This is a genomic window from Parasphingorhabdus flavimaris (assembly GCF_013371215.1).
Taxonomy (GTDB): domain Bacteria; phylum Pseudomonadota; class Alphaproteobacteria; order Sphingomonadales; family Sphingomonadaceae; genus Parasphingorhabdus; species Parasphingorhabdus flavimaris.
On the sequence record NZ_JABWMH010000003.1, the window covers coordinates 171548 to 284102 of the forward strand.

At 57.0% G+C, this 112555-nt stretch carries 116 protein-coding genes and 3 tRNA genes (1 of these 119 only partly in view); 55 read left to right on the forward strand and 64 right to left on the reverse strand.

The window, feature by feature from the left end; genetic code table 11:
* Positions 1–130 precede the first annotated feature (130 nt).
* The 7 genes from HUO14_RS09700 to HUO14_RS09730 form a co-directional block, all read right to left on the reverse strand.
* On the reverse strand, positions 131–2245 hold the full coding sequence (locus tag HUO14_RS09700) for a tetratricopeptide repeat protein (protein ID WP_176279709.1): 2115 nt from the start codon (positions 2243–2245) through the stop codon (positions 131–133).
* A 150-nt stretch (positions 2246–2395) separates the two neighbouring features.
* The gene (locus tag HUO14_RS09705; protein ID WP_176279710.1) at positions 2396–3178 is read right to left on the reverse strand and encodes a HesA/MoeB/ThiF family protein; all 783 of its coding nucleotides are present in this window, start codon (positions 3176–3178) and stop codon (positions 2396–2398) included.
* The gene (locus HUO14_RS09710; RefSeq protein WP_176279711.1) at positions 3175–3582 is read right to left on the reverse strand and encodes a hypothetical protein; all 408 of its coding nucleotides are present in this window, start codon (positions 3580–3582) and stop codon (positions 3175–3177) included. Before HUO14_RS09710 ends, HUO14_RS09705 begins: the two co-directional genes overlap by 4 nt.
* Before the next feature lie 34 nt (positions 3583–3616).
* Entirely contained in the window at positions 3617–4063 is a 447-nt protein-coding gene (gene dut / locus HUO14_RS09715; RefSeq protein ID WP_176279712.1) for a dUTP diphosphatase, read from the reverse strand.
* The gene (locus HUO14_RS09720) at positions 4063–5340 is read right to left on the reverse strand and encodes a bifunctional phosphopantothenoylcysteine decarboxylase/phosphopantothenate synthase (RefSeq protein WP_176279713.1); all 1278 of its coding nucleotides are present in this window, start codon (positions 5338–5340) and stop codon (positions 4063–4065) included. Before HUO14_RS09720 ends, dut begins: the two co-directional genes overlap by 1 nt.
* A 164-nt stretch (positions 5341–5504) precedes the next feature.
* Positions 5505–7058 carry a 2-polyprenylphenol 6-hydroxylase gene (gene ubiB, locus HUO14_RS09725; protein ID WP_176279714.1) on the reverse strand — a complete coding sequence of 518 codons (1554 nt, stop codon included), beginning with the start codon at positions 7056–7058 and terminating at the stop codon, positions 5505–5507.
* A 13-nt stretch (positions 7059–7071) separates the two neighbouring features.
* The gene (locus HUO14_RS09730) at positions 7072–7812 is read right to left on the reverse strand and encodes a class I SAM-dependent methyltransferase (RefSeq protein ID WP_176279715.1); all 741 of its coding nucleotides are present in this window, start codon (positions 7810–7812) and stop codon (positions 7072–7074) included.
* A 105-nt stretch (positions 7813–7917) separates the two neighbouring features.
* Between HUO14_RS09730 and mutM the strand changes: the two genes are divergently transcribed.
* The 3 genes from mutM (at position 7918) to HUO14_RS09745 (ending at position 10060) form a co-directional block, all read left to right on the forward strand.
* Positions 7918–8730 carry a bifunctional DNA-formamidopyrimidine glycosylase/DNA-(apurinic or apyrimidinic site) lyase gene (gene mutM, locus HUO14_RS09735; RefSeq protein WP_176279716.1) on the forward strand — a complete coding sequence of 271 codons (813 nt, stop codon included), beginning with the start codon at positions 7918–7920 and terminating at the stop codon, positions 8728–8730.
* Positions 8731–8842: 112 nt separating this feature from the next.
* A complete protein-coding gene (gene rpsT / locus HUO14_RS09740) occupies positions 8843–9112 on the forward strand; it encodes a 30S ribosomal protein S20 (RefSeq protein ID WP_176279717.1) in 270 nt (89 codons plus the stop codon).
* A 273-nt stretch (positions 9113–9385) separates the two neighbouring features.
* Positions 9386–10060, forward strand: coding sequence for a DUF4136 domain-containing protein (locus tag HUO14_RS09745; protein WP_176279718.1), 675 nt, complete (start codon positions 9386–9388; stop codon positions 10058–10060).
* Between the two features lie 25 nt (positions 10061–10085).
* On the opposite strand, the gene dnaA is transcribed toward HUO14_RS09745, so the two are convergent.
* Positions 10086–11474 carry a chromosomal replication initiator protein DnaA gene (dnaA, locus tag HUO14_RS09750; RefSeq protein ID WP_343046085.1) on the reverse strand — a complete coding sequence of 463 codons (1389 nt, stop codon included), beginning with the start codon at positions 11472–11474 and terminating at the stop codon, positions 10086–10088.
* Positions 11475–12067: 593 nt separating this feature from the next.
* Here dnaA and HUO14_RS09755 point away from each other — a divergent pair.
* Positions 12068–12143, forward strand: a tRNA-Val gene (locus tag HUO14_RS09755).
* Positions 12144–12169: 26 nt separating this feature from the next.
* Here the strand turns inward: HUO14_RS09755 and HUO14_RS09760 are convergent.
* The 3 genes from HUO14_RS09760 to HUO14_RS09770 all read right to left on the reverse strand — a co-directional run bounded on the left by HUO14_RS09760 (position 12170) and on the right by HUO14_RS09770 (position 14150).
* Entirely contained in the window at positions 12170–12844 is a 675-nt protein-coding gene (locus HUO14_RS09760) for a cytochrome b/b6 domain-containing protein (protein WP_176279719.1), read from the reverse strand.
* Between the two features lie 6 nt (positions 12845–12850).
* The gene (locus HUO14_RS09765; RefSeq protein ID WP_176279720.1) at positions 12851–13366 is read right to left on the reverse strand and encodes a c-type cytochrome; all 516 of its coding nucleotides are present in this window, start codon (positions 13364–13366) and stop codon (positions 12851–12853) included.
* A gap of 127 nt (positions 13367–13493) precedes the next feature.
* On the reverse strand, positions 13494–14150 hold the full coding sequence (locus HUO14_RS09770; RefSeq protein ID WP_246255482.1) for a TlpA family protein disulfide reductase: 657 nt from the start codon (positions 14148–14150) through the stop codon (positions 13494–13496).
* Here HUO14_RS09770 and argH point away from each other — a divergent pair.
* The 5 genes from argH (at position 14110) to HUO14_RS09795 (ending at position 18326) form a co-directional block, all read left to right on the forward strand.
* Positions 14110–15486 (forward strand): argininosuccinate lyase, encoded by a 1377-nt coding sequence (gene argH / locus HUO14_RS09775; RefSeq protein WP_176280165.1) that lies wholly within the window; start codon positions 14110–14112, stop codon positions 15484–15486. The two genes, HUO14_RS09770 and argH, sit on opposite strands and share 41 nt — an antisense overlap.
* A 1-nt stretch (position 15487) precedes the next feature.
* Positions 15488–15739, forward strand: coding sequence for a lipoprotein (locus tag HUO14_RS09780; protein ID WP_246255484.1), 252 nt, complete (start codon positions 15488–15490; stop codon positions 15737–15739).
* A 31-nt stretch (positions 15740–15770) separates the two neighbouring features.
* Complete coding sequence (gene lysA, locus HUO14_RS09785) at positions 15771–17030, forward strand: diaminopimelate decarboxylase (protein WP_176279721.1); 1260 nt, start codon at positions 15771–15773, stop codon at positions 17028–17030.
* Between the two features lie 115 nt (positions 17031–17145).
* Entirely contained in the window at positions 17146–17856 is a 711-nt protein-coding gene (locus HUO14_RS09790; protein WP_246255485.1) for a precorrin-2 dehydrogenase/sirohydrochlorin ferrochelatase family protein, read from the forward strand.
* The gene (locus HUO14_RS09795) at positions 17853–18326 is read left to right on the forward strand and encodes a DUF2721 domain-containing protein (RefSeq protein WP_176279723.1); all 474 of its coding nucleotides are present in this window, start codon (positions 17853–17855) and stop codon (positions 18324–18326) included. The genes HUO14_RS09790 and HUO14_RS09795 overlap by 4 nt, the downstream gene beginning before the upstream one ends.
* Positions 18327–18631: 305 nt before the next feature.
* Here the strand turns inward: HUO14_RS09795 and HUO14_RS09800 are convergent, their stop codons facing one another.
* Positions 18632–19189, reverse strand: a complete 558-nt coding sequence (locus HUO14_RS09800) for a hypothetical protein (RefSeq protein ID WP_176279724.1) — start codon at positions 19187–19189, stop codon at positions 18632–18634.
* Positions 19190–19260: 71 nt separating this feature from the next.
* Here HUO14_RS09800 and HUO14_RS09805 point away from each other — a divergent pair, with 71 nt between their 5' ends.
* From HUO14_RS09805 to HUO14_RS09820, 4 genes are all read left to right on the forward strand, one after another.
* Entirely contained in the window at positions 19261–19995 is a 735-nt protein-coding gene (locus tag HUO14_RS09805) for a TlyA family rRNA (cytidine-2'-O)-methyltransferase (protein ID WP_176280167.1), read from the forward strand.
* Positions 19996–20070: 75 nt separating this feature from the next.
* On the forward strand, positions 20071–21237 hold the full coding sequence (locus tag HUO14_RS09810; protein WP_343046086.1) for a mechanosensitive ion channel family protein: 1167 nt from the start codon (positions 20071–20073) through the stop codon (positions 21235–21237).
* Positions 21238–21346: 109 nt separating this feature from the next.
* Entirely contained in the window at positions 21347–22525 is a 1179-nt protein-coding gene (locus tag HUO14_RS09815; protein WP_176279725.1) for an acetyl-CoA C-acyltransferase, read from the forward strand.
* A 62-nt stretch (positions 22526–22587) separates the two neighbouring features.
* Positions 22588–22881, forward strand: coding sequence for a putative quinol monooxygenase (locus tag HUO14_RS09820; protein WP_176279726.1), 294 nt, complete (start codon positions 22588–22590; stop codon positions 22879–22881).
* Here the strand turns inward: HUO14_RS09820 and HUO14_RS09825 are convergent.
* The 3 genes from HUO14_RS09825 to HUO14_RS09835 are packed head-to-tail and all read right to left on the reverse strand — an operon-like array spanning position 22878 to position 25466.
* Positions 22878–23858: a dipeptide epimerase gene (locus tag HUO14_RS09825; protein ID WP_176279727.1), complete on the reverse strand. Its 981-nt coding sequence runs from the start codon at positions 23856–23858 to the stop codon at positions 22878–22880. The genes HUO14_RS09820 and HUO14_RS09825 overlap by 4 nt on opposite strands.
* A gap of 35 nt (positions 23859–23893) precedes the next feature.
* Positions 23894–25306: a putative O-glycosylation ligase, exosortase A system-associated gene (locus HUO14_RS09830; RefSeq protein ID WP_176279728.1), complete on the reverse strand. Its 1413-nt coding sequence runs from the start codon at positions 25304–25306 to the stop codon at positions 23894–23896.
* On the reverse strand, positions 25299–25466 hold the full coding sequence (locus tag HUO14_RS09835) for a hypothetical protein (protein ID WP_176279729.1): 168 nt from the start codon (positions 25464–25466) through the stop codon (positions 25299–25301). The genes HUO14_RS09830 and HUO14_RS09835 overlap by 8 nt, the downstream gene beginning before the upstream one ends.
* Before the next feature lie 109 nt (positions 25467–25575).
* On the opposite strand from HUO14_RS09835, the gene HUO14_RS09840 reads away from it, so the two are divergent.
* Positions 25576–26808 (forward strand): TIGR04063 family PEP-CTERM/XrtA system glycosyltransferase, encoded by a 1233-nt coding sequence (locus tag HUO14_RS09840; protein WP_176279730.1) that lies wholly within the window; start codon positions 25576–25578, stop codon positions 26806–26808.
* Between the two features lie 37 nt (positions 26809–26845).
* Positions 26846–27874: a hypothetical protein gene (locus HUO14_RS09845; RefSeq protein ID WP_176279731.1), complete on the forward strand. Its 1029-nt coding sequence runs from the start codon at positions 26846–26848 to the stop codon at positions 27872–27874.
* A 3-nt stretch (positions 27875–27877) separates the two neighbouring features.
* On the opposite strand, the gene HUO14_RS09850 is transcribed toward HUO14_RS09845, so the two are convergent.
* Positions 27878–28171, reverse strand: a complete 294-nt coding sequence (locus HUO14_RS09850) for a hypothetical protein (protein ID WP_176279732.1) — start codon at positions 28169–28171, stop codon at positions 27878–27880.
* 40 nt (positions 28172–28211) lie between these two features.
* On the reverse strand, positions 28212–28400 hold the full coding sequence (locus tag HUO14_RS09855) for a hypothetical protein (protein WP_176279733.1): 189 nt from the start codon (positions 28398–28400) through the stop codon (positions 28212–28214).
* An 83-nt stretch (positions 28401–28483) separates the two neighbouring features.
* Between HUO14_RS09855 and HUO14_RS09860 the strand changes: the two genes are divergently transcribed.
* From HUO14_RS09860 to HUO14_RS09870, 3 genes are all read left to right on the forward strand, one after another.
* Positions 28484–29194 (forward strand): S24 family peptidase, encoded by a 711-nt coding sequence (locus HUO14_RS09860; RefSeq protein WP_176279734.1) that lies wholly within the window; start codon positions 28484–28486, stop codon positions 29192–29194.
* Positions 29195–29250: 56 nt separating this feature from the next.
* The gene (locus HUO14_RS09865; protein WP_176279735.1) at positions 29251–29913 is read left to right on the forward strand and encodes an MBL fold metallo-hydrolase; all 663 of its coding nucleotides are present in this window, start codon (positions 29251–29253) and stop codon (positions 29911–29913) included.
* Between the two features lie 94 nt (positions 29914–30007).
* Entirely contained in the window at positions 30008–30688 is a 681-nt protein-coding gene (locus HUO14_RS09870; protein ID WP_176279736.1) for a hypothetical protein, read from the forward strand.
* A 112-nt stretch (positions 30689–30800) separates the two neighbouring features.
* On the opposite strand, the gene HUO14_RS09875 is transcribed toward HUO14_RS09870, so the two are convergent.
* Positions 30801–31196 carry an MAPEG family protein gene (locus HUO14_RS09875; RefSeq protein WP_176279737.1) on the reverse strand — a complete coding sequence of 132 codons (396 nt, stop codon included), beginning with the start codon at positions 31194–31196 and terminating at the stop codon, positions 30801–30803.
* Between the two features lie 197 nt (positions 31197–31393).
* On the opposite strand from HUO14_RS09875, the gene rpmF reads away from it, so the two are divergent.
* The 4 genes from rpmF (at position 31394) to HUO14_RS09895 (ending at position 34790) form a co-directional block, all read left to right on the forward strand.
* The gene (rpmF, locus tag HUO14_RS09880; RefSeq protein WP_176279738.1) at positions 31394–31573 is read left to right on the forward strand and encodes a 50S ribosomal protein L32; all 180 of its coding nucleotides are present in this window, start codon (positions 31394–31396) and stop codon (positions 31571–31573) included.
* Between the two features lie 52 nt (positions 31574–31625).
* Entirely contained in the window at positions 31626–32669 is a 1044-nt protein-coding gene (plsX, locus tag HUO14_RS09885; RefSeq protein WP_176279739.1) for a phosphate acyltransferase PlsX, read from the forward strand.
* Positions 32666–33637: a beta-ketoacyl-ACP synthase III gene (locus HUO14_RS09890; protein WP_176279740.1), complete on the forward strand. Its 972-nt coding sequence runs from the start codon at positions 32666–32668 to the stop codon at positions 33635–33637. Before plsX ends, HUO14_RS09890 begins: the two co-directional genes overlap by 4 nt.
* A 112-nt stretch (positions 33638–33749) precedes the next feature.
* A complete protein-coding gene (locus HUO14_RS09895; RefSeq protein ID WP_176279741.1) occupies positions 33750–34790 on the forward strand; it encodes a helix-turn-helix domain-containing protein in 1041 nt (346 codons plus the stop codon).
* Positions 34791–34809: 19 nt separating this feature from the next.
* Here the strand turns inward: HUO14_RS09895 and HUO14_RS09900 are convergent.
* A tRNA-Val gene (locus tag HUO14_RS09900) sits at positions 34810–34884 on the reverse strand.
* A 43-nt stretch (positions 34885–34927) separates the two neighbouring features.
* Complete coding sequence (gene cpdR, locus HUO14_RS09905; protein ID WP_176279742.1) at positions 34928–35305, reverse strand: cell cycle two-component system response regulator CpdR; 378 nt, start codon at positions 35303–35305, stop codon at positions 34928–34930.
* A gap of 132 nt (positions 35306–35437) precedes the next feature.
* Here cpdR and HUO14_RS09910 point away from each other — a divergent pair, with 132 nt between their 5' ends.
* Positions 35438–36331 carry an N-formylglutamate amidohydrolase gene (locus tag HUO14_RS09910; RefSeq protein WP_176279743.1) on the forward strand — a complete coding sequence of 298 codons (894 nt, stop codon included), beginning with the start codon at positions 35438–35440 and terminating at the stop codon, positions 36329–36331.
* A gap of 228 nt (positions 36332–36559) precedes the next feature.
* Here the strand turns inward: HUO14_RS09910 and HUO14_RS09915 are convergent, their stop codons facing one another.
* The gene (locus HUO14_RS09915; RefSeq protein ID WP_176279744.1) at positions 36560–37345 is read right to left on the reverse strand and encodes a SapC family protein; all 786 of its coding nucleotides are present in this window, start codon (positions 37343–37345) and stop codon (positions 36560–36562) included.
* 51 nt (positions 37346–37396) lie between these two features.
* Positions 37397–38845 (reverse strand): FAD-binding oxidoreductase, encoded by a 1449-nt coding sequence (locus HUO14_RS09920; RefSeq protein ID WP_176279745.1) that lies wholly within the window; start codon positions 38843–38845, stop codon positions 37397–37399.
* Between the two features lie 178 nt (positions 38846–39023).
* Between HUO14_RS09920 and HUO14_RS09925 the strand changes: the two genes are divergently transcribed.
* Both HUO14_RS09925 and HUO14_RS09930 read left to right on the forward strand, forming a co-directional pair.
* Positions 39024–39524, forward strand: coding sequence for a hypothetical protein (locus tag HUO14_RS09925; protein ID WP_176279746.1), 501 nt, complete (start codon positions 39024–39026; stop codon positions 39522–39524).
* A 108-nt stretch (positions 39525–39632) separates the two neighbouring features.
* Entirely contained in the window at positions 39633–41066 is a 1434-nt protein-coding gene (locus HUO14_RS09930; RefSeq protein WP_176279747.1) for a DEAD/DEAH box helicase, read from the forward strand.
* A gap of 45 nt (positions 41067–41111) precedes the next feature.
* On the opposite strand, the gene HUO14_RS09935 is transcribed toward HUO14_RS09930, so the two are convergent.
* A complete protein-coding gene (locus HUO14_RS09935; RefSeq protein WP_176279748.1) occupies positions 41112–41717 on the reverse strand; it encodes a hypothetical protein in 606 nt (201 codons plus the stop codon).
* Positions 41718–41844: 127 nt separating this feature from the next.
* Positions 41845–43272: a sigma-54-dependent transcriptional regulator gene (locus HUO14_RS09940; protein WP_176279749.1), complete on the reverse strand. Its 1428-nt coding sequence runs from the start codon at positions 43270–43272 to the stop codon at positions 41845–41847.
* A 168-nt stretch (positions 43273–43440) separates the two neighbouring features.
* Between HUO14_RS09940 and HUO14_RS09945 the strand changes: the two genes are divergently transcribed.
* The 7 genes from HUO14_RS09945 to HUO14_RS09975 all read left to right on the forward strand — a co-directional run bounded on the left by HUO14_RS09945 (position 43441) and on the right by HUO14_RS09975 (position 49552).
* Positions 43441–43563 (forward strand): aa3-type cytochrome c oxidase subunit IV, encoded by a 123-nt coding sequence (locus HUO14_RS09945; protein WP_176279750.1) that lies wholly within the window; start codon positions 43441–43443, stop codon positions 43561–43563.
* 16 nt (positions 43564–43579) lie between these two features.
* A complete protein-coding gene (locus tag HUO14_RS09950) occupies positions 43580–44710 on the forward strand; it encodes a Re/Si-specific NAD(P)(+) transhydrogenase subunit alpha (protein ID WP_176279751.1) in 1131 nt (376 codons plus the stop codon).
* A 9-nt stretch (positions 44711–44719) separates the two neighbouring features.
* Positions 44720–45016 (forward strand): NAD(P) transhydrogenase subunit alpha part 2, encoded by a 297-nt coding sequence (locus HUO14_RS09955; protein ID WP_176279752.1) that lies wholly within the window; start codon positions 44720–44722, stop codon positions 45014–45016.
* Positions 45017–45066: 50 nt separating this feature from the next.
* Complete coding sequence (locus HUO14_RS09960) at positions 45067–46488, forward strand: NAD(P)(+) transhydrogenase (Re/Si-specific) subunit beta (RefSeq protein ID WP_176280169.1); 1422 nt, start codon at positions 45067–45069, stop codon at positions 46486–46488.
* 36 nt (positions 46489–46524) lie between these two features.
* Positions 46525–47220: an aspartate/glutamate racemase family protein gene (locus HUO14_RS09965; RefSeq protein ID WP_176279753.1), complete on the forward strand. Its 696-nt coding sequence runs from the start codon at positions 46525–46527 to the stop codon at positions 47218–47220.
* A gap of 128 nt (positions 47221–47348) precedes the next feature.
* The gene (locus HUO14_RS09970) at positions 47349–48542 is read left to right on the forward strand and encodes a parallel beta-helix domain-containing protein (protein WP_176279754.1); all 1194 of its coding nucleotides are present in this window, start codon (positions 47349–47351) and stop codon (positions 48540–48542) included.
* Positions 48542–49552, forward strand: coding sequence for an SO2930 family diheme c-type cytochrome (locus HUO14_RS09975; RefSeq protein ID WP_176279755.1), 1011 nt, complete (start codon positions 48542–48544; stop codon positions 49550–49552). The genes HUO14_RS09970 and HUO14_RS09975 overlap by 1 nt, the downstream gene beginning before the upstream one ends.
* Before the next feature lie 30 nt (positions 49553–49582).
* Here HUO14_RS09975 and HUO14_RS09980 read toward each other — a convergent pair whose 3' ends face one another.
* Together HUO14_RS09980 and HUO14_RS09985 are read right to left on the reverse strand one after the other, a co-directional pair.
* Complete coding sequence (locus HUO14_RS09980; protein WP_176279756.1) at positions 49583–50017, reverse strand: DUF2147 domain-containing protein; 435 nt, start codon at positions 50015–50017, stop codon at positions 49583–49585.
* 30 nt (positions 50018–50047) lie between these two features.
* Positions 50048–51301: a multidrug effflux MFS transporter gene (locus tag HUO14_RS09985; RefSeq protein WP_343046087.1), complete on the reverse strand. Its 1254-nt coding sequence runs from the start codon at positions 51299–51301 to the stop codon at positions 50048–50050.
* Between the two features lie 89 nt (positions 51302–51390).
* Here HUO14_RS09985 and HUO14_RS09990 point away from each other — a divergent pair, with 89 nt between their 5' ends.
* Together HUO14_RS09990 and dinB are read left to right on the forward strand one after the other, a co-directional pair.
* On the forward strand, positions 51391–52962 hold the full coding sequence (locus tag HUO14_RS09990) for a pentapeptide repeat-containing protein (protein ID WP_176279757.1): 1572 nt from the start codon (positions 51391–51393) through the stop codon (positions 52960–52962).
* A 39-nt stretch (positions 52963–53001) separates the two neighbouring features.
* Positions 53002–54126 carry a DNA polymerase IV gene (gene dinB / locus HUO14_RS09995; RefSeq protein WP_176279758.1) on the forward strand — a complete coding sequence of 375 codons (1125 nt, stop codon included), beginning with the start codon at positions 53002–53004 and terminating at the stop codon, positions 54124–54126.
* 95 nt (positions 54127–54221) lie between these two features.
* Here dinB and HUO14_RS10000 read toward each other — a convergent pair whose 3' ends face one another.
* The 4 genes from HUO14_RS10000 to HUO14_RS10015 all read right to left on the reverse strand — a co-directional run bounded on the left by HUO14_RS10000 (position 54222) and on the right by HUO14_RS10015 (position 60356).
* Positions 54222–56567, reverse strand: a complete 2346-nt coding sequence (locus tag HUO14_RS10000) for a TonB-dependent receptor (RefSeq protein ID WP_176279759.1) — start codon at positions 56565–56567, stop codon at positions 54222–54224.
* A 189-nt stretch (positions 56568–56756) separates the two neighbouring features.
* On the reverse strand, positions 56757–58130 hold the full coding sequence (locus HUO14_RS10005) for a glutamate--cysteine ligase (protein ID WP_176279760.1): 1374 nt from the start codon (positions 58128–58130) through the stop codon (positions 56757–56759).
* Positions 58131–58205: 75 nt separating this feature from the next.
* On the reverse strand, positions 58206–58787 hold the full coding sequence (locus tag HUO14_RS10010; RefSeq protein ID WP_176279761.1) for a YqaA family protein: 582 nt from the start codon (positions 58785–58787) through the stop codon (positions 58206–58208).
* Between the two features lie 12 nt (positions 58788–58799).
* A complete protein-coding gene (locus HUO14_RS10015) occupies positions 58800–60356 on the reverse strand; it encodes an alanine/glycine:cation symporter family protein (RefSeq protein ID WP_343046088.1) in 1557 nt (518 codons plus the stop codon).
* Between the two features lie 146 nt (positions 60357–60502).
* On the opposite strand from HUO14_RS10015, the gene HUO14_RS10020 reads away from it, so the two are divergent.
* The 6 genes from HUO14_RS10020 to HUO14_RS10045 all read left to right on the forward strand — a co-directional run bounded on the left by HUO14_RS10020 (position 60503) and on the right by HUO14_RS10045 (position 66254).
* Entirely contained in the window at positions 60503–61570 is a 1068-nt protein-coding gene (locus tag HUO14_RS10020; protein ID WP_176279762.1) for a DUF2855 family protein, read from the forward strand.
* Between the two features lie 92 nt (positions 61571–61662).
* The gene (locus HUO14_RS10025; RefSeq protein WP_176279763.1) at positions 61663–63438 is read left to right on the forward strand and encodes a patatin-like phospholipase family protein; all 1776 of its coding nucleotides are present in this window, start codon (positions 61663–61665) and stop codon (positions 63436–63438) included.
* 172 nt (positions 63439–63610) lie between these two features.
* Positions 63611–64099 (forward strand): hypothetical protein, encoded by a 489-nt coding sequence (locus tag HUO14_RS10030; protein ID WP_176279764.1) that lies wholly within the window; start codon positions 63611–63613, stop codon positions 64097–64099.
* Positions 64089–64640, forward strand: a complete 552-nt coding sequence (locus tag HUO14_RS10035; protein ID WP_343046089.1) for a terminase large subunit domain-containing protein — start codon at positions 64089–64091, stop codon at positions 64638–64640. The genes HUO14_RS10030 and HUO14_RS10035 overlap by 11 nt, the downstream gene beginning before the upstream one ends.
* A complete protein-coding gene (locus tag HUO14_RS10040) occupies positions 64606–64953 on the forward strand; it encodes a DUF2793 domain-containing protein (protein ID WP_176279765.1) in 348 nt (115 codons plus the stop codon). Before HUO14_RS10035 ends, HUO14_RS10040 begins: the two co-directional genes overlap by 35 nt.
* Before the next feature lie 191 nt (positions 64954–65144).
* Positions 65145–66254 (forward strand): OmpA family protein, encoded by a 1110-nt coding sequence (locus tag HUO14_RS10045; RefSeq protein WP_176279766.1) that lies wholly within the window; start codon positions 65145–65147, stop codon positions 66252–66254.
* 385 nt (positions 66255–66639) lie between these two features.
* Here HUO14_RS10045 and purQ read toward each other — a convergent pair whose 3' ends face one another.
* The 5 genes from purQ to purC form a co-directional block, all read right to left on the reverse strand.
* A complete protein-coding gene (gene purQ / locus HUO14_RS10050) occupies positions 66640–67296 on the reverse strand; it encodes a phosphoribosylformylglycinamidine synthase subunit PurQ (RefSeq protein ID WP_176280173.1) in 657 nt (218 codons plus the stop codon).
* A complete protein-coding gene (gene purS / locus HUO14_RS10055) occupies positions 67296–67550 on the reverse strand; it encodes a phosphoribosylformylglycinamidine synthase subunit PurS (protein WP_176279767.1) in 255 nt (84 codons plus the stop codon). The genes purQ and purS overlap by 1 nt, the downstream gene beginning before the upstream one ends.
* Positions 67551–67667: 117 nt before the next feature.
* Positions 67668–69062, reverse strand: a complete 1395-nt coding sequence (locus HUO14_RS10060) for a surface lipoprotein assembly modifier (protein WP_176279768.1) — start codon at positions 69060–69062, stop codon at positions 67668–67670.
* Positions 69063–69071: 9 nt separating this feature from the next.
* Positions 69072–70328, reverse strand: a complete 1257-nt coding sequence (locus HUO14_RS10065; protein ID WP_176279769.1) for a transferrin-binding protein-like solute binding protein — start codon at positions 70326–70328, stop codon at positions 69072–69074.
* 152 nt (positions 70329–70480) lie between these two features.
* Positions 70481–71257 carry a phosphoribosylaminoimidazolesuccinocarboxamide synthase gene (gene purC, locus HUO14_RS10070; RefSeq protein ID WP_176279770.1) on the reverse strand — a complete coding sequence of 259 codons (777 nt, stop codon included), beginning with the start codon at positions 71255–71257 and terminating at the stop codon, positions 70481–70483.
* Positions 71258–71431: 174 nt separating this feature from the next.
* Between purC and HUO14_RS10075 the strand changes: the two genes are divergently transcribed.
* The 4 genes from HUO14_RS10075 to HUO14_RS10090 all read left to right on the forward strand — a co-directional run bounded on the left by HUO14_RS10075 (position 71432) and on the right by HUO14_RS10090 (position 75684).
* Positions 71432–71896 carry a hypothetical protein gene (locus HUO14_RS10075; protein ID WP_176279771.1) on the forward strand — a complete coding sequence of 155 codons (465 nt, stop codon included), beginning with the start codon at positions 71432–71434 and terminating at the stop codon, positions 71894–71896.
* Positions 71893–72675, forward strand: a complete 783-nt coding sequence (locus HUO14_RS10080; protein ID WP_176279772.1) for a ceramidase domain-containing protein — start codon at positions 71893–71895, stop codon at positions 72673–72675. Before HUO14_RS10075 ends, HUO14_RS10080 begins: the two co-directional genes overlap by 4 nt.
* An 85-nt stretch (positions 72676–72760) precedes the next feature.
* A complete protein-coding gene (parC, locus tag HUO14_RS10085) occupies positions 72761–75034 on the forward strand; it encodes a DNA topoisomerase IV subunit A (RefSeq protein WP_176279773.1) in 2274 nt (757 codons plus the stop codon).
* A gap of 476 nt (positions 75035–75510) precedes the next feature.
* Complete coding sequence (locus HUO14_RS10090; RefSeq protein WP_176279774.1) at positions 75511–75684, forward strand: hypothetical protein; 174 nt, start codon at positions 75511–75513, stop codon at positions 75682–75684.
* A gap of 19 nt (positions 75685–75703) precedes the next feature.
* On the opposite strand, the gene HUO14_RS10095 is transcribed toward HUO14_RS10090, so the two are convergent.
* On the reverse strand, positions 75704–76171 hold the full coding sequence (locus tag HUO14_RS10095) for a hypothetical protein (protein WP_176279775.1): 468 nt from the start codon (positions 76169–76171) through the stop codon (positions 75704–75706).
* A 141-nt stretch (positions 76172–76312) separates the two neighbouring features.
* Here HUO14_RS10095 and HUO14_RS10100 point away from each other — a divergent pair, with 141 nt between their 5' ends.
* The 4 genes from HUO14_RS10100 (at position 76313) to HUO14_RS10115 (ending at position 79731) form a co-directional block, all read left to right on the forward strand.
* Positions 76313–76918: a TetR/AcrR family transcriptional regulator gene (locus tag HUO14_RS10100; RefSeq protein WP_176279776.1), complete on the forward strand. Its 606-nt coding sequence runs from the start codon at positions 76313–76315 to the stop codon at positions 76916–76918.
* Positions 76919–77039: 121 nt separating this feature from the next.
* Positions 77040–77333, forward strand: a complete 294-nt coding sequence (locus HUO14_RS10105; protein ID WP_176279777.1) for a DUF4212 domain-containing protein — start codon at positions 77040–77042, stop codon at positions 77331–77333.
* Positions 77334–77342: 9 nt separating this feature from the next.
* Positions 77343–79097: a sodium:solute symporter family protein gene (locus HUO14_RS10110; RefSeq protein WP_176279778.1), complete on the forward strand. Its 1755-nt coding sequence runs from the start codon at positions 77343–77345 to the stop codon at positions 79095–79097.
* Between the two features lie 115 nt (positions 79098–79212).
* Positions 79213–79731 carry a zinc ribbon domain-containing protein gene (locus HUO14_RS10115; protein WP_176279779.1) on the forward strand — a complete coding sequence of 173 codons (519 nt, stop codon included), beginning with the start codon at positions 79213–79215 and terminating at the stop codon, positions 79729–79731.
* 25 nt (positions 79732–79756) lie between these two features.
* Here HUO14_RS10115 and HUO14_RS10120 read toward each other — a convergent pair whose 3' ends face one another.
* Entirely contained in the window at positions 79757–79936 is a 180-nt protein-coding gene (locus HUO14_RS10120) for a hypothetical protein (protein WP_176279780.1), read from the reverse strand.
* Between the two features lie 136 nt (positions 79937–80072).
* Between HUO14_RS10120 and HUO14_RS10125 the strand changes: the two genes are divergently transcribed.
* Complete coding sequence (locus HUO14_RS10125) at positions 80073–80750, forward strand: nitroreductase (protein ID WP_176279781.1); 678 nt, start codon at positions 80073–80075, stop codon at positions 80748–80750.
* A gap of 93 nt (positions 80751–80843) precedes the next feature.
* Here HUO14_RS10125 and acs read toward each other — a convergent pair whose 3' ends face one another.
* From acs to HUO14_RS10150, 5 genes are all read right to left on the reverse strand, one after another.
* Positions 80844–82799 carry an acetate--CoA ligase gene (gene acs / locus HUO14_RS10130; protein ID WP_176279782.1) on the reverse strand — a complete coding sequence of 652 codons (1956 nt, stop codon included), beginning with the start codon at positions 82797–82799 and terminating at the stop codon, positions 80844–80846.
* An 89-nt stretch (positions 82800–82888) separates the two neighbouring features.
* Entirely contained in the window at positions 82889–84103 is a 1215-nt protein-coding gene (locus HUO14_RS10135) for a CCA tRNA nucleotidyltransferase (RefSeq protein WP_176279783.1), read from the reverse strand.
* Positions 84100–84699 (reverse strand): CoA pyrophosphatase, encoded by a 600-nt coding sequence (locus HUO14_RS10140; RefSeq protein ID WP_176279784.1) that lies wholly within the window; start codon positions 84697–84699, stop codon positions 84100–84102. Before HUO14_RS10140 ends, HUO14_RS10135 begins: the two co-directional genes overlap by 4 nt.
* Positions 84696–85256: a DUF1285 domain-containing protein gene (locus HUO14_RS10145; RefSeq protein ID WP_176279785.1), complete on the reverse strand. Its 561-nt coding sequence runs from the start codon at positions 85254–85256 to the stop codon at positions 84696–84698. Before HUO14_RS10145 ends, HUO14_RS10140 begins: the two co-directional genes overlap by 4 nt.
* A gap of 47 nt (positions 85257–85303) precedes the next feature.
* Positions 85304–85816 (reverse strand): GNAT family N-acetyltransferase, encoded by a 513-nt coding sequence (locus HUO14_RS10150; protein ID WP_176279786.1) that lies wholly within the window; start codon positions 85814–85816, stop codon positions 85304–85306.
* 130 nt (positions 85817–85946) lie between these two features.
* Between HUO14_RS10150 and HUO14_RS16500 the strand changes: the two genes are divergently transcribed.
* Positions 85947–86813 carry a DUF1499 domain-containing protein gene (locus HUO14_RS16500; RefSeq protein WP_176279787.1) on the forward strand — a complete coding sequence of 289 codons (867 nt, stop codon included), beginning with the start codon at positions 85947–85949 and terminating at the stop codon, positions 86811–86813.
* Positions 86814–86831: 18 nt separating this feature from the next.
* Here the strand turns inward: HUO14_RS16500 and HUO14_RS10160 are convergent, their stop codons facing one another.
* On the reverse strand, positions 86832–87998 hold the full coding sequence (locus HUO14_RS10160) for a PQQ-dependent sugar dehydrogenase (protein WP_176279788.1): 1167 nt from the start codon (positions 87996–87998) through the stop codon (positions 86832–86834).
* A 152-nt stretch (positions 87999–88150) separates the two neighbouring features.
* On the opposite strand from HUO14_RS10160, the gene HUO14_RS10165 reads away from it, so the two are divergent.
* Positions 88151–89476, forward strand: a complete 1326-nt coding sequence (locus HUO14_RS10165; RefSeq protein WP_176279789.1) for a methyltransferase family protein — start codon at positions 88151–88153, stop codon at positions 89474–89476.
* Positions 89477–89513: 37 nt separating this feature from the next.
* Positions 89514–90089: a DNA-3-methyladenine glycosylase I gene (locus tag HUO14_RS10170; RefSeq protein WP_176279790.1), complete on the forward strand. Its 576-nt coding sequence runs from the start codon at positions 89514–89516 to the stop codon at positions 90087–90089.
* A 23-nt stretch (positions 90090–90112) separates the two neighbouring features.
* Here the strand turns inward: HUO14_RS10170 and HUO14_RS10175 are convergent, their stop codons facing one another.
* From HUO14_RS10175 to HUO14_RS10205, 7 genes are all read right to left on the reverse strand, one after another.
* Positions 90113–90607, reverse strand: coding sequence for a c-type cytochrome (locus HUO14_RS10175; protein ID WP_176279791.1), 495 nt, complete (start codon positions 90605–90607; stop codon positions 90113–90115).
* 393 nt (positions 90608–91000) lie between these two features.
* Complete coding sequence (locus HUO14_RS10180; protein ID WP_176279792.1) at positions 91001–91699, reverse strand: GNAT family N-acetyltransferase; 699 nt, start codon at positions 91697–91699, stop codon at positions 91001–91003.
* Positions 91700–91702: 3 nt separating this feature from the next.
* Positions 91703–92587, reverse strand: coding sequence for a mechanosensitive ion channel family protein (locus HUO14_RS10185; RefSeq protein WP_176279793.1), 885 nt, complete (start codon positions 92585–92587; stop codon positions 91703–91705).
* 154 nt (positions 92588–92741) lie between these two features.
* Positions 92742–93257 (reverse strand): peptidoglycan-associated lipoprotein Pal, encoded by a 516-nt coding sequence (gene pal, locus HUO14_RS10190; RefSeq protein ID WP_176279794.1) that lies wholly within the window; start codon positions 93255–93257, stop codon positions 92742–92744.
* A 234-nt stretch (positions 93258–93491) separates the two neighbouring features.
* Positions 93492–94181, reverse strand: a complete 690-nt coding sequence (locus tag HUO14_RS10195; RefSeq protein WP_176279795.1) for a response regulator transcription factor — start codon at positions 94179–94181, stop codon at positions 93492–93494.
* Positions 94178–95701, reverse strand: coding sequence for an ATP-binding protein (locus HUO14_RS10200; protein WP_176279796.1), 1524 nt, complete (start codon positions 95699–95701; stop codon positions 94178–94180). The genes HUO14_RS10195 and HUO14_RS10200 overlap by 4 nt, the downstream gene beginning before the upstream one ends.
* A 96-nt stretch (positions 95702–95797) precedes the next feature.
* Entirely contained in the window at positions 95798–96226 is a 429-nt protein-coding gene (locus tag HUO14_RS10205) for an RrF2 family transcriptional regulator (RefSeq protein ID WP_176279797.1), read from the reverse strand.
* A gap of 59 nt (positions 96227–96285) precedes the next feature.
* On the opposite strand from HUO14_RS10205, the gene HUO14_RS16505 reads away from it, so the two are divergent.
* Positions 96286–97041, forward strand: coding sequence for a TehB-like domain-containing protein (locus tag HUO14_RS16505; protein WP_335646755.1), 756 nt, complete (start codon positions 96286–96288; stop codon positions 97039–97041).
* Between the two features lie 536 nt (positions 97042–97577).
* Here HUO14_RS16505 and HUO14_RS10215 read toward each other — a convergent pair.
* The 8 genes from HUO14_RS10215 to HUO14_RS10250 form a co-directional block, all read right to left on the reverse strand.
* Entirely contained in the window at positions 97578–98975 is a 1398-nt protein-coding gene (locus HUO14_RS10215; RefSeq protein WP_176279798.1) for a hypothetical protein, read from the reverse strand.
* Positions 98976–99018: 43 nt separating this feature from the next.
* Positions 99019–99609: a peptidoglycan-binding domain-containing protein gene (locus HUO14_RS10220; protein WP_176279799.1), complete on the reverse strand. Its 591-nt coding sequence runs from the start codon at positions 99607–99609 to the stop codon at positions 99019–99021.
* A 53-nt stretch (positions 99610–99662) separates the two neighbouring features.
* On the reverse strand, positions 99663–100493 hold the full coding sequence (locus HUO14_RS10225; protein WP_176279800.1) for a hypothetical protein: 831 nt from the start codon (positions 100491–100493) through the stop codon (positions 99663–99665).
* A 12-nt stretch (positions 100494–100505) separates the two neighbouring features.
* Complete coding sequence (locus HUO14_RS10230; protein WP_176279801.1) at positions 100506–101162, reverse strand: C39 family peptidase; 657 nt, start codon at positions 101160–101162, stop codon at positions 100506–100508.
* A 235-nt stretch (positions 101163–101397) separates the two neighbouring features.
* Positions 101398–102429 carry a hypothetical protein gene (locus HUO14_RS10235; RefSeq protein ID WP_176279802.1) on the reverse strand — a complete coding sequence of 344 codons (1032 nt, stop codon included), beginning with the start codon at positions 102427–102429 and terminating at the stop codon, positions 101398–101400.
* 27 nt (positions 102430–102456) lie between these two features.
* A complete protein-coding gene (locus HUO14_RS10240; protein ID WP_176279803.1) occupies positions 102457–103071 on the reverse strand; it encodes a hypothetical protein in 615 nt (204 codons plus the stop codon).
* The gene (locus tag HUO14_RS10245; protein ID WP_176279804.1) at positions 103068–103340 is read right to left on the reverse strand and encodes a hypothetical protein; all 273 of its coding nucleotides are present in this window, start codon (positions 103338–103340) and stop codon (positions 103068–103070) included. The genes HUO14_RS10240 and HUO14_RS10245 overlap by 4 nt, the downstream gene beginning before the upstream one ends.
* Before the next feature lie 601 nt (positions 103341–103941).
* Positions 103942–104673 carry a Crp/Fnr family transcriptional regulator gene (locus tag HUO14_RS10250; RefSeq protein WP_176279805.1) on the reverse strand — a complete coding sequence of 244 codons (732 nt, stop codon included), beginning with the start codon at positions 104671–104673 and terminating at the stop codon, positions 103942–103944.
* An 823-nt stretch (positions 104674–105496) separates the two neighbouring features.
* Here HUO14_RS10250 and HUO14_RS10255 point away from each other — a divergent pair.
* Complete coding sequence (locus HUO14_RS10255; protein WP_176279806.1) at positions 105497–106183, forward strand: Crp/Fnr family transcriptional regulator; 687 nt, start codon at positions 105497–105499, stop codon at positions 106181–106183.
* A 249-nt stretch (positions 106184–106432) separates the two neighbouring features.
* Here the strand turns inward: HUO14_RS10255 and HUO14_RS10260 are convergent, their stop codons facing one another.
* From HUO14_RS10260 to recJ, 4 genes are all read right to left on the reverse strand, one after another.
* Positions 106433–106609, reverse strand: coding sequence for a DUF6771 family protein (locus HUO14_RS10260; protein ID WP_246255486.1), 177 nt, complete (start codon positions 106607–106609; stop codon positions 106433–106435).
* A gap of 420 nt (positions 106610–107029) precedes the next feature.
* Positions 107030–107854, reverse strand: coding sequence for a formate/nitrite transporter family protein (locus tag HUO14_RS10265; RefSeq protein WP_176279808.1), 825 nt, complete (start codon positions 107852–107854; stop codon positions 107030–107032).
* A gap of 335 nt (positions 107855–108189) precedes the next feature.
* Positions 108190–108264: transfer RNA gene (locus HUO14_RS10270), tRNA-Glu, on the reverse strand.
* A 202-nt stretch (positions 108265–108466) separates the two neighbouring features.
* On the reverse strand, positions 108467–110233 hold the full coding sequence (recJ, locus tag HUO14_RS10275; protein WP_176279809.1) for a single-stranded-DNA-specific exonuclease RecJ: 1767 nt from the start codon (positions 110231–110233) through the stop codon (positions 108467–108469).
* A 65-nt stretch (positions 110234–110298) separates the two neighbouring features.
* Here recJ and HUO14_RS10280 point away from each other — a divergent pair, with 65 nt between their 5' ends.
* Positions 110299–110790 (forward strand): flavodoxin family protein, encoded by a 492-nt coding sequence (locus HUO14_RS10280; protein WP_176279810.1) that lies wholly within the window; start codon positions 110299–110301, stop codon positions 110788–110790.
* On the opposite strand, the gene HUO14_RS10285 is transcribed toward HUO14_RS10280, so the two are convergent.
* On the reverse strand, positions 110787–111374 hold the full coding sequence (locus HUO14_RS10285) for a uracil-DNA glycosylase family protein (RefSeq protein WP_176279811.1): 588 nt from the start codon (positions 111372–111374) through the stop codon (positions 110787–110789). The genes HUO14_RS10280 and HUO14_RS10285 overlap by 4 nt on opposite strands.
* A gap of 24 nt (positions 111375–111398) precedes the next feature.
* On the reverse strand, positions 111399–112555 hold the 3' portion of the coding sequence (locus tag HUO14_RS10290; protein WP_176279812.1) for an alpha/beta hydrolase. It continues 88 nt past the right edge of the window; only the last 1157 of its 1245 coding nucleotides appear in the window; its start codon lies beyond the right edge, outside the window; its stop codon occupies positions 111399–111401.

Genomic DNA, 112555 nt, shown 5'->3' on the forward strand with positions numbered 1-112555 from the left:
CACAGCTCTCCCGTTGGCGGAAACCGGGACTTCCGGGCCGCCTGACTGGCTATTCATGTCTGCAAATTCGATGGGACGACAGTGCGCCCAAAGCTAACATCGCGTCAACGGCGCTACCGTCAATAATACGTCAATTCGGTGGTGAGGGGGCGGGCAACAGGTCCGGCCAGCCATATTTTTCCCATGCCGCGACCAATCCGATGCGCCTGGCAAAGTCCATGAACTCGGGGTGCATGCGCGTCTGTCTTATCGGTTCGCCGTCGGCCCAGAGCGACATCAGGCCAACCATATTGGGCGGCGTGATCTGTTGGCCGAGGGTTTTGAACACCATCGGCGCATAGCCCATCCAGACCGCGGGCCAGACTATGGTCGGATCACAGGGGTCGGGCAACGTCGCGTGCAGCATTTCCAGCACCTGGCAATATTGCTGTCGCGCCTCTTCATCGCCGCTATGGATGCCTCTGGCCGCGAGCAGCCAATAGGCGTCCATCGCTTCGGGAGCCATGGGCGTCATGCCCGCCGGCGCAAAAATCACGCTGTTCATGAGCGAACGCGATTTCTGATATTGTTCCATCGCGAGATCGCGGTCGCCCGATGTCGCCGTCGCCGCCGCCAGATGCAGCGAAGGCTGACCGAGATCCGCCATCCGCTGCCCCGCATCTATGGCCGCATCGATATTGCCGAGGTTGAGATGGGCCGCGCATAACATCGCATAATTCCGGCCATCGACGGGATCCTGATCAATGGCTGCTTCGACATAAGGCAATGCCTCTGCCGTCCGTCCGCAATAGAGCAGAAAAGATCCCAGACGCATGACCACAGCGGGATTTTCAGGCTCCAGCTCATAGGCCTTGAACGCCAGATCCAGGGCACCCACAGCGTTATTCCTGGTCCATTGATACAGGCCAAGCATGGCATAGGCATGCCCCTGTTTCGGCGAGAGTTCGATGGCCTTTCTCGCGCATTCGGCCATGCGTTCTGCTTCGCCCAATTTGTCGAGACAAGGGGTGAAGACGGCTGTGTAGACATGCGCCTCGGCCAGAGCGGTCCAGCATTCGGCGAATTCCGGCTCCATCTCCAGCGCCTGCTCCAGCAGCTTGATGGCCGTTTCGAGTACACCGTCGCCGATCGCCCGGCGGGTCAGGGCCCGGCCCTGCAGATAGAGACCATACGCCGCCTTGTTATCCGTCATCCGGCGGACGTCATGGTCCGCTATGTCCAGCTCGAGCGCCGCGCACAGTTCTTTGGTGACCGTGCGCGCAACCTGCTCGCGTGACACAAAGATATCATCCTCCGTGCCATCATAGACATAGCCCCAGCTCTCGAAACCGGTCTGGCCGTCAATCAGGCGCACATTGATGCGGACATCACCATCCTGCCGCTGAACCGAACCCTCGACCAGGTGGGACACTCGAAGGACATCGGCAATTTCCGGCAGCGAAAGATTGGTGTCCTTGAACTGAAAGGACGATGTTCGCCCTGCAACCAGCAGCTGCGGCACCTGTCCCAGCGTGGTGATCAGTTCGTCGACAATACCGTCGGCAAAATATCCCTGATCATCTTGGCTGTCCAGGGAAGCGAACGGCAATATCGCCAACCGCGTTCTGCCGCTCTGCCGACCAGCCATGATGACGCGTGATGCCGCCGGGTGCCGCACCATCCACGCATCCAGAAGCTTTTCATGGTCTGCAAGATTTCCGGATGCTTTCAATTTGGCCAGGGCATCACTGACGCTGATTTGCAGCCGCTGATCTATGGATTGCCTGCGCTCGGCAAGCCAGGTTTCGAAATCCTCTCCAAAATGCAGCTGATCCAGAATTTGCTTGCCGCCGATGGCCAGCAGCAAAGTGGTCGCTTGCGCCCAATTTCCATCGGCGAGCGCATTTTCCAGATCGGTCAGGTCGGATCGGACCGAACCACCGTTCAGGCTCACCCGGCTCCGCGACACTTCCAGCAGTTCGCAATCGGCTGCCGCCAGCAATTTCCGCAAATCGAGCAGACATTGTCGCAGACTTGCCCGCGCCTGTGCCTCAAATCGGCCTGGCCACAAAAGTCTGCTCAGATGGTCGCGGTCAATCGGCTCGTCGGGTGCAAGACAGAGCATCGCCGCCACGGCCCGGGCCCGCCGGTTGGATATGATGATTTCGCTGCCGTCGGGTGCCAGTAGCTGAAAGCTTCCAAAGAGCGAAAAGCGCGCCGCTGCAACGGGTCTCGACAGCATGTCTTGCTTGTTCGCGAAATCCAAATCCTGATGCCCCCAATATCATGGCAGCATAACGCGATATGGTTCATGTGCAATTAATCAATTGGATCGTGTTCGGCTCCGGTGGAGCGGACATTGGGACGAAGTCGGGCTTTCGACCCGTGAAGTTTGCGCCAGTCAGGGATGTGATTGTCAAGTTTGCGGCGGGGTGCCGCAGCTTTTGCAATGCGGGTCCTTGGGCAGGTTGATGCTGCGCATCGCGGGGGCAAGGCCGTCGAAAAGCTGGAGCTTTCCGGCGGGGTCCTGGCCGAAGCCGGTGACCACGCGGATTGCTTCCATCGCCGCGAAACTGCCCATCAGGCCGACCATTGCGCCGAGAACGCCAACTTCGCTGCAATTGTCGCAATCATCGGGGTCGAGCGCGTCGCCGACGAAACAGCGGTAGCAGGGCTTGTCCTCCTGCCAGCCGCGGAACGTGCCGAGCTGCCCCTGAAACTGCCCGATCGCCGCAGAAACCAGCGGGATGCGGTGAGTGACCGAGAGATCGGAGACCAGCAGGCGGGTCTGGTAATTGTCCGACCCGTCGATAATCGCATCGAATGAGGCAAAAAATGCTGCACCGTCCTCGCCCAGATGTTGCGCGGTAAGTCTTTGATTAATAGTGGTTATCTCGACATCCGGGTTGATCCGCTGCGCGGCAACTTTGGCAACTTCAACTTTCGCCTTTCCGATATCATTTTCGGTAAACAATACCTGCCGCTGCAAATTCGAAAGCGATATAATATCATCATCAAATATCGTCAGCGCCCCGATTCCGGCCGCCGCCAGATACTGGATCGCCGGGCAACCAATACCCCCCGCCCCAACGATCAGAATATGGGCATCAATTATCCGCTTCTGCCCGATTCCGCCAATATCCTTGAGAACGATATGCCGGGCATAGCGGTCGAGCTGTTCGTCGCTGAGTGGGCTCATTCCGGCCAGCGGAAGGTGATCGCCTGACGATACCATTTCTGGTCACCGGAGCGTTTGACCGCTCCATCATGGCCGGCAAATTTGGTAAGATGCTGTATAACATATGTCTCCAGCTGCCGACAGCCTGTGTCGACGGGAACAACCTTTGTTACCCGGCCCTGGGGAGAGACCTCCAGCGCTACATCGACCCGTGCATGGACCCAACCGATATCGGAAGTTAGCTTACAATCTGCTTTTTTCGCAATACGCTCGGCCTGTCGTTCATGCCGTTCCAGAACAGGTAACTTTTTTGTGAACTGGGCCAGTTCGAGATTGTAGAAATCCGAAGACAGTTCCTTGATTTCAATGTCATCTGCGGAAGCGAAAGCACCAGAAAGCAAAATGGTAGCCAGAATATTGATCATCACATCACTCCTTCAAAAATAAATCGTGAATTATTCATACGCCGGTTGATCCGAAACCGCCAGACCCCCGCTGTGTTTCATCCAGATCTGCCACCTCGAAAAGTAGGCCCTGCTGGACCGGTGCGACCACGATCTGCGCGATGCGGTCGCCGCGCTCGATGATGAAATCATCCTCACCGTGGTTGATCAGGATTACTTTCAGCTCGCCGCGATAGTCGCTGTCGATCGTGCCCGGTGTATTGGGTATGCTGATCCCGTTTTTTAGCGCCAGGCCGGATCGCGGGCGAACCTGGATTTCATAGCCTTCGGGGATGGCGAAGGCAAAACCGGTGCCAGCCAGTCCGCGATTGCCCGGCGCGATATTCAGCGCTTCTGCCGCCCGGACGTCCATGCCCGCCGAGCCGCTGGTTTCATAGCAAGGCAGGGGAAGGTCGCCGGCATGATCGAGCCGTTTGACGGCAATATCAATGGGTTCGAACATCAGGCAATTTCCTCGATGATTTTTGCTACGAGCCGCCGCGCGACTTCGGGCTTTGGCAATTGCTCCCAGTTTTCGCTGCCGGTCGCGGTAATGATCTGCACGCTATTGTTTGCGCCGCCCATCACGTCCCCCGAAACATCGTTGGCGACAATCCAGTCACAGCCTTTTTTCGCCAGCTTGGCCTGAGCATGTTGGACGATTTTCTGCGTTTCAGCGGCAAAGCCGATGAGCAGTCCCGGGCGTTGCTCATGCCGTGCAAGACCAGCAAGTATGTCCGGATTTTCGGTCAATTTCAAAGGTTCGGGGGCAGCGCCCTTTTTCTTTATCTTCTGGCCGGATTGGCTGTCAGCCCGCCAGTCGGCGACCGCGGCAACCATGATCGCGATATCTGCGGGCAGAGCGTCATGGACCGCTTTTTCCATTTCGAGCGCGGTTTCCACATCGACGCGGATGACCCCGGCCGGTGTCGAGAGGTGGACGGGGCCAGCGACCAAGGTCACCTGTGCGCCGGCTTCAGCTGCTGCAGCGGCGAGGGCAAAACCCTGGCGGCCGGACGATCGGTTGGCGATATAGCGCACCGGATCGATTGGTTCGTGGGTCGGTCCTGCAGTGATTAGGACATGTTTGCCGCGCAACGGTCGATGCCGGTCGGGCGCAAAGGCAGGCTGGCCGTCGAGAATATTGGCGCGGTTTCCCGGCTCGGATTTCGTCGCGCCGTCCGTTGTTGTAAATGAAGCTTCCAGCTGAACGCTGATTTCCGCCATGATCGCTTCCGGATCCGGAAGTCTTCCGGGACCGAATTCACCGCAGGCCATATCGCCTTCATCCGGATGCATGACGAAGATGCCATCGGCCCTGAGCTGCTTTATATTGCGCTGGGTGGCGGCATGCAGCCACATCCTCACATTCATTGCGGGGACCGCCATGACCGGCGTGTCGGTTGCCAGCAACAATGTCGTCGCGAGATCATCGGCAACTCCACCCGCCATTTTGGCGAGCAGATTGGCGGTCGCCGGACAGATGACCAGTAAATCGGCCTCGCGGCTGAGCTGAATATGGCCCATTTCGGCTTCGTCTTTCAGGCTCCACAAGGTCGTGTGGACCTCGTTTTCGGAGAGCGCTGCCAGCGTCATCGGCGTGACGAACTGCGCGCCCGATTCAGTTAGAACACAGCGAACCGTCATACCGGATTTCTTGATCAGGCGGATCAGCTCGCTGGTTTTATAGGCAGCGATTCCGCCGCCAATCACCAGCAGGATATGTTTGGGCTTGGTCATATCATTCGATTTAGAGCCTAGTGGCTCCAAAGCCAAGCAGCATGTGCCTCGGGCATCATCCGGTGCAAAGCAGCCGCCTAATGCAAGAATGAAACCGGTGTTTAGGGCAGGAAACGACAGAGTTTGTGGCACCCGTCAGGGGCGTCAACGCTAACCTCGCTTGCCTATCCCCACAGGAACATCGCAGCGGCACCCGCCCCGCCAGCGACGATCGCTGTCAGCACATAGCGCCAGAAATCGCTCGCCGGGCCCTTGTTCCGTTTCTCCCAGATCAATTCCACGTCTGCAACCGGCAGAGCAGGAGGGGCACCGCCTTTGCGGGGGAGCTGAGCATCAAGACGCCGGACGATATCGGGCAGCATCATGATGGTGCCGAGATCATCATTGATCCGGTCGGCAATCGCTGCTTCCGGACCCAGTTCACCGCGAATCCATTCTTTGACATATGGTCCGCTGGTGTCCCACATGTTGATCATCGGATTGAGGTCGGTGGCGATACCCTCGACCATAACCATCGTCTTTTGCAGCAGCAGCAAATGCGGCTGGGTCTCCATGTCGAAATCGCGGGTAATCGCAAACAGTCCGTCGAGCATGTCGCCGACCGACAATTCGCTCACGGGTTTGCCGCGCATCGGTTCGCCGACTGCGCGTAAGGCCGTGGCGAAATCTTCCATGCTGTGATGGTCCGGGACATATTGCGCTTCGAAATGGATTTCCGCGACGCGTCTGTAATTGCCGGTGGTCAGGCCGTAGAGAATTTCCGCAAGCCAGACGCGGGCTTTCTTGTTGATCCGTCCCATGATGCCGAAATCGATTGCAACAATTGTGCCGTCCGCTTTCACGAACAGATTGCCCTGATGCATGTCGGCGTGGAAATAGCCGGCTTCTATCGCCTGTTTGAGGAATGTGTGAACAAGCCTGTTGGCAATTGCGTCCAGATCATGACCGGCCGCGATCAAGCCTTCGCGGTTTGATATTTTTACTCCTTCGACCCAGTCTAGCGTCAACACCCGGCCGGAAGTTCGCTCCCAGTCGATCGCAGGAATTTCATATTGGTCGACCTGGGTCATATGCTCGGCCAGTTCCGAAGCGCTGGCGGCTTCTCGGCGGAGGTCGAGTTCGCGCATTGTCCAGCGGCGGAAATTCGCAATCACCGATTCCGGACGGAGGCGCTTGGCTTCGCCGCCGAGCGCCTCGAGATGGGCGGCTGCCCATTCGTAGGTTTCAATATCCCGGGTAAATTTCTTGATGATGCCGGGACGCAGAACCTTCACGGCGACATCCTTGCCTTCCAACGTGGTTGCACGATGGACCTGCGCGATGGAGGCGGCGCCGACCGGATCGGGATCGATATGGCTGTAGAGTTCGTCCAGCGACTTTCCGAGGCTGAGCTCGATCTCGTCGCGAATCTGGGCAAACGGGACCGGCGGCAAGCTGTCCTGCAATTGCAGCAGGTCGCGTGCGGCTGCTTCGCCAATTACGTCGGGGCGGGTCGCCAGCGTCTGGCCGAGCTTGATGGCCGCGGGGCCAATGGCCTGCAGCGCAGCCGAGTAATTGGGCTCTTTCGGCTGGAATGTACCGATCCGCGCAATGCGGAACAGGCGGCGGACCTGTGGCGGCGTTGCCTTGTGCTTCTCAAGATCGCGCAATGCGCCATGTTTGGCGAGCGTGCGGCCCCATTTTAGCAGGCGGAATATGTGGGTGCGGGAACTGGTCATCGAATATGTGTGCTCAGACCTTCCAGCCGCTATGGATCGCGACCAGTCCGCCCATCAGCGGCTCGACTTTGGTCTGGCTGAATCCGGCGTCGGCAATCATTGCACGAAATTTCTCCATCGGCGGGAATTTCGCGATCGATTCGGCCAGATAGCGATAGCTGGCTTCGTCATTTGCCACTGCCTTGCCGACCTTGGGCAGGATCTTGTGAGAATAGGTTTCGTAAACCTTGTCGAAGCCTGGCCATTTGGTTTGCGAAAATTCCATGCAATAAAATCGCCCGCCATATTTCAGGACACGATGCGCCTCGGCCAGGGCTTTGTCGATGTGGGTGACATTCCGGATGCCAAAGACAATCGTATAGGCATCGAAATGTGCATCGGGAAAGTTCAGCTCTTCCGCATTCTGCTGGCTCCAGACCAGGCGCGTCTCGTCTTTGTCGAGCGCCCGCTTCACGCCCTCGGCCAACATCTCGGCATTGATGTCGGCTACCGTGATGTCGGCGCCGCTATCAACCATGCGAAAAGCAATGTCGCCGGTGCCACCGGCCATATCGAGGATGGATTCACCAGCGCGCGGCTTGACGCGGCGTACGAAGCGGTCTTTCCACAAGCGATGGGTTCCCGCGCTCATCGCGTCGTTCATCACATCATATTTGGATGCAACGCTGGAGAAAACCGCGCCAACCTTGCCGACCTTTTCGCTCTCTTCGACTTCTTCATAGCCGAAGGAAACGGTTTTGCTTTCGATAGCCATTTTGTGCCTGTGCTGATTTTTCTTTGAAATCCCAAGTAGACGACCCTTGGCAGCACTGCAATCACTCTATAGCTGACCGTTGGACCGTAACCGATAAGGACAGCCATGCCCGAGTTACCCGAAGTGGAAACAACCGTCGCCGGTTTGCGACCGGTGCTCGAAGGACAGCGGCTGTCGCTGGTCGAGCCGCGCCGCGCCGATTTGCGTCGGCCGTTCCCGGTCGATTTGCGCCAGCGAATGACCGGCGCGGCCGTGACGTCGCTTGGCAGGCGGGCAAAATACGGATTGATCCAAACCGATCGCGGCGATGTGATGATTTTTCATCTAGGCATGTCGGGACGCTGGCGTATTGATCCGGAAGAAATCGAGAAACACGACCATCTGCTGATCGAGACAGAATCGGGTCACCGCCTGGTGCTCAACGACCCTCGCCGATTCGGCTCGCTCGATTTAGTCCGCACCGACCACCTGGACGATTATAAGCCGTTCATTTCAATGGGTCCCGAACCTCTGGGCGATGCATTTACCGCCGCATATTTGAAAGCCGCGACCAAGGCACGGAAGGCGCCGATCAAGCAATTGCTGCTCGACCAAAACACGGTCGCCGGACTCGGGAATATCTATGTCTGTGAAGCGCTGCACATGGCAGGTATATCGCCGGGCGCGAAAGGCGGAACAATTTCCAACCTACGCTATGAACGGCTGGTTCTTGCGATTAAGCAGGTCCTGACCTCTGCGATCGCGGCTGGCGGGTCGTCGCTTCGCGACTTCGTACGACCTGATGGAGAACTGGGATATTTCGCCAAGGACTGGCTGGTATATGGCCGTGAAGGAGAGCCATGTCATTGCGGCGCGCCGGTGCTGCGCCGAGTCGATAGTGGCCGGTCGACCTTTTACTGTTCGCAATGCCAGAAATAAGCGGTTCACTAAGCTATTGACGGGAATCGGCTCCCACGCTATTGGCCGCCGTCTTGAGCCGGAAGCCATACGCAGCGCCCCGGCATTTAATTTCAGATTTTGAGGGTTTTTCATGGCTAATACGCCGCAAGCAAAAAAACGTATCCGTCGCAACACGCGCCGCACCGTGATTAATAAAAATCGGCTCAGCCAGATCCGTACCAAGATCAAGGCCGTGGATGCAGCTGTTGAAGCTGGCGACAAGACCGTGGCAGCCGCAGCCCTCAAGGCCGTACAGCCTGAATTGGCGCGCGGTGTGAGCAAAGGTCTGTATCACAAGAATACGGCTTCGCGGAAGTTCAGCCGTCTGACAAAACGGGTTGCCGCGCTTCAAACCGCATAAGCTTCCTGACATGATTATAGAAAGACCCGTCCGATTGTGGCGGGTTTTCTTTTGGGTGACTGCTTTCTGATGCGCTATTCGTGCAACTGATTCGGCTATCCGTAGGTTGAATCGCTTTTCCGCGAATCGTTGGAGTCCCGTTTTTCCTTGTGCGGTTGATGTGAAACGGCTCAAGTTGCCAATAAGCTGTCAGTCTGTCGCCGTTCAAACCCGGTTCAGCCTGATTTCTTCATCATGCACGACAATGATGGTGGGCAATCTGAAGGAAGAAATATGAATATCTCAGCCAAAAAAGGCTTCAATCGAAACAGACTTTCGTTGCTCGCGCCGCTTGCCTTGCTCACCCTTGGCGCCTGCGCCACGCCATTTCGCGCCGACGTACAGCGCTTCGTCGCGCTTCCTGACACAACGGGTCAGAGCTTTGCTGTAGTGGCGGCTGATCCGGATCTGTCTGGTGGTCTCGAATTTGGACAATATGCCATGATGGTTGAGCAGCGGATGCGTGATCTGGGCTATCGTCTCAGCGACGATCCGGCCGCGGCAGAACTGATCGTCAGCATGGATTATGATATCGACAAGGGGCGAGAGAAAGTCGTCGCCGACTATGATCCCTTTATCGGGTCCGCCCGATTCGGTGGATATTATGGCCGCGGATATTATGGTCGCCATCGCTATCGCTATGGCTTTCACGATCCGTTTCTTTTCGGTGGTTACGGCTTCTCCGGATATGACGGCGTCCGCAGCTTTACTGTCTATACCTCGGAGCTTGATCTGAAAATCGACCGTGCGGTCGATGGCGAGCGTCTGTTTGAAGGCAAGGCCGAAGCCTTATCGCGATCGAAGAATCTGACCTATCTTGTTCCCAATCTTGTCGAAGCCATGTTTACCGACTTTCCGGGCAACAGTGGTGAACGGGTCAGAATATCTGTCGCCCCAGAGAAAAACTAGTTCCCTGAGCCCGATTCGCCTCCGCTCAGCTTTCGAGCTGGCGGAGGAGCATCCGGACGTCATTGTCCATTTCGCTGTCTTCGCCGCGCAGATGCTCGACCAGTTTGACCGCGTGGATCACTGTACTGTGGTCGCGCCCGCCAAATTTCCGACCGATTTCCGGATAGCTGCGGGGGGTCATTACCTTTGCCAGATACATCGCAACCTGCCGTGGCCTGGCAACGGCCCGCGCGCGGCGTTTCGATGACATTTCATTGCGATCAAGCCGATAATATTCGCAAACCGTGCGCTGGATTTCGTCAATCGTGATCCGGCGGCGGCAGGCACTCAATATGTCCGACAATTGCTCTTCAGCCAGTTCACGGCTGATTTCGCGTCCGGTGAGCTGGGAATAGGCGAGCAGCTTATTCAGGCCGCCCTCGAGTTCCCGCAAGTTACGGCTTATCGTGCGGGCAAGAAATTCGACCACTTCTTCCGAGACATGCTGATGCGGCATGGAGGCGAGGCGATGTTTGAGAATGTCGCGGCGCAGTTCGAGGCCTGCGGACTGGATATCGGCGACCAGCCCCATCGACAGCCGCGACAGCAGCCGCTGGTCAACACCATCGAGTGCCTGTGGCGGCCGGTCGGCTGCCACGACAACGCGCTTGCCCTGGCTGATCAGCGAATCGACCGTGTGCAGAAATTCTTCCTGGGTGGAGTTTTTGCCGACAATGAACTGGATGTCATCGATCATCAGCAGGTCGGCTTCGCGCAGGGATGCCTTGAACTCCATTCCCTCGTTGCGGCGCATGGCTGATACGAATTCGATCATGAAACGCTCGGCTGACATATAGATGATTTTTGACGTCGGGAATTCTTCCCGAAATGCATGGCCGATGGCGTGCATCAGATGGGTCTTGCCCTGACCGGTCGACGACTGGAGATAGAGCGGACAGAAAAGCGGTTTCTCGGCCGCGGCAGTGCGCTGGGCAGCATTGAGAGCGAGAATATTGGAATTTCCGGCGATAAACAGGTCAAACGTCATCCGCGGATCCAGGTCCAGACGAAACTTGCTTTCGGGAAACACATTTTGACGGCTGTTTACAGCAGAATCATTGGCAGCACTGGATTTGGATATCTGTGCGATTTTCGCGGAGCCGGACTGGGCCTGAAAAACAAGTTCGCTGACCGCCGGATGATAGGCTTTCCAGGCCATCAACAAACGCTCTGAATAGCGATCCCGAACCCAGTTGGCGGAAAATTCCGACGGGAGAATGAGCAACATCGTGCCGTTATTCGAATCGAAAACAGACAATTTGATCGGCTTGATCCACTGACCGAAAATCTGCGCTCCCAGATCACGGCGAAGCCCCGCACAGATCTTTTGCCAGATTGTTTCGAGATCAGCCGAGATAATATCCTCGTTTGCCACAGCCTCAGTTTCAGACAGGTTACTAACCCGCCCAGATACGATTTCGTTCACGAATATCCCCCGACATTAACCCTCTACCCCGCACGATAGCGGGGCCAATATTTTAACCGCATGCCTTGTGCGCTTGATCTTTAACTACCCCCAGCCATGGGAATCGATCAGGCGCAGAAAACCCATGTCGAAAACATGTTTTCAACCATCAGTTTTATTTTCATATTGAGGCTTGGAAATTGCATCCTTAGCCACCAGCCGAGTTTCTTTAGTAAGCCCCTCTTCCCGAGTCGATCAATAGCGGCGCTGTAAAAAAAGTGAAATAATTCTATTGACAGCGGCAAGCCGTGGAATTTTCTGATTATCTTTTTAAGTTGTTGAAATAGAACATATATATCCTGTGGATAACAAGGCATAAGAGGCGAATCGCGGAGTCAGCTTGGGTTCTGCTAACGGGCCGATTAATGATGCAAAATAAGCATCGTAAATCGCCGGCAGGAATTCTTGTCGACCAATCAACGCAAATAGACTTGCCAAAGCCGTTATGTTTTGGCAGTGGCGCTCGCCTGACCCCGATGATGCGTGTATGCATCTTGTCATGGGGGCGATTAGCTCAGTTGGTAGAGCGCTTCGTTTACACCGAAGATGTCGGCGGTTCGAGCCCGTCATCGCCCACCATCATTCCCAACCGGAATGGATGCGGGTCAGCCAAAATCCAAAATGAACATCACGCAGGCAAGCGACAGAACCGCGGCGGCGATCATTGGAATCGGGCGCAGACGGTTTTCGGGAAGTTTTTCGGCGGAAAAATCAGCGCGGGATCGATGGCCGGTGACCATTGGTTTGAACAGCCTCTCCTTCAGAACGAAATGATAGACGGCGATCGCGGTTATATGCAGTCCGATCAGTGCAGCCAGAAGATTGAAATTCAATTCGTGGAGCTCGGCGAACTGCCGGCCGGTCTCGAACGACACCAATATTGCCAATGGGCCTGATTCGAGGCCGTCTATATCGACGGAAAATAATCCGGTGGCGACTTGGGTAGCGAGTGCGCCCAGCAAGGCAAGGACACCGAATACGGCTAGCGGGCTGTGGCCAAAGGTCGGGCGATTCTCCCGGACCCGCAGGCTGCGGATGTAGGACTTTAGGGAGACAATCCGCCGTAACATCGGGACAAAACGTGCTGTCCATGATCCGATGAAGCCCCAGATAAGCCGGAAGAGGACCAGGCCGACCATCGTCAAGCCGAGCCTGCGATGCCAGTCCATATAGCCCTCCTCTGCCGTCCACCAGAGAAGTGGCACGAGGATTACCATCAGCCAGTGCACGAGCCTCACGGCCCAGTCCCAGACCATAATGCGTGCCGGATCAGCCGTCATGGCGAACTAGTCGTCCAGGCGATATTTGTCGTGACACGCCTTGCAGGTGCCTCCGGTGGTCTTGAATGCGGCGCCAATGGCAGCGATATCGCCGGTCTGGGCGGCACTATCAAGCAGCGCGGCTGCATCCTGCAGAGCCGTGACCTTGAGATTGAAATCTGCTTTATTCTCCCAAATGACCGGCAGAGCCTCGGTTTCGACACCGGATTCGGGGCCGGTTCCTTCGGGGAACCAGTCGATCATGGTGGCCGATTCTTTCGGCACCGCTGCTGCGGCTGTTTGAATCTGTGAGAGGTCGGGACTGTCCGCTTTCAACTGGTCGCTGATCGTCTTGAATGCCTTGCCCATTTTCTTGAGCTGGCCCTGTCGTGCCTCGATCTGTTCTTTCACGGTCAGGCCATTGGGAAGCTCGACACTGGCTGCCTCGGAAGCCGGCGCTGTTTCAGGGGCCTGTTCGCAAGCAGCGAGCAGCGTCAGGCCTGCAAGTGCCGGCAGGATGAGTTCTATTTTGCAGCGTTTCATCAAATTCTCCATTTAGCCAATGGAGCACAGGATAGCGAAGCTCAATCGAAACGCAACGCGGACTGCTGTCGAAACTGATTATGTGGCTATTTGAAGTGCCCGCTTCCGCTTCCGCGAGAATGGCTCATCAACCCTCCGCCAGCGTTTCTTCCAGTAAGGCAGCGGCCTTGGCTCCATCCCAGTCCATGGCGCCGATCACCCTCCAGACCTCTTTGCCCCGCGAATCATAAAGTACCGTGGTGGGCATCAGGCCTGAACCAAAGCCGAAGCTTAGACCATTTTCGGGATCGATGTAGGGCTCCAGCGCCTGGAAATCATTGCGGGCAAAAAACGGATCGACCTTGTCCGCGCCCTGGATGTCCTGTGACACGACCAGAATCTTGAGCCGGTCTTTCTCGCGCATTGCCAGTTCATCGAGCATGGGCATTTCAACTATACAGGGTGCGCACCATGTGGCCCAGATGTTGACCAGTACAGGCTTGCCGGTGAAGTCGCTCAATTGCACAGGGCTCCCGTCGGGGGCCTGAAACGACGCGTCTATCATGGCATTGCCGCGCTGCGAGATGTCGAGCTTTCCGACCAGGCCCTGGCCGCTCTCGATAATCTCGCCTTCTTCCTGAGTATCGTCACCAGCAAATTCTTGCTCCGCTTCGCTGGACGCTCTATCGCAAGCGGCCAGGCCCACAAGCATGACCAAGAACAGGACGGTACGCATCACAACAGGCACGAAAAATTCCAATAAAATGTGGGGCGGCAGGTTTGCCGATGGCCCTTCGTCAATCATGCGCGAGATAAACGCGTCGATCCCGTTCGACAAGAAGTTATGGCGTCAAGACATTCGCGCGAGCCTGGCTCATGTCGCCATGTTGGCGGATCAGAAGATTGTCGAGGCGGAGGACGCGACCAAGATTGTCGATGGGCTGAATCAAATCGCCGAGGAATATGAAACTGGCGGAGTCCCTGAAGATCTCGATCTCGAAGACATTCACATGCACGTCGAAGCGCGCCTTTCCGAGATCATCGGCCCGGTAGCCGGCCGACTGCACACCGCCCGCTCGCGTAACGACCAGGTGGCGACCGATTTCCGTCTCTGGGTGCGCGAAGCGATGGAGATGGTGGATGACGCACTGGATGCCCTGCAAAAGGCTCTGGTGAGTCGCGCCGAAGAACATGCCGACACGATCATGCCCGGCTTCACGCATCTGCAATCCGCCCAGCCTGTGAGCCTCGGCCACCATCTGATGGCTTATTATGAAATGGTCCGGCGGGATCGCTCGCGTTTCGCCGATGCCCGCAAGCGGATGAACGAATCGCCGCTTGGTGCCGCCGCGCTGGCAGGCACAGGTTTTGCGATTGATCGCGACAAAACGGCATCGATGCTCGGTTTTGATAATCCGACAGCCAACAGCCTCGATTCGGTTTCGGACCGTGACTTTGCTCTGGATTATCTGATGGCGGCAACCCAGTGCAGTCTGCATCTATCGCGGTTGGCCGAGGAGTTTGTGATCTGGGCGAGTCAGCCATTCGGCTTCATCAAGCTGCCCGACAGTTTCTCTACCGGTTCCTCGATCATGCCCCAGAAACGCAATCCGGATGCTGCAGAACTGGTGCGCGGCCATTCCGGGCGGATTGCCGGTGCGATGAACGCGCTGGTGATGACGATGAAAGGCCTGCCGCTGGCCTATTCGAAGGATATGCAGGACGACAAGCCGCCGGTGTTTGAAGCCCATGATCTGCTCGGACTGTCAATTGCCGCGATGACCGGCATGATTGCCGAAGTGGAATTTAGCGGCAATCGCATGAGAGCGCTCGCGGAATCGGGTTTCTCGACCGCAACCGATTTTGCCGACTGGCTGGTGCGGGAAGCCAAGCTGCCGTTCCGTGAGGCGCATCACGTCACCGGAGCGGTGGTATCTCTTGCCGAGGAGCAAGGCTGTGGTCTGGCTGATCTTACGCTGGAGCAATATCAGGCGATCGACAGCCGGATTGATGAGCGGGTTTTCGACGTGCTGAGCGTTGATGCTTCTGTTGCCAGCCGCTCCAGCTATGGCGGGACAGCGCCGGATCAGGTAAGGGTCCAGATTGCAAAGGCCAGGCAGACGCTGGGGCTGGAGAATTAGCATGAACAAAGTCCATTCGATGCTGCTGCTGACCGGGGTTACGGTCATATTGGCCGCCTGCGGAAACCGAGGCGCATTGCAACCGGCCAAAGGCGAAGCTTTGCCTGCCCCGATCTACGGCGAGGCCATAGCGCCCAGCGGCGAAGACCTGCTGATCCCGTCGTCACAGGCCATGCCGGAACGCAGTGACGAACTGCTCCGCCGGTCTGAAAAGCGGCAGGATGACGAATTTGACCTGCCACCTCCCGGCTAATCCCGTTCCATCTGTTTGAAAGTATAAGATATTGGACCATTTCCAGCTCAAAAATGGTGTATTGCACGCTGAAGACATTCCGCTGTCGCAGATTGCGGAAGAAGTCGGGACCCCTGTCTATGTCTATTCGCGGGCGACGCTCGAGCGCCATGCACGGGTTTTTCGCGAAGGCCTGAAAGACGCGGGCAAGGTCCATCTCGCCTTTGCGGTAAAGGCAAATCCCAATCTCGCGGTTCTCCGGATATTGGCCAATCAAGGCTATGGTGCGGATGTGGTGTCCGGCGGTGAATTGCAACGGGCGTTGGCAGCAGGAATGAAGGCGGAAGACATTGTCTTCTCCGGAGTTGGCAAGAGCCGCGAAGAACTGACCCTCGGTCTCGACCAGGGCATCGGCCAGTTCAACCTGGAATCGGAAGAAGAGGGCGTAATGCTCGCCGAGATCGCGGCTTCCCGTGGGGAGAAAGCGTCCGCAACTCTGCGCGTCAATCCGGATGTTGATGCGGGCACCCATGCGAAGATTTCTACCGGCAAGAAGGAAAATAAATTCGGCGTCGCGATTGACGTCGCGCCTGCTATTTTTGCGCGGCTTTCCCAGCTCGACGGGCTCGACCTTCGGGGAGTAGCCGTCCATATTGGCAGCCAGCTGCAAAGTCTCGATCCGCTCGAGACATGTTATGCCCGAATGGGCGAGCTGGTCGCGCAGCTGCGCGGGGCGGGGCATACCGTCACCCATGTCGATCTCGGCGGCGGCCTCGGCGTGCCCTATAAGCCCGAAGACAATCCGCCAAGTCCGGCAGAATATGGCGCAATGGTCGCGCGTGTGACCCGCGATTGGGATGTCACACTGATGTTCGAGCCGGGCCGGGTCATTGCCGGTAACAGCGGCGTCATGATCACCAGGGTTATCCGGATCAAACCCGGTCTGGGCAGCGATTTTGTAATTGTTGACGCAGCTATGAACGATCTGATGCGGCCGGCCATTTATGACGCGTGGCATGATTTTGAAGCGGTTGAGCCGAGCGGGGAGACGATGACAGCCTCGATCGTCGGACCGATCTGCGAGAGTAGTGACATTTTCGCCAAGGAACGGGTCGTCGACCGTCTCGAGACCGACGACCTCGGAATTTTCCGTACAGCCGGTGCCTATGGGGCTACGATGGCCAACACCTATAACAGCCGGCCTCTGGTACCGGAAGTGCTGGTCGACGGTGATCGCTATGCTGTGGTTGCCGAACGCATTGAACCGGCGACGATCATGGCTGCCGAACATGTGCCTGACTGGCTGAAATAATATGTCACGCCGGTTGCCGCCGGGATGATCAACTCTATTGGTGGATGCGATGAACCAATTGCCCATTTTACTGAATTTGAAGGATCGCAGGATTCTTCTGTTGGGAAATGGCGAAATGGCGGATGCCAAAAGGCGGCTCTACGAACGGGCCGGCGCGGTGATTACCGATGATGAGCATGCCAGCGGAATTGCGCTCGCGGTGGTCGCACTGGAAAATGACGATGAGGCAATGGCGGCGGTGGAGCGATTGAAGGCGAGGGGGCTGCTGGTCAATGCTGTCGACCGGTCTGCGCTCTGCGACTATACCACACCGGCGATCATCGACCGCGATCCTGTGCTGATTGCTATCGGCACCGGCGGGGCTTCGGCAGGGCTTGCCAAGGCGCTGCGGCAAAGGCTGGAGCAATTGCTGCCTGCCGGCCTGGGTGTCCTATCGGTTGCCTTGTATCAGTCGCGGGAGCGGATTCAACAGATCTGGCCGGAAGGCGCCGCGCGGCGCAAGGCGATTGATGCGGCGCTTGATCCCAACGGTCCGCTGGATGTTCTGGCGGATCACAAAATGGAAGACTTGGAAGCATGGTTGGAACAGCCGCACGGCCAGGCGCGTTCGCAAGTCATTGATCTGGAACTGGCCAGCGCGGACCCCGATGACCTGACTCTACGGCAAGCGCGTTGGCTGGGGCAGGCCGACCAGATTTTCGCCAGCGATGACGTCCCGGAAGCGGTGCTGGTGCGTGCCCGCGCCGATGCCGAGCGGTTCACTCTCTCGTTCTGGGACGAGCAGCCGACGACGGGACTGACACTCCGGATCAGGATGAAGATATGAACGGTTTTTCCCAAATTGCCGGCGCCGATATTGTCACGGTTTTGCAAACTGCACTCGCTCCGGCCTTTCTGCTGGTCGGCATCGGGGCGATGCTCAACCTGTTCGCCGGACGGCTGGCGCGGATCATCGACCGGTCGCGTGATCTGCAGGAGCTGTTCAAGTCGACCACGGGCGTCGACCATGATCTTGTTGTATCGGAACTCGGTGATCTGCAGCTGCGTATCAAGATCGTCAACAGCGCCATATTTCTCAGCGTAATCAGCGCTATCATTGCTTGCGGGCTGATCGGTCTCTTGTTCATCATGGAGATGACGGGCGCAAACCTGTCTCTTGCCATCGCGGGGGCGTTCGTCGTGGCAATCAGCTTGTTGTCCCTTGCGCTCGTCCAGTTTCTGCGGGAAGTGCGCATCGGTATTCGCGATTTCATGATCCGCGAGGAATATCTGGAAAGAACCGACAAGGTGAAATGAAAAGAGGCTGCCGGTCCATTTGGACCGACAACCTCTGAACATGGGTCAGCGGTAGGAAGTGCCGCTGCCGGATGGCCTGATATCTAAATCAGATTTGCCCTCCGAACGGATTTTTCCGACCCCTGTGCTGAACCATGAGACATCGGACCACCTCCTTTCGCTTGTGAATATAATACGAACTGTTGCATTGAATCATTCTCCGCTGTTCGACGATCCAAATGTGAATCATATCGGAAGTTTGAACAAGTCTTGAAATTTTTTATTTTGCTGTCACAATTGCGCGTTCCGGCCTGTGCGCAAGCGGCTCAGTTGCGGCAATCTTCTACCACACGACTGAATTCGGGCCAGGCCGGGATCGCGAGCGACAGGAGACCGGTGGTTTCGACAGCGAAGCGGCCGCGGCTATAGGCAATTCGGTCCATCATGATATCGCGCGGCGCCACGGAAATGGCAGCATAGTTCGGCGTGCCGCCGCTATTGGCGGCAGAATATGTTTGCAGACCGGCGCTTGCACGCAGGACCATCTTGGCCTGATCGCCAACCGAACCGGAACGCGACAGGAATAATTGCCGGTCAGACTGATCACAGCGAATGATGAAGACAGCGTCTCTACCGGCTTCACCGAACAGAGCCAGCGAACCGCGGCTATCCTTGCGATAGACCCATTCTCCGGGTGTGATCGGCCAGTCGATCCAGTCTCCCTTCGGTTGCACGGGTTCTGTGGCCGGCGGCGCTATTGCAACAGGCTTGGTCGGCTGTGGAGCAGGCGCCGGTTCCGGGGGCGCGGGCGAGCAGGCTGCGATCGCAAGCAAGAGCAAGGGAATGGCCGGCGAAAGGCGGCGTGACTTGGAAATGTTTCTCATAGCAAAGGATTATGGCCAAAAGCATGGTGCTAGGCTAGTCCTCATTTCCGATGACCAAGACCGAACCCAAAATCGTGAAACAGCGCCTAGACCAGATATTGGCAGACCGTGGTCTCGCCGATAGCCGCGCAAAGGCGCAGGCTTATATCATGGCGGGTCTTGTTTCGGTTGCGGGCAAGAAAATGGACAAGCCGGGACACAAGATTGCCAGCGATGCCGAAATCGAACTCAAGGGCAAAGATCATCCGTGGGTCTCTCGCGGTGGTATCAAGCTCGATCACGGGCTGCGATATTTCGATATCGACGTCAGCGGCCTGATTGCGATGGACGTCGGTAGCAGCACTGGCGGTTTCACCGACGTGCTGCTGACCGGGGGCGCAAAAAAAGTTTATGCGGTGGATAGCGGCACCAATCAGCTTGCCTGGAAGCTGCGGCAGGATGACAGGGTTGTGGTCCATGAGCAGACCAGCGCAAGAATCCTCACCGACCAGCATATTCCCGAACAGGTCGACATCATTGTCTGTGATGCCAGTTTCATCTCGTTGATCAAGGTACTGGAACGACCACTCGAATTTGCCAAGGAAACGGCGATACTGGTGGCGCTGGTGAAGCCGCAATTCGAGGCCGAACGCCATGACGTCGGCAAGGGGGGTGTTGTGCGGGACGAAGCGGTTCGCCAGGCGGCGTGCGAGAAAGTGAGGGACTGGTTGATCGGTTCCGGCTGGGATATTCTGGGAATTGCGGAAAGCCCGATCACGGGGCCGAAGGGGAATGTAGAGTTTCTCATCGGAGCTCGAAAAGCCTGAGATCGACAGCGGGAACGGTACTGATTTCCATAGCACGGGTTGTTATTCTGGCGACTTCTCCCTAGCTGAAAGCTTATGACAAAAACAGCTGAACCCGCCCTTGTACCTACCGCGCCGGATATCGGGGCATCGATCCAGCGGATGACCGTGGACGGCGCCGACTGGTTGACCACCCATTATGTGGAATTGATCATCGCGGTTGTCATTGGTACCGCAATTTTCTTTGCGCTCGGCGCAGTCAAGCGTCTCGCTGCCCGCTATGTCCGGAACAATCAGGGCCTGACCGGCTATCGCACGATTATCGGTACGGCGATTTCCCGTACCAGCAAGTTTTTCATGATGATGGTGTCGGCCGAGCTCGTCGTCAGTTTTGCAAATGCGCCATCCAGCTTTGATCGCGTTGTCCATGTCCTGTTTACGATATCGGTGGTGGTTCAGGTGGCGATCTGGCTTCGTGAAATCATTCTCGGGCTGATCGTCCGCAAGACCTCGCAGGATCCGGACCAGCACGAAACGCTGGAAAACGCGATGACCTTGATCCGTCTGCTGGTCACGTTCGTGCTCTTTGCAATCGCGGCAATCATGATTCTTGATAATCTGGGTGTCAATGTCACCGGCCTGATTGCGGGTCTCGGCGTGGGCGGCATCGCCATCGGCCTCGCCGCTCAGGGCATTTTTTCAGACCTGTTTGCGGCGCTTTCTATTATTTTCGACAAGCCGTTCCGTCGGGGAGAGACAATCACCTATGACAATACCATCGGAACAATCGAGAAAATTGGCCTGAAAAGCACTAGGCTGAGAGCAACTACCGGTGAAGAAATCATCATTTCCAACACCAATCTGCTCGACAAGGAAATCGTCAATATGACCCGTCTGGCGAGACGGCGGACGCGCTTTGGCATTGGTGTGATTTACCAGACCAATCCTGACGAGGCCCGCCGAATTCCGGCACTTCTCAAAAAAATCGTGGAAGAAAATGAAGCGGTCTTTGTTCGATCCGGCTTTGTCGGTTTCGGCGATAGCTCGATCAATTTCGAACTCGATTTCGATATCATGAGCAGCGACTATGACGTGGTCTACGAAGGACGCCATACGATCGGGCTGGCGATCTTGCAGAAATTCAACGAAGAAGGTCTGGAATTTGCCTATCCGACGCAAACGACCTTCACCTCCGCCCCGAATGGGGAAATGATCATGCCCTATCCGGAAGGTGGATTTGTGCTGCCGCCAACCAAGGACTAGCGTTCCGTAACGGCAGCGCGGCGTTGAAAAAACCCCTTGTTAATTGGCCAATTAATAGGGACAATGGGCGTCAAAATCGAATCTGACACAAAACATAAGGATTATCATCATGCGTGACGCAGTCATCGTTTCTACGGCCCGTACACCTATAGGCCGTGCCTATAAGGGCGCCTTCAACACGACAACCGGTGCAACACTGGGGCATTATTCTGCCAAAGCCGCGATCGAAAGAGCGGGCATTGACCCGGCCACTATTGACGATGTGGTCTGGGGCAGTGCGTTGCAGCAGGGATCACAGGGCGGCAATCTTGCCCGGCAGGTAGCCCTGCGCGCAGGCTTTCCGATCGAAGTGCCAGGCATGACGATCGACCGTCAATGTTCCTCTGGTCTGATGGCCATCGCTACGGCATCCAAGCAGGTGACCCTGGACATGATGGACGTGGTTGTCGGCGGCGGACAGGATTCGATCTCGACCGTGCAGACACCGGAAATGCGGGTGCAGCCGGATCGTGAACTGATGAAAATGCACGACGATATCTACATGCCGATGCTTCAGACCGCCGAAGTTGTCGCCGAGCGTTACGGTATTGGCCGCGAAGAATGTGACGAATATGCTCTGCAATCGCAAATGCGCACCGCAGCCGCACAAGACGCTGGCTATTTTGACGCGGAAATCGTTGAAGTGACGACCAGCATGGGCGTGCAGGACAAGGAAACTAAAGAAATTTCCCATGTCGAAGTCACCATCAGCAAGGACGAAGGCAACCGCCCGTCGACGACGCTTGAAGGCCTGCAGTCGCTGAAGCCCGTATTGGGCCCGGACAAGATCGTGACCGCGGGTAACGCATCGCAGCTTTCCGACGGTTCCTCCGCCAGCGTCATAATGGAAGCAAAGGCGGCAGAGAAAGCAGGATTGAACCCGCTCGGTCGCTATGTCGGCATGGCTGTTGCTGGTACCAAACCTGATGAAATGGGCATTGGTCCGGTTTTCGCGATCCCCAAGTTGCTCGAGCGCTATGGCTTGAAGATGGACGATATCGGTCTGTGGGAACTGAATGAGGCATTTGCTGTGCAGGTTCTCTATTGCCAGCAGAAGCTGGGCATTCCTGGCGAGCTTCTCAACGTCAACGGCGGCTCGATCTCTATCGGTCACCCTTATGGTATGACCGGAGCCCGTTGCACCGGCCATGCGCTGATCGAAGGCAAGCGTCGCGGCGCAAAATATGCCGTGGTCACCATGTGCATCGGTGGCGGACAGGGTGCAGCCGGACTTTTCGAGATTTTCTAGGAACCGAAATACAGGGGGCTGGCGGGAAACCGCCGGCCCTTTTTCATCAAGGAGAATATATCATGGCAGCAATAGGTGTAGTCGCGACGCTAACCGTCGCAGAAGGCAAGAATGCCGATTTTGAAGCGGCTTTCTCGGAGTTGATGGCGGCTGTTAGCGCGAATGAACCGGGCAATGAATTTTACGCGGCGTTTCAGTGCAAGGACAATCCGCAGCAATATAAAGTGCTCGAGCGCTATGTCGATCAGGCCGCGCTGGAAGCGCACGGTAAATCGGATCACTTCAAGGCCAGCGGGCCGAAGCTGGCGCCATGCATGGCGGCCGCGCCCGTGATCGAATATCTGGACGGATTTTAATCCAGCCTATCGCCGGGCAATATCCTGCCAAATTCAAACTGGAAGGCGTCGGCGCGGTCTTTTGCGAGTAGCTGGGGCCCGTCGAGGTCAACCCAGTGCGCCAGTTGCGCCAATGCAAAGGCTGGCCGGATTCCCAGCGAGGTCGACAACATGCATCCGACCATGATCTTCAATCCCATAGCCTGTGCGGCATGGGCCATGGCTATCGCCTCGGTCAGGCCGCCAGCTTTGTCGAGCTTGATATTTATCACGTCATAATAAGGGGCAAGCCGCTCGACATCGGCGCTGGTGTGGCAGCTTTCGTCGGCGCAGAGAGGAACCGGTGATCGTACTCCGCTGAGCAGATGCTCCTTTCCGGCGCTGACCGGCTGCTCGATCAATTCGACAGAATATTGTGCCAGCAAAGCTGCCTCGGCTGCAATATCGAGATCGTTCCAGCTTTCATTGGCATCGACAATCAGGCGGGCATCGGGGGCTCCGCGGTGAACGGCGGCGACCCGTTCATGGTCGTCCTCGCCCGACAGTTTCAGTTTTAGCAGTCTCTGTCCGGTGAACGCTGCCTGGCGGGCCTGCGCTTCCATGATCTCGGGTTTACCCAGAGATATGGTGAAGGCGGATATCAGGGGCATCGGTTCCGGAAGGCTCGCCAGTCGCCAGAGGGATATATTCTTTTGTCGGCTCTCCAGGTCCCAGAGGGCGCAATCCAGCGCGTTGCGGGCGGCGCCCCGGGGCATGTGCTGGAGCAGGGTCGCGCGATCAAGTTCGGAATTCTCGGCGGCGAATTCGATGATTTCCTGCGCACATTGTTCTGCGCTCTCGCCCTCGTAATATATCGGTGTAGCCTCAGCCGTCCCGATATGTACACCGTCCGATATTTCGCACCGCACGACATCGACATGACCCTTGGCACCCCGGCTGATGATGAAATAGCCAGCGACAGGCCATCTTTCGACGGTGGCGGAAACGGTGAGCGTCATGCTCCGCTTCTACGGCACGCTGGCGAAAGCGCCACTCAATTTGTGAACGGTCTGCGCGGCTGCGGTAAGGCACCCGGTTTTGCCGCTCCGGTCAATCGGTTGGCGATCGGCTTCCACTGCGCTTCCGCCGACCTCCGCGTCATATAGGTGTCGAGCCCAATCTGCAGCGCAACCAGCATATAGACAAACGGCTGATAAGCGATGCCCAAGAACAGCGCCCCGACGAGAAAGATGATATGACCATGCTGCAGTGCAATGGCGAGAGGCGCAACCCATTGTTCGCCTTGCTTTTCTGACTTCGAATATTTCCGTCTCAGTACTTCCATTCGCCACAGGCCACCGAAGTGGATCAACATCCACAGGACCAGGCCGGGATAGCCCTGCTCGCCGAGCATCTCGAAATAGCTGCTGTGGAATGCTCGCGCTTCATCCTCTACCAATCGCGCGTCGACATCGTCTGGATCGATCCCCCATTCTTCATATTGGCTGACGTCGACTTCCGACAATTCATAGGTCAGCTTGTTGATCCGGTAGACTTCAAAACCGCCTCCGAACGGGTTGTTTTTGGCGTAATCGATTGTCCATTGCCACACCGCGATACGGGTCGACGCAGACTGGTCGGCTTCGTAATTTTCGATCGTCGCCATCCGTTCGGTGAAGCTTTGCGGAAGAAACGGGATCGACATGAGTCCCACCGCCATCGCAAGCCCTGCATAAAGCATCCGGTAGCGGACGAAACGCAATTGCAGTACCGCCAGTACCAAGATGCAGACCAGACCGGTTCGGGCCTGGGTGCCGATCGGGATGAGCAGCGCAGCAAAGATCAGCGCATAGGCAAAAGCCTTTACCCGCCAGTCGGGCGGGAAAATCGTGCCGTGATTGGCGAGCCAGAGGATCAGCGGGATTATGCAGATCGCGACCGTCGAAATGATCGAGCCCTCGTACAGACCGGCATTATTGTCGACCAGCAGAACCAGCACACCATATCCACCGCCAGAGGCCAGTGTCTTGATGCCACCGGTGATGATCAAAGTCCCTGCGCACAGCACCATGAACAGGGCGAGCGCTTCAAGCCGCAATTTGGTCTTGAGGGTCAGCGGCAGGAATATCGCGAAAACCAGCGCCTTCCAGACCCAGTCCCATTTTTCCAGCGCCCCGTCCGGAACCTCCGCTTGCAGCGTCGTATATCCGCAATAGATGAGCAGCAGAACCATCATGGCCTGCCGGAAGGAAAAGCGACTGTCCTGCTTGTTGTCGGCGAACATGAAGCCGAGGAAGGCCAGAGCGAATACGATCAACGACAGCGGTACCGAGTTGAGCATGAAATAGCTCAGCCGTTGAGGAGCTACAATGTCTACATAAGCGTAGATCAGAGTGAACAGAAAGGGTCGCTTGAAGGCGAGGAACAGCATCGCCACGATATATCCGACAAAGATGAGATCACGCATCGGAGTGCGACCCGCTGCCAGACGGTGGCTTTAAAAAGCCGTCAGGTTCCTTGTTGCGTTCGGGCGGTTCTTCGACGTCGAGATCGTCGCGATGGATCAGGCGCCACATCGCAAGCAGCAGCAAGCCATGCGTCACAGCGATAGAAAAATTGTCTATCATCGAACCAATCCATCCAGGCACGAGCGGCAAAAACACGCTCTTCTATTATCGCGCGATACAGACATTGGGTTGACGGGACGTTAATCCTTTTTTGGCAAGGCTTTATGCCATGACGCGTATTCTCCATATTCTCGATCACAGCCTGCCCCTGCACAGTGGCTATTGTTTCCGTACCCGTGCGATCATGAAGGCACAAATGGCCAGTGGCCTGACGGTCGCGGCTGTTACCGGTGTTCGCCAGAACCAGCATGGCTATGTCGCGGAGCAGCCTCTCGAAGAGGCCGATGGCCTTCAGTTCTTCCGCACCCTTGATCAGGTTCAGGGGCCATCACCGATACGGGAATGGCGTGAAGTTGCGGTGCTGGCAGAGCGGATCGATCAGGTTATTCGTGAATGGCAGCCCGACATATTGCATGCTCACTCGCCCGCTCTCAACGGACTCGCTGCCTTGCGCGCCGCGGAAAAATCGGGCCTGCCGCTGGTTTACGAAATTCGGGCCTTCTGGGAAGATGCCGCTGTGGGCAACGGTACGGGCAAGGTGAACAGTCCGCGCTACTGGCTGACGCGGCAGCTGGAAAATCATGTGATCAACGGCGCGGACGCGGTCGCGGTGATCTGTGAAGGCCTGCGGTCCGATCTGATGGCGCGGGGCGTGAAGTCGGACAAAATTACCATTTCGCCAAATGGTGTCGATCTCGAGCTGTTCGGAGAACCGCCTGCGCGCGATGACGAACTGCTGGCCCAACTGGGATTGAAAGAAAAGCCTGTGCTGGGATTTATCGGCAGCTTTTATGACTATGAGGGTCTCGACGATCTGATCGCGGCGCTGCCGATGATTCAGCGCTCTCAGCCGGACATCCATCTGCTGCTGGTCGGCGGCGGTCCGATGGAGGATGCGTTGAAGGCACAGGTGAAACGATTGGGAGTCGGCACGGCAGTGACCTTCACCGGGCGGGTGCCCCATGCGGAAGTGGAGCGATATTACGGCTTGATGGACATCATGGTCTATCCGCGCAAATCGATGCGGCTCACCGACCTGGTAACCCCGCTCAAGCCGCTGGAAGCGATGGCGCAGGGCCGGCTGGTAGCGGCATCTGATGTCGGCGGTCACCGGGAGCTGATTACAGACGGTGTTACCGGCACGCTTTTTCCGGCGGGGGACGCTGAAAAAATTGCCGCAAAGCTGGCCGATTTGCTCGATCACAGTGCAGGCTGGCCTCAAACTATTGAAAAAGCGAGAAAATTTGTTGAAGCGGATCGTAACTGGTCATCAAACATTTTGCGTTACACTCCTGTTTACCAAAGGTTGATTGCGCGCAAATCCTATGATCGCGCAGCCTGAACTGGTGGAGAATGATGTGGACCCGATGGAGCAGCACATGGCTCGGTTTAAACAGCCCGCGATGGCTATCGCCGGCGGTATTGCGGCGGCGCTTGTGGTCGCCACTCTGCCACATGTCTATCTTGAAAGCATCATCGGGGCGACCGGGCTCTCCGAAATCGTCCCCGCCGCAGCGCCGCCTCTGGGCAATACAGCTCGCGGCCTCGTTGCCGTTTTGGCGGGCCTGGTGTGCACTTCGGCCCTCTATCTGTTCCTGAATTACAAAACGAAATCTATTGAAGGAGGCTCCGATATGAGCTTGGCAATTCGCAGAAACCTGACCTCGGAAACAATGGACAAGGAGCGGGATGGCAAATCGGGTTTTTCCGTGCCGAAGCTGAATTTCTCGGCCAAATCTCTTACCAAATTTCTTAAAAAGCCAAAGAAGTCGGCTGGTCAGGTGACCGAGCTGAAGGATCTGCCAAATGTCAGGCCTGCGGATAGCCATCCCGACGCTCCTGTGCGCCAGCCGATATTCGCCTCCTCTGATCTGGGCGCTCCGCTGGCCGAGAAAATCAAGCCGTTCGAGCAGCCTGAGATGGCGCAGGATCACGTTGAATTCGAGGAGCCATCTGCTCCGCATCCGGTGACGCCCGCTCCGTTTGTTGCCGAGAAGACTCTGCATTCGTCACCCGAGCCGGAACCGGTGCCAGCGCCGGCACCAGCACCGGCCCAGCATGAAGATGTTTCACAAGCCGAAGAAACGGTTGCTCCTCGCGAGGATTTGACAGTTCTGTCTCTTGCGCAGCTTGCCGACCGTCTGGAAGCAGGCCTTCGTCGACTTGAAGCGCTCGAATCCCGTGTCCGGGGTGCTCCGCCGCCGGAAAGCCCGGTTGCTCCATCTCACGCTGTCGAAGAAGATATGCCACCAGTTCAGGCACCCGAAGAACCTGTCCCGGTTACCATCGCTCCGCTACGGTCGGTCGCATCTTCCGAAGACGATTTTCAGGACCATCGGCAGGCCGATATGGATGAGGCCCTGAAAGCTGCGCTCGGTACCCTGGAGCGCATGACGGCGCAGCGATAATTGCTATCTATCATTGCTCTCGACGGGATCGATGATCGAGAGGGCCTCCACCAGCAAATGAGTTTCCGTTTGTTCGGTTACCAATAGATCGGCGATGAAATGGCCGGGGATTGCGAATTCGTGGTCCGGCAATGTTGTGGCCAGATTTTGTAAAGCAGCAAGGTCGGCAGGGTCCGTCCAACGGATGGCAAAGCTGTGGCGCGTACCGGAAAAAGTTATGCTTGCCCAGGGACGCTCCCGTTCCAGAGTGACGCTGGCCCGATTGCCCGCCAGCGCCTCGATTTGACGGACAAGCAAGGAGCCGGGATCTTTTCGGCAGCTTTGCAAACGCGCCGGATCAACGCGCATGGTCGGCGCGCCACAAGTTCATGAAATATTCTACCCGGTCCGATACGGTCTTGCCGGGCTGGCGCCCGTTCCGCAGGTCTTCGACAAAGCGTGGATCGCGGACCGACAGCCGGCCGAATTTGGTCCAGGGCATGTTGGTCTCTTTCAGAAATATCTCGATTTTTCGCAACAATGGCATTGGCAATCTCCTTCTCGCTGCTCGTCGCGCGAAATGGCGACTCGATGAATAGGGAAATTCCTATTTGAAATCTGATTTCCTACATGGCTAGGAAAAATCCTATTGCCTATTCCGGCCAGAGCAACTATGTTGGCTCTATTGTGACCTCAGACCCGCGCGCCAATCTGGAAGACCTGATCCGCAAAAACGGCCATGATTTTGCCGCCGTTTCGAAAATGCTTGGCAAAAATCCAGCCTATATCCAGCAATATATCCGGCGTGGTTCCCCGAGAAAGCTCGACGAGAATGATCGGCGCAGGCTCGCGGAATTTTACGGGGTCGAGGAAGATGTGCTGGGTGCGCCCAAGCAGCGCGCCGCCGGGCAGGGCGGTCGTGGCGCATCGTCTGCCTTGCTCCGGATCAGGCAATTGCAGGTCGGTGCTTCGGCCGGTCCGGGATCACTGGCGGATGATGAATATGCCGAATCGATGGGCTTCGGGCCGAAATGGCTCAGGCGACTGGGCCTCGACCCTGCAGACTTGTCGTTGATTGCCGTGGATGGCGATTCGATGCAGCCGACCCTGGGCGATGGCGATGATATCATGGTCGATCACAGCGCTTCGTCCCGACCGTTGCGCGACGGCATCTATGTGCTGCGTATGGATGATGTGCTTCTGGTCAAGCGTGTCGCCATGGGGCCTTCGGGAAAATTGTCGATTCGGAGCGACAATCCCCAATATCCGGACTGGGATGATGTCAGTCCGGAAAGCGTGAACATCATTGGCCGGGTCGTCTGGACCGGACGGCGGCTTTAATCGGCTGGTGAACAGACGGGTTGCAACTTGTGGGCGTTGTCGCCAAATAGTCTGACATGACAGAAGCACCCTTAAAGGCCGTGATTATTCCGGTCACCCCGCTCCAGCAAAATTGCACGCTCCTCTGGTGCACCAAAACCAACAAGGCCGCATTGAGCGACCCCGGCGGCGATCTGAACCGGCTGAAGGCAGCGGTTGAAGAGCATGGCGTGGATCTGGAGAAGATCATCATCACCCACGGCCATCTCGATCATTGCGGGCAGGCAGGGATGCTGGCCGAAGAACTGGGTATCCCGATTGAAGGGCCTCACAAGGACGATCTGTTCTGGATCGACCAGCTCGACGGCGATGGCGCGCGCTATGGCATGGAAGCGAAGAGCTTTGTGCCGGATCGCTGGCTGGAAGACGGTGACCAGGTGACCGTTGGCGATCTGGTGCTCGACGTGATCCATTGCCCCGGCCACACGCCGGGCCATGTGATATTCTATCATCAACCGTCACGGCTGGCGGTGGTCGGCGATGTCATCTTCCAGGGATCGATCGGTCGCACCGACTTTCCCCGTGGCAACCATCAGGACCTGATCGACGCGATCACCCAGAAGCTCTGGCCGCTGGGTGATGACGTGACCTTCATTCCGGGCCATGGGCCGACAAGCCAATTTGGCTATGAGCGGAAAACCAATGCGTTTGTCGCCGACGATGTTCTGGCGGCGCGATAGCAGGTAGGAGGGCAATTGGGCCGATAGTGGACATTGATTGCAGCATAAGCCACAAGGGATATAGATAGTTCTCAAAATAGCTGAAGGATTATTGATGATACCTGTTGATCCGGTTGATTTATCCAATCCAGCCCCGTTCGATGCCTTGAGCTACTATGGGCATATTGCAATCGGGATAATCGGCCTGCTAGCCGCCATCATTGCCTTGGCGACCCGAAAGGGGAGCAACGTTCATATTCTAGCTGGCAGAAGCTTTGCTAGCTGTATTCTGCTCGTCGCCATCACTTCATTGATTTTGCTATCAGTGCGCATGGCTCCGCCGCTTTTTGTCGCTGCCCTTACCGCTGTATATGCCGTCGGCACCGCCATTCTGGCCCTGAAGCCCACTACCAAGAAGATTGAAATGATGGAATACGGACTTTTCGTATTCGAGATTTTCGTTGTCGGCATATTTCTCACCATGGCTATTCCGCAAATCATAGCCGGAAACATCCCGGCCATTGGCCCGTTGGTTATATTGGTCATTCCCATAATATTGCTCGCCGGAGATGTGCATTTCTTTCGCAACGCCCATCGACGCCCTGTACTAAGGCTACGCCGTCATTTGGCCCGCATGATCTGGGCCTTTATCATTGCCGTTCGCGCGCCATTGGCCGAAATATATGCCGAGCTTGATATGCCTGTCGCGGTGTTATTATTTGGGCCGCTCGTGGTTGCCCCGGTAATGATAATGATTTTTCTCAACAAATACGCGAGAAAACCTGGACCAATATAGGGCGCGCGAGAGTTCGCTCGCGCGCCCTTTTCGGACTGTAGGTCGAACCAATGGGAACGACCGCTATTGAGTTCGTAATGCTGCCTTTTCCGTCCGAAGCAAATTTTCGTGCTTATCCCCCCAAATAAGGGATTGCGATTGAATAGACCCCCAGCCCGAGAAGCGTCAGCATGGTGATAATCGTACCGACCATCCGGCCTTTGCCGAATTTTCCGTTATCCATACCAACCCCGTGCGCGACGCGGCCGAGCAGATAGAGGCCGCTGACGATCCAGAGCCATGTGGGGGATGTTGTGCTGGCCAATTCAATAGCTGCAACCAGCAGAACCACGAAGGGCGCGCTTTCGATATAATTGCTGTGCGCGCGCATGCGGCGGATGACTTTCTCGTTGCCGCCGTCGCCTATGCTGACCTTCTCGCTGCCCCTGACCTGTCCCACGCGGATCATCAGCCAGATATTTATCAGCGCAGCAGCGCCCGCTATCGTCAATGTTATCGGTAAAATCATCCTGTCCCCCAGTTGTATGAAAATTATAGCCCGTCTATAGAAGCACAATGCTTGCAACGCACAGGAAATTCATTATACGCGCCACTTCGCGTGCAATCCGTCGAACTTGAACCAGGTGATTCTCCAACGAAGCGGAGACTGGAATGTTTGGCTTGGATGCAGGCATTTGACATTAAATTTATAGAACAGGCTTAGCAATGGCTGTACCAAAAAGAAAAACTACACCGTCGAAACGCGGTATGCGCCGGTCTCATGATGCTTTGAAGGTCGAAGCATATCAGGAATGTCCGAATTGCGGTGAATTGAAGCGTCCGCACCACATGTGCGGAGCTTGCGGCCATTATAATGGCCGTGAAGTCTTGGCCGCTGATCTTTAATCAGCTAGTCTCCGGACTTCTGACGCGCAATCAAGGGGAATAACTGGTGGGAATGAGGCCGCGAATCGCGATTGATGCGATGGGCGGAGATGAAGGCGCGCGCGTGATGGTCGCAGGCGCAGCTCTCGCGCGTCACCGTCATGCCGGCTTTCAGTTTCTTTTCGTCGGTGATGAAGCGCAGATCAGAGAAGCGCTCAAGGATCATCCCAATCTCAGCGCGGCATCCGACATATTGCATGCGCCGGACGTGGTGTCCGGTGATGACAAGCCCGGGCAAGCGCTGCGCGGTTCCAAAACCACATCGATGGGCATGGCTGTCAATGCCGTGAAGACCGGCGAAGTCAGCGCAGCTGTGAGCGCCGGTAATACCGGTGCGCTCATGGCCATTGCCAAATTGGCGCTGCGCACGATGCCGGGTATCGACCGCCCCGCACTGTCAGCACTGCTCCCGACGATGAAAGAAACCGATGTCGTAATGCTCGACCTCGGTGCAAACACCGAATGCAACAGCCGGAATCTGGTGCAGTTCGCGGTCATGGGTGCGGCCTACAGCCGGATCATGCACGGTTTTGACCGGCCCAGAGTGAAGCTGCTGAATATCGGGACCGAAGAAGCCAAAGGTACCGGCACGATCCAGGAAGCCGCCGCAACGCTGAAAGGCGCTGGCGGTCTGCATATGGATTTTCTCGGGTTTACCGAAGCCGACAAAATATCGACCGGCGAGGTCGATGTGATCGTGACCGACGGTTTCTCGGGCAATGTAGCGCTGAAGGCGCTTGAAGGAACTGCGCGCTTTGTCACCGACCTGCTGAAGCGGAGTTTTCTGAGTAGCCTGCGTTCGAAGATCGGATTTCTGATATCGCGACCAGCCACCGAAATGCTGCGCGACCAGCTCGATCCCAATAATCATAATGGCGCGGTGTTTCTGGGGCTGAATGGTGTGGTCGTAAAAAGTCACGGTAGCGCTGATGCAAAAGGCGTCGCCAATGCTGTCGAAGTCGCCGCTCGGCTGGTGGAGGACAGTATCCTGGAACGTATCAGCGAAGATCTGAAAAAAATCAGCGAAACGTCTCCGGTTGCCGAGGTGGCGAAATGAGCGTTACTGCTGCCAAGCGTGCGGTGATCAAGGGGACCGGTTCTGCTTTGCCGCGCACCCGGGTCTCCAACGCCGATCTCGCGCAGCGGGTGGATACAACAGATGAATGGATTGTCGAGCGAACCGGCATCCGGTTCCGGCATATTGCCGAAGATGACGAGACCACATCGACTCTTGCGATCGAAGCCGCCAAAAAAGCCATGCAGGCAGCGGGTTTCAACAGTGCTGACATCGATCTGATCATCGTCGCGACTGCGACACCAGACCAGACATTCCCGGCGACGGCTACCATCGTTCAGGATGCGCTCGGCTGCAATGGCTGCGTTGCATTTGACGTTGCTGCAGTTTGTTCGGGCTTTCTTTACGCGCTTTCGGTTGCGGAAAGCATGATCCGGGCGGGTAGCGCGACAAATGCGCTGGTGATTGGCGCGGAAACTTTCAGCCGTATCCTCGACTGGGAAGATCGCGGCACCTGTGTGCTGTTTGGCGATGGTGCCGGCGCGATCGTGCTTTCGGCGGAACATGGCGAAAGCGGCGTTCTGGCGACGCGTTTGCATGCTGACGGCGCCCATAACCAGCTGCTCTATGTCGACGGCGGAGCCGGAACCACCGGAACGGTTGGAAAACTGCGCATGAAAGGCCGCGAGGTGTTTCGTCATGCTGTCGTCAACCTGTCTGCGGTCTTGAATGAAGTACTCGAAGAATCGGGCCAGTCGATCGGAGATGTCGACTGGGTGGTGCCGCATCAGGCCAACGCCCGCATATTGGACGCTACTGCCAAAAAGCTGAACCTGGCACCGGAGAAGGTGATCAAGACCGTCGATATTCACGCCAATACATCGGCAGCATCGGTGCCATTGGCTCTGGATACTGCGGTGCGCGATGGTCGTATCAAGGTCGGCGATTTGCTCGTTCTGGAGGCTATGGGCGGCGGATTTACGTGGGGCGCCTCGGTCATCCGATATTGAAGATATTTTCTTCATGCGCAGATTGGTGCAGGGGCGGCGTGTTCGTCGACAATTTTACATCTTTATCGAAAGCCTGTTGAGATAGACGAGGATTGGCCTTTAGCTTGGCCGCATGGCATATCCGATATCCACAAGTTTGACGATTTCCGCCCAGTTTCTCTATCGCGCCTACCTGAGCTGCCACGCGCTTCAGGCCCGCAAGCCCCAGCTGTTGGATGCGCTGCAATGTTCCGAGCCGGAATTACGCGACCCCGGCTTCCAGTTGGGCGATGACGCTATTGCCAGCCTGTGTGCGGCGACAAGAGACGAACTCAATCGTACGGATATTCATTCTGCCATCGGCAAGAACATGGTGCCGCGCTGCTTTTCCGACCTTGGCTTTGCCGCTCATTTCCAACCCAGTTTCGGCGAAGCGCTGCTCCAGCTCGTCGAAGAGCAGGGGCTGGGTGGCGAGAAGCCGACGGTAAAGCTCTTGTCCTTGTCCTCGGACGACCGGCTGGTGTGGAATCATGACCGGCCCGTTTCGCCGGATCTCATCCACATTGTCTTTTCGCTTATCTATCACAGCGGCGAAGTGCTGTCCGACGGGCGCTTCCGTACGGTGAAGGCGGTGCATTTCGCCCACCCGAGGCCCGATGGTTTCAGGTGCCTACCGGAAAGAAACTTACGGGACGATCCGGTTCCCTGCTATTTCAACAGGCCTTCCAACTATCTCGAATATCATCCGATGGCGATGGCAAGGCCGATGCCGCAACATAATCCGGAGATAATTTCAGCCACGGGACGCCAGAGGGCGATTTTTGCGCGAGGCCGATTCGAGCGCGAAAATATCGCGAAGCTGACCTATGAATATCTACTGCATCTGCTGGACAAATCCGGTCTCAGTCTCGACGCGGCAGCGATGACATTCGGAATGGCAGAGCGTACCCTGCGGCGTAAACTGGTTGCGGAGGGTCTGTCCTATCGCCAGCTGCTCGAGCAGGTCCGGCGGGATACGTGCAACCTCTATTTTCTCGAGGGAACCCGCAACCTCTCTGAAATAGCCGCAAAGCTGGGTTACAGCGAGCTAAGCGCTTTCACGCGCGCCTATACAAGCTGGTATGGCCACCCGCCCAGCCAGGACGCCTGCGCGTCAACGGCGCTGGCTGCCTGAAAATATGAATATCGGGAAATGGTGGGCGTAGAGAGAGTTGAACTCCCGACCCCTTCGATGTCAACGAAGTGCTCTACCACTGAGCTATACGCCCACGCTGGAGGCCGTCTAGCCAGCCGCTTCGACTGGCGCAAGGCCTAATTCAAGTCGCTGATACTGTCCGGTTCAAACAAGCGGTCAACCTCCAGAACCAGATCCCGCAAATGGAAGGGTTTCGACAAAATCTTGGCCTTTGGAACCGACTGTCCGGCGCGCAATGTTACGCCGGAAAATCCGGTAATGAACATGACCTGGGTGTCCGGGCAGACCGAAGCGCAATGTTGTGCAAGCTCGATCCCGTCCATTTCCGGCATGACGATGTCGGTCAGAAGCAGATCAAACCGTTCCGATTCGAGCAATGGCACCGCAGCAGTTCCGCGATCCACCGCCACGACTTCGTAGTTGGCTTTCTCGAGTGCCCGTGTAAGATGTTCACGCATTGCTTGTTCATCTTCCGCGAGGAGAATTCTGATCATATTGTCGCGCCTTCCAGAATATGTCTGATTTCAGACCGGCCATTATGCCGAGACCGCTGTATAAGTGCAAATCGGTTAATTTTTTCTGGGAATGGATGATATTTTCAAAGGAATATGCAGGTTTTTTGGAGCATGAACATGCCTAACGCCGGTTCCAGCGGACATTCGAGCGAAGTTTCCACTTATTCTCTTGCCAATGTCGACATGTTGAAATTCCCGGTGCTGGTCAGCGTGCCCCATGCCGGGCGGGATTATCCGTCCCGGCTCATCGACAACCTGAATGTTCCGGCGTCCCATTTGCTCCGGTTGGAAGATCGCTACGTCGATCGTCTGGCGGCGTCAGCCGCGGCAGCCGGCTTTCCGCTGATCGTTGCGCGAAAGCCAAGGGCATGGCTGGATCTCAATCGCAGTCCCGCCGAAATTGACCCGGAAATGGTCGCCGGGATGGATCCCTCGCAGACATCCCATATCAGCCGAAAGGTAAGGGGAGGTCTGGGTATATTGCCGCGTCGTCTGCACGGTGCGGGAAATCTTTGGCGGGAGAAATGGCCGCATCGGCATGTCATGGATCGCATCGAACAGGACCATGAACCCTATCATGTCAAGATCGCGCATATTCTCGCCCAGATACAGTCCGTCTTTGGAGGCGCGCTGCTCCTGGACCTGCACAGCATGCCGTCGGTATTTGATCAGGATCGTCGCCAGATCGGCTTTGTCATCGGCGATCGCTTCGGGCGCAGCTGTGATTCTCGCTATGCGGAACTGGCAGCGGTGCATTTCCGCCGGGGCGGTTATCACGTCCAGACCAATCACCCCTATTCCGGGGGCTATATTCTGGAACGTCACGGCAAGCCTGCGCGAAACGTTCACGCCTTGCAGCTCGAAGTCGACCGAGCATTATATCTTGACGAAAGCCTGCGCGAGCCGACGGACGCAGCCGGTCCTATTTCGGAATTGATCCGGAATTGCTGTGTGATGTTAGCTGACCAGCTATCGGGTCGTTTCCAGCTTGAGGCAGCGGAGTGAGGGTTTCCCAATAAAAAACCACCTCGCCGGATCGGCGAGGTGGCCAAGGTTCAGGGAGGTGGCATTTCAAGGAAATGCCTGTATGGATCCGATCGGGGGATGCGGACCCGTACAACCATAATGTGGGTGCAACAGCAACCAGTTGCAAGACCCTTTTGCCGGAAAATTATTCTTTTCCATCCGGTCCGATTCAACCGGACCGGATAGATTGATAGGTCCGTGAACCGGTCAGACTTGAACCGAAGGCGCTTCGGTCACTTGTGGCATTTTGCCAGCGCCGACCTGGCGCGCGAAAACTTCGCGCATCAGCTGGAGCGAAAAGAGATGGGCGTAGATCAACGGCAACATGCCATTCTGGTTGATCTTGCGGAGTTCATCACCGCGCAGCTCGCGCAATTTCTCTTCATCGACCATTTTGAAACCGCGATATACGAACGGCTTTTCGACTCCGGTCTGCTGGATCGAGACTTCACCATCCATCAGCAAACCCAGCTTTTCCAGTTCCTGGACAAACTGTCCGGTCCGTTGGCCCGCCTGTTCGAACTGCTCGCAAAAATTCAAGATATTCTTTGTGGTCTCGCTTGGCTGATCCTTGTCAAAAAGTGCGTCGCCTTCTTTGTAATCACCGATGGCATCCGTTGTCGGGTCGAAGCAGAGCGACAATTCGTCAGCATCCGGCCGCAATTTGGCGAGCATGAATGGATAGCGGCGAACATAGGCGGGGACATAGGCTGGCTCGCTGAAACGGCCTTCGTCGTCCATGAAAGTGTTCACACCTTCGTTCAGGCCCATGAGGATCAGCGGGACACTATTTTCTCCAACCGAGAATACGATCGGATAATTGCGCGCTGCATTGATAAATTCGTCACAGGTGATCGGAATGGCATGCTGCGACTGCATGAAGGATGCGTTGTCGAGCCCTTTGACTTTCCATTTCGCATGCTCATTGGAATTGAGCGGAACGAGATCCTTGTAGAACATTGGTAGGGCTTGTGCTTGCGGCGTGCTCGCCATGTTTGTTTCTCCGAAAAAATGACTGTTGAGACCGAATTAGTTGACTTGGCTTTAAGAGCCTGAATGGCCAGACGCAAGGGGAACGAGTTTGCCCGGGTTCATAATGTTCTTGGGATCGATTGCCGTTTTTATTGCGCGCATCATGGCGAGTCGTCCCGGCGACGACAATCGCTCCAGTTCCGCGCGTTTATTTTGTCCGATCCCGTGTTCCGCCGATATCGAACCACCGGCTGCGATCACGAGATCATGAACCAGCGGCGTAATCCGATTTCCATAATCTCGCATCCATTCCAATGGTTGCACGCCGGGTGGTGCCTTCACGTGAAGGTGGACGTTGCCATCGCCCATATGTCCGAATGCGGCGACTTTGGTACCGGGAAATTTCGCTTCGATAACCGGAGATGCCTCGTTGATGAACCGTGCCATTTTCGGAACCGGAACGCTGATATCATGTTGCAGGGCGGGGCCGCCGGCGCGTTCTGCTTCTGAAATGGAATCCCGGATTTTCCAGAAATCCTCCGCCTGCTGTTCGCTGGCCGCAAGCGTTGCGTCTTCGATCAGGCCAAGCTCCAGCGCTTCGGCAAGAAGGGCTTCTGCCACCGTTCGCGGATCTTGCGCATCTGCCTGGTCGCGCACGAGTTCGACAAGAATATTCCAGCGATGCGCGCCAGTCAGCGGCGGACGGGTTCCGGGAATGTGGCGCAGTACCGAATCCAGGCAGGTCTCGGGGATGATTTCAAAGCCTTCCAGCGATTGCGGTGTCCGGCGGTTGAGAAACTGAAAGAGGCGATAGGCCGCATCGGTGCTGTCAACTGCGATCCAGGCAACGCAGCGGTCGATCAGCGCGGGCACTGTCCTCAGCGTCGCGGCGGTGACAACACCCAAAGTGCCCTCGCCGCCAATGAGCAATTGTTTCAGGTCATAGCCGCGATTGTCCTTTTTCAGAGCAGCAAGGCCTTCGAGAATCGTGCCGTCGGGCAGCACCGCTTCGATGCCGGCGACCAGCGCCCGCATCGTTCCGTGGCGGAGCACCTGGGTGCCGCCCGCATTGGTGGAAATCAGTCCGCCGACCGTGGCAGAGCCTTTGCCTCCGAGCGTGAGCGGAAATCGCTGTCCTTCATCTGCCAGGGCTTCGTGCAAATTTTGAAGGATCACGCCGGCCTCGCACAGGACCAGCTGGTCTCCCGATTCTATCGCCCGAATCCGGTTCATGCGGCGAAGAGACAGGAGAATCGATTGCCCGCTGTCGTCAGGAGTTGCGCCACCGACCATGCCGCTATTGCCGCCCTGCGGAACGATCGCGACGCTATTTTCATTCGCGATTTTGAGTATCTCTGCTGTTTCTTGCGTGCTGCCCGGCGAAATCATCGCTGCAGCGGCGCCGGTGTAACGGCCGCGCCAGTCGGTGAGCCAGGGAGACATGTCGTCTGCAGCGCTGGTAAAACCCTTGGCGCCCACAACCGACTGCATCTGTTCCTGCCAATTCACCGTTTTCGGCATGCCGTTGCTCCTCGCGTGTCAGGGCCAATCTCTTCTCGTCCTGCATCCGATCCTGATTTTACCGGGAAGCCGGGACGGTCAGGTTGCCGCAGGAAGAGGATGATTGGCAATTTGTCAGTTCATGCAATATTCAATCGTCACTGGTATAGCAAAGCCAACGGTTAATTAAGGGATTTTGGTGAGCTTCTCACTTATAGCGATATTGCTGCTCTCCGTGCCGGAAACGCGCGGTATTCAGCCGGTGGATGACTCATCTGCCGAAGCGGGCAGGACCTTTGTTCCGGCGCGTCCGCCTGCATATGCCCAGGTCCGAATCGAAAAGCGGGTGATCATCCGGGTGCCGCGTCGTCGTCCGAATCAGGTGTCTCCGAGAGCCGATTTTTCGCGTGAAATTCCGCGACAGAGCTATCGGGAAAAGAAAATCGGCAAATGCCTGCCGATGAACAATATTCTGGGCGTGCAGATGTTTTCGGACCAATTTCTCGATCTGGTGACCCAAGACCGCAGACGTGTCCGTGCGCAGCTCGAAGAAAATTGCCAGGCGCGCAGTTTCTATTCCGGCTTCTATATGGAGAAATCGGCGGACGGCAAAATGTGCGCGGGGCGCGATATATTGCACTCGCGGACCGGAGCCAAATGTGAGATTGAACGATTTAGAGAACTTGTCCCGGAACGCTAGATCAAGCGAGAAAACTTGACAAATTCGGGATATGCGGTCATTGCCGCGCTTAGTCCAAGAGGCTAAGACAGGATGCAAGGTTGCATCCTATATTTTTCCGGAAACACTATGAAATTTGCCGATCTCGGCCTGTCTGAAGAACTGCTCAAATCCGTGGCCGAAGCCGGCTATGACGAGCCGACGCCGATTCAGGCCCAAGCCATACCACCTGTATTGATGATGAAAGATATCATCGGCATTGCCCAGACCGGCACCGGCAAGACGGCAAGCTTTGTGCTGCCGATGATCGACATTTTGGCGCATGGCCGCTCGCGTGCGCGGATGCCGCGGTCGCTGATCCTTGAGCCAACCCGCGAACTGGCTGCGCAAGTTGCAGAAAATTTCGAGAAATATGGCAAGAACCACAATCTCAGCATGGCCCTGCTTATCGGCGGTGTTTCGATGGGCGACCAGATCAAGGCGCTGGAAAAAGGCGTCGACGTATTGATCGCGACTCCGGGCCGGTTGATGGATCTGTTCGATCGCGGACGGATATTGATGTCGGGCTGTGAATTGCTGGTCATCGATGAAGCGGACCGGATGCTCGACATGGGCTTTATTCCCGATATCGAATCAATCTGCTCGAAACTGCCGGCGACCCGCCAGACGATGCTGTTCTCGGCGACCATGCCGCCACCCATCAAGCGGCTGTCGGACCAGTTTCTGAGCAATCCGAAATATATCGAGGTCTCCCGGCCGGCCACGGCCAATACCTCGATCGATCAATCGCTGATGGAGGTTTCTCCAAAGGCCAAGCGCAAGCTGATCGTCGACATATTGGACCATGAGGGCGTAGATACCGCGATCATTTTCTGCAATCGGAAGACCGAGGTTCGTGACCTCTGCCAGAGCCTGCGCAAGGACGGTTTTGATGCCGGGCAGATCCACGGCGACATGGACCAAAGCTCGCGTCTCGCGGAGCTGGACCGGTTCAAGTCCGGTGAAATCAATATTTTGTGCGCGTCCGATGTCGCCGCCCGCGGGCTCGATATCAAGGGCGTCAGCCATGTCATAAACTATGATATTCCATGGCATCCGGATGACTATATTCACCGGATCGGCCGCACCGGCCGTGCTGGTGCCACCGGCGTTGCGATCACCTTTGTGACCCGCAGCGATGCAGAACACGTCGACAGCATCCAGAAGCTGACCGGCATGACAATTCCGGTCCGTACCGAACGCAAGGGCAGCAAAGGCGGCAACATGCCGGCCGACAAGGCTCCGGCGAAATCCGCTTCGGACAAGCCTGTCCCTGCGAAATCAAGAGCGCCACGGCGTGATGATGCAGCGAAGAAACCACGGCAGGATGACCGGCCGAAAAAGGCGGAGCAGGACGATACTCCAAAGCCGTCGCGGCAAGATGACGCGCCCAAGAAGCCGGCGCGCGCTGCCAGGGTCCGGGACGAAAAACCGAAAGTGGTTCAGAGCGGCAATGACGACGGGGCGGATGATGGCTGGAACGGCCCGATGCCCAGTTTTCTGGACGCCAAGCTCAACCGCTAGACAGGTTTCCCGATTCTACGCCAGATCAGTCCGCGATAGCCGCTGCTATTGCAGGGTCAGGCTGTCCAATATCGTTTTCGCCAACGGGTCGGTCGATTGGGCCTGATCGGTGGCATAGCTGATTTCCGCCCGGACCATTGTCCCGTCGGGCTTGCGCAGCATTCGCTGGCTTGATTTCTGACCGTTGGTCGAAATGCCTGAAGCGCGATATTCATTCTTGCCGACCGGCGCGCCTTCCATGGTCTCGCTGCCGTCCTCGACGGTCTGGACAGCTTTGCTCCAGGCCGCATCTTCGCGATTTTCAACCCAGCTAACGGCCAGTTTTGCACCGCTTTCGGGGTCAGTATAGACCCGGCCATTGTCGTCGCTGGACGCTTGGTCGACGGTCCAGGCGCCGGGCACCATGATCGTGTAACCGCGCAGGGCGTTGGCATAGCTGTCGAGAGTGGCGAGATCGACCGCGCTTGTCGCGCCATCGCCTTCGGCCGCATCCGCTTCGTCGCGGATCGCCTGGCTGGCAGCATCGGCCTGTTGCGCCAATTCTTCGCTGGATGGAACATCGCCCACCGCTTCCTGTTTTCCGCAGGCCGAGAGAAGAAGCGCGAGCGTCAGGGTCGCGCCGAATGGAAGAGTTGGAAGCATGTTTTTCATGCAAGCAGACTTAAGACCGGCGGTGCCAAACATCAATGGCGATGTTGGATTTCGCGAAAACCGATTTTGGCCGAAAATGTCAAATCCAACAGGATCCAACCGGATATCCAACAAAAAAACCGTTTAATTACGCGGCATTATCAATGCCAAGGTCGGCCAGCTTGCGATAGAGAGTGGAGCGTCCAATCCCCAGCCGCCGCGCGACTTCGGTCATCCGGCCCCGATAATGGCCGATCGCAAGGCGGATGACGTCGGCCTCGATTTCTTCCAGCGGCCGCAAATTGCCATCCTCGCAATAAAGCGTGATCCCGATCCCTTCCGGACTGCGGACGAGATGCGGCTGACTATCGCCGGATTCGGCAACAAAGGAGGCGATTTGCGGGAATTCCTCGCAGGTCAGGGCATTTCGGTCGCACATGACCGCAGCGCGAAACAATACGCTCTGCAGCTGGCGGACATTGCCCGGCCAGCGATAGCTGCGCAGCAGATTGAGCGCTTCGTCGGTAATGCCCAAGCTGCGCAGGCCCGGCTGCAACGCGAGGCGAGCGAGGAAATGCCGGGCGAGGGCCGGAATGTCGCCGGTCCGGTCGCGCAATGGCGGGATGGTCAACTGCACGACATTCATCTGGTAATAGAGATCTTCGCGGAAATTGTCTTTTTCGACTTCCAGCAGCAGCTTGCGATTGGTCGCGGCAATGATCCGGACATCGAGCTGGAAGCTGTTCGGGCTGCCGAGCGGCTGGATATCGGAATGTTTCAGGAAGCGCAGCAGGCGGACCTGTGTTTCCGGCGGAATCCGGTCGACCTCGTCGAGGAATATCGTGCCGCCTTCGGCTTGCTGAAGCAGGCCGATCTTGCGGTCGAACGCCCCGGTGAATGCACCTTTTTCGTGGCCGAAGAGGATGGAATCGAGCAGGTTGCCGGTGATTGCACCGCAATTGAGCTTGAGCATCGGCTGTTTGGCACGGGGGCTGGCGGCGTGGATGGCGTCGGCGATGACTTCCTTGCCGACTCCGCCTTCGCCTTCGATCAGCACCGGAACCCGGGCGCGGGCCGCCTTGGCAGCGATGGCGAGGGCTGCGCGGAAGGCCGGGGCAGCGCCGACAATTTCCTCAAATTCGAGCGGTGCCGAGATTTTCTCGCTGAGCGGACGCAGTTCGCCGTCGTCCCGAGCGGATTCCACCGCGGCGTTGAGCGCATTGAGCATGAGTTCCGGGGCAACAGGTTTGATCAGATAATCGGTGGCACCGGCGCGCACGGCATCGACCGCTTCGGCGATCGAGCCGACCGCTGTCAGCATCAGAACCGGCAAGGCGGGCCGGCGGGATTTCAGTTCGGTGATCAGTTCGGTGGCTTCGGAACCCGGCACCCAATGGTCGAGGATGATGGCGTCGAGCATCATGCCATCCTGCGTGCCGAGCGTCGCAATCGCGGTCTCTGCGTCACGGGCGTAGATTGTGCGGAATCCCGCCCGGGAAGCGAGCGCGGAAATCAGCCGGCATTGCGCAGGCTCATCATCGATCAGCAGCAGTAATTTAGTGCCGTTTTGTACCATTTTTATCCCGATTGTCCCAATATGAGGCACATCATTAGCGGCAACCGGTAAAGAGCCGATTAAGGGGTGAATAAATTTTCTATTTAATATGACACTGGCTAGGGCTTGAGCAGCGACTAATATACGGTTACACCTCGCGCCTGTTTTGAACGATAATATGGGGATATCATGACATCGGATAATAATTTTGACGCAGCGGAAGAATCCTACGCCCGTTTTCTATCGCTGCTGAAGGTCGGTACGGTTGCTACCATCATTGTGACAATATTGGTGGTTGTTCTTATTTCCTAACTGATTGGAATATTTTGTGAAAATCGCGGTTTTGAAAGAACTCGCCGATGGCGAGAAGCGCGTCAGCGCGTCGCCGGAAACGGTCAAGAAATTCATTGCACTGGGTGCGTCTCTGGCCGTCGAAAAGGGAGCGGGTGTTTCGGCGTCGGTTGCCGACAAGGACTATCAGGACATGGGCGCGACAATCGGCATCAGGCAAGCGGTATTGAAAGATGCCGACATTGTCCTGGCGGTGCAGGGACCAGAGCCTGAGTCACTGAAGGGCATCAAGAAGGGTGCATGGCTGGTTGCCAGCCTCAATCCGTTCGGCGAACGCAAACGCGTCGACGCCTATGCCAAGCTGGGCATTGATGCGCTGGCGATGGAATTCATGCCGCGGATCACCCGCGCGCAGTCGATGGATATCCTTTCCTCGCAATCCAATCTGTCGGGCTATAAATCTGTTCTCGAAGCCGCCGCCCATTATGGCCGGGTCTTTCCGATGATGATGACCGCAGCCGGCACGGTTTCCGCCGCGCGTTGCTTCATCATGGGGGTCGGCGTTGCCGGCCTGCAGGCGATCGCCACCGCCCGGCGCCTTGGCGCTCAGGTCAGTGCGACCGACGTCCGGGCCGCGACCAAGGAGCAGATCAAGTCGCTCGGCGCGAAACCGATTTTTGTTGAATCGGTCGAAGGCATCGAAGGCGAAGGCACCGGCGGCTATGCCACCGAAATGAGCGAGAAATATCAGAAAGCGCAAGCCGAACTGGTCTCCGCCCATATCGCCAAACAGGATATCGTCATCACTACCGCGCTGATCCCCGGTCGTCCCGCGCCGCGTCTGATCTCCGACGCGCAGATCGCGACAATGCGGACCGGCAGCGTGATTGTCGATCTCGCGGCAGAGCAAGGCGGCAATGTCGAAGGTGCGGTTGCCGGCAAAGTGGTCGAGAAGCACGGCGTCAAGATTATCGGCGCAAACAACATGCCGTCGAGCATGGCGGCGGACAGTTCCGCTCTGTTCTCGCGCAATCTCTATAATTTCCTCAGCGCTTACTGGGACGAAGAGGCCAAGCGGCCGGTTCTGCCCGATGATGATGAAGTGACGATTGGCATACGCCTGACCAAGGATGGCAAGGTTGTGAACGAGCGCCTTCTGGCGAAATAGGGGTTAGACATGGACTTTATATCAATACTCTCAATCTTCGTGATGGCCTGTTTTGTCGGCTATTATGTCGTCTGGTCGGTGACCCCGGCCCTGCACACGCCGCTGATGGCGGTGACCAATGCGATTTCTTCGGTGATCATCGTCGGCGCGCTGATCGCGGCGGCTGCAGGAGCGCAGGCTGACGGCAGCCAGGTGGCGAAATGGCTCGGCCTGGTCGGCGTCGTTCTCGCCAGCGTGAATATTTTTGGCGGCTTTGCCGTGACCGAGCGGATGCTCGCGATGTACAAGAAAAAGGAGCGCAAATAATGCGCGCATTATTGGGGGGCGCAGCAGCGCTATTCTTCGCCACGCCAGCGATGGCCGCTTCCGGTGAAGCCGTAAATCCCTGGGTCGCCACCGCCTATCTGGTCGCTGGCGTTCTCTTCATTTTTGCTCTGCGCGGCCTGTCTTCGCCGGAAACCAGTCGGGCGGGCAACCGTTTCGGCATGGTCGGGATGTTGATTGCCGTGGTCACCACCCTGTGGACCCACAGCATCGCCAGCCTGCCGGAAATCGCCGGTGCCATCGCCATTGGTGGCGCGATCGGTTTCTTTACCGCGCGCCGGATCGCGATGACCGATATGCCGCAGCTGGTTGCGGCTTTTCACAGCCTTGTCGGTCTGGCCGCGGTGCTGGTCGGTATAGCCGCCTATCTCAATCCCGGTGCCTTTGGCATATTGGACGCGACGGGTGAAATATTGACCGTCAGCCGGGTCGAACTGGGACTTGGCGTCGCTATTGGTGCGATTACCTTCTCCGGTTCGGTGATCGCCTTTCTGAAACTCAACGGCAATATGTCGGGCGCGCCGATCATGCTGCCGATGCGTCATGTCCTCAATCTCGGCGTATTGGCCGGGATCATTGGCCTGACCGCCTATTTCGCCATTGCGCCCACCGTCGGTACGGGAGCGATTTTCTGGACCATCGTGGGCCTCAGCTTCCTGATCGGCTTCCTGCTGATCATTCCGATCGGCGGCGCGGACATGCCCGTGGTTGTGTCGATGCTGAACAGCTATTCCGGCTGGGCCGCAGCGGCGATGGGCTTTACGCTCGGGAACACGGCGATGATCATCACCGGTGCGCTGGTCGGTTCTTCCGGTGCGATCCTATCCTATATCATGTGCAAGGCGATGAATCGCAGCTTCATCAGCGTGATCGCCGGCGGCTTTGGTGCCGACAGCGGACCGAGCGACGGCGCGGCGAAGATCGACCGCCCGTGGAAACGCGGTTCGGCCGAGGATGCTGCCTATATGATGAAACAGGCCGAGAATGTGATCATCATTCCGGGCTATGGCATGGCGGTGGCGCAGGCACAGCACGCGCTGCGCGAAATGGGCGATCTGCTGAAAGAAGAAGGCGTCAACGTCAAATATGCGATCCACCCGGTGGCTGGCCGCATGCCGGGCCATATGAACGTCCTGCTCGCCGAAGCCAATGTATCCTATGACGAGGTTTTCGAACTGGAAGATATCAACAGCGAATTTGCCCAGGCCGATGTCGCTTTCATCATCGGGGCCAATGACGTGGTCAATCCGGCGGCGAAAACCGACAAGGGATCGCCGATTTACGGCATGCCGGTGTTCGATGTCGAGAAAGCGAAGACGATATTCTTCATCAAACGTTCGATGGGCGGTGTCGGCTATGCCGGCGTCGACAACGAGGTCTTTTATATGGACCAGACGATGATGCTGCTTTCCGATGCGAAGAAAATGTGCGAGGAAATAGTCAAGGCGCTCTAGACGCCAGGCTCGTATGTTTCAGGGATATAAAATTCGATGCGGAAAATTGGTCTGATTGGCGGAATGAGCTGGGTCTCTACGGCCAGCTATTATACGCGGATCAACCGCATCGTGCAGAACCGGCTCGGCGGCTTTTCCAGCCCGCATATGTTGATCGAAAGCGTCAACTTCAGCGACTATGCGCGTCTGCAATCGGACGATGACTGGGACGCTGCGGCCGGGTTGATGACGCGGTCGGCCAAGCGGCTGGAAAATAGCGGCGCGACGGCGGTGCTGATCTGTTCCAATGCGATGCACAAGATCTATGACCGGGTACAACCGGAAATCGGTGTGCCGATCCTGCATATCGCGGATTGTGTCGGCGACAAGATGGTGGCCGACGGGATAAAGTCGGCGACTCTGGTCGGCACGCGCAACGTGATGACCGAGGGCTTCTATCGCAAGCGGCTGGTCGGCAAGGGTATCACGCTTTCGCCGCCCGACGAGGAGCGGGTCGAGGAGATTGACCGGATCATCTACGAGGAACTGATGTTCGGTCAGGCCAAGCGCGAGTCCGAACGGACGATGAAAACCTATATCACCAATATCGCCAAGCAGGAGATCGAGGCGATCGTGCTCGGATGCACCGAGCTTGATTTGATTGTCGATACCAAGGCGAATATCCTGCCGATTTACGACAGCACCGAGATTCACGCTGATGCTGCGATCGAATGGATATTGGGCGAAGCCTGAGCTTCCTTTTCCCCGAACCAAAGCCGTAGCCGGACTGCCAAGGCGGGTAATCTACTGACATGAATGTCAATGCTCTTGGCATCGGCCGGTTTTTGCGTCATTATCCTCTGTTCTTGGAGGAGAGAGATATGATCCGCAGTTTACTGGTTGCCACCGCGCTATGTCTGAGCGCCCCGACACTTGCCAAAACCGTTAGCGTTGCACCCGGCGAAGATGCGCAGGAACGGCTGCAGGAAGCGCTGATTCTCGCCGAACCCGGCGATGTCATCGAACTCGGGGCCGGTCGCTTTGATCTGGTCGACGGCCTGTCGCTCGACGTCGACAATGTCACCGTGCGCGGTGCCGGCATGGACCAGACGGTGCTCAATTTTGCCGGACAACTCGGCGCGGGTGAAGGTCTGCTGGTAACGTCCGACCATGTCGTGCTGCGCGATTTCGCGATCGAGGACAGCAAGGGCGACGGGATCAAGTCGAAGGGCGCGGATAATATTGTCTATTACCGGTTGCGGGTCGAGTGGACCCGCGGGCCGCATCCGGAAAATGGTGCCTATGCGATCTATCCGGTCGAGAGCAGCAACGTGCTGGTCGACAGCGTGACGACGATCGGCTCGTCGGACGCCGGGATTTATGTCGGCCAGTCGGAGAATATCATCGTCCGCAACAGCGTCGCCAAATTCAACGTCGCCGGGATCGAGATCGAGAACAGCATCGGCGCGGATGTTTACAACAATGTCGCGGTCAACAATACCGGCGGCATCCTGGTCTTCGATCTGCCCAATATTCCGAAACAGGGCGGCCGCAATGTCCGCGTGTTCGACAATATCGTGGTCGACAACAACACGCCGAATTTCGCGCCCGAAGGCAATATTGTCGCCGAGGTTCCCGCCGGCATGGGGGTGATGGTGATGTCGCATTACGAAGTGGAAGTGTTCGAAAACCGCTTCGCCGAAAATGGCACCGGCAATATCCTGATCGTATCCTATACCAAGGGGCAGGATGACCCCAATTATAACCCGAAGCCGATTGGCGTGCGGGTGTTTGAAAATGACCATGGCCGGGCCGGCTATAATCCGGCCTTTCCGGGCGGCGCGCAGTTGAAGGCTGCCTTTGGCGGCGCGATCCCGCCGATTATCGAGGATGGTACCGGAGAAAATCTCCAGATCGGCGATGATGTCGCGATCCTGTCCATGGGGCTGACCACGCCCGGCCAGTCGCTGGCCGAGGCAAAGCCGTCGCTGGTCGCGGGCGCCAGCGAACCGTTTGACGGTCGCCAGCTGACACCGATCACCCTGCCGCAGGCGATGGAAGACGCGATCAGATAATGCGCTGGCTGGCTTCTGCGTGCGCGATCGCGGCGCTGGCCTTTTCGGCCGGCGCGCGCGAGCCGGCGAGCGTGGCGGACGGGGTTATCCTGTCCGACGGCCTGCCGCGGATGCTGTCGGACTATCGCTTCTTCAAGGACGCCTCGGGCTGGCAGCCGAACGAGCGGGTCGTGCCCTATCAGCTGAACATGCCTTTGTTCTCCGATTATGCGGAGAAATATCGGTTCATCTATGTGCCCGAGGGCGCGCAGGCGAAAGCCAATGGTGACGGCCTGCTCGATTTTCCGGTAGGGTCCGCGCTGATCAAGAGCTTTGGCTATGAGCGCGATGGCAAGCCGATGCTGCTTGAGACCCGGGTGCTGCTGCACCGCGCCGACGGCTGGCTGGCTTTGCCCTATGTCTGGAACGAGGCGCAGACCGAGGCGAAGCTGAAGGTTGCGGGCGCGCGTATCCCGGTTACTTTCACCGATCCGTCCGGGCAGCAGCGTTCGATCAGCTATGCCGTGCCGAACAAGAACCAGTGCAAGGAATGCCATGCCCTGTCGGACGCGGTGACGCCGATCGGGCTCAAGGCGCGCAATCTGACCCATGGCGGCCAGCTCGAGCAATTTGCGCGGCTTGGCCTGATCGACCGGAAGCCGGAGGTCGCATATCGCGTGCCGGTCTGGGGCGACAGCAGCGCCCCGCTGAAGGATCGTGCGCGCGGCTATCTCGACGTCAATTGCGCCCATTGTCACAATGTCCGTGGCTCGGCGAGCAACTCCGGCCTGTTCCTGACCTATGAGGAAGAGATGCCGGTGCGCATCGGCATCCACAAACGCCCGGTCGCGGCGGGGCGGGGCAGCGGCACCCATGATTTCGACATCGCGCCGGGTGATCCGGACGGCAGCATCATGATCTATCGTCTGAACAGCCTCGATCCGGGTATCAGCATGCCGGAAGTCGGCCGCTCGATCGTCCATGACGAGGGCGTGGCGCTGCTCAGCCAGTGGATTGCGGAGATGGAGTAGGGAGGTGCGCCGGCGAAAGCCGGATATCCGTTATTTCGCGCGGGTCCAGTTCTGGCCCTGGCAGAGAAAGGCGACGCAGCCCTTCATCTTGAGACTGTTGGCCGAATTCAGGCTGACTTCCGAGCGATAGGTCTTGCCGGTTTTGGGATCGTAAACCTTGCCGCGCCAGATGTCGCCGTCGGGGGTGAAGCCGGTGAGGATCGCGGTGCCGAGCAAGGTACGGTTGCGCAGTTTCTTGTCGGGATTGTTGATATCCTTTTGCCCGACGCCATTGGGCGGGGTCACCAGATATTTGTGAATGCGGCCGCAGACGGTTGCGCCGCATTTGGATATTTTGACGACGGCATCGCGGTCCTGGGTGATCCAGTTTCCGTGAATCGAATCCGCTGCCAGCGCAGGGGTGGCAAAGAGCATGGCAGCGGGGATCAGGGCCGCGGCTATTTTGCTGGGGGTAAGAATCGACATGGCCATGCTCCCGTACTGGTGATTTGTAATTCAGGAATGAGGCACTAAATCACTTGCGGTTACGCCAGTCTGAACACGCCGGAACAATTTTCCTTTTTCAGCCCAGAATATAAACGCCAATGACGCGATGCCACAGACCATGAAACCGGTGGCGAGCGGCAGGACCGTGCCGTCAAATTGCAGGCCGATGGCGGCGCCGATGACGGAAGACAGGCCGGACCTGGCGAAATTCTGGAACGAGGAAGCAACACCCGCGGTCCTGCCGAAAGGCTGCATCGCGATCGAACTGAAATTGGCTCCGGTGAAGCCAACCATCGCCATCGAGGGCACCAGCACGGCGGTAAAGGACCAGAGATTGAGCCCCCCGGCCTCGGCAAGAGCGAAGTGGATGATCGACACCAGAATGAAAAAGATCAAGGCGGACTGGGAGACCCGCCGTGCGCCGAAGCGCATGACGATCCGCGAGTTGGTGAAGCTGGCGATAGACATCGCGCCCGCGCTCAGGGCAAAAATATAGACGAAGATGTCACCGGCGCCGAATATATCGAAAAATATCTGCTGGGCCGACGCGATATAAGCGAAGAGCGGCGCCATCATCAGGCCGCTGGCAATGACATGGCCAAAACTGTTGCGGTTAAAAATCACTCCATGCCAAGCCGAGGCGACGGATCGGGCCCTGATCGGGGTCTTGTCGTCCGGATGCAGAGTCTCCGGAAGCCGTGTCATGACCCACAGAAATGTCGCCAGACCGGCTGTGGACAGCACCAGAAATATCGCTTTCCACGGGGCAATATGGAGGACCAGCTGGCCGAGCAAGGGGGCTGTGATCGGAACGATCATGAACACCATCATGATGGTGGACATGGACCGGGCCATCGCATCGCCGTCGTAGCGATCGCGGATGATGCTGTTCGCCAGCACACCCATTGCCGACGCGGCGAGGCCCTGAATGAAACGACCGATCAGCAGCAGTTCGTAATCCCAGGCCAGGGCGCATAATATGCCGAAGAGCGTATAGATGCCGATGGTCACCAGCAGCACCGGCTTGCGGCCAAAACGATCCGCAAGCGAACCGTATAGGATCGAGCCCATCGCCATGCCGTAAATATAGGAGGTGATGGTCCATTGCCGGTCGTTGACGCTGGGCAGGGCAAAATCATCGGAGATCAATCCGAGTGCAGGCAACATGATATCGATCGCCAGCGCGTTCAGCGACATCAGGCTGGCCATCATGATAATGAGTTCGGTGCGACCGATCGGAAAGGGGAGGGCTTTGTTTTGCACCTGCGGCCTATGGCAAGGTCGGGCGGGTGTGGCTATAGTAGAAGTGATAAGCTTGAGCCGGAAGGGCTTTGCAATCGAGGGGAAGTGGGATGACGAAGTTATGGTTTCCACAGCTTGCACTGGCTGTATTGGCGCTGGCAGGAACAGGCCCTGTGCGGGCGGAAACATCGCCGGTAGCGGCCAGCTGCGCATCCATATCGGGTGATATATGGGGAGAGGGCGAGCCGGTTGCTACGCGGCGTGAAATCGATGGCGGGCAGATAAAGTCGGTAGCCGATTTCTTGCGCTTGTCCGACCGCCGGATAGCGGGCGTGCTGATTGTCAAAGGCGGCGATTTTTCCGGCTGGGATTTCAGCGGGACGTCCTTTCCCGGCGTCTGCTTCGACGAAAGCAATCTGTCGGGGGCAAATTTTGCGGGTGCATTGGCGCCTGGCGTAGGGTTCATCAAAGCAGACCTGAGCGGCGCCAGCATGAACGGGGTACATATGTCCGGTGTCCTGTTTCGCAACGCCGGTTTGCGGGATGTGACGGCAAAGGGTGCGGATTTCTCCAGAGGACATTTCGATGGCGGGTGGTTCGAGGGCAGTGTCGAGGGCTGGGATCTCGACGGCGCCAATATGACCGGCTTTACTTTCGCATGCGGCATCACGGTTCCGGATGGTTGTCCGGTCTACCAGGGCGGGGCAAAAATGAGCGCGAAGGGAGCGGATTTCTCGGACGCCACGCTGCACAGCTTTGGTCTGCATGCTGTCGATCTAGCCGGTGCCAGAATTGACCAGTCGATTGTCGGACCCCTTCAATTGCCCGATCTGGCGAGGAGCGATTTCCGCGGTGCCGTCATCCTGCGCGGCGGTCTCAGCGATGTAAGTTTGACCGCCGAAGAAGCGCGGCAACTGGTGACGGCAAATACCGTACAGATGGCGGCGGAAGCGCAGCCGTCTTTTGATTGTGCCAAGGCAGACAGCAAGGTCGAACAGGAAATTTGCGGTGAATATGCCAGCGACCTGCGTGCGGCCGACCGCGATATTGCCATCTTGTACAAACGCGCCAAGGGGAAGGATTCCGCTGTCATCGCAAACCAGCGGGCCTGGCTGAAAGAACGCAATCTGTGCGGCGCGGCCGAATATCCCTCGGACTGCATCCGTGAAAGCTATAGCGATCGAAAGGGGCAGTTGCTTGGCCTGCTGGGCGAGAGCCAATGGCTGGCGCGGGGAGAGGCGGCATTGTTCATCGATGACCTGCTGCCGCTACCTGCCGAGACGGTTTCCTCGGCGCTATTTGCCAGAATCGCGCCGGTTCTGGTTGGTGCTTCGATGACCGAGATATTGATCGAACGCCGCGATGACGGGCTTTATGCGATCAAGGGAATCGCAATCGGAGCCAATGCCCATTTGTGCAGCGTCGACGCCTCGTATCTCTATTTCGACAAGGCATCGGGCTGGTATGTTCCGCTATCGGAAGGGGCGGCTGTTCCGGTCTTCCGGATATTCGAAGACCGGCTGGAGATATTTGCCGATGGTCGTCCGGATTATCAAACCCATCCCGAGGCGGCGGATATCATGAGTTGCGGAATGCGCGCCAGTCTCGGGGAGACGGTCCGCATTCGAGTCAGCAATGAGTATATCGAAGACTACCGGAAATCGTTGAACGAAGAAATGTAGCCGCTCCCCAAGCCGGGAAACAGGCGCTAGACTGTCGCCATGTCCGATTCCACCCCCGATCTGCTGCAGCGCAAGATCATCCATATCGATATGGATGCCTTTTTCGCCAGCGTCGAGCAGCGGGACTTTCCCGAATTGCGCGGCAAGCCGGTGGCGGTGGGTGGCTCGTCGAAGCGCGGCGTTGTCGCGGCGGCTTCCTATGAAGCGCGCAAATTTGGCGTGAGATCAGCCATGGCTTCGGTGACCGCCAAGCGCCGCTGCCCCGACCTGATATTCGTCAAGCACCGGTTCGAGGTCTATCGCGAAGTGTCGCAGCAGATCCGCGCGATATTCCGCATGCACAGCGATCTCGTGGAGCCCTTGTCGCTCGACGAGGCCTATATCGATGTCACCGAGGACAAGATGGGGATCGGCAATGCGACAAGGATCGCCGAGATGATCCGGGCCGATATCAAGAAGCAGACCGGTCTCACCGCCAGCGCCGGGGTCAGCTATAACAAGTTCATCGCCAAAATCGCCTCGGACCAGAACAAGCCGGACGGTATTTGCGTGATCAAGCCGCATCAGGGGGCGGATTTTGTCGCCGGGCTACCGGTGCGGCGCTTCTATGGCGTCGGACCGAAAACGGCCGAGCGGATGGCGAAGCTCGATATCCACACCGGGGCCGATCTGCGCGCCCAGTCGCAGGATTTCCTGAGCCAGCATTTCGGCAAGTCGGCAGGCTATCTGTTCCGCGCCTCTCGCGGCGTCGATCATCGCGAGGTGCGCGCCCACCGGATTCGCAAGTCGGTCGGCGGCGAGCGGACCTATGGCGATGATCTGGTCAGCGACAATGACATGCACGACGCGTTCGAGCATATTATCGATATCGTCTGGAACAGTATCGAGAAATGCGAGGCGCGCGGGCGGACAGTAACGCTGAAGGCGAAATATGCCGATTTCCGGCAAGTGACGCGGTCAAAATCCACCGACCATTATGTCGCGGACAAGAATGAATTTGCCGCCATCGGGCGGGACCTGCTGGGGCAGATCATGCCGGTGGAAAACGGGGTACGGCTGCTCGGGCTGACGCTATCCTCGCTGGAAGGCGCTGAATCAGCCGAACAGGAAGAAGGCGATGCCAAGAATGATCAGATCCAGCCGGCGTTTGATTTCCAGGCCTGAACGAGAGAAGCGAGCCACGCACCCTGTGCGCGGCTCGCTCCTGATCATATCCTTTTTCCTCGAGAGCTCCGCATCGCGTGCGGTGCAAAGGAAGCCTAGAATTTGAAGCCGGCTTCGACGCCCCAGATCCGTGGTTCGTTGACGAAGCCGGTCAGGTTGTTGAAGTCGATCGCCCCGACCGCCGATTCATCATTGGTGATGTTGCGGACAAATCCGGCAATGTCGAAACTGTCGGTCTGGTAGCCGACTCGCAGGCCGCCTTCGAGCTGGCGCTTGTCCTGGAATTCGATGGATTCGTAGAGGAAGAAATTGATCTTCGAACGATAGGACCAGTCGGTGAAGGCATAGATTTCACCGTCGCCGACCGGGATGCCATAGCGAGCCGTGGCATTGGCAATCCAGCGGGGGCTCTGTGGCAGGCTGTTGCCGTCGATATTGACAATCGCCGCAGCAAAAGGCGCCGCCGGCGTCACGATCGGGTCGAGCGGTGTGCAAAGCGACACGTTCGGGAATGTATCAACCCTTGTGGCACCGCAGGCGGCTGTGGTGAGACCGGCGTCGCGGATTTCGGTCTTGTTGTAGCTGAGGCTGGCGGTGAGCAGCAATTCCGGTACCGGCTTGAGCTCCGCGTCCATCTCCATGCCGTAACCGCGCACGCTGTCGGCGTTGATCAGCCGGTTGGCGTTGATGCCGCCGCCGACCGCGGTCAGCTGGGCATTGTCCAGATCATAGAAAAAGCCGTTGAGGTTGAACCGTCCACGGCCATCGAGGAAGGTGGTTTTGACGCCCGCTTCGTAGGAGAGGATGGTTTCCGACTGGCCGACGGTGACCCCGTCTTCCAGCGGCGTGGCGGTTGCAGGCGGGAACAGGATACGGCCCTGTATGCTCGGCGCGCGATAGCCTTTTGCAACCCGGGCGTAGAGATTGACGTCCTCGGTGGCCTTGTAGGTGATACTGGCATCCCAGGTGATATTGTCATCGGAAACCGAACGGCTGACATTGCCCAGCGGATTTTGCAGGAAGGCCGGAAATTGCGTATCCTGCGTGCGGGCGACGAAATAGTCGCGCTCGTCCTTGTTGTAGCGGATACCGCCGGTCACGCTGAGTTGATCGGTGAGGGCATAGGTCAGCGAGCCGAACAGACCGAAAGCTTCGCTGTCCTGACGCTGGCTGACGAGAATATTGATCCCGCCGGGGGCGTTGAGCGGATCGCCGAGCGTGGAATAATTTTCGCTGACGATGCGCAACCGCTCGTCAAAATAGAAGATGCCCGCCTGATAGTTGAGCGGCCCGTTGCCGTTGCTTTCGAGCCGGATTTCCTGCGTAAACTGGCTCAGCGCAGGAACACTGTCGCGGGTTTCCGCCGTGAACGGGATTTCGCCGGGGCCATAGAGTGCGGGCGGGAGGAAGTTGGCGCCAAAGCCGCCATCGACGTCGCCAACCGAAGTCGCATCGCCGGTCCAGAAGCTGGTCACCGAGACCAGCGAAACCGGGCCAAAGTCATGGCTGAAACGGCCTGAGAGATTGTAGGTCTTGACCTTCTGTTCGTTGCGGCCGTCGACCGCAACCTGGTCGCGACGGAAGTCTGGATTGAGACCCTCCTGGCCGCGGGTGAAGATATTGGCGCGGAAGACGCGCGCGGTGCCGTCGAGATTGCGATACTGGCCGGTCAGCAGCAGCTCGGTATCCTCGGTGAAGTTCATCAGCAATTGCAGGCGCGCGGCGAATTCGTCATAGCCTTCGAACGCATTGGTCTGCGGGTTGCCCGGATTGACATTGTCGACCCAGCCGTCCTGCCGCTGGTACATGCCAGAGGCGCGGGCAGAAATGCCTTCGCCGAGCGGCACGTTCAGTGCGGCCTCGGCATTGACCGCATTGAACCGGCCATAGCTGACCCTGCCGAAACCGCTCAGGTCATCCTTCGGTTTCACCGAGTCGAATTTTACGATACCGGCCGGCGTGTTACGGCCAAATAATGTGCCTTGCGGTCCGCGTAATACTTCGACGCGCTCGAGATCGAAAATCGGGAAGCCCTTGAGAATGGGGTTTTCCAGAACCACGTCATCATAGACCAGGCTGACCGGCTGCGAGGCGTTGAAGTCGAAATCGGTGTTGCCGAGGCCGCGAATGTAGAAGCGCGGGAAGGTCCGTCCGAAGGAGGATTCGACCACAAGGCTAGGCACACGGGCAGATAGCGCCCGTACATCCTGTCCGCCCGCGCCGAGGGCAGCCAGCTTGTCGTCGCTGATCGTCGAGACCGAGAGCGGTACATCCTGCAGATTTTCTTCGCGGCGCTGGGCGGTGACGACGATCACGTCGAGCCCCTGACCGTCATCGGCTGCGGTTTCGTCCTGGGCAAAAGCCGGTTGGACGATGCCGCCGGCAAGCAAGGCCGCGGCTAGGGTGGAACGAGAAATAATCTGCTTGGAACAGAGGCGCATGACGTGAATCTCCAGCTATTCAGATGTGTCGGGAGACGGAAGTGCCCCCTCTTCCTTGCTGCATATTCAGACCGACGGTTTTGCGCGCGGTCAAGCCAACACTGCTGGCGGGCACCATGCTGTGGTCGAATCACCACCAACTGTTGCTTTTTTGTTACGAAAAAAGGCCATGAGCGCCTTTTGGCCCGGTCAGAAGCTCATTTCGTCATAGATCCGGCTGACGTCGCCATTCCATTCGCCATGATAGCGTTCGAGCAGCTGCGCCGCCGGTGATTTGCCCTTGGCGACCACTTCGCGGAGCGGGTCGAGGAAACCGCTTTCATTGTCGCCGCTGCTGTTGAGGCGATTGCGGGCGGTGAGGCCGGCGGAGGATATGTCGAGGATTTCCTTGGCCAGGTCTTTGAGCGTCTGACCATTGGGGATCGGCGTGTCCAGGCCCTGCCTGGGTACGTTGTTGCGCAATGCTTCACGCTCTTCCATGGTCCAGCCCTTGACCCGGTCCCAGGCGGCATCGAGCGCATTCTGGTCATAGAGCAGGCCGACCCAGAAAGCGGGCAGGGCGCAGATGCGGTTCCACGGTCCGCCGTCGGCGCCGCGCATTTCGAGGAAGCTTTTCAGCCGCACTTCCGGGAAGGCGGTGGAGAGATGGTCGGTCCAGTCGGACATGGTCGGCTTCTCGCCGGGCAGCACCGACAGTTCGCCCTTGAGGAAATCGCGGAAGCTGAGGCCGGCGGCGTCGATATATTTGCCGTCGCGGAAAACGAAATACATCGGCACGTCGAGCATATATTCGGCATAGCGTTCGTAGCCGAAGCCGTCCTCGAACACGAAGGGCAGCATGCCGGTGCGGTGCGGATCTGTGTCCGACCAGATATGGCTGCGGAAGCTCTGGTAGCCGTTGGGCTTGCCTTCGGTGAAGGGCGAATTGGCGAACAGCGCGGTGGCCAGCGGCTGCAGCGCCAGCCCGACGCGGAATTTCTGTGCCATGTCGGCTTCGCTGGCATAGTCGAGATTGACCTGGATCGTGCAGGTGCGCAGCATCATGTCGAGGCCGAGATTGCCGACGCGGGGCATGTGCCTGAGCATGATATCGTAGCGGCCCTTGGGCATGATCGGCAGTTCGGCGCGGGTCTTGTCCGGCCACATGCCCATGCCGAGGAAGCCGGTGCCGGTCTTCTCGCCAATCGCCTTTACCTGTTGCAGGTGGCGACCGGTTTCGTTGCAGGTCTCGTGGAGATTTTCCAGCGGCGCGCCGGACAGTTCGAGCTGGCCGGCGGGTTCGAGGCTGATCGCGCCGTCGCTGCCCGACATGGCGATGACCTTGCCGCCTTCTTCGACCGGCTTCCAGCCGAATTCCCGCATGGCGAGCAGCAGGTCTTTTATGCCGCCGGGTTCGTCATAGCTGGGGGCGTGATGATCCTTGGTAGAATAGACGAATTTCTCGTGTTCTGTACCGATCCGCCAGCGATCCCTGGGTTTTTCGCCCGAGGCCATGGGCTCGACCAATTGGGCGATATTCTCGATCACAGGATCGTTGCTGTCGGAAACCTGTCTAGTGCTCATCGTCCAGCCTTAGGAAATCATCGGTGGCTAGGCCACTCAAAAAAATAGTGGAGCGCTAAAAGCTATTGTTTCTTGTCAAAGCAACCAGCTGACCGCGGCAAAGCCACCGACGAACAATATGCCGACGAGAGTCGTTGCAAGCGCGAAATTCTTGTCGATCCAGAGTTTCATTGGCGGCCCGAAAAAGCGCAGCAGCGCCGCGACCAGAAAGAAGCGCGCGGAGCGGGCGATGATCGCCGCCCCGACCAGAATGTGCAGCGGCATGGCGGTGCTGCCCGCGGCGATGGTGATCACCTTGAATGGCAGCGGCGTGAAACCGGCGAGCAGGACCACGATCCATCCCTGTTCGTTGAAATTCTGCGCAAAAACATCGAATTTTTCGGTGACGCCGTAAAATTCGAGGATCGGCAGGCCGACCGTTTCAAAGACGAAATAGCCGATTGCATAGCCGAGCAAGGCGCCGAGCACCGACGCGACGGTGCAGACAAAGGCGTACCAGTAGGCCCGCTCCGGCCGCGCGAGGCTCATCGGCGCCAGCATGACGTCCGGCGGAATCGGGAAGAAGCTGGATTCGGCAAAGCTGATTCCGGCGAGCCATTTGGGAGCCTGTGGATGGCCCGCCTTTTCGAGCATCCATTCATAAAGCCGCTTGAGCATTTTTCTTTTACCTTAGTGTCCCGGCGTGCCGGAAATATCCTCGAGCAACTCCTTCGGTGTCTCGCGGCCATGGTCGGTGCCGGCGGTGCGGTCGCCCTTGGCGAGCGCGAAGACGACGCCGGAGAGGGCGAGCAGGCCGATGATGTTCGGCAGGGTCATCGCGGCGTTGGAAATGTCGCCGAGACGCCAGACCAACTGCAGCGGCGCGAAAGAACCGATGAGAATGACCATGCACCACAATATCCGCCAGATGATATGCAGGGTTTTTTCGCCCTTGAGGCTGGAACCCGGCAACTGGTCATAGAGGAAGGTGATCGCCCGTTCGCCATAATAGCTCCAGGTGAGCAAGGTGGTGAAGACGAACAGGATCAGCGCGACCGATACGATCAATGTGCCGATCGGAATGCCGAAGACGAGGAACGGGAAGGCCGCGGCATAGGCGCCGGAGGTCATGGCAAAGCCGTTGAGATCCGACTGCCAGGCGTGTTCGACGGCCTGCTTGACGCCGTCGGCATCGGTATAGGTGAAGTCCCCGGCCACTGTCAGCATGACCAGCGCGGTCATCGTGCAGATGACCACCGTGTCGATGAACGTGCCCATCATCGCAAAGCGGCCCTGTGCTGCGGGATCGTTGGTCTGGGCAACCGCGTGGGCAATCGGGGTCGAACCCTGTCCGGCCTCGTTCGAGAACAGGCCGCGCGCGACACCGGCGCGGATCGCCATGATGATCGCTGCGCCGAGGAAGCCGCCGGTTGCTGACTGCGCATTGAACGCGCCGTCGAAGATGCGGCCGAAGGTTTCCGGCAGATAGGGCAGGTTGATGCCGAGAGCGATCAGCGCCATGATCAGATAGGCGCCGGCCATCCACGGCACGATGGTTTCGGCAACCTTGCCGATCGACTTGATGCCGCCGATGATCACGGCAAAGACCGCCACCGCAGCCACCGCGCCGCCGATCCATTCCGGCACGCCGAACAGTTCGTTGGCGCTGTCGCCGAGGCTGTTGGCCTGGATGCCATTGCCGGTGACCAGCGCGGAAAACAGGGTGCCGAGGCAGAAGAGAATCGCGAGCCATTTCCATTTCGGGCCGAGGCCGATGGCGATATAGGTCATCGGGCCACCGCGATAGGTGCCGTCAGCGGCCTGCGACCGGAAGCGCACGGCGAGCGACCCTTCGGCGAAGGCGAGGGCCATGCCGAACAGGGCGGTTACCCACATCCAGAAGATCGCGCCCGGACCACCGAGCGTGATCGCGGTGGCGACGCCGGCGAGATTGCCGGTGCCAACCTGGCCGGACAGCGCGGTCGACAGAGCCGCGAAGGGAGATATCTCGCCCGCGCCCTTCTTGTCGGATTTTTTGAACAGACCGGCCAGCGACGGGAAAAGACGGAATATCGGGTAACCGCGGAGGCCGATCATGAAATAGATGCCGGCGCCCAGCAGGATCACGACCATCGGTGGAATCGGGAGAATTTCCTCCCCGGCCCAGCTGCCGCCCCAGATGAAATCCGATAGGTTGGTAATCGGCTCGATCGCCGCTTCAAGCCCTGAAACAGGTGCTGTACTCACAAAACTTCTCCCCGATGGCGCCTGTGGCGCATATTCTGTCCCGTGCAGCAGGATTAGCAGGCCGATGGTTTTTGGCAAATGCTTTTGCCATCCTGACGACAGAGCCTATGCTGCGACGAAATCGAAAAATAGATGGAGACGACATCATGCACAGCCTGTGGGTAAAGAAAAACGAACTGGCAAAAGCGCAATGGCATGACAGCGATCTGCCGGCTCTGGCCGAGGGTCAGGTCCTGCTGGCAGTCGAAAAATATGCCCTGACGGCGAATAATATCACTTATGCCGTGGTCGGTGACGGCTTTGGCTACTGGAATTTCTTCCCGACCGGTGATGATGACTGGGGCATTGTTCCGGTCTGGGGTTTCGCCAATGTCGTGGCTTCGGAAAATCCCGATATTGCAGTCGGGGAAAGGGTTTACGGCTATCTGCCGATGGCCAGCCATTTGCTGGTCACGCCAACCAACGTCCAGGACGGCGGTTTCATCGATGGGGCTGCGCACCGGCAGGGCCTGGCGATGATCTACAACCAGTATAACCGGCTCGGGCAGAGTGAGGGACCGCTGGAAGCAGAGCGGGCTATCTTCCAGCCGCTGTTTACCACCAGCTTTCTGATCGAGGATTTCATGCGCTCGAACGACTGGTTCGGAGCGGAGGCCCTGGTGATGACCAGCGCGTCGTCCAAAACATCGCTGGGTCTCGCGATGGTCGCGAAAAGTCTCAGCCCCTCGATCAAGCGCATCGGCCTGACCTCGGCGGGGAACACGGCATTTGTCGAGCAATCCGGTCTTTACGACGAAGTGCTGACCTATGACAATCTGTCGGCGGCCGACGCTGCGCAGCCAACGGTCTCGGTCGACTTTGCCGGCAATGGCCAGCTGCTTGGCGCGATCCACGCCCATTGGGGCGAAAATCTCAAATTCAGTTCGCTGGTTGGTGCAACGCATGTTTCCGAACGTGGCGGCGCCGACGATCTGCAGGGTCCGAAACCACAGCTGTTCTTTGCCCCGACCGCTGCGGAAAGCCTGATCAAGGAGATCGGGGCGCCGGCATTCCGGGCGCGGGTCGATGAACAATTTGCCGCCTTCGTCGCGGGTGCCAGTGCCTATCTGAAGGTAGAGGATTTGAACGGACGCGAGGCTTTGCAATCGGCATATCTGGCAATGCTGGCGAATGAGGTGGCCCCCAGTCGCGGACTGATGTGCCATATGACGTGATATCAAAGACTTGATATTGGCACCATATGGCGGGATAACCGGTCAAGGCGGGTCGCACCGACGGGGGAAACAGTTTGGATGGACCATCAGATATGCCGGATCTGGCTCGTCACTCGCTTTTTGAGGGCGTCTCACCCGAGGCCTTGAAAGCGCTGCAATCGGCTTCCGCGATGCGCCACGTCGCGGGGGGTGAGGCGCTGGTTCGCCAGGGCGACGATGCTGACGCGCTATATTTTGTCGAATCCGGCCGTTTTCGGGTGGTGGTCAACAAGATGCGGATTGTCGCCCATATCGAAGCCGGTGAAGCGGTCGGAGAACTCGCCTTTTTCGCCGGGGGCAAGCGCACCGCCGATGTCATTGCGACGCGCGATTCGACCGTGCGCGAAATCTCGCGAGAGGCATTTGACAAAATCGCGGCGCTTTATCCCGAGCTGAACGTTGCCATGCTGAAGCTGGTTTCCGAGCGGCTGGCGGTCGCCACTGCGCGGACGTCGTCAATTTCGTCCAATATTCCGCGTGTGATCGCGATATTGCCCTCCGGAACCAGCAAATTGCCCGACGGATTTCTGGCAAGGCTGGCCAATGCGTTTGAAGCGGTGGTCGCGCCGGATACGCCGGTTATCCCGATCGACCGCGCGACCAGCGAAGCCGCGGATGCGCAGGAATATCAGTCGTGGCTCGCCGAACAGGAAGCGAAGGGGGCCTATGTCCTGATCGACGGTAGCGGGCCGGATGATTGGGGGCAGATGGTCTGCCGCAACGCGGATGCGCTGGTGATGGTCGCCCGGCCCGGTCAGACCGACCCCGAACCCAATGCGATGGAAGTTGCGGCAATGCGCTGGATCGCGGAGCCGCAGCGGACCCTGTTGTTGTTGCGGACAAGCGTCGACAAGCTGATCAGCAAGAGCGGCGAGTGGATCGATCCGCGAAGCCCCAAATTGCACCATCATGTCGCGCTCGACAATGATGCGGATTTCACCAAGATTGCCCGGTTCATGACCGGTCGCGCTGTCGGCGTGGTGCTGGCGGGGGGCGGGGCGCTCGGCTGCGCGCATCTCGGTGTGATCAAGGCATTGCGACGGGCAAGCATCCCGATCGACTTTATCGGCGGGGCCAGCGCGGGCGCGGCGATGGGCGGCGCGATTGCGCGCGGGATGACGGTGGACGAGACGCTCGACCAGATGGAGGCGATGTTCATTCATGCCAAGGCGATGAAACGGCTGACGCTGCCAATCTATTCGCTGCTCGATCCGACGGTGTTCGATAGCGAATTGAGAACCCGCTACGGGACGAGAGACATTGCCGACCAGCCGATCAATTTCTTTGGTGTTTCGACCAATCTTTCGACCAACGGCCTGCATATCCACCGGCGGGGGCCGCTGTGGGAATGCGTCCGGGCCTCGGGCTCGCTGCCAACCATATTGCCGCCGTTCATCGACAAGGACGGCAATATCCTGGTCGACGGCGGGGTGCTCGACAATGTCCCGGTCAAGGTGATGCACGGGCTCAAGTCCGGGCCGAACATCGTCGTGTCGCTGGGAGATCCGCATGAAATATGGCGCACCGACGTTGCCTATGATGATATCCGCGGGCGGTGGAGCCTGCTGAGAGACGTGATCATGCGGCGCAAGCGGGAGATCGAATTTCCCTCGATCGTCGAGATCATGTCGCGTTCGATGGTGGTCGCGAGCCGGATGGCGTCGAAGGAAATGCTCGGCGATCAGGACATATTGGTGAACCCGCCGATTATCGCCAACATGCAGATACTGGACTGGCATCTCGGCCGGGAACTGGCGGAAATGGCGGCGGACTATATCAGCGAGCATGTGTTGCCAACGCTGGACTTTCAGACTGATTTTACCAAATAGGTAAAATTATCTTGACATCGTCACGCTGTTTGGGTACATATCAGGAACATCGCGAAATTGTGATTCGGGCCAACCGGCTCTGAATGACCCCGCCAGACAGGCGGGGCCGTTCCGACCGGAAGGCCCTTTTTTATGCCCGGACGGTTCGCGGCGGTCCGGCACGGAGTAGGCCATGGCAAAATCGGAAATCAGGGGACTATATGACGACAGGCGCAAGCTGAAATTCCTGAAAGAACTCGCAATCAGTTCGCACATCAAAAATTCTGCCACAGCCGCCAATGTTTCGGTGTCGACCGTCTATCTTTGGCGCGAGCGCGATCCGGAATTTTTTCGCGCATGGATGCGCTCGCTGGCGGCAGGCTATGAGCTGCTCGAAGTCGATATGCTCGAGCGCGCGCGCAACGGCGTCGAGAAGCCGGTTTTCCACGAAGGAAAAGAAGTGGCGAGGGTCCGGCACTATAATGACGGCATTGGCGTCAAACTATTGCTGGCGCACCGGCATATGGTGGCGATGACCCGCGCAGCAGAGGAGGATATCAACCCCGAACAGGTGCGCGCGAGCCTTGACCGGAAGCTGGCGGATATGCGCGAAAAGCTGCTCAAGCGGGAGGCGCTGGCCGAGGGGCGCACAGGGTCGACGGCTTTTGACAATGATGAATGATGCCAATGCGACGGAGATATTGGCCCGACTGAAGCCGCGCGATCGCAAACTGTTTGTCTCGCGGCTGAGCACGGTAGAGCAGCAGGAATTTCTGTATCGCTGGCCCTTTTGGGCGCGGCCCGAACAATTGCCGCCTGATGGCGACTGGTCGATCTGGCTGATCATGGCGGGCCGCGGCTTCGGCAAGACCCGGGCCGGGGCGGAATGGGTGCGCCATATTGCCGAAGGCGATGGTAGCGCGCGCTTTGCCCTAGTTGGCGCGAACTATGCCGAAACGCGCACGGTGATGGTCGAAGGGGAAAGCGGCCTGCTTTTGATTGCGCCGCCGAAGCAGCGTCCGGTCTGGGAACCGTCGCTGAAGCGGCTGACCTGGAATAACGGCGCGCAGGCGCATCTCTATTCGGCTGCCGAACCGGAGGGCCTGCGCGGTCCCCAGCACAGCCATGGCTGCGGGCCAGGCGCACAAGGAGTTGTTCCACAACGAAGCCCTGACCCGTATCGACTTTTTGATTCATCCGATCGTGCAGGCGATCGAAACTGATCCGGCATCCATTGCCCCCGTTCCCGGCCAGTCCTGGCTTGTGGGTCCGGGCGCTATCGGTGACTGGCTGGATCATGATGATCAAATCGCTGGCTGGTCAGGCAATGGCTGGCAGTTTTTCTTGCCGCATCCGTTGATGCGCATCTATATCGAATCGAACGACAATTTTGCAGTTTATAAGGAAACCTGGCAGCCGACAGTAGAAGTCGAGGCCCCGGTGTCGGGTTCTGTCATCGATGTTGAGGCCCGGAGTGCCATCGATTCGATTCTGACCGCTCTTGAAGCGCAGGGGATTCTCAATTCCACCACATGATGATGTTGGCAGTGGCGTGTAGAAAAGCGGAATCGCCCCGCTGGGCCAATTCTCAACACCATTTTTTGGCCTAAACACCGAAAATGGCGACATTTTCGCAACAGTTATGCGATTTGGCTGCTTGCACTGACAGTGGCGAGAGGTTAGAAAGCGGCGTGAAATTTAGAACCTAAATGAGAAGGGGAATATAAATGCGGAAGCTTGCCTTAGGAATGGCGCTTGCCTCCACAGCGCTCGCAACACCTGCACTGGCTCGTGATAGCCAGTGGTATGTTGGTGTCGAGGGCGGTGCAATGATCGCCGAAGATTTGTCTATGAACGTTGCCGGCAACAATGGCGCGTTTGAAGTTGATCATGACGCCGGTTACGACTTTGACGGCATCGTCGGATATGATTTTGGAGGTTTCCGGTTGGAAGCCGAAGTTGGTTATAAATCAGCTGCTGCCGATCGTGTGCAAGCCGGTGCGCCCGGTCTGCCTCAGACCGCGAATGGTTCCGGTCCAACGGCCACTGGAGTCTATTCAATCAATGGCGAAGTAAATGCGCTCAGCTTCATGCTGAACGGTTTGCTTGATTTTGGCGACGATGACGGCATCCAGGGCTTTGCTGGCGGCGGCGTCGGCGTTGCACGGACCGAAGTTACCAATATCCTTGCAGGACCTTATCTTGATGACTCGGATACTGGTTTTGCATGGCAGTTGCTTGCTGGCGTTCGCGCTCCATTGAGCGATAACTGGGATGTGGGTCTGAAATACCGCTTCTTCAATGCTGACAAGATCAATCTTGTAGACCAACTTGGTCGTACCGCTGACACGCGTCTGCGGACCCACTCTGTTCTGGGTAGCCTGATCTACAACTTCGGCGGCGAACCAGCGGCACCACCACCGCCACCGCCTCCACCACCACCACCACCGCCACCACCGCCACCACCGCCACCACCACCGGCAGTATGTGCACCTGGCCCTTATATTGTGTTCTTTGACTGGGATCAGTCGGACATCACACCAGAAGCGGCTTCGGTTCTCGACAATGCGGTTACCGCATATGGTGATTGTGGTTCGGCTCAGGTCATGCTGGCTGGTCACGCTGACAAATCTGGTTCTGCCAGCTACAACGTCGGTCTGTCCCAGCGTCGCAACGCGGCCGTTCGTGCTTATCTTGAATCACGCGGCATCGGTGCTGGCGTTATTGCAAGCGAAGCCTTCGGTGAATCGCGTCCTCGCGTTGACACTGCAGACGGTGTTCGCGAACCGCAGAACCGTCGTGTTGAAGTTATGTACGGACCTGGTTCGGGTAACTAATACCAACATAAATGCTTATTGTAGAAAGGGCTGGTCTTCGGACCGGCCCTTTTTCGTTTCAGGTCCGCAAACGAAGCTATTCAGCGATCTTGCTTTTCGTCTCGACGAAACTGTGGCCTCAGAGCAGGGTCATACACCGGCGCGTGTGAACCTTTCGGGAGCCGGGGCATAGAAGCGGATTGCCGAACCGGGACGAGGGCTTTTTCGTCCTACAGCCGCTAGAATAGAGTTGCGGATTTTCTGATGGTCAGGATCAAGGCTTATCCTTGGTATATTGACCGATAAAATGTGCGAACCTTGTCCGCAGCTCTCGCCTGTCGGAACAAGACCTGTGCGATCGCGGCTTCCCGCTTAACCGTCAAAATTCTGCGCGAAGTTCTTGGGTCTAGCCAAGCAGGCTTTCGAACAGCGGCAGTCCATCAGTCCCGCCGTGCTTGCCGTCGATGGCGCGCTCCGGGTGCGGCATCATGCCTAGGACATTGCCTGCTTCGTTGATGATACCGGCAATATTCCGCGAGGAGCCGTTGATATCGTTTCTATAGCGAAACACGACCTGGTTGCGACTCTCCAACTCATCCAACGTGTTGGCATCGGCGAAGAAATTGCCGTCATGATGGGCAACCGGAACCGATATGGGTGTGTTTTGCGTGTAGCGCGACGTGAATATAGTATTGCAGTTGCTAACGTCGAGTTCAGCATCCCTGCAAATAAAATTGATGTTGCTGTTTCTCATCAGCGCTCCGGGCAACAGTCCGATCTCGGTGAGGATCTGGAACCCGTTGCACACGCCCAGGATCTTGACCCCGCGCTGCGCTGCTTCAACGACAGAATTGATGATGTTTGATCGGGATGCCATCGCCCCGGATCGCAGATAATCGCCATAAGAAAAGCCACCTGGAATTGTGATCAGATCCAGCCCAGAAGGAAGTTCGCTGTCACCGTGCCAGACCATATGAGGCTTGTTGCCCGAAACCGTTTCCAGGGCGACGGCCATGTCGCGGTCACAATTCGAGCCGGGAAAGACGATCACCGCAGATTGCATCAGCCCATCGTCCCCTGCGCCGCATCCGCAATCTCGATCTCGTAATTTTCGATTACGGTATTGGCGAGCAGCTTGTCGCACATCTTCTCGATGTCTGCGCGGCTGACCGACGCATCAACGTCAAGTTCGATCAACTTGCCGGCGCGAACATCATTGACGCCCGAGAAATCGAGACTTTCGAGCGCATGATGGATGGCTTTTCCCTGAGGATCCAATACGCCATCTTTCAGCGTTACAAATATTCTGACTTTCATCCGTCGTCCTCGCGTTGTTCCGCCGCCAATATCGCCTTGCTATAGCGGCAAGATTAGCAGGGGCAAGAGCAAGAAAGCAAAATGGAAAGGTCGCGCGATGAATTGCGGCGATTGACCTCAGAAATAGCGGGCCAATTTGAAATTCACCCGGTGGCGGTTCATTTCGTAGAGGTCGTAATTGCTGTCCACCCGTGAATAATTATAGTCTATCGAGGGAGAGAAACCGAGGAATTTGATTTTGCGGCTGCCGATATAGGCGCGTCCGAAGCTTCTCCAGTCGTCCCGGTTTTCTGTCGAATAGAGGAGTAATGGTGCATCAAATTCGGAACGACTGATGCTGGCTGAGACACCTGCATTCAGGCCGAGAGGCAATTCACCACCGATGCCCAGATTCATGCCATAGTTGAAACTCGAGAACCCGGCTTCGTTGAGCAGATCGCGCCTCGCGAAGATACTGGCAGACGCAATCAGGGATTTTCCGATTAGCTGCTCATATGTGACATTCGCGCCGAGTTGCCAGCCGCTATAGGCGTTGCTGAGCTGCGATTCTGTCCGGCGAGCATCCAATTCAAATCCCAGTCGCTGTCCTTCATTCAGTGCCTGTTGGTAGCCGATCCGACCGCCATATTCCCGAGTGGCCAATCTACCGCCATACCAGCGCTGAAGACCGACTGCCTGCAGCGAAAGGCTGGCATAGCGAGCGACGCGAAGCTCAGGGCCAGCAGCGACCTGAACAACAATATCGTCGGCTTCCTTGCCGTTATAATTGATGATTTTGCTGTCGGCATCGAACAACAGGGCTACACGATCACTGGCTTTCACGCGAACGCCGCCGGAAAACCCAGCTGTCTGGCCGACGCCGGAACGTTCGCGTGCGTTTTCGTCCAGCTGCAGAGGGAGTTTGATCGGGCCGAAGTTGATATCGATGGTTTCGGCGCTGGTGGCGCCGTTGATATTGGTATCCGGGGCAAAGCCGAAGTCGAAACTGAAGCGCCAGACCCGCTGGTCGCGCAAGATACTGCGGGTATTGCGAATAGTCCGCGCGATTTCATCCGGCAGGTTTTCGTCATTCTGGGCGAGCCGGAAATGATAGTCCGCGCTGGCCTCCTTGCCAGTCATCAGATAGGCTCTCGCGAGTTCCAGACGAACACGGGTCTGTCCCGGGTTTTCGTCCAGAATCGAGCGGAACTTTGTGATCGCTCCGTCGGTATCGCCGGTCTCGATAGCGATGTAGCCAGCCAGAAATCGCTGTTGTATCTGCATTTCGGGAACTTGTCCCAAAGCCTCGACCATCGGCAGAGCTGCCTGATATTGCTTGGCATGGATCAGGGCTTCGGCTTTGGCCAGAAGCTGCTGGGGCGTTACCCGAACATGGCATTGGCCAGCATCGTCGCAGGAAGGCTGAACAACAGCGGCGATGTCTGTTGTCGAGCCGGCTGTTGCCGCACTCGATGCCGTCGCGAGAACGAAAGACGCAACTGTGGCTTTGACCAATTTGGCGGAACGGGACATGGCTAGCCTTTAAGGTTTCTTGCCGACAAACGTTCCCAGAATATCGATTCTCTCGTCAGGTGTGCCACCAACAATCCGGTAGCCGCCACCCAGTTCTGCTGCATTGGGGCCATAAAAGGCACCGTCAATGCTTGAGCCAGCAATCACCATGTCGAGACGGGCACCGCCCGGATTGACGAACCATGCTTCGTTAAACTGCCCGAAGAAGCCTCCGGCGGATACCAGATTGATATCGCCTGCGCCGTTGGCGCGGAACTGGGCGTTCTGGAGAATAGTGTGCTGACGGCTCGTGCCGTCAAACAAAGGCGCTCCGACCGTGCCGTCTAGCGATAGCGAGAATGTATTGGCGCCGAAATCTACATTGGTGGTTGCGCGGCCTGCGATCCACTGGAAATAGGTATCGAAATTGCCAATGGTATCGGGCTGGTCGTTGAACACCATCGACGCAAGCATCGTGCCCTCGAACGTTCCTGTCCCTGTCGTTGGCACATTGTCGCTCGCGGTAAGCTGACCAAAAGCGAAGGCTCCCCGTTCGAACTGACTATTCTGTTCGATATATTCCGTCGTCGATCCGTCGGCATTATCAATTGTGATATTGTTGACGGTCGCCCTGTTCCGCAAATATCCGGCAAAAGACACGTAGTCGGTCTCTGTTCCGGGCGTCTGGTAGAAAAATGTCGTCCCCTCGTAGGTTCCGGGCTGACCAGGGTCTACAAGACCGAAAACAAATTCGCCCGGCACAGGGGTTGTCACATTATTGGCGGACCCGGATTCCAGATAGTTGATACCCTGAACCCCGAATTGGGCCGATCCCAGGTTGGGTGTGCCGATTTGAGGTTCGACGATCCCTCCGAAATCAGTGCGGTGCAAGGGGTCCTGAAAGCGGCTCACGGCGGACGTTCCTGCCAACGGATTGGTGAAGGTCACGTCGAAAATCGCGTCGCGCGGATTATAGGCAATGGTCAAGGCGCTGTTGCGAACCGTCGTGGCATCGCCCTGATATAATTGACCAGTCTGACCTGCGCCGGGATCACTGGGCGAGTCCACCCTGTAGTTATAGCTGTGAGAAGCGCCAACGGCCGTATAGGTTTTAGGTTCGGTCGGGTCGACAAATGTGTGGGCCGTTCCGCCTCCGGTCCCGCCCCCTGTTCCGCCGCCGCCTGTGCCGCCCCCGGTTGGAGGCGCAGTGCTGCCGACCGATTGAGGTCCGGCTCCACCGCAAGCGGCGAGCATCGTTGTCGTGGCGAGCAAAATTAGTAAGCGCATCGGAAATATTCCTCACATGAGTTCCACATGAGGGCGGTGCTATCATTTCAATGGTTAAATTCGCGTAAACCATAAGCGATATTCACGGGATATGCCCGCCCCCTGACGGGGTTAATCGCATGATCACCTAACCACGGCCCCAAAAACTATGGTTACTTTCCGCGCTTCTTTCGTTCACTATTGAGGTCGAGCACTTCGCTTTCGCCTTCCGGGAACAGGCCCAGTCGACGGGCAACTTCCTGATAGGCTTCGGCTTCGCCGCCAAGATCGCGACGGAACCGGTCCTTGTCGAGCTTTTCATTGGTCTTGATATCCCACAGTCTGCAACCGTCGGGGCTGATTTCGTCGGCCAGAATGATCCGCGAGAAATCACCTTCGAAAACCCGTCCGAATTCGAGCTTGAAATCGACCAGCTTGATCCCGATCCCGGCAAACATGCCGGCCATGAAGTCGTTGATCCGGATGGCCATGGCAGAAATATCCTGCATCTCTTCCTGGCTCGCCCAGCCGAAGCAGGCGATATGTTCTTCCGCGACCAGCGGATCGCCCAGCGCGTCATCCTTGTAGCAATATTCCAGCAATGTGTGCGGGAGCGGTGTGCCTTCTTCGATGCCGAGACGCTTGGAAAGAGATCCGGCAGCAACGTTGCGGACGATCACTTCGATCGGAACGATCTCGACCTGTTTGACGAGCTGTTCGCGCATGTTGAGGCGGCGGATGAAGTGGCTGGGGATGCCGATATGGCCGAGCAGGGTGAAAATATGCTCGCTGATCCGGTTGTTGATCACGCCCTTGCCGTTGATCGTGCCTTTTTTCTCGGCGTTGAAAGCGGTCGCATCGTCCTTGAAATACTGAATTATGGTGCCGGGCTCCGGGCCTTCATAAAGAATTTTGGCCTTGCCTTCGTAAATTTGGCGACGACGGGACATTGCTGGTTTCCACTTCGCGAAGAGAGCGACAAAAAATCATGCCCCGATTGTTCGAATCATGGCTGATTGAACGGATCGGGGCAACCGAGCCTTCCTATATGCGAAACCCGCTTGCGGCGCAATCAATCCCGTTTCATGATGGTTAACCCGGTGAACGGAAGGATTGCCAACGCTATGGCCAAATATGATACTATCAATGAAGTTCTGGACACGCTTTATGACTGCATATCCGGACCACCGGGCGGGCAGGACTGGGAGCGGGACCGGGAAATCTATCATCCGCGCTGCGTGCTTGTCCGTACCAGGATCGAGAATGGCAAGCCGGTCGCCTATCCGTTCAGCTTTGATGAATTTGTCGAGGCGACGATCCCGTTGCTGGAAGGCAAATCCTTTTACGAGATCGAAATCGGACGCAAGGTCGATGTTTTCGGGCAGGTTGCCCATGTCTATTCCAGCTATGAAGCCCGCGAGACGCCTGATCATCCCGCAATCCAGTTCCGCGGCGTGAACATGATCCATCTCTGGAATGATGATATGGGAGAGGATGGGAAGCCGAGTGGTCGCTGGTGGATCATGGGCATCATCTGGGACAATGAGCGGGAAGGCCTGGATTTGCCGGGAGAGTGGCTGCAGCGTTGACCGGCATATCCGCAAAGCTGTTTATCGCGCTGGTGCTTACAGCGGTGCCGGCGGCGGGAACAATTGCATTGCTCATGCTTCTGGGTCCCGACTGGTCGCGTTTTGCCGCAGCAACCTGCACCGAAACCAGATGCTTTTGCGAGATGCCCAGAACCGGTGCAACGCTATTGCAGCCTTCCAATAGCCTTTCTTCGTTCGGCTTTGTCTTCGTCGGTTTCCTGATGATGTTGCTAGCCTGGTCTCGGGGCTGGATGTCGGCCTTGTCTCCGCTTGCGGCCAGCGCATTGGGTGTCGCTGCAATCATTACCGGCATCGGATCGGTCCTGCTTCACGCAACGCTCACCTTGTGGGGGCAGTTTTTCGATGTGCTGGGCATGTATCTGGTCAGCGGATTCTTTCTGATCTATGCGCTCGCGAAATGGCAGGGCATCGATGATCGGCGGGCAATGCTATACTATGTCCTGATTTGCGTCGTTCTTGTGGCTATCCTCTATGCAGTGCCCGAAGTTCGCCGCTGGCTCTTCGCGGTTATTTTGCTGGCCGCAATCATCCTGGAGCTCGGATTTGCCAGACCGCTGCGACCGAATGTCCGGACCGGCTATTATCTTGCCGGACTTGTCGCGAATATTGTTGCCTTCACGATCTGGAATCTGGACCAGCGCGGCCAGCTTTGCAGCCCCGAGAGCCTGTTGCAGGGCCATGGGGTCTGGCACCTTCTCGGTGCGGTCGCCTTGTGGTTCGCGTTTCTCTATTATCGCAGCGAGCGGCGCGTGACGTAGAATCGTTGCCGAGGGATCCTGTTCCTTCGTCATTCCACAAATTTCCCCCTACCAACCCTGAATCCACCCTGCTATCGCTCGTCGCATGAGTGATGTAACCGATGCGCCCGAAGCGGCTCCCGAAGATGAATTTGACGCGATAGTCGAGGCCCCCTTTGATGCGGCGCTGTCCGAACGCTACCTGATTTACGCGATGTCGACGATCACCGCGCGGTCGCTGCCGGATCTGCGCGACGGGCTGAAGCCCGTGCATCGGCGGCTCTTGTGGGCAATGCGTTTGCTCAAGCTTGACCCGTCACAGGGTTACAAGAAATGCGCCCGTGTGGTCGGTGATGTCATCGGTAAATATCACCCGCATGGCGACCAGTCGGTCTATGACGCGATGGTCCGCCTCGCCCAGACCTTCTCGCTGCGCTATCCGCTGGTGGATGGTCAGGGGAATTTCGGCAATATCGATGGCGATAATGCCGCGGCCTACCGTTACACGGAAGCCCGGCTGACCCGCACCGCGATCGAGCTGATGCACGGGCTTGACGAAGGCACGGTTGATTTCAAGCCCACCTATAACGGCGAAGACGAAGAGCCCGAGGTCATGCCGGGGCTCTTCCCCAATCTGCTGGCCAATGGCGCGAGCGGTATTGCGGTCGGTATGGCGACCAGCATTCCATCGCACAATGTCCACGAGATCATCGATGCGGCTACGCTGCTGATCGATTCTCCCAAGGCCGAACATGCCGAGATCATGGAGATCATCAAGGGACCGGACCTTGCAACCGGCGGGACGCTGGTCGATCCCAAATCGGTGATCGATGCCGCCTATGAGAGCGGGCGCGGCGCTATGCGGGTGCGCTGCAAATGGGAGAAGGAAGACGCCGAGGGGCGGGGTGCGTGGCAGATTGTCGTTACCGAGATTCCCTATCAGGTGCAAAAGGGCAAGCTGATCGAGCAGATTGCCCAGATCATCGCTGACAAGAAATTGCCGATTCTTGCCGATATCCGTGACGAATCCGACGAGCATGTGCGGATCATATTGGAACCGAAAAGCCGGGCGGTCGATCCCGATGATCTGATGAACGCGCTGTTCCGGATGTCCGATCTGGAAAACCGCTTCTCGCTCAACATGAATGTGCTCGACAAGGACCGGGTTCCGAAGGTGATGGGCATCAGCGAAGTGCTGAAGCACTGGATCGTCCATCAGATCGAAGTGCTGGTCCGCCGTTCGCAGCACCGGCTCGACAAGATCGATGCCCGGCTGGAGCTGCTCGAGGGCTATATCGTCGCCTATCTCAATCTCGACCGGGTGATCGAGATTATTCGTAATTTTGACGAGCCCAAGCCGATGTTGATGGAAGAGTTCAAGCTCACCGACCGTCAGGCGGAGGCGATCCTCAACATGCGGCTGCGGTCGTTGCGCAAGCTTGAAGAGATGGAATTGCGCAGCGAGCTGGATAAGCTGCTCGAAGAACGCGAAGGCCTTGAGAAGCTGATCGAAAGTCCTGCGCGACAAAAGACAAAGCTCAAGAAGGACCTCGCTGATCTCCGGAAGCTCTATGCCGAGGACACGGCATTGGGCGCCCGGCGTACAATGCTGATCGAAGCGGCGCCGGCACGCGAAATATCGCTCGAAGCCTTTATCGAAAAGGAACCGGTCACCGTGATCATGTCGCAGCGCGGCTGGATCAAGGCAATGAAGGGTCATGCCGATCTCTCCGCACCGGACGGTTTCAAGTTCAAGGAGGGCGACGGTCCGAAATATGCCTTCCACGCGCAGACCACCGACAAGTTGCTGATGTGCTGCGATAACGGACGCTTCTATACTCTTGGCGCGGACAAGCTGCCGGGTGCGCGCGGCTTTGGTGAGCCGGTCGGCTCAATGGTCGATCTCGACGCCAATGCCGAGCCGATGACGTTGATGGTTGCGGACATGAAGGGGAAGCTCCTGATCGCTTCCAGCTGGGGACGCGGATTCGTCTGCAATATTTCCGATGTGGTTGCAGAAACCAAGAAGGGACGTCAGGTCGTGAACCTTAAAGGGGATGCGCGACTGTTGGTTGTGCGCAAAATCCCGGAAGGCGCAAACCGCGTCGCGGCGATAGGCGAAAACCGCAAGCTGGTTGTCTTCTCGCTCAGCGAAATGCCGGAAATGGCCAAGGGGCAAGGCGTCATGTTGCAGCGCTACAAGGATGGCGGCCTCTCGGATGCGACTGTGTTCAATGACGAGGACGGCCTGAGCTGGGCGATGGGCGGCGAAACCGGCCGCACCAGGACCGAGAACGACCTGACCATGTGGCGGGTTGCGCGCGGGGCGGCCGGACGATTGCCGCCTACCGGTTTCCCCAAGAATGGCAAGTTTGACTGACGCCAGACAAGATGTCATTTTCCCAGACCCAATCAGGAAGATGTCAACGTGCAGATATTCCGAGATTTGGTGCGAATGGCTTGAAAAAGCTTTGAAGTCTGCGATGAATAGGCCGATTGGTTCGCAAAATTTCGAGTGAATTGCTTTTTTACAATCTGCATAACTGTTCTGATACTGCTAACATTGTCATGCTCACTTGATACGGATTTCTTCGAGGTTGGCGCTTCTCTGTCAAAAGACCCGTTTTCTGGCCGAAAGTGAGTATTTTACTAATCTTGTAGATGATGATTTGGGAAAAAATATGTTGATAGCCCTGACATTCACTGATTCTTTATTGGAGCCGACGCAAAAATGCCGAACCTCGTCTTGATTGTGACGCGCTATTTGGAAATAGTTGACTTGATGAAAAAAATTCGTCATCTAGATCGCGTCTGATTTCGGCGCTCCACGTATGACAGGAAGAATTTTCTAAACCGATGAGCAGAGATAAAGAGACCTTGTGCGAATGGATCGATCGGCTCGAGCAGATTTTGGCGCAGCTCGATTCTATCGATGCCAATATCGCGGCAATCCATGTCGATATTGCGATATTGGAACTTTGTCAGATGGCGGAAGTTGAACGGGCCGGCGGGTCGATAAAAGCGGCCTAGCATTCACAATCCAGCGAGTTCAGAACTCGGCGAGCTCGCGCCCGATGTTTCTAAGAGCATTGCTGGTCTGGGCATCGCCATATGCAGTCAGCTTCAGCACCACCTGTCCTTCGTCTTGCGGTTCTTGTGATTTAGCCACGAGTCCCAGATTGGCCAGATAATCGACATATCGGGCCATAGTGCTGAGCGCCATGTTGTGCGTGATTGCAAGGCCATGCGCGGTGACGGGTGTTCCCGAGCTTTTGGCGGCGGCCAGGCCGACTAGAATGTGCCAGGAAATATCGTCAATATCGGACATAATGGCCCGGAATTGTTCTGATCTTATTACCCGGCTTTTCAACAATAGTTCCGCGGTTCTGGAGATGTCTACGTCGCGTCTCGGGTCTTTTGCAAATGTCGGGGTCCGGAATTGAATCCGCTGGAGGGGGCTGTCGATTGGCTGGCCAGTATTGGTGTCGCTGGCGACCAAATTCTTGTGCTGACGCATATATACTCCCGTCGCATAATCACTTCAAAAAGCTCTACCAACCGAACGCTCGGTAGTCAACTTCGTTGAACGCCAATATACGCGAATGCCTGAGAAAAAATGCCATTGTAGAGAAGGGGATAGAGGTGCTATGTGCGAACTATGGCAGATGTGACAACGATAACAACAAAGACGGCAATTATGAACGCGGCGGAAGATGCTGTGCGTAAAAGAGGGTATAACGGATTCAGTCTCGATGAAGTCGCGGGTGAAGTTGGGATACAGAAATCCAGCATCTACTATCATTTTTCTTCGAAGTCGGATCTGATCACGGCGTTAGTCAGACGGTTCTCCGATCAGATATTTTCTTTTCTCGACGATGCCGCGGCCACTGAAAATCGGGCTGGCGATCGTTTGATGAAATATCTTCTGGAAACGAGAAGTCTGATCGAGGAAGGAGAATCAATCTGTCTGTCGGTCGCGCTCAATATTGACCAGCAGAGCCTGCAGGCAAAAATCGTCGATGATCTGCTATTATTTCATCAAGTCAATATCGACTGGCTTTCCCAGACATTCGAGCTTGGCCGGCAGGACGGCAGCATAAGAAATATCGGCGATCCCGTAGAAGAGGCAAACGCCTGTCTTGCTCTGGTTGACGGCGCCCAATTGATGGCTCGGGCCCATCAGAATGCGGAATTATACGATCAAGCGACAGGCCTGCTGCGTTCCAGAATTGTTGCCTCAGCCGGGAAAGATGTCACAAATTAGATCTGAACAGGGCGATCAAATGGTCCGGTCCGTCCGGACCGCCCTGGCCATTCCTGCAAAAGCTGATTGCTTTATCCTCCCCGAGCCTTAGTCTGCGGTAGCTGCAGCAAGGGAGGCCAGCATGTCCGAAACCAGTCTGGATACACCAGACAAGGACGCGGAAACCAGCGTCACGGAAAAGGCTTATTGGTCTCAGAATATCCGGCTGCTCTGTACGCTGATGAGTATCTGGTTCCTCGTTTCCTTTGGCGCCGGTATCCTCTTTCGCGATTTTCTCGATCAATTTGCCATTGGCGGTTATCCGCTCGGTTTCTGGTTCGCCCAGCAGGGTGCGATCTATTTCTTCATCCTGTTGATCATCATCTACAATGTCCGGATGAAACGGATCGAGCGTCAATATGATCTTGATGATTGAGCGCGGCAGATGACAACCCAGACCCTAATTTATCTGTTCGTCGGCCTGTCATTCGCGCTTTATATCGGGATTGCGATTGCGTCGCGCGCCGGTTCGACCAAGGAATTCTACGTCGCCGGTGGCGGGGTCAATCCGGTGGTCAACGGCATGGCAACCGCAGCCGACTGGATGTCGGCGGCGAGTTTCATCTCGATGGCCGGGATCATCGCCTTTTCGGGCTATGACGGCTCGGTCTATCTGATGGGCTGGACCGGCGGCTATGTGATGCTGGCCCTGCTGCTCGCACCCTATCTCAAGAAATTCGGCCAATATACGGTCCCCGACTTTATCGGTACGCGCTATTATTCCAAGGCGGCCCGGGTGGTCGCAGTCATCTGCCTGATCTTCATCAGCTTCACCTACATCGCCGGTCAGATGCGCGGGGTCGGGATCGTCTTTTCCCGCTTCCTCGACGTGCCGATCAATCTGGGCGTGATCATCGGCATGGGTATCGTGTTCATCTATGCGGTGCTCGGGGGGATGAAGGGCATCACCTATACGCAGGTCGCGCAATATTGCGTGCTGATCTTCGCCTATATGGTACCCGCCTTCTTCATCAGCTTCCTGATCACCGGCAATCCGGTACCGCAACTGGGGTTGGGCTCGACGGTCAATGACGGTTCCGGGCTCTATGTGCTCCAGAAACTCGATCTGGTGCTGCAGGACATGGGCTTCGGTGCTTATACCGACGGCAGCAAGTCGATGATAGACGTCTTCTGCATCACCGCTGCGCTGATGGTCGGCACGGCAGGCCTGCCGCATGTGATCGTGCGCTTTTTCACCGTGCCCAAGGCATCGGACGCGCGCAAGTCGGCGGGGTGGGCGCTGGTATTCATCGCGCTGCTCTACACGACCGCACCGGCTGTCGGAGCCTTTGCCCGGCTCAATTTCATCGATAGCGTCAACAATGTGGAATATGCGCACGCTCCCGAATGGTTCAAGAATTGGGAGAGCAACGACCTGATCGCCTGGCGCGACAAGAATGGCGACGGCAAGATGCAGCTGGGCAAGGGCGATCCGTTCGAGGGCGCGCCGGAATTTGCCGCGGACACCGGCGCCAGCGGCGAGCGGGTCGTCGCCAATGCTGCGGCAGATGACAATGCTAACGAAGTCTATGTCGACCGCGATATCATGGTGCTGGCCAATCCGGAGATTGCCAATCTGCCCGGCTGGGTGATCGCGCTGGTTGCAGCCGGAGGATTGGCGGCGGCGCTGTCAACGGCGGCGGGGCTGTTGCTGGTGATCAGCTCGTCGATCAGCCATGATTTGCTGAAGAGCACCTTCCGGCCGCAGATTACCGAGAAGGGCGAATTGCTGGCGGCCCGGATTGCGGCCACCGCGGCGATTGTCGTTGCCGGTTATCTCGGCATCTATCCGCCCGGCTGGGTCGCGCAGGTGGTGGCCTTTGCCTTTGGCCTGGCCGCCGCGTCTTTGTTCCCGGCGATCTTTATGGGGATTTTCTCCAAGCGGATGAACCGCGAGGGCGCGATTGCCGGGATGGTGACGGGGCTGAGCTTCACCTTCCTCTATATCGGCTGGTTCAAGCTCTGGTCGCCGGAAAGCAATGTCGCGGCCAACTGGCTGTTCGGCATCTCCCCCGAGGGCATTGGCGTGATCGGGATGCTGCTGAATTTCGCGGTGGCGATTGCGGTGGCACGGTTTACCAGCGCGCCGCCAAAGGAGATTGGCTGGCTGGTCGACAAGATCCGGGTACCGCGCGGCTAAGCGTGTTGCCGCTACGGGTGCAAATGCCGTTCTCACGGAAGCCCGGCGAACGTGCTTGTGGAATGGGTCCAACTTTGTGATAAGCGAGCGCGAAGGGCGCTAAAGGGGGTAATCGATGATCTGCGCATCATGCGGCACTGAAGTTCGAGCGGGAGATACCTATTGCGCCAATTGCGGTGCAGCGTTGCAAACCGACGCGGAACCCGGACCGCCACCGGAAAGCGACAATGTCCGCGAACCAGGGCTTGCATCAGGTGGCCTGATCCTCATCCGCTCGATATTCACGATGCCAATAAAGACCGCCAATCTGGCAGCGCATGAACTACGCAAGATCGCGAAAACTGGCGCGATCGATTCTGATCGGGACTTCCCGCACCTGTTCTGGTGCAAGGCAATGCTGCCGGTCGTCGCGACATTCCTGTCGGCGCTTGTGTTGCTCGGCACGCTCGGACTGGCCATCGCCCAGGCAGGAATTGCAGGTTTTTTCATCGGCATTTTTGCTGCAATCCTTGCCGCAATCACAGCCGACTGGTTCATCATGATTGTCGGAGAATATCTGATGATAAAAGTCGTCAGCGCTCGCTATTACTTGCAGCATATCGAGGAATATGAGGGCGAAAGCGAGCGGCACTGACGACCCAGCCGGTTGCGCTGCAGCGCTACCGCTTCTTGGCGATCGTCAGCTTGTCCTGCTTCGCCCTTGTCTTGATCGATTCCTCGCTGCGGGTCAGCGCTTTCGAGATTGCCTTCAGCGTCATTCCCTTTTTCGCAAAGGCGTGAAGCTTCTGGATTTCTTCGCTGGTCCATGCCTGCTTGTGGCGTTCAAAATGTTCTTTCATGGGTTTGGGCCTAACAGATTATTCCCGCTATGCACCCCCAATATCGCCAAAGCTGGCGCTCCGCTCGTTCAAGCGGGGTTTGCATATATCCATTTGTCCGCTAGCCAGCGACAAACATTATCAATTGGAGCTATTCATGAAGTTTGACGAAGTTGTTCTCGGGCGCCGCAGCATTCGCGGTTACAAAGCCGAACCGGTCGCAAAAGAGCTGATCGAGGAAATTCTCGGACTGGCGATGCGCGCCCCTTCGTCGATGAATACGCAGCCCTATAATTTTTACGTGATCACCGGCGAACCGCTGGAGAAAATTCGCGCGGGCAATACCGAACGGATGCTGGCCGGTGTCCCGCAGTCGCGCGAGTTCCGCCAGGGAGAGGCTTTCGCGGGTGAACACCGCGAACGGCAGATTGGGGTTGCAAAGCAGCTTTTCTCGGCCATGGGGATCGAGCGCGATGACAAGGAAGCGCGGCAGGACTGGGTCATGCGCGGCTTTCGCCAGTTCGACGCGCCGGTTTGCGTGATCATCACTTATGATCGCGCGGTTGACGGCAGCGATGACACACCGTTTGACTGCGGCGCGGTGGCAACGGCGCTGGTCAACGCTGCCTGGTCGCGCGGGCTGGGCACGGTGATCAACAGCCAGGGCATCATGCAGTCGCCGGTGGTCCGCGAACATGCCGGGATTGCCGATGATCAGGTGATCATGAAGAGCATCGCGCTGGGCTGGCCGGACGAGAGCTTTCCCGCCAATGCGGTTGTGTCGACGCGCAAGTCCGTGGACGAGGCGGCTGTGTTTGTCGGCTTTGGGGGGTAGGTTTGTACTCCGCACCTGATGCGGATCCCTGTGCCACCAGCAGCAATCTTTGCCGCCAGAGCTCCGCATCGGGTGCGGAGCTCTGTTATGCGGCTATCTGTTCAAACGCCCTTCGACCAGAGCATCGACCACCGACGGATCGGCGAGTGTCGAGGTGTCACCCAGCGCGCCATGGTCATTCTCGGCGATCTTGCGCAGGATCCGGCGCATGATCTTGCCGCTGCGGGTCTTGGGCAGCGCGGGTGTCAGATGCAGATGGTCGGGGGTGGCGATCGGGCCGATTTCCTTGCGGACATGGACGCGCAGTTCGGCGACCAGTTCGTCTGAATGCTCCTCGCCGGCGTTGAGCGTGACATAGCAATAGATGCCCTGTCCCTTGATATCGTGGGGATAGCCGACCACCGCCGCCTCGGCGACCTTAGGGTGCGAGACCAGAGCGCTTTCGACCTCTGCCGTGCCCATGCGGTGGCCCGAAACGTTGATCACATCATCGACCCGGCCGGTGATCCAGTAATAGTCATCGGCATCGCGCTTGCAGCCGTCACCGGTGAAATATTTGCCCTTATAAGTGCTGAAATAGGTCTGGACGAACCGTTCATGGTCGCCATAGACGCTGCGCGCCTGTCCCGGCCAGCTGGCTGTAATGCACAGATTGCCGTCGGTCGCGCCTTCCAGAATTTTGCCGTCGCCGTCGACCAGCTGCGGCTGAACGCCGAAAAAAGGCTTGCCGGCGCTGCCCGGTTTCATGCCATGGGCGCCGGGCAGGGTGGTGATCATGATGCCGCCCGTTTCGGTCTGCCACCAGGTATCGATGATCGGTGACTTGCCGTCGCCAACCACATCATAATACCAGCGCCAGGCTTCCGGATTGATCGGTTCGCCGACGGTGCCGAGCAGGCGGATCGACGAGCGGTCGTGAGCCTTCACAGGGCCGTCGCCTTCGCGCATCAGCGCGCGGATGGCGGTAGGAGCTGTGTAAAAGATATTGACCTTGTGCTTTTCGACCACTTCCCAGAAACGGCTGAAATCCGGATAGTTGGGAATGCCCTCGAACATGATCTCGGTCGCGCCGTTGATCAGCGGCCCATAGACGATATAGCTGTGGCCGGTGACCCAGCCGATATCGGCCGAGCACCAGAAAACCTCGCCGGGCTGATAATCGAAGACATAGTGGAAGGTGGTCGCCACCCAGACCGCGTAGCCGCCGGTGGTGTGCAATACGCCCTTGGGCTTGCCGGTCGATCCCGACGTGTAGAGAATGAAAAGGGGGTCCTCGGCGTTCATCGGCTCGCAAGGGCAATCGGCGGATACATCGGCCGAAATTTCATGATACCAGTGGTCGCGACCGGCGGTCATTTCCACGTCGGTATCGGTATGATTGATCACCAGCACCGCATCGACCGCCACCTTTTCCAGTGCCGCATCGACATTGGCCTTAAGCGGCACCGGTTTGCCGCCGCGCAATCCGCCGTCCGCACAGATCACGAACTTGCTGTCGCAATCCTCGATTCTGCCGGCCAGTGCGTCGGGGGAGAAGCCTCCGAACACCACGCTGTGGATCGCACCGATGCGGGCGCAGGCGAGCATGGCGATTGCGCCTTCGGGAATCATCGGCATGTAGATGGTCACCCGGTCGCCTTTGCCGACGCCCAGTTTCTTGAGGCAATTTGCCATTTTGATCACTTCGGCCTGCAACTCGGCATAGCTGATCGTGCGGCCGGGCGATTGCGGGTCATCGGGTTCGAAAATCAGCGCCGTGACATCGCCCTTGCCGGCGGCGACATGGCGGTCGACCGCGTTGTGACAGATGTTCATTACGCCGTCTTCATACCATTTGATCGAGACCGGATCGAAGGAGGCATTGGAAATTTTCGTCGGCATGGTCTGCCAGTCGAGACGCTCGGCCTGACGGGCCCAGAAGCTGTCCGGATCGCTGATGCTTTCCTGATAGAGACGGTCATAGTCAGCCGCAGTGCAATGAGTGGCCTCACCGTTGCGCGGCGACGCGATCAACGCGACCAGATCCTTTTTTACTGGCTCATCCGTCATTTTCTATTCTCTCCTGTTTTTGCGCTGTTCCGGAATAGTTTTTCCGTCGCAAATATCAATATCATCACGACCGGTGTTCCGGTTCGTATTCACCCGGCAAGTTTCAGATCGGCTACAAATTCCCGGACCCATTGTTCGTCCGGAAACCCCTGGGCGATCCACGCTGCCTCGATTTTGGCCAGGGTTTTGGCAACCACAGGGCCGGGCCTCAATCCCTGGTCGATCAGATGGCCGCCCGTCAGCGGGAAGACCGGCGGTTGCCAGTCGGCGAGCCGCGCCAGCATGTCCGGCAGGGCATCGTCAGGGGCGTATAGCAGCGCCACATCCCGGGCTGCGTCTATATTGGTGCGATAGGCAAAGGCGCGGATGTCGGTCAGCTCCGCGTCCGGCGCGGGCATATTGTCGGCAGGACCGGGCACGAGCCGCTCGCCGATGGCTCTTTGCTGTTTTCTGGATAGATTCAGGCTCCTGGCAATGGCGATGGCCGTGTCCGAATCCTTCGGCAGCAGCGCCACCAGTCGCCGGATTGCAGTCGGTGCCAGATGCAGCCGCTGTTCGCGCTGCACGATGCGGTTCAGCACCGTCGCCGAATCCTCGTCGATCCGGTCGACAATATGCGACATGATTCCCGCGTCTATCATCTGGCGCAGCGCTGATCGCGGATCCTCGGTTTGCAGCAGTTTCAGCAGCTCGTCGGCAATCCGTTCGCGGGAAAGCATTTCAAGCTTCGCTGCAGCGGCGGTGCAGGCCGCATAAGCCTTTTCATCCACCTGCTGTTTTCCAAAGCGCGCCTGAAAGCGGAAATAGCGCATGATCCGCAGATGATCTTCGGCGATCCGTTCCGCAGGAGAGCCGATGAAACGGATTTGCAGTCTCTTCAGGTCGTCCAGGCCACCGAAATAGTCGAACAGCTCCAGCGTCTGCGGATCGGCGGAAAGGGCGTTGATCGTGAAATCACGGCGCGCGGCGTCTTCCTTCCAGTCATCGCTGAACGCCACGGTTGCCCGTCGCCCGTCGGTCGAAACATCACGGCGAAGAGTCGTGATCTCGACCGGCCCGTCGGGCAGTACGGCGGTTATGGTGCCGTGAGCGATGCCGGTCGGCACGACCTTGATCGATGCTGCGGTCAGCCGCTCCATCACATCCTCGGGCAGCAAGGGCGTGGCGATGTCCACATCCTTGACCTCGAGTCCAAGCAACGTGTCCCGGACGGCTCCCCCGACAAAGCGCGCCTTGCCATCGAGCGCCGCGACCAGCGCCGCGAGGCCTCTTCTTTCCATCCAGTCTGCCGGTGGTAATGTCATGCTTCCCAGCCTAGCCTTTTCCCGAGATTGTTCAAAATCCCCGCGGTAATTCCCCAGATGCGATATTCCTGCCAGTAGATTTCGTAATAATGCCGCTTGCGGCCATTCCATGTTCCTTCATGGATTTTGCGGTTTTTCGGGTCGAGCAGGAAATCAAGCGGCGCTTCAAACCAGCTTTCAACCTCGCCCGGATCGGCAACAAAGGGCAGGTCGGGCGGAATGACACTCAGCACCGGTTGAATGTTGAAGCCGCTGCCGGACTGGAAACTGTCGGTCAAGCCAATGATATCGACCTGGCTTCGGTCGAGAGCAACTTCCTCGTGCGCCTCGCGTAACGCCGCATCAATCGAATCGCGGTCGCCCGGATCAATCTTGCCGCCGGGAAAGGCGACTTGCCCGGGGTGGCTGCGCATATGCTGGGGGCGCTGAACAAAAATCACGCCGGGATCGGGTCGGTCGGTGACTGCAATCAGGACCGCGGCATCGCGCAAAACCTTTGGATCATCGATATGATCGCGTTCGTTATACAGAAGATGGTCGAGATCACTTGCATGGCCTTTGACGAGGGCCTTTTCCAGCCGGTCACGCAGGGTCATGATTGTCCCTCGATCGGGAAGAAGGTTCCGGCGGACCAGATGCCCATCGGATCGGCGGCGTCGTCCAGCGCCAGTTCGGCAAGCTGGTAATAGACCGGCCGGGCCAGTACCGCCTCGAGCCCGTTCCGTACTTGCAAATAGGGTTGCGGCTTGTCCGCGCCAAAGCGCAGAGGATGATCGGCATTGGCCACTATCAGATGATCGGTGTTGAGCCGAAATGCCAGCGTCCGGTCCGGACCGCTGCCGTGGCTTTCCAGTTCCACCGCGACAAATGGTGCATCATCGACGATGATGCTCAGCTTTTGATAAGGCGTGACCAATGCGAAGCTGCCATCTGCTTCCCGTCGCAAAATGCTGGAAAAGGCGCGCACCATGGCGGGGCGTTTGATCGGGTCGCCCTGATGATACCAGGTGCCGTCGGCGGTAATCCGCATCTCGCTGTCGCCGGTCTCCTGGGGGTCCCATTGATCGACCGGGGGCAGCTTTTGCGCTTCTGCCATTTCCGCAATTTCTGCGATGGATAGCGAAGTTAGTTCGGGGGGCGGCGTATAGGGCATGGAAAATGCCTATTGCCCGGCGCCATTTCTGTAAAGCTTTAGACGCGCTATCTTGTCCAGGGCCCGAGCTTGCCGGTTTCCGGCAAGGCATTTTTGGCGTTGCTGCGGACCAACAGCCGCGATGGCTCCCAAGGCCCGGGCAGCGTCCATCCGCCGGTGCCTTCCGCCGTAAAATCGAAGAAGCGGCCATAATATTCCGGATCGCCAATCATCACCAGCGGCAGCGGGTCATCGGCATGAATTTCCTTGAGCAGCGCCGCCATCATCATGCGGCCAATGCCCTCGCGTTGAAAATCGGGATAGACCGCTACCGGTCCGACCATGATCATCGGGTGTTTCCGGCCTTCTTCATCGGTCAGGGCAATCGGCCAGCACTGGATCGATCCGAGCAATTCGTGCTTTTCCTGATCGACAGCCGCCAGCGACAGACCTTCGAGCATGTCCATGCCGTCGCGCAGCTTATAGGCGGTCCGGTCATGCCGGTCGGTGCCAAAGGCGGAGTCTAACAGGGCCTCGACAAGTTGCGGGTCGATTTCCGCGAGAGGAATGATGCTGGCCAATTCGTGGGTCTCGTCTTTCAGGAAAAGCGCGCGCTACCCCGCTTTGAGGTAAATGTCGAGCCGCATAGGTTGCAATTGCATGATTGCGTAGCGCCAGCTAAAAGATGGATCTGATAAGGGGAGTTTGTGCGTGTCGGACCAGAATGAGCCAGTAAAACCATCGAAGGGCGAAACGCCAGCTGCCACCGGTGCGGCAACACCGGGCAAGCTTGGCTCATTGCGCCGGGATCCCAAGGGCTGGCTGATCCTCGTGCTCGGCTTGGGCGCGCCTCTCTCGTTTCTGATTGCTGCCGCTGGCAGCGGCTTTGGATTCTGGGGCTGGCAGGCCGGTCTGGGCGCGATACCGTGGATCATGCTGGTCGCCGTTCTCACGCTGCTTCTGGCGATCATCTTCATCGTGCTGAACCGGCGCAAGGGGCACAAGACGCGCTGGCCTCTGCTGGGGCTGGGAATGGTTGCAACGCTCGGCTTTCTGGCCTTCTGGATACCCTATGTTGTGGCGATCGCCACGTTGCCCGCCATTCATGACATCACAACCGATCTTGCCGACCCTCCGGAATTTACCGCGCTCACCCTGCGCGCCGACAATTGGGACAATATCCCGGGCGCGGATGACAGCGACATGCGCGGGATGAACCCGCGCCAGCGCTGGGCGACGGTGCATCAGGACGCCTATCCCGACATCCGCTCGGTCCGCATTGACCAGCCTGTATCTGTGGTGATCGAGAAAGCCCGGCGGCTGGCGGAAGATCGCGGCTGGGAAATTGTCAGCATTGATCCCGCAGCGGGCCATCTCGAAGCAACCGATACGATCTCGCTGTTCCGATTCAAGGATGATGTCGTTATTCGGGCTCGTGCAGCAGAAAATGGTGCCGCCAGCATCATCGACATGCGTTCGGTCAGCCGTGTCGGGGTGCACGACATCGGTGCCAATGCCAAACGGGTCCGCCAGTTTCTCAGCGACTTGTCGGGAACGACATCGACTGCTTCGGAATAGGTCTCCTGCGGGAAATCTCTATTTGGTCGGGGTCAGCTTGAGCATCCGTCCGTTTTCGCCGTCTTCGAGAATATAGATTGCGCCGTCGGGTCCCTGTTCAACCTCGCGGATGCGGTTGTCCATGATGAAACGATCGGCTTCCTTGGCAGTGTCGCCATCGAAACTGACGCGGATCAGGGACTGGCTGGCGAGGCCGCCGAGAAACGCGCTGCCTTGCCACGCAGGGAATAGCTTGCCGGAATAAAAGATCAGTCCGCCGGGTGCGATCGTCGGTACCCAAGCCACTTTTGGTGCTTCGAATTCCGGCCGCGTGCTGTGGTTGGGGATTTTTTTTCCGTCATAATGATTGCCTTCCGATACGATCGGATAGCCATAATTGGCGCCGCGGCGAACCAGATTCAGCTCGTCGCCATCGCGTGGCCCCATTTCCTGGTTCCACAGCTGGCCTTCGCTGTCGAAGGCCAGGCCGAGTATATTGCGATGACCAAGCGACCAGATTTCGGGAAGCGCGCCTTCCTTGTCGATAAAGGGGTTGTCCTTCGGGACAGTGCCGTCGGGATGAAGCCTTACGATCTTGCCGAGGTTGGACGCCATATCCTGCGCCGGGTCGAATTTTTGCCGATCACCCGATCCGATGAACAGATATTCGCCATCGGGGGAAAAGGCGATACGGTGGGAATAATGCCCGCCGCCGGTCACCTTCGGTTTCTGGGTCCAGATGGTCGTCAGATTCTTCAGCGCCGGTTTCTGACCGGACAGATCCAGCTTTGCACGACCGACGACGGCTCCGCGCTTATCCTTTTCTCCCGCTTCGACCCAACTCAGATAGACCATCTGGCTGGTCGCATAATCGGGGGCGAGTACGACATCGCCGAAGCCGCCCTGGCCTCCATAGGCGACTTCGGGAACGCCGCTGATTTCGGTTTTCTGTCCCTTGCCATCAACGAGCTGCAATTTGCCCGCCTTTTCGCTGACCAGCATCCGGCCATCGGGCAGGAACGTCATCGCCCAAGGCTCGTCAAAACTGGCGATTTCCAAGGTCTCGAACGGTTTGCGGTCGATCGGGGATATATCACTGAGGCTCTGAGCTTCTTCTGAAGCACCGGCTGTCGCCTGTGCATTCTCACCGTTTGTGCAAGCGACCATCAGGATTGCGATGGAGAGCGAAAGGCCAGTATCTTTCATGAGTTTCCCGTGTTTTATCATCAAATCATTCCCATCGACCACTATCAGCGAATATAGGGCATGCCGCAGGATATTCCTAGGCAAAACCTAGATAAATGCCTTAGTTTCCGGTCGTTCACGGCTTGCTTACCATTTTTGGTTAAAGCAGCCGCATGTTCGGACGAAAATCCAGAAGCGCTGACCCGCGCCCCCAGTCGGCGGTATCCCATGGCGTCGGTGTGGCCGGGCTGATCGGGCTGGCATCCTGGATATTGATAGCCCGGCAATATGGTCTGGACGGCCCCTATTCCGCGCTCACTGCCTGTGTCGCTTGCGGATTGCCGATGGTGATCTGGTCGCTGCTCAAGGACAAGGTCCATCTGCGGCCCTCCACCGGGATCGACTGGCAGAATCCGAAATCGTTCAAAGAGATATTTGACATCAGTCTGGTGAAACTGACCGGCCTCTGGGCAACATGGGGCATTATCGCGACCGTTTATGCGGTCGGCCGCTGGTATTGGACCGGGCAATATCAGTTCTCGATGCAGATGCTGGAGTTCGCGGCGCCCTGGCTATTCATCCTGTCGATCCCCTACGTTTTGCTCATGGACCGCTATTTCATCGAGCCGCGGGATGGAGCCTGGCATTTTGGCCAGTTTCTGACCGGACGGCAGAATGAATTTGATCGCGAGCAGATTTTCCATCATCTGCGCGGCTGGGCAGTGAAGGGCTTCTTCCTTGCCTTCATGATCTCGATCGTACCTGGCGGATTTGGTGATCTTGTCCGGCTAGATATCAATGAACTCGCGGGCGATCCGGTGGCGATTGCACGCTGGCTGATCATTGCGATGTTCGTCGTCGACGTCCAGTTTGCCACGGTGGGCTATTTGCTGACGATGAAATCGCTCGATGCCCATATCCGCACTGCCAACCCCTATCTCGCAGGCTGGGTAGCCGCACTGATGTGCTATCCGCCGTTCATATTGATGGGCGATAACGGACCGCTCAACTATCATGTCAACACCGCCGACTGGGCCTATTGGCTGGACGGCCAGTCGACGATCCTCTGGATCTGGGGCGGCCTGTTGACCCTGCTCACCGCCCTCTATGCCTGGGCGACAGTCGCTTTCGGTCTGCGCTTTTCCAATCTCACCCATCGCGGGATATTGACCCACGGACCCTATAGCTGGACCAAGCATCCCGCCTATGTCGCGAAAAATGCCTATTGGTGGCTGGCGACCATGCCGTTTCTGGTGACCTCCGGCAGTTTCACCGACTTTGTCCGAAACACGGTGCTGATGGCGGTGGTCAGCGCGGTCTATTACTGGCGCGCCAAGACCGAAGAAAAGCATTTGCTCTCTGATCCCGCCTATAAGGATTATGCGGAATGGATGGACCGCAACGCGCCGATCCCGCGGCTGCTCAATGCCATCAAGCGCAGGGTCGGCTGGTGGACACCGGATCAGGGCCGCGCACCGGAAATCCAGCCCGCTGAATAAAATTGTCAGGGTCAGTCGAAGCCGCTAATTTGCCTGCATGACGATAGCTGGCTCAGACGGAAAGCACCGGTGTTTCGGCGGACAGCCGGGCAAGGAATTTTATGGCGAATATCATGACGAGGAATGGGGCGTGCCCGTTCACGATGATCGGCTATTGTTTGAAAATCTGATTCTGGAAGGCGCGCAGGCTGGCCTGAGCTGGGAGACGGTGCTGCGCAAGCGTGACGGCTATCGCCGCGCCTTTCACGGTTTTGATGTCGAGCGTTGCGCCGCAATGGGCGATGAGGAGCTGGAGCTGCTGAGGGACGATGTCGGCATTATTCGCAATCGGCTCAAGATTTATTCGGTCCGCAAGAATGCACTGGCCTTTCTCGATATCCAGCGAGAATTCGGCAGTTTCGATGTCTGGCTCTGGGGCCATCTCGATGGCGCGCCTCCCGTCAACCGACCGGCCCGTTTCGCCGATATGGCGAGCACCTCACCGATCAGCGACGCCATCTCCAAGACATTGAAGAAGCGCGGGATGAGCTTCGTCGGCAGCACGATCATCTATGCCTATATGCAAGCGATCGGGATGACCGATGACCATCTCGCCGGGTGCTGGAAAGCCTGAACCTCGCTTGCTGCCGGTTTCGGTCAGCTCGGATTTTTGAGATAGGCAATCATGTCCGCGCGTTTTTGCGCGTCCGGAATGCCGGCGAAAATCATCTTTGTCTTCGGGATTACCCGATGGGGCTTTTCGAGAAACTGATTCAGTTTGGCTTCGGTCCAGGTAATCCCGCTTTCGGCATTGGCCTGGGTATATTTGAAGCCCGCAACCGTTCCGGCTGGCCGGCCGACAATGCCCGCCAGCGATGGGCCGACGCGGTTCATTCCGGGATCGACGACGTGGCAGGTACGGCATTGGGCGAAGGCAGATTTGCCCGACGCTGCATCACCGTTCAGGCTGGCAAAGTCCACGCCGTCCAGTGTTGCCACGTCATCAGGGGCTGGTGCGCCTGCTTCGACTGGCGGCGGTGCGGCTTCAGTCGTGCCAGATGCTGACGCTTCGGTTTCCGAGCTACTTTCCGAGCAGCCTGCTGTCAAAACCAACAAAGCGACTATTGCAGTTACCGTCTTCATGCTGGCCATATTCTATCCCAATCCCTCGATCTGATCATATATTCAATATGCGGATCGCTTACCGCAGATGGATATCAAATCAAAGAATCCTTTGACGGCGGTTCGTAAATTTCGCCGCCGGATGCGTGCAATATTCAGACCATCATGATGATGCGCCGCAGACATGCAGAACCATTCCAAAATTCGGAAACATATATGTTCTGGTAAAGGGCCGGAAAACGTGAACGTTGATGTGCATAGGGGGGCTATTTGATCAAGGTTCCGTTTTCCGGCGCAAACCTTTGGGTCGAAGGTGAAATCGAACATCGCCCAAGGATTACTGTGTTCAACACGGCGGCGATGAATTGGCTCCATGCAGAATGATTTTTTCTGGCGATGAGCGTGCACGCCAAAATTTGCCGGTCAACCGGCTGAAAAAGCGGCTGTAATATCTGAAAGCGCCGTCGGCTTTTCCATATTCTGGAGTGCGGCAACAGCATCCGCTACGATGATATCATATTCGGCGACTGGCCCTTCGAGCGAGCAGGGCTTCGCGCCGATCGACCGCATCAGGCCATAAGCCTTTTTGTTGCTGCGCAGGATATCGACCCGCAAATGTCTCAATCCTTCACAATAACAGTCAATAAAGACGGTCATCATCAAAATCCGCGCCACGCCCTGGCCATGATATTGATCCAATACGGTGATCGCGAATTCGCCATTTTCATCGGTCGGGGTTTCGCGAAAAACATGCGCGGCCGCAATTGGCGTTCGTTCCTTGTCGCTCATATTGACCACGCCCCAGGCGAGATGGTGGATCCCGTCGACACTTGCCAGTTTCTCGATGACCGATGGCGGTAAGGTCTTGGATCCGGAAAAGAACCGCAAATAGCGGCTCTGGTCGGACATCTGGCTGATGCCTTTTTCGATCTGGTCCATGTCCGAATGGCGAACCCGCCGCAGACAGACACGGGTGCCATTGTCGAGTTTGACGTCGACCGATTGTACCTGATTCTGGAACGAAGCTGGATCGGTCATCGGTTCATCCTTCATCTCGCCCTGCATAGCATATGGGACGCGGGGATTGGTCCCAAACTCGACCGGTTTTTGAACAATCATCATCAATCAATCCTCGGTTGAAGCTATTGCCAGTGATTCCTTGAACGTGTGGGTCATGTAGGGGAAAGGAATCTCTATGCCGGCATCATCCAGCGCGCGTTTTACCGAACGGATCACCACATCGCGGCTTTCGTGCATGTCGCGCTGGGCGGAGCCGGACCACCAGCGTAATTTGAAATCCACAGAACTGGAGTTAAACTCGCAGGCCAATATATCAATCGGCTTGGCGCTATCGACGATATCGGTGGACTTGACCGCATCGCTGATCACTGTTCGTGCCGCTTCGAGGTCGGTGTCATAGGAAACGCCGACAACAATTTCGTGCCGCCGCTGCTGCTGGTCGGTCAGAATTTCGACAGGATTCTTGAACAGGATCGAGTTGGGGACGATCGTCAACTCGTTGGACGGTTTCCTGATGTGCGTTTCGCGCAACAATATCTGCTCGACCTTCCCTTCGATACCATCGCATTTGATATAATCGCCGATCCGCATCTTTTCGCGCGCCATGATCAGAATGCCGGCCAGAAAATTCTCGAAAATGTCCTGAAAGGCAAATCCGATAGCGACGGTGCCGATGCCCAGCCCGGCAACCAGACTGCCCGGGGTCAGGTCCGGTAGCAGGATGGTCAGGGATATCAGCAGACCAATCGTCCAGATGCCAATTTTCACCAGCGTGTCGACCAGCTCGCGCAGCGACGGTCGCATGGACGTTTTTGCGGTAATCTTGTCGGAAATCTTGGTGGCGAATTTTGCGACGAGCCAAGTGAAGATCAGGAACGCGATTGCGATGACCAGACTCGGCAACAGGCCGACAATGCCAGTCCACATCGACTGAAGCTGGGCGATCAATATTTCAAGGGTGTTTAGCGATTTGTCGACTTGTTCATCCATTGCGCTCCAACGCACAAAGATGAATTTGGTTGCATATCAGAATGTTGGAGCGAGGGGCGAGCAGTGACAAAGGGCAGGAGCGATCGCCCGGATCACTGCTCGCGGAGTGAAGGAAAACGCGGCGGCAGGGCGCCTATTCGTTCCTCTCCAATATCTAGCGGACCGTCACCGTCACGGCGCGGCGGTTTTTGGCCCAGGATTGTTCGTCCGACCCCAGGGCATCGGGGCGTTCCTTGCCATAGCTGACGACCGATATTCTCGACAGTTGCACGCCAAGGGTCGACAGATAGTTTTTCGCGGCATTTGCCCGGCGCTCGCCTAGTGCAAGATTATATTCGCGCGTTCCGCGCTCGTCGCAATGGCCTTCGATCCGGATTCTGGCGCTGGGATTGGCGACCAGCCAGGCGGCCTGGCTGCGCATTATCTCCTGGTCCTCGCTATCCACATTGCTCCGGTCGGTTTCGAAAAATATCCGGTCGGCAGCTACATTCGCCAAAAAGTCTTCCTGGCTGCCCTTTATCGGCCCGCTGGGTGCCTGATTGTAATCCATATTGTCGCCAGGCGCAGGCGGCAGGCCTTGAGGCGCTTTCTTGCTGCAGGCAGACAGCGACAAGGCGGCAATGAGCAGAGGTAAGGACAGCAGTTTTGGCGAAATCGGAAAATTGGACATGGGACAACCTTTTTACTGTTACCCGCGCCTCATAGGTGGTTTTCGCAACAGCAATTACCACGGATTTTATATGTGCCTGCCAGCGCAACGGACATATGAATTCCATTGTAACAGCGCCGCACGTTTTGTCCTAATACGGGCTGGCCCTTTTCAGGGGCTGGATGGACAGGGAGAAGTCTCTCTGCGATGACGCGGGCAATCGCCCACCCCGACGATTTCCGCGTCATCCTATCTTCAATGTTCAGATTCGATATCCAGTCGATAGCCAACGCCGGGTTCGGTGAGCAGATATTCCGGTTGCGATGAATCATATTCCAGTTTCTGGCGAATAAGAGCCATATAGCTGCGCAAATACTGGGTATCGACATTGGGGTCATTCCAGCCGGCCAGCAACAGCTGCCGATGGGTCACGACCTGCCCTGCATGACGCGCCAATATTTCGAGCAGATCAAATTCCTTGGGAGAAAATTTGATCTCCTGGTCCATCAGAACGACTTTCCGTTTGCGGAAATCGATTGACAATTGGCCGGAGTGGAATTCCTGGCTCTTGACGGCCTCGTTCCTCAGGCGCCGGACCGCGGCCCGGATACGGGCCAGAAGCTCCTCGATATTGAACGGCTTGTTGACGAAATCATCAGCCCCCTGATCCAGCGCCGCGACCTTTTCGGCTTCCTGATGGCGGGCGGACAATATGAGGATCGAAACGGGGTTGAAGCTCAGCAATTTCGAAATGATCTCCTTGCCGTCCGCATCGGGCAGGCCGAGGTCGAGCAGGATGATGTCAAACACCGTATCTTTCGCCTTTTTCAGCGCTTCGGCGGCGGTTCCTGCTGCTTCGACACTATAGCCTTGCGCCGTCAAGACCGGTTGCAGCGACCGGATTAGCGCCGTCTCGTCATCGACCAGCAATATTTTCGCGTTCATTTGCCAATGCTTTCTGGTGCCGTTGCCGAAGCCGGAAGTTTAACGATGATTTTGGTTCCCTTGCTCTTTTCCAGCGGGCTGTGGGCCGAAATACTGCCTCCGAACGCCTGGGCAAATCCCGATGCGATGGAAAGACCAAGGCCATGTCCTTCCTTGCGGACATTTTCTGCTGAACGGTAGAAGCGGTCAAATATTCTGCCCAGTTCGGAAGCCGCTATTCCGCACCCCTGGTCCGAAATGGCGATTTCGACATATCGGCCCTGCTTGTGCCCGGTTATCAATATCGGCGCGGGATCGGGGCTATATTGGATCGCGTTTTCGAGAATATTGTAGAATAATTGCTCGAGCATGACCGGATTGGCGCGCACCGTGCAGACGTCGAAGGGCAGGGACTTGATGATGTCCCGTCCGCCATGATGGACTTTTACGGTGTTGACTGCCGATCCCAGCATTTCCACCAAATCGAGGCTTTCCAGCTGGTCGGGAGAAATGCCGGCCTGAAGCCGGCCAAGATTGAGCAAATTGGTCGTATAGCGGTTCAGCCGCTCGCATTGATCCTGAATGATCGTAAGCATGTCCTTGCGCGACGCCTCGGGCAGTTTTTCGCCATAAGATACCAGGCTGGATGCGGATGCCGATATCGCGGCCAGCGGTGTGCGCATGTCATGGGAAATTGATGAAAGCAGCGCGGTCTTGAACTCCTCGGATCGGCGCATGGCTTCTGCTTCCGATTTCTGGTGGAGCAGGACAAATCTGTCGATAGCCATGCTGAGCAGGTTCACTACCGCGGCAAAGTCTATCTGGCTCAGCCGCTTGGATTTCTGTGCGTTCTGATTGCAGATCAGCAGCCCGACGCGACGCTGCGAGGATGACAGAAGATAGGCAATTTTCTGATTGTCAATTTGCTGAATATCACCCCCATCAATGGCTTTCTGTGCCTGTGCCAGCCAGCGGTCCTTGCCCTCGACCGCAATCCATTTCTCTTCGCTGAGAGCATGAATTTCAAAATCCTCGGTCGAATCAAATATGCCGGTCTCGACGATTGCGCGGTCAATATCTTCAAGATGCACTGCTGTCTGAAGCTGGTTGCTGATGTCGAGCAGCAGGTTGATTTTCTGTTGTGCCATCTCGGCCGCGCGGGCCCTGTCGTTGATCCGTCCCGCCAGCGCGCCGGACAGGAGAGCGCTCAGGTTGAAAGCGAGCAGCGGAATATATTCGTCGGACGTGGTGACGCCAAAATCAAGCAGGGGTTCGCTGAAAAAGAAATTATAGAAGAATGATGCGCCAATGCCCGCAAGAAGGCCGCCGCGAAGGCCGTTCACGGCGCCGATTATGGTGACGGCAGAAACGTAGATCAGGGCGGCGCTGATCGGCCGATCGGCATTTTGCGCGACATAGGTCGCAAGAGTTCCCGCAACAAATACCACCAGGCCGACGAAGAACGAAAAATAACCCCGCGCGCTATCTTGCGGGCGTCGTTCGAAAATCATCGGGATCTGGCTGAGCTTCGGGAAATCCATAGCAACGCCATAGCGGAGAAATTGGAAAGCTACATGCACGGATTTTCTATGGCGCCTGCTTTTACCCGTCAATTCGGGCCGATAGGAAACAGGCTTCTACTGGTCCCACGCAGACTGGAACCTGACATTGCCGCCAATCAGATCGGCGACGGTAAACCCGTCGAGATGCCGCATGAACGCCTCGACGCTGTCGGCCAGAATATGCCGCAAGCCGCAAACAGGGGTTATGACGCAGCCATTACTGGCTTTGTCGAAACATTCGACAAAATTTCCGGTATCTTCGAAGCGGCGGACGACCTTGCCGACATTGATCGCGTCGGCGGGTTGGTTCAGCAACAATCCGCCGCTGCGACCGCGGACGCTGTCGACAAATCCTTCCGCGACCAATCGCTGGGCGACCTTCATCATGTGGTTCTTCGAGATGCCATATTGTCGGGCAATTTCGGTGATCGAGTGATGGCCGTCATTCGCGGCCAGATACATCAAGGTGCGCAGCGCATAATCGGTCTGGACGGACAATCTCATTAAAGATGTATATCATATATTGCTATTAACGGCCAAGCGGTATAAACAATGCATCTCAAATGCACCTTATACGAGTCGAGATCATGACCGAAGTCAGCTATGCCGAACGCGCGAGAGCGAAGAAAATGGCTCAGGCCAATGCAATCGGTATCGATGATGCCCTGATATCCAATCTGGTCGAGGCCTTTTACAGCGCCATTCGCAGCGATGAACTGCTCGGGCCGATCTTCCTGGCCCATGTAACCGACTGGACGCCTCATCTGGCGCGGATGAAGGATTTCTGGGCATCGGTAACGCTCGAATCAGGCCGTTTTCGCGGCAATCCGATGCTCAAGCATATCGCCATAACTGGCCTCGACAATGAACATTTCGATCGCTGGCTGGTGCTTTGGAACCAGACTGTCGATGCGGTCGTGCCCAATGATGCCGCCGCGCAGGTGTTTCGCGAGGCCGCGAGCCGGATCGCCGACAGCTTGCTCACCGGTATCAAGGTCCAGCGCGACGGTCTGAGGGCAGTCTCCAAAAAGCCTGCCGCTCCCTACGCCTCCTCGCCGATATTCGATCAGGACAATTTGCCGGATGCCTTGCGCAGCCACCACAGCACCAAGGACGGGACATGGGGACTGTTGCGGATGCTCGAGGGCGAGGTGGAGCTTGTCTTTGTCGATCCACCGTCCAGTCGAACCGTAACCGTCGATAATCCCGCACCGATCCCGCCGCAGGCGCTGCATTTTGTGAAGCCTGATGGCCCGATGAAAATGCAGGTGGAATTTTATCACAACCATCCGCTCGGCGGGGATCAAGCAGATAATTAGTCGAGCAGCTCGACTATGTTTGTTGCGGATATTGTGGAAAATAGTTCGCCGCCACTTTGAGCTCCGCAGAGACTTTCCAATGTCGCCCCGAAGGCCTGTTCAAAATCAGAACTCATGCAATATAATGGTGCCCCCTACGGGAGGAGCCTAAACGTCTAAAAAACCTATGTTTCCGGCTATTTTCTGATCACGCTAAACGCCTATTTTGTACCGCGCTGTACCTACGCTGGAAAGCTGTATTCAAGCAATTGTGAATTGTTAGCATGTCATTTCTCAGGCAATCTTGAACTTGTTGTAAGATAATCTGGCCTGTAAATTGCTAAGCAATTAGGCCCGCATCTGCTAAAACTTGCAGACGTGTAGGTGCAAAACTTGGGATTCAAATCTCTCAACCGCATGTTGAGCTATTCTCACAGTCGAAGGACAACAAGGTTTTTGATTCGGAAAAATATGAATCAGTTGGACATGATCCCCAGACAACGCGCCGCTGATTATCATCACACCTATCCGGCTCCATATTTACCGGACTTCCCTGCCTAGAAGCGATACGGTATCCGCACGCTTATCGCCATGTCTGGGCTGTCATCGGTCAGACCCACTCCAACATTGGCGACCAACGCGACGTTTTCCGCAAGCGAAAAAGTTGCGCCTAGATTGACCAGAGCGACGTTCGCCTGGCTGCCGACAACAACCCGCGCATCCTGGTCGTCGGGAGTCAGCCGGGTACGTTCGACGATACGCTGGGTGTAGGACATTGAGATGCTCGATTTATCATTGAGCGCGAACGCAAGGCCGCCTCCGAACTGATAAGCGTCGCCCAACTTGACATTGCCGGGCTGATTGCCTGGTATCTCGTCTATATCGTCGAACGCACGCGCGAAATTGTGGAAATAAGTCAGGCTTCCGAAGACGATCATTGGATCAAGGGTTTTAAGCACTGACACGCCTGCCGATGCGCCGTAGACACCGGTGCCGTAGGAAAGCCGTCCCGGGATCGATAGATTGCCTTCACTTCCCTCCACTTCGACAAATTCGATCCCAAAGGGGTGACGCCCAGTGGGGAATTTGACCCGCGTATTAAGCACCACATCAGGCGCGGTCGTGCTTTCCGGTAGTAGCCTATAGCTGAGCCCGAGACTGGCATCGCCAATGCCGGTTCCGCGAACGGTGCGCTCGACAAGGCCCGCGGCGGATCCGCCGGCCCCGCCCGACTGATAGTTTGATATACGTGACAGGACGGGCAAGCTGGCATCGACAAACAACCGATCACTCAGTCCAAGATCGATCGACGGTTCGAGCGTGAAAATATCGGCATTGATCTGGTCGATGCTGATAGAACCAAGGAAGATAGCATCGAGCGCGAGAAAACCATCGAGGTTGATCCGGGCGTTGCTGAAATGGGTATATGACAACCCCAGTTCGACACCGAAGCTGCGTCCGAATGTACCTTGCTGTTGCTTGGTAACATTCTCCTGCGCGGCAGTCGGCGCGGGCGCTTTGCGATCAGCCGGCTCTGTTGTTCCCGGAGGTTGATCCTGAAACACCTCCAATGCGGTGAAACGGGTCGGAGCCGGTAAATGAGGAAACAAGGGATCAGATGGCCTGGCTCTGGCTTCGGAAACGGCATATGTTCCGCGCATGATAGCGGCCTCATCAAGCAAGATCGTTTCCGTATCGATATCAAGCAAAACCGAACTCGTAGCGATACCCTCGAGCCGCAAGAGCCGCGCTTCGAGCGCCTCGACGCGTTTCCCGGCCTCCGCTTCGCGCGCCTTCAGGTCAGCCACCTGACTCCGCAGCGAAGCTATTTCTGAAGCCGCTGCTACATCGGGTGCTGCGACATCCTGTGCTGATGCGGCTGCAGGCCCGCCAACAGCTAACCCAGCCGCGGCGATTCCGATGATCGAAACGTGTGATGAGAAATATTTGTGCATTTTACATGCTCCAGTTCTTGGCGCCGGACAGCGCTAGCCATGATCAGGGATTGAGGAGGGTCCACAATGTGGCGGGATCAGGCACGCCGGTGGCCGTCAGGGAACTTTGTCGCTGGAACGCCATCAGCGCATCACGCATTTCGGTAGAAAACTTGCCATCCTCATCGCCCTTGTAGAGACCACGGGTTTTCAACGCGGCTTGTGACCTGCGAAGAATGGCTTCGTAAACAAAGGCCTGGTGGTTCGCGTCACCTACTTCAACCAGGGGCGAAAATTGCGCAATGCGGACTGGCCGCAGGCCGGTAACCATTCGTTGCACCACGCTCACCAGCGTGTCTTCTTTATGGTCTGCGCAGTGGGATTTCAGAATGATGTCGAAGGCTGCGGCATTGTGCCACGGGGTCAAGTCGAATGTGTTTGGCTCATATCGATTGGCTGCGCTGAGATAGCCTTCCACGAAGCCGATCATTCGCTGATATTCAGCAGAAGACTTGTCTTCGCGCGCTGCAGTGAAGGCTGTACAATCCAGCCTGCCGGCTCCTTCGACTGCGAACGCATTGTCGGTCGGCTCCGCAGCTTGGGCAATCGTCCCCACTGCCGCCGCAGCAAATGATGCCAAGATCCACTTTTTCATCATATTTTCCCCAGAGGGCCTGTTGGCCAAATTAGATTAAAAACGCGTCCGGATCAATAACGATGACCTTTCATCGCACTGAGCGCATTATCGATTTTGACCCCTTTCTGCTGGCCAAAGTTGTCCGCCGCCAGAATGATCGACGCCGAGTTTAGGATCGAATTGCCGTCGGTGTTGAGCATGGTCTGCTGCAGCATTTGGCCGACATTGCCGCCCAATGACTGAAGCGAACTGTCGAGCCCTTCACCGCCGGTCATGACAATGCCGATCTGGTTGTTTTCCATCAGGAACTGCAATTGGTCTCCATCGGCGAAACCGAGGCTGGTAGTTCCGTCGGCTGCTTGCAAGCCGGACATCGATAGTGACGGCATCGCCGATGCCGGCACTATCGCAATCCCCAAATTGTTGCGCGAGAAATTGTTGGCACCGGCAATCACATTGGCCTGCGCCGCGCCTTGATGCGTGTCGATCCCGCCAACCGAAAGAACATTTGCGGTCGTCAAATAGGGAACATAGCCGGAATGGGTGTCAGTAACATCCATCGTCGGATCGCCGTCGCGCTGCCAACCGATCATCAGGGCCGGAGCGGGCTGACCGTCATTGCCAATATTCAGAAAATCCACACTGAAGACGAGGCGCGCGTTGGTCGTAATGCCCTGCACATCCTGCCAACTGGTGAGCAGGGTAATGCCAAAGAAAGAGACATTATCCTGGCGCACGAATTTGCCCCGCATGTCTGCCAGCTCAGAATCGGGCAAAGCTTCGCCCATTGCCGCCAATCGCGACAAACTGTTTTGTGCTGCGGTCGGGCTTGCGGCTGAAAGGCAGGCTGCACCGACTAGGCCCAGCGCCAGTGAAGATCGAGATATGTTTGATGTGCGCATTGTAACTCTCCATCAAAATGAGAAACTGAAAGCTGCGTTGTTGCCGAACTCGGCAGTTTCGGCAGCGGGAAGGGATGCGTGAAGGTCTAGCAGGCGCTTGGCCGAAAGCGGTGAAGGCGGGTCGATCAAATCATTTTCGGGATCATATCCTTCACCCGCGACCACAAACGCGACATCATTCCAGGATTTTTCAAATTCCTTGCGGCTCATCATACGGTTGCCCAATGCCGGATCGCCAACGGCCACCCGATCAGCAAACGCCTTGCGGATGACGACGAAATGCTTGTATCCCTTGATGTCCAGCAGCGCGATTGATGGCAGGTCAAGCTGCGTGAGCTTGTCATAATCTAGCCGGTAACCTTCGGCTTCCATCCCGATCAAGCGCGCATAATTCTTCATGTCGAGCAGCGAAAACCCCTTGTCCCTCACGATGTCGGGATCGGCGACCTTGAGCATGTTCACCAGAACCTGCTGCTCGGTAGTGGTCCGTCCGAAGGCTTCATTGAAAATTGTTGCCATTACGGCCGCGCCACAACTGAAATCAGTCTGTTGGCGGACGAGACCGATAAATTTGCGGTCTTTCCAACTGGTGAGCGTTACCTGTGTGGTCCGGGCGCCTTCCGACGTCTGTCCCAGCCATAGCGGCGGATTTTGGGCCGGTGCTGTCATGCATCCGGACAAGCCAATCGCGAGCACTGGAGCTATCGCCCAGAGGGCGCTCGATGCCTGGTGAAGATTTGCCGGGTAACGGAACATAGCAGATAGCTCTTTACTCGTTGGTTAAAGGAAATGGCCGGAAAACTGGTCGATGAAGGGAGGGCATTGCCAGTTTGGCAATTGCCCTCCCCCCAGCGGGCGGTGGGATCTTCTGGGGTCAGCACAACCGCCCGAACGGACTGCTGGATCAGCTAGGATCGCTTGGATCACCTGGATCGCTTGGCGCTCCACCTTGCGATGCAGCAATAGTCAGCGAATTCAGCTGCTGATTGCCAGCACCTGCAGCAAAGTTGACGCCGATATTACCGGATGCACCGTTAAGCGTCAGTCCGCTAACCAAGTTTATGCTGTCCTGCTGTTCCACGAACGAAAGCGTCGAAGCCTGAATCAGACCCGAATTCGCTTCAGCAAGCGTGGTGTCGTTGGCGACCGCCAACGTCATTAGGTTTGCCTGCTGGTTCAGACTACCCGCAGCTGCATTGACGCCAATGTTACCCGACCCTGTAACGGTCCCGCCCATGACGGTATTACGGTCACGGAAGTTGTTGAACGCACCGCCTTCTTCAGGATCATCCTCATCGAGAATGGTGCCAGGGGTCGCAAATTGGGCTACACCCAGTTGTGATTGCAGCGACGTGGTCGAGGCTTCTGCCCAACCGCCTGCGGCCTCCGGATCAGAATTGCTGGATACCGCAATCGATGCAGCATTCATCTGGTCGTTGAAGTAGCCGGCAGCCAGATTGACGCCAATGTTGCCCGAACCTGACACGCTGAACGTATCAACAGTGTTGATGATCGGGGAAAAGAAGCCGGCGCGGATCTGGCTTTCGGCGACTCCATTGGGGCCGGCGGGACCGTTGAAACCTGGCTCACTCCATCCGGGTCCGAAGACCGGGTCGACATAGCCATTTTCACCGTTCAGCTCGTTTTCCTCGCGATAATTCACGTTAACACCTTGCTGCAATTGCTTGGCGTCGGTCACGGCTACTGCCGAGCTGTCAACGTCGACGATACCGAGCACCAATGCGCCGCCGATCAACCCAACATGTTTTTTGTAGGTAACGTCTGTGGTGAGGCTGGTGTCGATATTGTTGGCATAGCGAAGATCTACTTCGACCGAGCTTTCTCCATCGGCTCCGCCGTTGTGATTGCCATTCGCCAATACCGGTGTGGCAATGAATGCCAATCCGGCTGCTGAGGCCATTAGAATATTTCGCATCTTACTTCTCCTTGAGTTTGAGTTGCTTCATGGTGATCCGTCGCTCGCGATTGAGAGAGCGAAGGTGTTGGCGGAGGAATTGCCTTCGCCGCCGATGAGGTTTACCTGAATCAGGCCGTTGCCGTTGCCAAAGGCCGTATCACCGATAGCGATGCGGTCATTGGATGGCAGGGCTCCTTCCGGGCTGCCCCCTTTCGGTTCGATGGGCGCCCGGGTCTGTTCCAGTAGCTGGTCAGACATGGCACCGTTATTTCCAATCGCCAGCGCAGCCAGATTCGCCATCTGGTTCTGTGATCCGGCGGTTATGTTGATGCTGGTGAGGCCATTGGTGCCAGCGAAGGCGCCATCCTCTATGGTAATGCTGGTGATGTGGTCGGTCGGAGCGGGGCCGATCAGCCGCTGAATAGCGGTCTCGGTCACAAGTGCGATGTCGCCGATAGCGATAGCCGCGTCCCCCAATTGCTGATTGTTGTCGCCCGACGCGATGTTGACCGCGATGCGGCCGCTGCTGGCAGCGGCAGTATTTGCGGGCACCACTATTTCATCGGTGGATTGAGGCGCATCCTGGGCTGCCAATGCTGCAACCGGAGCAAGAGTGAATGCGGCAAATGCAGCGCTGCGAATGATGAGCTTCGATGTCACTGTCCGCCACCCAGAATTCCGCGGACGCTTCCAAGAGCGTCGCGAATTGCACCAGACGCTTGACCTACTGCGCCGTTGACGATGGAGCCCTGCATATTGCCGAGCGATGCGGCGGAACTGTTTGTACCCGACCCTCCGGTTAATGCATCGACGCCAAGCGAAACGTGGCTGCCAATCAGCCCTACGTCCCGAGAGGAGCCCGCAACGATGCCGGCACTTTCGGTATCGCTGATCGGCTGGAGCCCGGTTGTCAGGGTGGACAGTATCAATTGGGTGGGCCCGGTCTCTACCGAATGATCCCGGCCTGGCGTGCGAAACCCAATTGCGTGGCCATAGGAGACATCGCGGGAATAGATGAATTGGCCTGCGGCCTTGGTTTCGGAAGCGGGCGTAGCAGTCGCTTCCTGCGCCAAAGCCGAGTGGGGCGCAGCTAGTGCGGCTACGATTGCAACCGCTGAAGAGCAAGACAAAGCTTTCGTTATTTTTCTGAAATGTAGTTGTAGTTTTGTCATAATATTTACCCAAATATCTCAGCGACAAACGCGCTCAATAATTACTAAAAATAATCTATTCAGTAATCTATCAAATATATAGGCAAATTAATTATTCAGATGATATTATATCTATAATAACTGCGCTATACATTAATCCAATATAAGTGAATAATACTTGTAAAATACGACAATAGAAATATTACCAAAGTAATATGTAGATATTATCGTTGCCTCACTTTGCAGCAAGTCAATTCACATGTAGAGGTTTTGGGTATACATACGTGGTTAAATTCAATCAATAACAGCAAATTAAGAGTTGTGTGATTATAATATCATATATCTGATTCAATTATATGAATCTTTTGATTGAAGAAAATTATTCATAGTTGCAGATATCTTTTAATATTTTAATATTGGTGATGTTGATGGTTCCTTTATTGATATCTATCACACCATCCTCTTTTAAAGATTTTAGAATCTGGTTGAGGTAAACAGGGGTAACACCAATAGCGTCGGCGATATCAATCTGACGGATCGGAATATTGCAATCAAATCGGGCTGAATCGACATCAATGCCGGCATTGAAGCCATCAAATATTTTGCATAGCGTGAACGCGACACGCTCCACGCCGTGCCGGCATCCAATATTGTAAAGGCTATCATAGGCCTGACTCAATAGCCTGAGCATCAATGAATTCACCGCCTGAAATATTTCGGGCGTAATTGTCGCGATCCGCCTGAGACTAGCCTTGGAAAGTGCGTAGGCTTGAGTGTCCAAAAGGCATTGAGCGGAAAATGTGGTTGGTTGAGAATCTTCCGGGAGATCAGAAAAAACGGACTCACGGTAAAAGAAATCCAGAACCTGCCGATGCCCTTCCGCACAATGTCTTGTAAAAGCGACGCACCCTGATTGAATCAGGTAGATTTTATCAACGACTTCACCCTGTCGGAAGACAAATTTCCCTCTCTGGATAGAGCTACGCAAGCCTTCCTCTAGGATTATTTGCTTCAGAGAATCGATGTCCCATGACCCGGAAAAATCGAGTTGCCGTGCCTCTGTTCGGCTGGCGAGATTTGATATGTTGGTTGTGGGGTTCTGATAGTGCATTTGACCGCAATCCCTGCTTTCTAATAAACGGAATCTTTCGATTCCGATATTTTCATGCGACCCCTACAATCTGAGAACTTTCCTGATTCCCTGATGTTTGGAAATTAGCTCGGACACCAGTTGAGAGTCAACGTTAGTATTAGTACGTAACTTTCAAAGCAAAGTGCTCCTGGATTTATCTTTTTGAACGAACTCGTTTTAGCCTTTAATAAATCGAAATCGCGGCATTGATTGCCTTCAAGTAATTTAACTTATTCAATTCATTCGTATAGCTAGTTTAAGAACTATCTGTGTTTCCTTCCGGAGATGCGACGCCAACATCGACGGCTCTTTGGTCCCAGAGGTTCGGTCGATCGGGAAACTGTCTGATGCCGAACAGAAAGTCGGGACGTTTTCGCATGCGTTGCCGTTCAACTTTTAGTATTTTATCCTCGACCACCGATCGCCCATTGCTTCTGCGGATTGAACCTGGGCTGGCGAATTTTGAGCCATTGCCTGGTTGGTAAGAAACCCAAAGACCCGAAGCCAATGATAGCGGCTGGAAATGGACCAGGAGCGGCGCAAATTACATTGTTGCGGGCTCATCCACTATCCACAATCAATGTGCCTTCGACTGTGTTATAACCGTTTCGCTAGTTCCCATTTGTCTGATATCGCACAGTTTATTTTGTGGTGTTAACCGAATGTAGGGTCAATATCATCGGTATCGCTCCCAAGAACAGGGTATCGGAGCGGCGGAGCGAACAGTTTTCACTTCACCCAGTTGAGTGAAAGCGAAATTTTCTTGCCGATTTCGGATAGCAACAATATTCTAGTTCAGGCCATGTCTGATGACGATTGGTCAAAATTGGCCCCTTTTGTTAGCCGCTCGGATCTGGGCCACCGGCAACTGTTGGTTGCGGCCAATTCGCCGATTGACACTATCTATTTCCTCGAGGGCGGAATTGCATCGGTGGTAGCACGCAACGATAGCGGCGAGCAGACGGAAGTCGGCATTTTTGGCCGGGAAGGATTTTCCGCCGCACCGGTTTTACTGGGCAATGCCCAAACCCCCCATGACACCTTCATGCAGGTCGATGGCGGCACCGCCCTGACGATCAATGCTGCGCATTTGCGTGAAGCCGTAAACGCGAGCCGGACCCTGCGCGATCTTCTGCTGCGTTACATCAACACATTCATGATCCAAACGGCTTCCAGCGTTGTGTCCAACGCCCATCATAGCATCGAGACGCGTCTCGCGCGCTGGTTGTTGATGTGTCACGACCGGACCGATGGCGATGATATTTATTTGACCCACGAGTTTATGGCGATGATGATCGCCGCCCAGCGATCAGGTGTGACTTTGACCCTGCATGTGCTGGAGGGATATGGTGCGATCAGATCCAGTCGTGGAAAAGTCACTGTAAAGGACCGCAGCTTGCTTGAGAAAGCGGCTGGCGATTCATACGGACCACCTGAAGCTTGCTACCGGGAAACCATAGCCCCGTTTGGCAAAAGCATACGGAACTAGCGTGGCGGTTTACGGATCGGCTGTGAGATTGAGCGTGGATTGCGTAGATAGTCGAAATTCGACCTAGGGTTGGTATGATGAAGAGCCCTCGCATAAAAAACATTTAACAACGCGACAGGGCGATCGGATATTTTCAGCCGTTGCCCAATGCTTGCCGACTGGCTTGGTGCCTGATCCAAACTGGGACCATGATTTCCTCCCAGGCGTGATGATCTTCAATACTGTTGAGATCATGCGTTTACGGGGCAATCATTGCAGAGGTAGCGGCAGCGGCAATTGATCATCGTAATATTCCTCAGGGAGGACGAGGTGGCTCGAAATCTGGACCGTTAATGCATCTTCGGCGCGCTTGCGCAGATCCGGTTTTTGCGATGCGAGATCATGGCGCAACCAATCAGGTGTTTTTGCAATCACCTCATAAATCATGCTGCTTTCAAACGTGAGTTCGAGTCGCTCCATATCTCGATAAAAACACATCAAAGGGGTCCGGCGCAATATCTATTAGACCGATCCACTGAATTTTACGGGCGCTACTGAAACACAGGACTGAGCAAATTGGTCCATTGATACAGGGGAATTCGAACCTCTGCTTCCCGCATTACCAACGATCCCCCTTATCCAACCCATCACCCATGCCATACGCAAGTGCGCACCCACGTTTGGGCACTTTTCGAAGGAAACTAATTTTCACCAAGCTGAACAAAAACTGTTGCGAGAGAGCATTGAACTCTCGAACTCGTCAGCGCCAAGCCAGTGCCTTTCTCGTCTCCGCACTTCGTGGGAGTTGTCTGACCAAGGACACGCTATTGAAACGGAAGGTTCGGACAAATCACGATCTAGAATCGGCTATTGATCGTTGACAATATCTCCCCGATCCTCGGAATTCCCGTATGCCAGCCGATATGCCAGCCGATATGCCAGCGCGACACCGCCTGCGCCTCCTGCAATATTGCCCAACGTGACGATCAGCAGGTTTTGACCAAAATCTGTCCAGTCGACGCCAGCGCCGGCCAGCATCGCCTGCGGAAAGAAATACATGTTGGCGATCGAGTGTTCCAGGCCAAGCAGAACGAAACTGGCTATCGGCCATATGATGGCCAGAATTTTCCCGGCCGCCGATCGCGCGGCGAGCGAGAGCCAGACCGCAAGACAGACCAGGATATTGCACAGGATCGCGCGCGCAAATGCTTCCGTCATGCCGAGAGCGGCTTTCGATTCGGCGATGTCGATTGCCGTTTCGCCGAGGCCGGCGTTCAAAAGCCCCGATGCCCAGACCAGTCCCGCGATCAGAATGGCTCCAGCGAAATTGCCGATGTAGACGATGGTCCAGTTGCGGAGCAGCTGGCCCGGGGACACTAGTTTTTCCACGACCGCTATCGCCAGCAGCGCATTGCCGGTAAACAGTTCCGCACCTGCCACAATCACCAGAATCAACCCGAGCGAAAAGACGATGCCACCCAAGAATCGAGCCGGTCCGAAGGACATGTCGGTTCCGGTCATGACCATCGTAAAGGCGGCCGCGCCGAGCGCGATGAATGCACCGGCCAGAATGGAGAGCACGAGCAGCTGCGACAGCCCGAGGCCGGCTTTCTGCACGCCCGCTCTATCCACCAGCGCATAGATCTCGGAAGGCTTGTAGGCGTCGAGGCCTGTCGGATTGGGTTCAGCCATGATGTTCCTCATGTTGTTCGGACGTTCGACCATCCCCCGGATGCATGAAGAGAGGTCAGGCAGCCTGCCATTCACGAGAACAGAGATGGCTGAAGCTCCGGCGACTGGTCACACGCCGATATTGGATATCGGTGCCATGAGGTGCAAAGGTCGACACCAGCAGACCCGAAAACAAACCGGCACCGGAATGTCTCCAGTGGTTGAGCGCTTTACCACTGGCTCACACGTTGACACTGAATGTCGGCTGCGAACAGAGGGCCAAAGCTGTATTAAGGGGAGATCAAAAAGCCTGAGCTTGGTGCAAGCCTACGGAAAAAATCCAAGATTTTTTATAATGGTGACCCCTACGGGATTCGAACCCGTATTTCAGCCGTGAAAGGGCCGCGTCCTAACCCTTAGACGAAGGGGCCATACCAATTGCTGGTCAGCGAGCAACGGCCATTAGGGGGGCACTGGACTTTGGTCAACCCTCTTTTAGCCGGTTTTTCGGGCTTATTTCCTGAAGCCCTCTCAAACGGCTCGTGGCGTGAGGCCCATCTGCCCGCGTACATCTTTGCTATCACAGTGGAGAAGGCGGCAGCGGGACCGGAATAATGCGCTTCCGGGCCATTCTCAATCGGCCCAGGCGGCGTCTTCCAGGTGGATTTCCGCCGACGGGCGGCTGCCCCAGTCATCGATCTTGGCGCGCCCCGCGATCCACAATTTTCGTCCCCTTGGCGCGTTGAGCAGTGCCTGGCCGAGATCGGTTTCCGCCGCGCGGAAGGCAATTGTCTTGATCGATGCGCCGTCATCGCCTGCGACGATCATCCGGACATGGTCGGTTCCGACAATATCGCATTTGACGATTCGCACCGGACCGGTCACGACGCGCGGCGCGGGCCAGCCCATGCCATAGGGGCCGGCGCCGTCCATTGCCTCGACGATGGTCGGATTGACGCCCCTTGGGGAAAGCAGAGCGTCGACCAACAGGGCCTTGCCATCCTGAGCCTTGCCGACGCTGTCCGCCAGCCGGTCGTTGAGAAATTCCGAAAATGCATCGACCTTGTCCGCGTCAATGGTGATGCCGGCAGCCATTGCGTGACCGCCACCGGCGATCAGCAGGCCGCTGTCCTTGGCCGCGATGATCGCTGCACCGAGATCAATGCCGGAAATCGAACGTCCGGAGCCTTTGCCGATCCCTTCTTCATCGACGGCGATGATGATGGCGGGACGGTTCAGCTTCTCCTTGATCCGGCCGGCGACAATACCGATCACGCCGGGATGCCAGCCTCTGGCCGAGAGCACTGCCACCGCCTGATTCTGCTGCGAGGAACACATGGCGTCGGCTTCCTCGAGCACATGGGCCTCGATCGCGCGGCGTTCCTGGTTGAGATGGTCGAGTTCCGCGGCAATCGCCTGCGCTTCTTCCGGGTCCTGCGTGATCAGCAATCGCACGCCAAGATCGGACTTGCCGACCCGTCCGCCGGCATTGATCCGCGGGCCCAGCGCGAAGCCGAGGTCCGAACATACCGGTGCGCGTTTCAGGCGGCTGGCGTCGATCAGGGCAGAGAGGCCGACATTCTGCCGCCCGGCGAGGACCTTGATGCCCTGCGCGACGAAGGCGCGGTTGAGTCCGCGCAACTGGGCCACATCGGCCACCGTGCCCAGGGCCACGATATCCAGCAGCTCGAGCAATTTGGGTTCGGCTCGATTCGCAAAGAAACCCTTGTTGCGCAGCGTCCTCACGAGAGCAGCGCCGAGCAGGAAGGCCATGCCGACAGCGGCGAGATGGCCGTGTTCGGCGCCGGCCTCGCTTTCATCCAGCCGGTTGGGATTGACCAATGCCAGCGCCTTGGGCAATTCGACCGCACATTTGTGATGGTCGACCACGATCACCTCGACACCCGCCTTGTCGGCCATGTCGAGCGCTTCAAAAGCCATGGCCCCGCAGTCGACCGTCACCACAAGATTGCTGCCCTGTTCGCCGAGCTTGACCAGGGCCTCACCGGACGGGCCATAGCCCTCCATCAGGCGGTCGGGGATATAATAGCCCGCATCGAGCCCGAGGTCCCTCAGCAAACGGATCAGCAAGGCGGCGCTGGTTGCGCCATCAACATCATAGTCGCCGAATATCGTGACCTTTTCCTGGTTCCTGATGGCCAGGGCCAGTCGATCTGCCGCTACGTCCATATCCTGGAATACCGATGGATCGGGCATGAAGCCGCGGATCGTCGGGTCGCGGTTGACCTCCAGCGTTTCGCGGCTGGCGCCCCGGGCCAGCAGCAATTGGGTGACCAGATCATCAGGCTGAAATCCGGGATCGCGCGCGTCGGCGCTGGTGCTGCGCCAGCGCCAGCTCTGGCCGGACAGGGATTTTTCGACGTTCAATACTGCGTTCATGGTCCGCGCTATGCGTGAAACCTGAAGCGCTGACAATCGGTCTGTTACTTGTTAGGGGGCAGGCGATGAAAAATCTTCTGATCGTCTATTACAGCTATACCAGCGGCACCGCCCAGATGGTCGAGGCTGCTGCTGAAGCTGCGCGACAGGAAGACGGCACCGAAGTGCGCGTCGTTCGCGCGGAAGATTGCCGGCCCGATGACATGCTGTCCGCCGACGGCTATATTTTTGCGACGCCTGAAAACCTCGCCGCGATTGCCGGGGTGATGAAGGCCTTTTTCGACCGCTGCTATTATCCCTTGCTCGGCAGGATCGAGGGGCGCCCCTATGCCGCGATGATCTGCGCCGGATCGGATGGCGAAAATGCGAAGGTCCAGCTGGAACGGATCGCCACCGGCTGGCGTCTCAGGAAGGTGATCGACAGCCTGATCATCTGCACCCACGCGCAGACCCAAGAACAGATATTGGCGCCGAAGACGATCGGTGAAAGCGATCGCCAGCGCTGCGCGGAAACCGGCGCGACGCTCTCGGCCGGGCTGGCCATGGGGGTTTTCTAGGTCAGTTCCCTCACGCGATCCTGCAAGAACGGGATGACATCGGTCTCGAACCAGGGATTGGCCTTGAACCAGCGGATGTTGCGCGGGCTGGGATGGGGCAGGGGCAAGAGCTCCGGCCAGAATTCCCGCCAGCGCTTTACCGTGTCGGTGAGCGTGCGGGATTTCCGATCGCCGAGATGCCAGTTCATCGCATATTGGCCGAGCACCAGCGTCAGCCTGATATTCGGCAGGGCATCCAGCAGCGGCTGGCGCCATGCCGGCGCGCATTCCGGTCGCGGCGGCATGTCGCCGCCTTGGCCGGTGCCGGGAAAACAGAAACCCATCGGGATGATGGCAAACAGGCGCGGATCATAAAATTGCTCTTCGGTGACGCCCAGCCAGCCGCGCAGCCGTTTGCCGCTGACATCGTCGAACGGGCGGCCTTTCTCGTGGGTCTTGCTGCCCGGCGCCTGGCCGACCAGCAGAATCTGCGCGGCGCTGTCTGCCTGCAGCAACGGTTTGGGGCCCAAGGGCAGGCCTGTGCAGATCGTGCAGGCGCGGACTTCTTTTAGTAACGCCTCGAGTTGCCCGTTATTACGCAGCATCGATCCCGGCCAAAGCAGACGAAATCATTCCGGGTTGCGGCGACATTCCGCAACATCATCGGTTTCCGCAATATCGGGATCAGGGACAAGTTCGAAAACATGCAATAATCTGCTGGCCTTGCGTTTGCTTGCCCTGTTCTCGGTTCTGTTGACGACCGCTGCAAAATCAGAACAGGCAGGCCCGCTGCGCAGATAGTCGCTGTGGCCGGTCTGGCCGCGGCTGATAGCGGTGGTGTCGATAATCGTCAGCCCGCTCTTTTCCGGCTCGGTGTCATATTTGGTCTTGGCGGCATAGCATCGTTCGGGATAGCCCTGATCCCGCAATGATGCCGCCTCGAACGGGTTGAAGCAATCCGGACGGCCGAGTCTGGGATAGCCGTGAAAATTATAGGACAGGCCAAGGGCGCGATCTTTGGCTGATACATAAACCGTGATCCGGCGGTCATTGTTGACGCGGCGCATGGTGAGCACGGTTTCGACGATGTCGCGTTCAAAATCCTGCCGGTCAATATCGGGCGAGGCGAGAATGATGTTGGATATATTGCTCGAATCGGCGTTGCTGCTGTTGCGGTCGACAAACTCGATCGCAGGAATCACCAGCCGGCCACCGAGCGAATGGGCAACCAGAATGATTTCCTTCGTCCATGGCTGTTGCGCCAGCTTGGCCAGAAAACTCCGGAACTGGCGTTCATTATAATACATGTTCGTTTCATCGGCGGCATATTTCAGAAATTCGCCCTGCGATGGCCAGCTATAATGAACGACCGGAATATCGAGGCCCGACAGGCGGGAAATCTGGGCGCTATCGCGTGCGCTGGTAAAAAAAGTTTCCTTGAACCCGTGGACATAGAGCAAAATCCGCCCGTCGCGCTTCACAGCGGCTGCCGCGAGATCATCCCACCATTGCTGCTCGTTGTTCAGGGCAAAGGGTATCACCTCACGCAATTTTTCTTTGCCCTTGGCGTTGGTGATTTCCATTTCCTGCGGCGCGCCAAACCGGCCGTACCGAACGATTTCACTTCGCTGGTTAAGCAGCGCGACCCGGTCCGTCCGACAATCCGGCAAACGGCTGGTCACGACGAAATAGGGCTTGTCCGCCATCACTTCCGCGGGTTGTACTCCCGGCCGGCAGCGCTCGTCCGCGACATAATCGCCGTGGGGGATGTCGCCATATTGAACAG

Coding starts and splice junctions, on each gene's coding strand:
- HUO14_RS09705 (WP_176279710.1), bottom strand. CDS start 3,178: ATGAGCCCACTCAGCGACGAACAGCTCGACCGCTATGCCCGGCATATC.
- HUO14_RS09710 (WP_176279711.1), bottom strand. CDS start 3,582: ATGATCAATATTCTGGCTACCATTTTGCTTTCTGGTGCTTTCGCTTCC.
- dut (WP_176279712.1), bottom strand. CDS start 4,063: ATGTTCGAACCCATTGATATTGCCGTCAAACGGCTCGATCATGCCGGC.
- HUO14_RS09720 (WP_176279713.1), bottom strand. CDS start 5,340: ATGACCAAGCCCAAACATATCCTGCTGGTGATTGGCGGCGGAATCGCT.
- ubiB (WP_176279714.1), bottom strand. CDS start 7,058: ATGACCAGTTCCCGCACCCACATATTCCGCCTGCTAAAATGGGGCCGC.
- HUO14_RS09730 (WP_176279715.1), bottom strand. CDS start 7,812: ATGGCTATCGAAAGCAAAACCGTTTCCTTCGGCTATGAAGAAGTCGAA.
- mutM (WP_176279716.1), top strand. CDS start 7,918: ATGCCCGAGTTACCCGAAGTGGAAACAACCGTCGCCGGTTTGCGACCG.
- rpsT (WP_176279717.1), top strand. CDS start 8,843: ATGGCTAATACGCCGCAAGCAAAAAAACGTATCCGTCGCAACACGCGC.
- HUO14_RS09745 (WP_176279718.1), top strand. CDS start 9,386: ATGAATATCTCAGCCAAAAAAGGCTTCAATCGAAACAGACTTTCGTTG.
- HUO14_RS09760 (WP_176279719.1), bottom strand. CDS start 12,844: ATGACGGCTGATCCGGCACGCATTATGGTCTGGGACTGGGCCGTGAGG.
- HUO14_RS09765 (WP_176279720.1), bottom strand. CDS start 13,366: ATGAAACGCTGCAAAATAGAACTCATCCTGCCGGCACTTGCAGGCCTG.
- argH (WP_176280165.1), top strand. CDS start 14,110: ATGTGGGGCGGCAGGTTTGCCGATGGCCCTTCGTCAATCATGCGCGAG.
- HUO14_RS09770 (WP_246255482.1), bottom strand. CDS start 14,150: ATGATTGACGAAGGGCCATCGGCAAACCTGCCGCCCCACATTTTATTG.
- HUO14_RS09780 (WP_246255484.1), top strand. CDS start 15,488: ATGAACAAAGTCCATTCGATGCTGCTGCTGACCGGGGTTACGGTCATA.
- HUO14_RS09790 (WP_246255485.1), top strand. CDS start 17,146: ATGGCGGATGCCAAAAGGCGGCTCTACGAACGGGCCGGCGCGGTGATT.
- HUO14_RS09795 (WP_176279723.1), top strand. CDS start 17,853: ATGAACGGTTTTTCCCAAATTGCCGGCGCCGATATTGTCACGGTTTTG.
- HUO14_RS09800 (WP_176279724.1), bottom strand. CDS start 19,189: ATGAGAAACATTTCCAAGTCACGCCGCCTTTCGCCGGCCATTCCCTTG.
- HUO14_RS09810 (WP_343046086.1), top strand. CDS start 20,071: ATGACAAAAACAGCTGAACCCGCCCTTGTACCTACCGCGCCGGATATC.
- HUO14_RS09815 (WP_176279725.1), top strand. CDS start 21,347: ATGCGTGACGCAGTCATCGTTTCTACGGCCCGTACACCTATAGGCCGT.
- HUO14_RS09820 (WP_176279726.1), top strand. CDS start 22,588: ATGGCAGCAATAGGTGTAGTCGCGACGCTAACCGTCGCAGAAGGCAAG.
- HUO14_RS09825 (WP_176279727.1), bottom strand. CDS start 23,858: ATGACGCTCACCGTTTCCGCCACCGTCGAAAGATGGCCTGTCGCTGGC.
- HUO14_RS09830 (WP_176279728.1), bottom strand. CDS start 25,306: ATGCGTGATCTCATCTTTGTCGGATATATCGTGGCGATGCTGTTCCTC.
- HUO14_RS09835 (WP_176279729.1), bottom strand. CDS start 25,466: ATGATAGACAATTTTTCTATCGCTGTGACGCATGGCTTGCTGCTGCTT.
- HUO14_RS09840 (WP_176279730.1), top strand. CDS start 25,576: ATGACGCGTATTCTCCATATTCTCGATCACAGCCTGCCCCTGCACAGT.
- HUO14_RS09845 (WP_176279731.1), top strand. CDS start 26,846: ATGGCTCGGTTTAAACAGCCCGCGATGGCTATCGCCGGCGGTATTGCG.
- HUO14_RS09855 (WP_176279733.1), bottom strand. CDS start 28,400: ATGCCATTGTTGCGAAAAATCGAGATATTTCTGAAAGAGACCAACATG.
- HUO14_RS09860 (WP_176279734.1), top strand. CDS start 28,484: ATGGCTAGGAAAAATCCTATTGCCTATTCCGGCCAGAGCAACTATGTT.
- HUO14_RS09865 (WP_176279735.1), top strand. CDS start 29,251: ATGACAGAAGCACCCTTAAAGGCCGTGATTATTCCGGTCACCCCGCTC.
- HUO14_RS09870 (WP_176279736.1), top strand. CDS start 30,008: ATGATACCTGTTGATCCGGTTGATTTATCCAATCCAGCCCCGTTCGAT.
- HUO14_RS09875 (WP_176279737.1), bottom strand. CDS start 31,196: ATGATTTTACCGATAACATTGACGATAGCGGGCGCTGCTGCGCTGATA.
- rpmF (WP_176279738.1), top strand. CDS start 31,394: ATGGCTGTACCAAAAAGAAAAACTACACCGTCGAAACGCGGTATGCGC.
- plsX (WP_176279739.1), top strand. CDS start 31,626: ATGAGGCCGCGAATCGCGATTGATGCGATGGGCGGAGATGAAGGCGCG.
- HUO14_RS09890 (WP_176279740.1), top strand. CDS start 32,666: ATGAGCGTTACTGCTGCCAAGCGTGCGGTGATCAAGGGGACCGGTTCT.
- HUO14_RS09895 (WP_176279741.1), top strand. CDS start 33,750: ATGGCATATCCGATATCCACAAGTTTGACGATTTCCGCCCAGTTTCTC.
- cpdR (WP_176279742.1), bottom strand. CDS start 35,305: ATGATCAGAATTCTCCTCGCGGAAGATGAACAAGCAATGCGTGAACAT.
- HUO14_RS09910 (WP_176279743.1), top strand. CDS start 35,438: ATGAACATGCCTAACGCCGGTTCCAGCGGACATTCGAGCGAAGTTTCC.
- HUO14_RS09915 (WP_176279744.1), bottom strand. CDS start 37,345: ATGGCGAGCACGCCGCAAGCACAAGCCCTACCAATGTTCTACAAGGAT.
- HUO14_RS09920 (WP_176279745.1), bottom strand. CDS start 38,845: ATGCCGAAAACGGTGAATTGGCAGGAACAGATGCAGTCGGTTGTGGGC.
- HUO14_RS09930 (WP_176279747.1), top strand. CDS start 39,633: ATGAAATTTGCCGATCTCGGCCTGTCTGAAGAACTGCTCAAATCCGTG.
- HUO14_RS09935 (WP_176279748.1), bottom strand. CDS start 41,717: ATGAAAAACATGCTTCCAACTCTTCCATTCGGCGCGACCCTGACGCTC.
- HUO14_RS09940 (WP_176279749.1), bottom strand. CDS start 43,272: ATGGTACAAAACGGCACTAAATTACTGCTGCTGATCGATGATGAGCCT.
- HUO14_RS09945 (WP_176279750.1), top strand. CDS start 43,441: ATGACATCGGATAATAATTTTGACGCAGCGGAAGAATCCTACGCCCGT.
- HUO14_RS09955 (WP_176279752.1), top strand. CDS start 44,720: ATGGACTTTATATCAATACTCTCAATCTTCGTGATGGCCTGTTTTGTC.
- HUO14_RS09960 (WP_176280169.1), top strand. CDS start 45,067: ATGGCCGCTTCCGGTGAAGCCGTAAATCCCTGGGTCGCCACCGCCTAT.
- HUO14_RS09965 (WP_176279753.1), top strand. CDS start 46,525: ATGCGGAAAATTGGTCTGATTGGCGGAATGAGCTGGGTCTCTACGGCC.
- HUO14_RS09970 (WP_176279754.1), top strand. CDS start 47,349: ATGATCCGCAGTTTACTGGTTGCCACCGCGCTATGTCTGAGCGCCCCG.
- HUO14_RS09975 (WP_176279755.1), top strand. CDS start 48,542: ATGCGCTGGCTGGCTTCTGCGTGCGCGATCGCGGCGCTGGCCTTTTCG.
- HUO14_RS09980 (WP_176279756.1), bottom strand. CDS start 50,017: ATGTCGATTCTTACCCCCAGCAAAATAGCCGCGGCCCTGATCCCCGCT.
- HUO14_RS09990 (WP_176279757.1), top strand. CDS start 51,391: ATGACGAAGTTATGGTTTCCACAGCTTGCACTGGCTGTATTGGCGCTG.
- dinB (WP_176279758.1), top strand. CDS start 53,002: ATGTCCGATTCCACCCCCGATCTGCTGCAGCGCAAGATCATCCATATC.
- HUO14_RS10000 (WP_176279759.1), bottom strand. CDS start 56,567: ATGCGCCTCTGTTCCAAGCAGATTATTTCTCGTTCCACCCTAGCCGCG.
- HUO14_RS10005 (WP_176279760.1), bottom strand. CDS start 58,130: ATGAGCACTAGACAGGTTTCCGACAGCAACGATCCTGTGATCGAGAAT.
- HUO14_RS10010 (WP_176279761.1), bottom strand. CDS start 58,787: ATGCTCAAGCGGCTTTATGAATGGATGCTCGAAAAGGCGGGCCATCCA.
- HUO14_RS10020 (WP_176279762.1), top strand. CDS start 60,503: ATGCACAGCCTGTGGGTAAAGAAAAACGAACTGGCAAAAGCGCAATGG.
- HUO14_RS10025 (WP_176279763.1), top strand. CDS start 61,663: ATGCCGGATCTGGCTCGTCACTCGCTTTTTGAGGGCGTCTCACCCGAG.
- HUO14_RS10030 (WP_176279764.1), top strand. CDS start 63,611: ATGGCAAAATCGGAAATCAGGGGACTATATGACGACAGGCGCAAGCTG.
- HUO14_RS10035 (WP_343046089.1), top strand. CDS start 64,089: ATGATGAATGATGCCAATGCGACGGAGATATTGGCCCGACTGAAGCCG.
- HUO14_RS10045 (WP_176279766.1), top strand. CDS start 65,145: ATGCGGAAGCTTGCCTTAGGAATGGCGCTTGCCTCCACAGCGCTCGCA.
- purQ (WP_176280173.1), bottom strand. CDS start 67,296: ATGCAATCTGCGGTGATCGTCTTTCCCGGCTCGAATTGTGACCGCGAC.
- purS (WP_176279767.1), bottom strand. CDS start 67,550: ATGAAAGTCAGAATATTTGTAACGCTGAAAGATGGCGTATTGGATCCT.
- HUO14_RS10060 (WP_176279768.1), bottom strand. CDS start 69,062: ATGTCCCGTTCCGCCAAATTGGTCAAAGCCACAGTTGCGTCTTTCGTT.
- HUO14_RS10065 (WP_176279769.1), bottom strand. CDS start 70,328: ATGCGCTTACTAATTTTGCTCGCCACGACAACGATGCTCGCCGCTTGC.
- purC (WP_176279770.1), bottom strand. CDS start 71,257: ATGTCCCGTCGTCGCCAAATTTACGAAGGCAAGGCCAAAATTCTTTAT.
- HUO14_RS10075 (WP_176279771.1), top strand. CDS start 71,432: ATGGCCAAATATGATACTATCAATGAAGTTCTGGACACGCTTTATGAC.
- parC (WP_176279773.1), top strand. CDS start 72,761: ATGAGTGATGTAACCGATGCGCCCGAAGCGGCTCCCGAAGATGAATTT.
- HUO14_RS10090 (WP_176279774.1), top strand. CDS start 75,511: ATGAGCAGAGATAAAGAGACCTTGTGCGAATGGATCGATCGGCTCGAG.
- HUO14_RS10095 (WP_176279775.1), bottom strand. CDS start 76,171: ATGCGTCAGCACAAGAATTTGGTCGCCAGCGACACCAATACTGGCCAG.
- HUO14_RS10100 (WP_176279776.1), top strand. CDS start 76,313: ATGGCAGATGTGACAACGATAACAACAAAGACGGCAATTATGAACGCG.
- HUO14_RS10105 (WP_176279777.1), top strand. CDS start 77,040: ATGTCCGAAACCAGTCTGGATACACCAGACAAGGACGCGGAAACCAGC.
- HUO14_RS10110 (WP_176279778.1), top strand. CDS start 77,343: ATGACAACCCAGACCCTAATTTATCTGTTCGTCGGCCTGTCATTCGCG.
- HUO14_RS10115 (WP_176279779.1), top strand. CDS start 79,213: ATGATCTGCGCATCATGCGGCACTGAAGTTCGAGCGGGAGATACCTAT.
- HUO14_RS10120 (WP_176279780.1), bottom strand. CDS start 79,936: ATGAAAGAACATTTTGAACGCCACAAGCAGGCATGGACCAGCGAAGAA.
- HUO14_RS10125 (WP_176279781.1), top strand. CDS start 80,073: ATGAAGTTTGACGAAGTTGTTCTCGGGCGCCGCAGCATTCGCGGTTAC.
- acs (WP_176279782.1), bottom strand. CDS start 82,799: ATGACGGATGAGCCAGTAAAAAAGGATCTGGTCGCGTTGATCGCGTCG.
- HUO14_RS10135 (WP_176279783.1), bottom strand. CDS start 84,103: ATGACATTACCACCGGCAGACTGGATGGAAAGAAGAGGCCTCGCGGCG.
- HUO14_RS10140 (WP_176279784.1), bottom strand. CDS start 84,699: ATGACCCTGCGTGACCGGCTGGAAAAGGCCCTCGTCAAAGGCCATGCA.
- HUO14_RS10145 (WP_176279785.1), bottom strand. CDS start 85,256: ATGCCCTATACGCCGCCCCCCGAACTAACTTCGCTATCCATCGCAGAA.
- HUO14_RS10160 (WP_176279788.1), bottom strand. CDS start 87,998: ATGAAAGATACTGGCCTTTCGCTCTCCATCGCAATCCTGATGGTCGCT.
- HUO14_RS10165 (WP_176279789.1), top strand. CDS start 88,151: ATGTTCGGACGAAAATCCAGAAGCGCTGACCCGCGCCCCCAGTCGGCG.
- HUO14_RS10170 (WP_176279790.1), top strand. CDS start 89,514: ATGACGATAGCTGGCTCAGACGGAAAGCACCGGTGTTTCGGCGGACAG.
- HUO14_RS10175 (WP_176279791.1), bottom strand. CDS start 90,607: ATGGCCAGCATGAAGACGGTAACTGCAATAGTCGCTTTGTTGGTTTTG.
- HUO14_RS10180 (WP_176279792.1), bottom strand. CDS start 91,699: ATGATGATTGTTCAAAAACCGGTCGAGTTTGGGACCAATCCCCGCGTC.
- HUO14_RS10185 (WP_176279793.1), bottom strand. CDS start 92,587: ATGGATGAACAAGTCGACAAATCGCTAAACACCCTTGAAATATTGATC.
- pal (WP_176279794.1), bottom strand. CDS start 93,257: ATGTCCAATTTTCCGATTTCGCCAAAACTGCTGTCCTTACCTCTGCTC.
- HUO14_RS10195 (WP_176279795.1), bottom strand. CDS start 94,181: ATGAACGCGAAAATATTGCTGGTCGATGACGAGACGGCGCTAATCCGG.
- HUO14_RS10200 (WP_176279796.1), bottom strand. CDS start 95,701: ATGGATTTCCCGAAGCTCAGCCAGATCCCGATGATTTTCGAACGACGC.
- HUO14_RS10205 (WP_176279797.1), bottom strand. CDS start 96,226: ATGAGATTGTCCGTCCAGACCGATTATGCGCTGCGCACCTTGATGTAT.
- HUO14_RS16505 (WP_335646755.1), top strand. CDS start 96,286: ATGCACCTTATACGAGTCGAGATCATGACCGAAGTCAGCTATGCCGAA.
- HUO14_RS10215 (WP_176279798.1), bottom strand. CDS start 98,975: ATGCACAAATATTTCTCATCACACGTTTCGATCATCGGAATCGCCGCG.
- HUO14_RS10220 (WP_176279799.1), bottom strand. CDS start 99,609: ATGAAAAAGTGGATCTTGGCATCATTTGCTGCGGCGGCAGTGGGGACG.
- HUO14_RS10225 (WP_176279800.1), bottom strand. CDS start 100,493: ATGCGCACATCAAACATATCTCGATCTTCACTGGCGCTGGGCCTAGTC.
- HUO14_RS10230 (WP_176279801.1), bottom strand. CDS start 101,162: ATGACAGCACCGGCCCAAAATCCGCCGCTATGGCTGGGACAGACGTCG.
- HUO14_RS10235 (WP_176279802.1), bottom strand. CDS start 102,429: ATGCGAAATATTCTAATGGCCTCAGCAGCCGGATTGGCATTCATTGCC.
- HUO14_RS10250 (WP_176279805.1), bottom strand. CDS start 104,673: ATGCACTATCAGAACCCCACAACCAACATATCAAATCTCGCCAGCCGA.
- HUO14_RS10255 (WP_176279806.1), top strand. CDS start 105,497: ATGTCTGATGACGATTGGTCAAAATTGGCCCCTTTTGTTAGCCGCTCG.
- HUO14_RS10260 (WP_246255486.1), bottom strand. CDS start 106,609: ATGATTTATGAGGTGATTGCAAAAACACCTGATTGGTTGCGCCATGAT.
- HUO14_RS10265 (WP_176279808.1), bottom strand. CDS start 107,854: ATGGCTGAACCCAATCCGACAGGCCTCGACGCCTACAAGCCTTCCGAG.
- recJ (WP_176279809.1), bottom strand. CDS start 110,233: ATGAACGCAGTATTGAACGTCGAAAAATCCCTGTCCGGCCAGAGCTGG.
- HUO14_RS10280 (WP_176279810.1), top strand. CDS start 110,299: ATGAAAAATCTTCTGATCGTCTATTACAGCTATACCAGCGGCACCGCC.
- HUO14_RS10285 (WP_176279811.1), bottom strand. CDS start 111,374: ATGCTGCGTAATAACGGGCAACTCGAGGCGTTACTAAAAGAAGTCCGC.